Below are 115,343 nucleotides of genomic sequence, written 5' to 3' on the forward strand. Positions count from 1 at the left end.
GAAGCGGGCGAACGCGTCGGGCTTATCGGCCGTAACGGCGCGGGCAAGTCGTCGCTGCTGAAAATCATCGCGGGACTGGCGAAGCCGGACGACGGCCTGATCACGCGCCAGAACGAGCTTACGACCGTCTACGTGCCGCAGGAGCCGGAGTTCGACCTCGAGGCGTCGGTTTTCGACGTTGTCGCGTCAGGGCTGTCGCACGCGCGCCAATTGCTCGACGATTACGACGCCGTCGCGCATCAGCTCGCGGACGCGCCGCACGAGGGTCCGGAGCACGACGCGCTGATGGCGCGCATGAACGCGCTGCAGTCGTCGCTGGACACAACCGATGCGTGGAACTGGCAAACGCGGGTCGCCACCACGTTGCAACAGATCGGTCTTGATGGCGACGTCCGCTCGGGTGCGCTCTCTGGCGGCATGAAAAAGCGCGTGGCGCTGGCGCGTGCGCTGGTCGTGCAACCGGACGTGCTGCTGCTCGACGAACCGACCAACCACCTTGACTTCGAAGGCATCCGGTGGCTCGAAGACCTGCTGGTCACGCTGCGCACGGGCCTCCTGTTCATCACCCACGACCGCGCGTTTCTCGACAAGGTCGCAACCCGTATTGTGGATCTGGATCGTGGGCGCCTGCTTTCCTATCCGGGCAACTACAGCGCTTACCAGACCCGCAAGGCGCAGCAGCTTGAAATAGAGCAGGTCGAAGCGGCCAAGTTCGACAAGCTTCTCGCGCAGGAAGAAGTGTGGATTCGCAAGGGTGTCGAAGCGCGGCGCACGCGCAGTGTCGGACGGATCGCGCGGCTGGTCGAAATGCGCAACGAACGGGCCGAACGCCGCAACGTGCAAGGCAATGTGAAGCTCGACGTGGGCCAGGGCGAGCGTTCGGGCAAGATCGTCTCGGAACTGACGGACGTCACGAAGAAGTACGGCGACCGGATCATCGTGGATAACTTCACCGCCACTGTCATGCGCGGCGACAAGATTGGTTTCATCGGGCCGAACGGTGCGGGCAAGACCACGCTGCTCAAGATGATTCTCGGTGAACTCGCGCCGGACAGCGGCACGGTGCGCACCGGCACGAATACGCAGGTCGCGTATTTCGACCAGATGCGCGCACAACTCGATCTCGACAAAACCCTCGCCGACACCATCAGTCCCGGCAGCGAATGGGTTGAAGTGAACGGCGTGAAGAAGCACGTGATGAGCTATCTCGGTGACTTCCTGTTCGCGCCGGAGCGCGCGCGTTCGCCTGTTCGCTCGCTTTCCGGCGGCGAACGCAACCGGCTGCTGCTCGCGCGCCTGTTTGCACGCCCGGCGAACGTGCTGGTGCTGGACGAGCCGACCAACGACCTCGATATCCAGACGCTCGAACTGCTGGAAGAACTGCTCACCGACTACGATGGCACGGTTTTACTGGTCAGCCATGACCGTCAGTTTCTGGATAACGTGGTGACGTCGGTGTTTGCGTCGGAGGGAGAAGGCAAGTGGCGGGAATATGTCGGCGGCTTCACCGACTGGCAAATCCAGCGCGAGCGCTCCGAGAAAATAGTGGCGGACGCCGCCCGCGACACAGCCAGGCAGGCGAAGAAGGACGACGGCCCGAAAGACAGTGGCGCGGGGCGCAATTCACAGCGTTCGAACAAGCTCCCCTACAAGGAAGTACGCGAACTTGAAGCGTTGCCCGCTCAGATCGCCGCGCTCGAGTCCGAGCAGAAGTCCATTGCGGCGAAGCTGGAAGACGGTTCTGTCTTTGCCAAAGATCCAAAAGAGGGCGCGCGGTTGAGCGAGCGCCACGCGGCGATCGACGAAGAATTGCTGGTCGCGCTCGAACGCTGGGAAGAACTGGAAGCCAAGCGGAAATAAAACCGGTTGTTGAGACCGGATTTATTCGCCTTATCGAAAAGTTTGTCGAAATCAGTAAAATACGTCGCGTTTTCGGCGGCGTTGGTTTGAGGCTGCAGTTGGCCGCGAATCAGCGCTCGCCGCCGCGGAAGCAAGATACTGACGCGCAATTCCGTACTGTTCACGCATTCGCCGGCTGACCGGCCCGGCCACGGCTCAACATGCCGCGGGCGGGACGGAGCGCCGGACCTACGTCCAGACATGTCAACGAAAAAACCCAGCGCCGCCGAAGGCGGCAAGAACAGCGGATACAGCGAAGCATCGATCAAGGTGCTGAAGGGGCTCGAGCCGGTCAAGCAACGGCCCGGCATGTACACCCGCACCGAAAATCCGCTGCACATCATTCAGGAAGTCATCGACAACGCCTCGGACGAGGCGCTCGGCGGCTATGGCAAGCAGATCACGGTGACGCTGCATGCGGACCATTCGGTGTCCGTCGAAGACGATGGACGTGGCATCCCATTCGGCATGCATCCCGAGGAAGGCGTGCCGGTCGTCGAAATCGTGTTCACGCGCCTGCATGCGGGCGGCAAGTTCGACAAGGCCGCCGGCGGCGCGTACACCTTCTCGGGCGGGCTGCATGGCGTGGGGGTGTCGGTGACGAACGCGCTGTCCACACGGCTGGACGTGACAGTCTGGCGTGACGGCAAGGTAGCCGACCTCGGTTTCGCGAATGGCGACGTAGTCAAACCGCTCGAAACCCGGACCATGAATCGCGGCGAGAAGAAGTCGGGCACGCGCGTCACCGCCTGGGCCAATCCGAAATACTTCGATTCTCCAAACTTGCCCGTAGGCGAGTTGCAGCGCCTGTTGCGCTCGAAGGCCGTGCTGCTGCCGGGCGTGGAAGTGGTGCTCATCAACGAGAAAACCGGCGAGCGCCAGAGCTGGAAATACGAAGACGGACTAAGGGGCTATCTGCTCGAAGGCATGGGCGGCAGCGACCTTCTGATCCCGTTGTTCGAAGGCGAGCGTTTTGCGGGCAATGCCAAATCGAGCGAAGAAACCTTTGCCGAAGGCGAGGGCGCAAGCTGGGTTGTCGCGTGGAGCGAGGAAGGTCCGTTGCTGCGCGAGTCGTACGTCAACCTGATTCCCACGCCGGCGGGCGGCACGCACGAATCCGGCTTGCGCGACGGTCTGTTCCAGGCGGTCAAGAGCTTTGTCGAGTTGCACAACCTGCAGCCGAAAGGCGTCAAGCTGCTCGCGGAAGACGTGTTCGCGCGGGTGTCGTTCGTGTTGTCGGCGAAGGTGCTCGACCCGCAGTTTCAAGGCCAGATCAAGGAACGTCTCAATAGCCGCGACGCTGTGAAACTCGTGTCCTCGTTTTCGCGGCCCGCGCTCGAATTGTGGCTGAACCAGCATGTCGAGTACGGCAAGAAGCTCGCGGAACTCGTCATTCGTCAGGCTCAGGCGCGCACGCGTGCGGGACAAAAGGTCGAGAAGCGCAAGAGTTCCGGCGTGGCGGTGTTGCCCGGCAAGCTTACCGACTGCGAATCCACGGACGTCTCGCGCAACGAACTCTTCCTCGTGGAAGGCGATTCTGCGGGCGGCTCCGCCAAGATGGGCCGCGATAAAGAATTTCAGGCCATTCTTCCCTTGCGCGGCAAGGTGCTGAACACGTGGGAAACCGAGCGCGACAGGCTCTTCGCCAACAACGAGGTGCATGACATCGCGGTGGCGATCGGTGTCGACCCGCATAGTCCGGATAGTCTCGACAGCAAGGCCGATCTTTCGAACCTGCGCTACGGCAAGATCTGCATTCTGTCGGACGCGGACGTGGACGGCTCGCACATCCAGGTTCTCCTGCTCACACTGTTCTTCAAGCATTTCCCGCAATTGATCGAGCAGGGCAATGTGTGCATCGCGCGGCCGCCGCTGTTTCGTGTCGACGCCCCGGCTCGCGGCAAGAAACCGGCGCAGAAACTCTATGCCCTCGACGAAGGCGAACTCGAAGCCATCCTGGACAAGCTGCGAAAGGACGGCGTGCGCGAAACCCAATGGTCGATCAGCCGGTTCAAGGGCCTGGGCGAAATGAGCGCGGAGCAGCTTTGGGACACGACCATGAATCCCGACACGCGCCGCCTGCTGCCGGTCCAGCTTGGCGAGCTTGGTTTCGACGATACGGTCACGCGCATGACCATGCTGATGGGCAAGGGCGAAGCGGCGTCGCGGCGTAGCTGGCTGGAGGAGAAGGGCAACGAAGTCGAAGCCGATATCTGACGGCTTCTGCCTGCACCTGAAACGCGTCAACGCATAAAACTGGAAATTCGATGGACGATCTCTTCGCGGAACAAGAAGCCGCGCCCGATGGCGAAAAACTGACGCTTGGCGACTACGCCGAGCGCGCGTATCTGGATTACGCGGTGAGCGTGGTCAAAGGCCGTGCGCTACCCGACGTCAGCGACGGCCAGAAGCCCGTGCAACGCCGCATCCTGTTCGCCATGAACGAGATGGGCCTGGCAAACACGGCCAAGCCGGTAAAGTCGGCGCGCGTGGTGGGCGACGTGCTGGGTAAGTATCATCCGCACGGCGACCAGTCGGCCTACGACGCACTGGTGCGTCTCGCGCAGGCTTTCTCCATGCGTTATCCGCTGATCGACGGTCAGGGCAACTTCGGTTCCCGCGATGGCGACGGCGCGGCCGCCATGCGGTACACGGAGGCGCGCCTTACGCCTATCGCCAAGTTGCTGCTCGATGAAATCGATATGGGCACGGTCGATTTCATGCCGAACTACGACGGCTCGTTCCAGGAGCCGAAGCTCTTGCCGGCGCGTCTGCCGTTTGCGCTGCTGAACGGTGCATCGGGCATTGCGGTGGGTCTTGCCACCGAAATCCCTTCGCATAACTTGCGTGAAGTCGCCGCCGCATCGGTCGCGATGATCCGCAATCCAAAGATCGAGCACGCCGAGCTCATGAACATGATCCCGGGGCCCGATTTTCCCGGCGGCGGCCAGATCATCTCCAGTCCTGCGGAAATCGCCGCGGCTTATGAAACAGGCCGCGGCAGTCTGAAGGTGCGGGCGCGCTGGAAGATCGAGGACATGGCGCGCGGTCAGTGGCAACTCGTGATCACCGAGTTGCCGCCGAGCACGTCAGGGCAGAAGGTGCTCGAGGAAATCGAGGAACTGACGAACCCGAAGATCAAGCTCGGCAAGAAGGCGTTGAGCCCCGATCAGTTGCAGACGAAGCAGACCATGCTCGCGCTGCTCGACACGGTTCGCGACGAATCCGGCCGCGACGCGCCCGTGCGGCTTGTGTTCGAACCGAAGTCGAGCCGTATCGACCAGACCGAGTTCGTGCATTCGCTGCTCGCGCATACGAGCCTGGAATCGAATTCATCGATCAACCTGGTCATGATCAGCGCGGACGGACGGCCGCGTCAGAAGGGTCTTCGCGAAATCCTGCACGAGTGGATCGGCTTTCGCTTCACCACGGTCACGCGCCGCACGCAGCATCGCCTGGGCAAGGTGAACGACCGCATCCATATTCTCGAAGGGCGGATGATCGTCTTCCTGAATATTGATGAAGTGATCCGCGTGATTCGTGAAGCCGACGATCCCAAGGAAGCGCTGATGCAGCGTTTCAAGCTCAGCGAGCGCCAGGCCGACGACATTCTTGAAATCCGTTTGCGGCAACTCGCGCGGCTGGAAGCCATCAAGATCGAGCAGGAACTGAAGGACCTGCGCAGCGAGAAAGAGAAGCTCGAAGAGTTGCTGAACAGCGACGCCGCCATGAAGCGCCTCCTGATCAAGGAAATCGAAGCCGATGCCAAGACGTATGGCGACGAGCGCCGCACGCTGATCCAGGCGGAAAAACGCGCGACGTTCGAGGCGCGTGTAGTCGACGATCCGGTGACGGTGGTTGTATCGCAGAAGGGCTGGGTGCGTGCGCTGAAGGGACACGGCCTCGACCCCGCGAGTTTCCAGTTCAAGGCGGGCGATGGCATCTACGCCGCGTTCCAGGCGCGCACGCCCGACCTCTTGATTGCGTGGGGCAGCAATGGCCGTGTCTATTCCGTGCCTGTCGCCACGTTGCCGGGCGGTCGCGGCGATGGCGTGCCGGTCACGTCGCTGATCGAACTCGAGTCGGGAACCCATCTGCTGCATTACTACGCGGCGGCGGTGGATCAACCGTTGTTGCTGGCATCGAGTAACGGTTTTGGCTTCCTGGCCAAACTCGGCGATATGGTCAGCCGCGTGAAGGCGGGCAAGTCGTTCATGACGATCGACGAGGGCGCGCTTCCGTTGATTCCCATGCCGGTGCTGCCGGGCGCCACGCACGTTGCGTGCTTGACGAGCAACGGGCGGCTGCTGGTGTTCGGCACAGATGAAATGAAGACGCTCTCTGGCGGCGGCCGTGGCGTGATCCTCGTGGCGCTCGAGCCGAAGGAAACGTTGCGGCAGGCGCTGACCATCGACAAGCGCGGTCTCGTGCTGACGGGCGCCGGGCGCGGCGGCAAGGTGCGCGACGAGAAGCTCACGGGCGCCGCGCTGGACGCCTATGTTGGCAAGCGGGCGCGCAAGGGCCGTGCGCCGGATGTGACCATTAAGGTGACCGAACTAAGACCTGTGTTCGAAAGCTGAAAACACGTGTTTATCCAACATGCCCCGGGCAGCAGTGTCCGGGGCATTTCTTTATCTTGAAAAATACTTGAACTGGTTTCGTTTGAGTGAGTCGAACGCCCGAATGTGCATTCAGTGCACTTATTTATCTGCAACCGGAAACGAGAAGGAACATCGATGAGCAAGGCGATTGAAGTGGCGCTGTTCCTTCATCTGTTGGGAATCGCAGTCTGGATTGGCGGAATGATATTCGCGCATTTTTGCCTGCGTCCGGCAATCGCGGATTTATCGCCGCAATTACGCTTGCCTCTTTGGGAATCCGTATTCGCCAGGTTCTTCAATTGGGTGGCGGCTTCCGTGCTCGTGATCCTGCTGACTGGCGGCTTCCTGCTGTCTCAGTTTGGCGGCGGACATGCGCCGTGGCCGTTGCATGCAATGGCCGGTATCGGCATTGTGATGATGCTAATTTTCGGGCATATTCGTTTCGGCGTATTTCCGAAGATCCGCCGCGCAGTCCAGTCGCAGAACTGGCCCGATGGCGCGCGCTCGGTCGGCACGATCCGGCGTCTGGTGCTGATCAATATTGTGCTCGGCGTAGTGACTATCGGCACGGCGGTTTTATCGCGCGGAATATAGGCTGCTACTCCTCCAAGAACGATAGATCGCAGTATTTCACTCTCTGTTCGCAGGTCTCATTGCCCGTTTCCAACACGTTCTCGACGGTCTAAAGTGCTGAGTCGAATCGTCTTGGAAACGGGCAATGAGCGCTTCGAAAAGATCAAAGAGACAAGCCGCTGGCTGGGTATCGAGGGAAAGAAAAGAGCATTGCTGGATCGGTCTTCTGGCAACCATGATTGCTCTCGCCAACTGCATGCCGGATTTGGCGAATGCCACCGACCTGCCGAGTTCCCAGACCGGTTACGTGCTGAGCCCGGCTGATAATCCGTTCACCGTCGCGCCGAACACGCTTATCGATGCAACCGCGCACGTTGCGATTTACGGCGAACCGAATGACGCAATCACGTGGACGCTCACTAATAACGGCGTTGTGATCAGCCCTTATTTTGCCGTTGAATTCGACAGTCCCGCGGCAATCCTGAATAACGGATCGATGCGCAGTAATACGACCACCGGAGTCGCCTTGTACAACGGCGGCGATGTTGTGAATTCTGCGGGCGCTTTTATCGTGGGTCATCGGGATGCCATCTACGCCAACGGTTCAGCCAGCATCGTCACGAACGCGGGCACGATCGGCGGCTCCGCCGAGGACGTGACGACCGTTCAGTCGGGCGTTCATTTGCCGGCCGGAGGCACAGTCGTGAATCTCGCCACGGGAACGATAGTGGGATACGGTCCCGGCATTCTGTCCAATGCGGCAACGCGGGTTCTGAACGACGGCGTGATCATTTCGCTGAGTGGCACGGCAATCGATTTGAGTGCTGGCTCAGGCGGAAGCTTCGTTTCGAATAGCGGCGGCATCACAGGCTCGGGCGGCACGGCGATTCTCTTCGGACCTGGCGACGATACGCTGCTGCTGACGGGCACGTCGAGCATCGTGGGCGTCATCGATGCGGGCACGGGTTCCAATACGCTGATTCTCGGCGGGACGAAAGACGGCAGCTTCGATATATCGAGGCTGGGTTCATCGGCGCAATATCGCGGCTTCGACACGCTGCGCAAAGACGATTCGGGCGCGTGGACGCTCGCCGGCGCGAACAGCGGCACGCAAAACTGGCTCATTGGCGGCGGTGGTATTTCGGTGGCCGGTCAGTTGAGCGGAAGCGTCCTTGCACAGCCCGGAGTGACGGGAGTCGATATCGAAGTCCTGCCCGGCGGGTCGGTTCATGCGAGTTCGGGTAACGCTGTATTGGTAAATGACGCGAGCCGGGTGGTCAATCGCGGCTCGATTGCCAGCAGTGCCGACGGCGTGGCCGCGGTGCTTGCGACTGGCAGCGCGACGAGCGTGGAGAACGCGGGTTTTATCGCGTCGCAAGGGGCGAACGGGATTGGTGTTGCAATCGATGCACCCACGGGCAGCGCGAGCCTCACGAACGAGCTGGGCGCATCGATCACGAGCGCTGCAGGTAACGCGGTTCAGGCCGGCTCGAACGTTTCGATAATCAATGCAGGGATGATCGCGGGGAGTAGCGTCAACGGAACCGGTGTTGCGATCAGTGCCGCCGCGGGTTCGGCAAGTCTCACGAACAAACTGGGCGGATCGATCAGCGGTGCGAATGGCATTTCGGTGTCGACGGGGTCAAACGTGTCGATCAGCAATGCGGGCGCCATCGCGGCGAGCGGCGCTACGGGAACCGGTGTCGCAATCGACGCACCGGCGGGTTTCGTCGGCCTGATCAACCAGCGGGGTGCATCGATCAAAGGCGGCAACGGCGTTTCGGCGAGATCGGGCTCCAATGTTTCCATAGAGAACGCGGGTGTCATCGCGGCGCAAGGCATGAACGGAACAGCGGTATCGATCGACGCGCCCAACGGTGTTGCAAGCCTCACGAACGAGCAGGGGGCATCGATCAATAGCGCGGCGGGCGTTGCCGTTCTCGGCGGCTCGAATGTCTCCATAGTCAACGTGGGAACGATCAGCGGACAGGCCGCCGCGCTGCGTTTCACGGGTTCGAACAATCGCCTGACGCTCGCTAGCGGCAGCGATGTATCCGGTGATATAGACGGCGGAATGGGTTCATCGAATGCATTGATGCTGCAAGGCGCGGGCACGTTGTCCAGCCGGACCTCGGGCTTTTCCACGCTGGCTGTGCAGGACGCCGACTGGACCGTGTCGGGACCGGTTTCGATTGCGTCCGACAGCACGATTCGAAACAGCACGCTGACATTGACGGGCAGCCTGTCGAGTCCGGCAATCACCGTCGCGTCCGACGCCACGCTCAACGGCACCGGCACGCTAAAAGGCGCGCTCGCGATGCAAGGCGTTATCGCGCCCGGCGTGCCGAGCACCTTGGCAACAACCGGTCCTCAGCCTTTGGCGACCGGCACGTTGTCCGTCGCCGGTTCATACATGCAGGCATCCGGAAGCCGTTACGAAGCCGATATCACGCCGCAAGGAAACGACCTGATCGCCGTGGATGGAACGGCAACGCTGCAGGGTGGCCTCGTTCTAGTGCGTCTGCGCGCTGCATCTTTCTCGCCAACCGACACGTACACGATCCTGAGCACGACCGCCGGTCTCACCGGCGTTTTCTCCGGCATGACGACCGTCAATCCTTTTGTCTCGGCGTCGCTCACCTACGATGCCAACAACGCGTATCTCCACGTCCAGCGCGGTTTCCAGTTCGCGGGCGGCACGCCGAACCAGATCGCGGTCGAGGCGGCGCTCGATCATGGCGTCGCGCAGATCGGGGCCGGCGTCTCTCCGACCCGCGATTTTCTGGGCGTTGCAGGCGATCTGTTGAGCCTTGAGGGTTCATCGGCGTATGCGGCGCTCGACCAGTTGAGTGCGGAAGCCTACGCTGCAATCCCGAACGCACACTTCGAAGCGGCGCGCCTCGGCATGAATGCAATCGATAACAGGCTCGGCGCCGCGCGCGTCGCGGGAGAATGCGCCGCCGACGAAGCCGGGGCATCGCCGGTCAACGCTGAACGCGTGTGCTCGTGGATCAGCGTTCTGGGCAGCACAGGCAGGCTCGGAGGCTACGATACGTGGCTCGGCCAGCAAACAAGCGTGGGCGGCGTGATTTCGGGCATCGATTACCGGATCGCGCAGAAGGTGACGATCGGCGCGGCGCTTGCGGCCATGCATGGCAATACCTCGACCAGCACGTTGCCGGTTCACGGCCAGTTCGATACTTACCAGGCCGCGTTTTATGGCAGTTACGCACCGGGACTGTACTGGCTGCAGGCGCTGGCCGGCTATGCGCGAAACAGCGACGACATGAAGCGCTCGGTCTTCTTCACCGATACACCCCGCACGGCGCTGGGCAGTGTCGATGGAAACCAGTATTTCGCCACGCTCAGCAACGGGGTCGATGTATCGATGGGAAAGATCGGCGTGGTGTCGCCGTTCGTATCGCTTGAAATGCAGCGCGTTCAAACCCCGGCGTTCAACGAAAGCGGCGCCGACTCGGTGAATCTGGCCGTATCCGCCAACACTGCAAACTCAATGCGCTCATTGTTGGGCGCGCGCTGGCGCAACGGCTTCGGCTTGCTCGGCCATGCATGGAGCGTGAACGGCGAACTGGCGTGGATCCATCAATACGGTGCACGGACGCAGGCGGTCAGCGCGAGTTTCGAAGGCGCAACAGACAGCGGATTTACCGTGCACGGCAGCGGACCGGCGCGCGACGCAATGCAGGCGGGCGTTGGCGTACATGTTGCGCTGGGCCAGAGAATGCATGCGGGCTTGCGCTACGACGGCGAATTTGGCGGCGGCGGACATACGCACGCTGCGAGTGTCGGATTCGATTACCGCTGGTGACGCGCCCAATACAACACCAAACCTAATCCATCGTATTCGACGGCGCATCCCCAAATGGCAGCGCGATGGCATCGGCGACAAGGCTCAGGCCGCACACGCCAAACCGGTCGAGCAACGCCTGAACGCCGTCGGCCGGCACGGCGCGGGAAAAGAGAAACCCTTGCGCTTCTATGGGCCCGAGCCGCGACAGCCACGCAATCTGCTCCTCGGTCTCGGTGCCTTCCACAACAACGGTCAGTCCCAGCGACCGCGCCAGATTGACGATTGCCGAGACCATCACGCAGACGCTGCGGTCCTGCGGGATGGCCTGGATGAACGACCGGTCGACCTTGAGTGTATCGACGGCAAAACGGTTTAGATACGACAGCGACGAATAGCCTGTACCGAAATCATCGAGCGCGATCCTCACGCCGAGCCGTTTCAGTGCGGCAATCTTCTCGGCCACAATATCCGGGAACTCCATCATCACGGTTTCGGTAATCTCGAGTTCGAGTTTGCCCGGCGCGATACCGCTTTCGCGAATGGCCGCCGCTACTGTCTCGAGCAGATCGCCGCGCCAGAATTGCACCGCCGAGATGTTCACGGCAAGCGACAGACCGTCGTAGCCTTGCCGCTGCCAGAGGGCCAATTGCCGGCAGGCGGTATGAATCACGAAATCCCCGATCGGCACGATCAAACCGGTGGATTCCGCGACTGGAATGAACTCGTTCGCGGGGATCAGGCCGTGCTGCGGATGGTTCCATCGGGCGAGCGCTTCAAAGCCGGTGATGCACCGGCGCGACAGGTCGATCTTCGGCTGGTACGCAAGGAACAACTGGTCTTGCGCCAGCGCGACCCGCAACTGCTGCTCCCATTTCATCAGATGGTCCGCGCGATGCGACAACTGCGGCGAATAGAACTGGTAGCAGTTCTTGCCCGCGTCCTTCGCGCTATACATGGCGAGATCGGCCTTCTTCAGCAAGTCGATTTCGCTTTCGCTCGACACCGAATACAGCGCAATGCCAACGCTTGCATGCAACACAAAGGCGCTGCCGCGCACATCGAATGGCGTGCTGAACATGTGCGATACCGCTTCGGCCATTTCGACAGCCTGCCGCTCGACATCGACGCCCTTGACTACGACCACGAATTCGTCGCCGCCTATGCGCGAGAGCGTGCCATGGTCGCCCACCGTTTCCGCAAGCCGCGACGCGGTCATTTGCAGGACGATGTCGCCCGCATTGTGACCGAGCGTGTCGTTGACGGTCTTGAAGTTGTCGAGGTCGATAAAGAGCAGCGCGAGATGGCCCACATTCTCGGGTCTCACCACGTCGTGTCTGAGCGTCTGCAAGGTGGAGTAGCGGTTGCGCAACCCTGTCAGCAGATCATATTCCACCAGATGCGTCATCTCCCGCTCGCGCCCGAGGAGCTTGCCAATCAGTCCGGTCGCCACGGCGAAGAAACCGAGCATGGCAAGCGAGATGAACGTCGCCATCAGCAGATAGACGCGGCGCGTGTGGTTGTAGTCGACGAATTCCTCGGCCTGCGACAGGCCGACGAGCACGCCGAGCGGATAACCGTCGATATGCCGGTATGAAACGATGCGCGTGACATTGTCGATAGGATCGACATAAATACCCGACGCGTGATCGGAAGTCGGATAGATGCCGCTTGCCGTGAAGACGCTGTCCGCGTTGTCTCCTGAACTGCCTCCGCCCATTTTCATCATGCGGCCGTTGGCTTTCGACGTGGTCGAACCCGCGCCGGTGCTGCGCGCCAGCACAGAGCCGTTATCCGAGACCACGGCGACGACGCCTTCGCGTCCGATGGAGGCCACGTTGTAGAAATCGCTCGTGAAATAGCTGGGATTCTCTGAAACCACCACGACGCCCGCGAACGAGCCATCGGGATGGTTCAGGCGCCGTGTGATCTGCAGTGTCCATTGACGCGAGACGCGGCCAAGCACCGGCTTGCTGATATAGAGCAGATCGTCGTTCGATAACGCGTGGACCTGGAAATGCTCGCGATCCGAGAGATCGACTGGCTTTGGATTGGGCTCGGCGGTGTTGGCGATCAGGACGCCGTGTTCATCGATCAGGGACACCTGCACCAGCGTGTCGCTCTGCACCACGCCTTTTTCCACCGTGCTCGCGAGGTTGAACTGGCCCGGCGTCTTCTCGAATTCATATTTGACGAAACGCGTGATCTGGTCGACCTGGTGAATGGCCTTGATCGTGTGCTGTTCGAGCGCCGAAGAAAGAATGGCGGCGGACGCCATGGACGCATGGGTCGCCGCCTCGCGTTCCACGGAAAGGCGCGCGAAGATGACCGTCCAGAGCAGCACGAGCACGAGCGTCCCCAGCGCGGGAATGGCGAACAATGCACGACGCCTGCGCGGAAAATCCGCGTGTTTCATGTCGCGTGGCGCTTTCGGCCGTGATCGATTCATGGGTTCGGTCAGTTCATGGACCCGGTGACGCGCTGACGGGTGGGGCGTTCGAAAACGGGCCAATGATCGAGGCAAGAGTTCCACGCCTGTGTTCAATGCCAATCCGGCTGTGTTTTTGATGACGCGATCGAATCAGCGACTTGATCGCATCTGGACGTGCTTTTCGAAATCGTTCGCTGACTTGCGCGCAATTGCGTCAAATACGTCTTGCATTTCTTACAGTCATTTATTGAATACGCGTACTTAAATTTCACGGCCATTTCAGATTCTCTTACGGCCGGTACGTCAGATATTACCAATGACAGCCGGCTTAGATATTACTGAAGGCGATCCATTTAAGGAAGCGTGAAGGCGGGGAGGCGTATCGAGGTATACGCGGATAGGCCGAAATGCCCGTCCAGGGCGGTTCGGCGAACCGAAATGATGGATCGCTGACGCAATTTATCGATATAAAAAGCGTCCCGATGCGACGTCCCGACACCGGGCGGCATCGGGATAAATCTTTCGCAAACGATAAACGGCTGCTCAGGCGACTTCGGCGATCAATTCAATCTCGACGCACGCGCCAAGCGGAATTTGCGCCACGCCGAAAGCGGAACGCGCGTGCTTGCCGCGCTCGCCGAAGACATCGGCGATCAGCTCAGATGCGCCGTTCGTCACCAGATGCTGTTCCGTGAATTCGAGCGTGGAGTTGACGAGGCTCATTACCTTCACGATCCGCGTGACCTTGTTCAGGTCGCCCACGTGCGCGTGGAGCGTGGCAATCAGGTCGACGGCAATCGAGCGCGCGGCGGCGCGGCCTTCCTCGGTTGTGAGCGAGTCGCCAAGCTTGCCTGCCCACACCTTGCCGTCCTTCTTTGCAATGTGACCGGACAGATAAACTGTGTTACCGCTTTGCGCGCTCATTACGTAGGCGGCGGCCGGAGCGCCGGCGCTTGGCAGTTCAATGCCGAGTTCCTTCAGCTTGTCGTACACGTTCAGTTGAGCCATGCGGGATTCCCTTGAAAATGAGTGAGATGAAATCAAATCTGCGCGCGGATCAGCGCGCCGAGCTTGGCCACGCCTTCGTCGATCCTGGCCGGCGGCACCGTCACGAACGACAGACGCAGCGTGTTGTGCTCGGCTTCGTTCGCGAAGAACGGACCGCCGGGAACGAACGCGACGTGCTGCGCAATGGATTGCTCGAGCAGTTTCATTGTATCGATGTGTTGCGGCAGCTTCACCCACACGAACATTCCGCCTTCCGGCCGGTTCCACTCCACGCCCGCCGGCATGTGCTCCTGAAGCGCCGCCAGCATGGCCGCGCATTGATCGCGATATAGCGCGCGGATCTTGGGGATATGCGTTTCGAGAAACCCGTCCTTCACGACTTCATGCACGATGCGCTGCGTGAGGCTCGGCGTATGCAGGTCGGTTGCCTGCTTGGCCTGGACGAGCTTGAAGTGCAACTCCTCGGGCGCGATGATGTAGCCCACGCGCATACCCGGCGACAACACTTTCGAAAACGATCCGAGATGCACGATGTGATCCGGCGCCATGGAAAGCATGGTCGGCAGCGGCGTGCCCGCGTAATCGAGCGCGCCGTACGGATCGTCTTCTATCACCGGGAACCCGGCGCGTTGCGCGAAGGCAGCGAGCGCCGTGCGGCGTGCAAGGGACAGACGGCGTCCCGTCGGATTCTGGAAATTTGGCTGCGCGTACAAGAGGCGCGCACCCGCGGTCAGCGTTGAATCGAGCGCTTCGGGGATCAGGCCGTGTTCGTCTGTAGGAACCTGAACATAGTTCGGCTCGTACATTGAAAACGATTGCAGCGCGCCGAGATAGGTAGGCGTTTCGACCAGCACGCGGCTCGCCGGATCGATCAGGACCTTGCCGAGCAGATCCAGCGCCTGCTGCGATCCGGTGGTGATCAGCACTTGCGACGACCGGATCGACGCGCCATTCACCGAATAACGTTGCGCGACCCATTCGCGCAGCGGCAGATAACCTTCGGTGGCGCTGTATTGCAGCGCGGCGGCGGGACTGTCGCGCAGGATACGGTCGCACGCCACGTGCATTTCTTCCACTGGAAACGTAGCCGGCGACGGCAAGCCGCCCGCAAAGGAAATGACTTCGGGCCGCTCGGTGACCTTCAGGATTTCGCGAATCGCCGAACTGGTGAGCTTTCTTGCGCGTTCGGAAAGTTGCCACGGCTGGGCTTGAAGGTCGGCTTGATTCATTGGGTCCTCGGTCGGTCTCGTTGTGATACGGGTCTGTTGGTCATGGGGCGGTGGACTCTTATTATCGCGCCGCCGCGGGTTGCAGCCACACACTCCCGGTTGTAACGCCGGGTTGCTGAACCTCGCTAATGCTCGGGTTGCTGTTCGTCTTGCTGCTCCGGTTCGCCCGGTGTGGAATCGTTCGCTGTTTCCACGGCGTCGGCGGACTCCGTCACGTCCCCGCTCTGCTTGCTTCTTGCACGCCTGCGGGCAGGTCTGGCTGCGGCCAGTTCGGCTTGCCTCGTTGCCTGCAAAGCGGCTTCGCGTGCTTCAGCCGACTCGCCCATCGTGACGATGGAACCATCCGGCAACTCGAATTCCACGACCAGGACGGGCATGCCTTGCGTCACTTCGATGTTTATCAAGTGCGATGCGCCAAGCCACGCCAGCTGTTCCAAAAGCACATGCGCGCGCGGATGAAACCCGGTAATCGATTTCACCGCGATGCCCGTTTCCGGCAGCGATTCGCTCGGATGCCGCTGCGTGTCCCACTGGATCAGCGAGGGCAGGAGTCCATCGCCGGAACCTTGCCATGCGGGAAACGCGCCGTCATCGGGAACGGTCAGGCTCCAGCTATTCGCGCCACGCGACATGCTCACGGCAGGCGCAATGCGCTCCGGGTATTGCGCCTGCCAGCGCGTCAGCAGTTTCGGCCGTTGGACGCGCGCGACCCAGTGCACGAGTTGCGGCCCCGCTTCGAGCCGCTCGATAAACGCGGAATTGTCCAGCGCGAACAGACGCGGGCGCGGCGAATCGGCCGCGGCTGCACTGGGATCGACTGCAATGACTTCCAGGTAAGCGCCACCCCAGAGGTTCAACAGGCGATTGTGCGTGCGCATCAGCGGGTGGGCGCCGCCTTCGTTCATTTCCACGCCCAGCTTCCCGGCGACAAAGCGCGCGCCTTCTTCCAGCGTGCGGGCAGCGATTACCAGATGGTCGAGTTGCAGGGGAGGAGCGGTCATGGTGCACGGACTACGTCAATATGAACTAAATGAAATTGCGCGGAAAAAACGCGGCCAAGCTCGTCAGCATACCTGTTTCGTCTCTAAAGGCGGTCGCGTTAGCCATCAGGCCAAGTTATGAGCAGATTCGTGGCGCGTGCGCATTTCATAGGCGCGATCTTAAAATGTATCGGTTCAGACCGTAACAGTAACGGTACAATCCATCCGATACTTCTCGGTACAGTCACCGCACGCATTCATTCCATGGAGCCCGACATGTCCGTCCCGCTCGACCAGATTCCCGCGCCGCACGGCGCGCCGCAGCTTACGCTTGTCGACCAGTTGGTCCAGTGGGGCCGGCGCCGTATCGACGAACGCGTGTTTCGCCCGGGCATGCGCATGCCGTCGATCCGCAAGCTCGCCGTGGATAAAGGCGTGTCGCGCTTTACCGTTGTCGAGGCGTACGAACGGCTCGTGGCGCATGGCTATCTCGATTCGAGGCGCGGTTCGGGTTTTTTCGTGCGCGACCGGAGCGGCTCGAACGACGCCCACGTGCACCCGCCATCGGCCAGCGAACCGCAACCGGTCGCGAGCACCATCGACGTGGTCTGGCTGCTGCGCAACATGCTGCATACGTCGAGTCCGGCGAAGGGGCCGGGCATTGGGTATCTGCCTTCGAGCTGGCTCAACGGTGAACTGCTCACCGGCGCGCTGCGTTCCATGAGCCGGCAAAGCGGTGCGCAAATGCTCGGTTTCGGCACGCCGCAGGGGTTTTTGCCGCTGCGCCAGCAACTGCAGACGCGCCTGGAAGAACTGGAGATTGGTGCATCCACGCAGCAGATCGTGATGGTGTCGGGCGTGACGCAAGCCATCGACCTGATTGCGCGCGTGTTCGTGAAACCGGGAGACACGGTGATCGTGGGCGACCCCGCCTGGTTCCAGATGTTCGGCCGCTTCGTCGCGCAGGGCGCGCGGCTCGTCGGCATGCCTTATACGCCCGATGGCCCCGATCTCGACGCCCTGGAAAACCTCGTGCAGACATGGCGTCCGAAGATGCTCGTGATCAATTCGGTGCTGCAAAATCCTACGGGAACGTCGCTCACGGCGGCCCAGGCGTTTCGTATCCTCCAGCTTGCGCAGACCTACGATTTCATCGTCGTGGAAGACGATATCTACGGCGACCTTTGCCCGACGAACTTCGCGGCCACGCGACTCGCAAGCCTCGACCAGCTCAAGCGCGTGATCTTCCTCAACAGCTTTTCGAAGACGCTCGCGCCAAATCTGCGTGTGGGGTACATAGCGTGCGCGCCGGAGGTGGCGAACGCCATCGCGGACCAGAAGATGCTCGTGGGCATGACGAGCCCCGAACTCAACGAGCGCGTGTTGTACAAGGTCTTGACCGACGGCCACTATCGCCGGCATGTCGAACGGCTGCGCGTGAAGCTCGACGGCGTGCGCGAGAAGACCGTACGCATGTTCGAAAAGGTCGGCTACAAGCCGTATCTGGTGCCGGCGGCCGGCATGTTCTTATGGGCCGATACCGGCGTGGATTCGGAAGGTCTCGCGGCCTTCGGGCACGAGGCCGGATTTCTGCTGACGCCGGGGAGCCTCTTTTCCCCGCATCAGCTACCGAGCACGTGGATGCGCTTTAACATTGCAAATTGCGGCGATCCGGGGCTGCCGGCAATTCTCACGGCGTATGCCGACCGCATGGGCTAGAACTGTTCGGGCCGCGGTAGCGCTTTCAAACGCGCCCCTTGAAATTTCCGTCCGCGACCTCATGTGTCGCAGAATTCGCGCGGTGTCTGTTTACACCGCTGCCGCTTGAAAACCCGTCAACACTAGACAAAAGAGGAACCGACCATGGCACAAGAAACCATGAGCTTTCAGGCAGAAGTGAAGCAGCTTCTGCATCTGATGATCCATTCGCTCTACAGCAACAAGGAAATTTTCCTGCGGGAGCTGATTTCGAACGCATCGGACGCGGCCGACAAGCTGCGTTTCGAGGGCATCGAAAACGGCGCGTTGTACGAGAACGATCCGGATCTGCGCATCCGTATTTCGTACGACAAGGCGGCGCGCACCATCACTATCGACGACAACGGCATCGGCATGAGCCGCGACGAGGCGATCGCGAACCTCGGCACGATCGCGCGCTCGGGTACCAAGGAATTCTTTTCGAAGCTCTCCGGCGATCAGCAGAAAGACGCTGCGCTAATTGGCCAGTTTGGCGTGGGTTTCTATTCGGGCTTCATTGTCGCGGACAAGATCACGGTTGAAACGCGCCGCGCCGGATTGCCGGCAAGCGAAGGCGTGCGCTGGGAAAGCGCGGGCGAGGGCGATTTCGTGGTCGAGCAGATCGAGCGCGCGCAACGCGGTTCGAGCATCACGCTGCACCTGCGCCCGGAAGAGGACGAATTCCTGTCCACGCACAAGTTGAAGTCGGTCATCCAGAAGTACTCGGACCACGTCGCGTTGCCCATCCTGATGAAGAAGGAAGAATGGGACGCCGAGAAGTCGGAGATGGTCACGAAGGACGAAGACGAGACGGTCAATCAGGCGAGCGCGTTGTGGACCCGCGCGAAGGGCGACATCACCGACGAGCAGTACAAGCAGTTTTACCAGCACATCTCGCACGATCACGACGAACCGCTTGCATGGACGCACAACCGCGTCGAAGGCCGCAGCGAATACACGCAGTTGCTGTATGTGCCGAAGCATGCGCCGTTCGATTTGTGGAACCGCGATCATCGCGGCGGCCTGAAGCTTTATGTGAAGCGCGTGTTCATCATGGACGACGCCGAGCAGCTTCTGCCGGCGTACCTGCGCTTTGTGAAGGGCGTGGTCGATTCGGCCGATTTGCCGCTGAATGTATCGCGTGAAATCCTGCAGGAAAGCCGCGACGTGAAAGCCATTCGCGAAGGCGTGACCAAGCGGGTTTTGTCGATGCTGGAGGAAGTGGCGTCGTCGTCCGCTGAAGCGACCGAAGACGCCGATAAAGCCAAATACGCGACCTTCTGGAAGGAGTTCGGGCAGGTCTTCAAGGAAGGCATCGGCGAGGATTACGGCAATCGCGAACGGATTGCGAAGCTCGTGCGGTTTGCATCGACGCATACGGATTCGGCGGAGCAGACGGTGGCGTTGGCCGACTACGTGTCGCGCATGAAGCCCGAGCAAACGAAAATCTATTACGTCACCGCCGACACGTGGCAAGCCGCGAAGAACAGTCCGCATCTCGAAGTGTTCCGCAAGAAGGGCGTGGAAGTGCTGCTGCTGACGGATCGTGTCGATGAATGGATGCTGTCGTTCCTGAACGAATTCGATGGCAAGCCGCTGCAAAGCGTGGCGCGTGGTGATCTTGATCTGGGTGCGCTCAACGACGAAGAGAAAGAGGCGCAGGAGAAGGTCGGCGAGGAATTGAAGCCGCTGGTCGAAAGCATGAAGGCCGCACTGGAAGGCAAGGCCAAGGACGTGCGTTTGACGTTCCGCCTGACGGATTCACCGACATGTCTCGTGGCCGATGACGGCGACATGAGCGGTTATCTGCAACGCATGTTGAAGCAGGCAGGTCAGGCAGCGCCGCAAATGCAGCCGATTCTGGAAGTAAATCCGGATCATCCGCTGGTCAAGAAGCTTCACGCCGACGACGCGAATTTCAACGACTGGTGTCATCTGCTTTTCGATCAGGCGATGCTGGCAGAAGGTGGGTCGCTGGAGGATCCGGCGAGTTTTGTGAAGCGGACGAACGCGTTGTTGCTGGCGCGGTGATTGAGTAGCTGGAGCTTCAACGCAGAAAAAAACGCGCGGCCTGGTAACTGGCAGCGCGTTTTTTATTGACGGCGAATCAAGCCATCAAGAAGTGGGTTTGGCATGCCGTTCTTTGTTCGCCTGAGCGACTACCGAAGCCGCCAGCGTCTTCGCTTCCTTTGATGCCTTGGGGTCATGCAAGACCAACGACGCCTTGTGCTCCATCTCGGCGCCGGTCTGATGTGTTGAATGGCTTTGCGACAGGGCGGACGCCGCAAGACTTTTCTCGACGGGCGTCGCCTTCGGATCATGCAACATATGCGATGCAAGCGTTGCAACGGTTTTCGATGTTTGTTTTGTATTCACAGACATGTGCGTCCTCTCTGATTGATTGAACACCGGCTTTTCCCCGCCGGTTTGCTAGTCTTCCCCCTGAGCCCGCCCGCATCTATACGATTCGTCCTATTTACGCGCGAGGTTTTATAATCTCGCGCATGCTGAATACCCTCGTTGCGGCGCCTGGAAAATGGCGCATCCGTCCGCTTCCCGCTTTCACCGCCGACCAGAAGGACTGGCTCACCCGCGGCGGCTCCCTCACCGCGCATTTGCGTGAACTCGGCACTGTCACCGTCGATGTCACCCGCGAAGCCGTGAGCCAGCCATGGCGAGACGAAGCCAGCGCGTTGAACATCACGCCGCGCACGCCTGTATGGACGCGCGAAGTCGTGCTGAACGTGGAGGGCGTGCCGTTCGTGGCGGCGCACAGCATCGTGCCGCTCAGTGCCAGTTCGGGTGTATGGCAAGCCATGCGCCGCCTGAGGACGCGTCCGCTGGCCGAACTGCTGTATAGCGATAGCAGCGTATGGCGCTCGGCGCTTGCCTCGCGCCGGCTCACCGCGCGCGAACCGCTATACCGCCTCGCCGGCGCGCAAATGCCAAATGAAGCACCGCACACATTCGTCGCGCGCCGCTCCGTGTTCGTCAGAAAAAACGCGCCGCTGATGGTCACCGAATGTTTCCTGCCCGCGCTCTGGTCTTTCCTCGAGCATCGCGACCGATGCTGAAAGGCTTCCCGCCCATCGCCGATGAAAACACGCACACGCTGATTCTCGGCAGCTTCCCCGGCGCGGCTTCGCTCGATGCCGCGCAGTACTACGCGCATCCGCGCAACCAGTTCTGGCGGCTGGTGGGAACGGTTGTCGGCGAGCCTTTGAACGCGCTTCCCTACGATCAGCGTGTCCTCAAGCTGCTCGAACATGGCATCGGCTTATGGGACGTGCTCGCGGCTTGCGAACGCGAAGGCAGCCTCGACAGCGCGATCCGCCACGCGAATCCCAACGACTTCGCCTCATTCCGCCGCCACGCGCCGGGCCTGAAAAAGCTCTGCTTCAACGGCAAGACCTCGGGCCGTTTCGAGCCCGTGATCCGGGAGGCGGGCTATCAAACGCTCGTCCTGCCGTCGTCGAGTCCGGCGAATGCTATCCTCTCGTTCGATCAAAAACTGCGCATCTGGCGCGACATCCTTAAATGACCCAATTAATCAAACGCGCGTCGGCCGAAGCCCGCGCGTTCGGCGGCAAGCGCCAGGAAAAAAAGCACGATAAAAAACTCGCCAGGCGCGCGAAGCGCGAACGCGACGACGATCTCGAAAACGCGCCGCGTATCGACGCCCCGCGCAAGCCGCGCTTCGCGCCCGTGACGTTCTCGGAAGAGGACGGCGTGCGTTTCCTGCATTTCGGCACCGAATGGGTGCAAGGCGCGATGCGACTGAAAAAGCCGAATCACATCGAACTCGAATACGCGCAGCAGATGATGGCGTGGCTGTTGTTCATCGAGACGCCGAAGCGCGTCGTGCAACTCGGTCTCGGCGCGGCCGCGTTGACCAAGTTCGCGCACGCGTTCCTCAAGCGCGCGAAGGTCGAAGCGGTCGAACTGAACCCGTCCGTCGTGATCGCGGCGCGCACGATGTTCGAACTGCCGAACGACGACGCACGCCTCACCATCCACGAGCAGGACGCTTACGACTTCGTCAACGACGCAGCGAATCACGGCAGCATTGGCGCATTGCAGATCGATGTCTACGACGCCACCGCGCGCGGTCCCGTGCTCGAAAGCGTTGCGTTCTATCGTGCATGCCGTGCTTGTCTCACGCCCTCGGCAGGCGTGGTGACGATCAACCTGTTCGGCGATCATCCGAGCTTCGTGCGCAACATGAAGCACCTCTCCGAAGCCTTCGATGGCCGCGTGATCGCGCTGCCGGAAGTCCACGATGGCAACCGCATCGCCGTTGCGTTTGCAGGGCCGGCGCTCGACGTTCCTTACGCGCAACTCGAACAGCGCGCGAAGCTCATCGAAAAGGAACTCAAGCTTCCTGCGCGTCAATGGGTGAAGGCGTTGGCCATCAGTGCCGACGCCGGCGATACGCCGAACTTTTCCCTATAGGTTTAATAGTCGGCCGGCGGCGAATCCGTCGCCCTGACAGCGGCCGGGAAAGCAAAAATTACATAACGCTTTCCTGGCTCATTACGGTTCGGGTTCGCCCTGCTTGACCGGCTTTTATGCGTCCATATACTCCACGTGTTATTTCGGGGCGCTATTAGGCTGGCGCTTTGCCGCCAGTTCCGCACAGGTCCGCACCGGTTTTAAACAGGTCCACGCAGCCGCCGCGCATTTGCCAGCCGAGCAGCAATTTCAAGAGAAAAGAGGAGACCGTCATGGCTCAAGATGCGGTGACCGCTACCGGTCAGGTTCGCAACAAGCAGTGGCTTTGGCTGCTGATACTTCCCTGGATCGCCGTTGTCTGGGTGCCGTTCTACAACAAGATCGAACCGTTGCTCTGGGGCTTTCCGTTTTTTTACTGGTACCAGTTGCTCTGGGTCTTGATCAGCGCGGTGATTACTGCCGTGGTCTACAAGAAAACCAAGCCCATCCACGACGTTCCCAAGCTCACGCCCGGGAGCCCGCGATGATGAATACCACCGCAACCTTCGTCTTCGTCCTGTTCTTCATCGGCGTGACGATCCTGGGTTTTGTAGCCGCTCACTGGCGCAAGGCCGATCTAGGCCAGCTCGATGAATGGGGCCTCGGCGGCCGCCGCTTCGGCACGATCGTCACGTGGTTCCTGCTTGGCGGCGACCTGTACACCGCATACACGTTCGTCGCGGTTCCGGCGCTCGTGTTCGGCGCCGGCGCAACGGGCTTCTTTGCGTTGCCGTACACCATCCTGATCTATCCGTTTGCGTTCGTCGTGTTCCCGAAGCTGTGGGCGATCTCGAAGAAATTCGGCTATGTCACCGCCGCTGACTTCGTGCACGCCCGGTACAACAGCCGCATGCTCGCGCTCGCCATTGCACTGACGGGGATCGTCGCGACAATGCCGTACATCGCGTTGCAACTGGTCGGCATTGAAGTGGTGATTGGCGCACTCGGTTTCGATACCACCGGTTTTGTCGGCGATCTGCCGTTGATCATTGCGTTCGCGATTCTCGCGGCCTACACGTACACGTCGGGACTGCGCGCGCCGGCCATGATCGCGGTCGTGAAGGACGTGCTGATCTACATCACCATCATTGCCGCGATGATCATCATTCCGGCGCAGCTCGGCGGTTTCGGCGCGATCTTCCATGCGGTCGATCCGGCGAAGATCCTGTTGAAGGCGCCGGATACATCGAGCCTGAATGGCTACAGCGCGTATGCGACGCTCGCGGTCGGCTCCGCGCTCGCGTTGTTCCTGTACCCGCATTCGGTGACGGCGGTGTTGTCCTCGAAGTCGGGCAACACGATCCGCCGCAACATGGCGCTGCTGCCGGCCTATTCGCTGGTGCTCGGCCTGCTCGCGTTGCTGGGATACATGGCGCTCGCGTCCGGCGTGAAGGAGATGCCGGAATTCGCGCCGTACTTCAAGGCGTATGGTTCGAACTTCGCTGTGCCGGCGCTGTTCCTGCACTTCTTCCCGTCATGGTTCGTGGGCGTGGCGTTCGCGGCAATCGGTATCGGCGCGCTGGTGCCTGCTGCAATCATGTCGATTGCGGCGGCCAACCTCTACACGCGTAACGTGCACCGTGAGTTCGTGAACACGAAGATGACGCCGGAGCAGGAAACCAACGTCGCGAAGCTGGTGTCGCTCCTGGTGAAGGTCGGCGCGGTCGTCTTTATTCTGGCGCTGCCGCTGACCTACGCCATCCAGTTGCAATTGCTCGGCGGGATCTGGATCATCCAGACGTTGCCTGCGCTCGTGCTCGGGCTTTATACGCGCGTGCTCGATCACCGTGGTTTGCTGCTCGGCTGGGCCGCGGGTATTGTCACGGGCACGTGGATGGCGGTATCGCTGAAACTGGCTGGATCGATCTTCACGATTCACCTGTTCGGCTACGCCATTCCCGGTTATGCCGCTGTGTGGGCGCTGGTCGTGAACCTGGTTGTGTCGATCGTGGTCAGCATCCTGGTGCGCGTGATCGGCCTCAAGCGCTCCGATGACCGCACGAGTCCCGAGGATTATCTGGACGTAGCGGAAACCTGATCCTCCGAATTCCGGATCGGCAGGAAAGCTGGTAAAACGCCCGTAACAGATGTTGCGGGCGTTTTGTTTTTCCGAAGGCCGTTTTATTGTCTCGGTGTTGCCTGATCAAGGCTGATTCAACTCATCGGAACCGCATGTCCTCCACTGAACCACCCAGGGCTGTTCGAAGCCACACGCGCCGCATGCTGCACGTGCTGGGCTCGCCATACTTCCGATACCGCCACGCGAAGTACCTGCACGCGGCGCGCGTGGCGCTGGCGCTGCTGGCGTCGATTGCGCTGACATCGGGGATCGATATTCCGCACGGCGAATGGTCCACGGTGACCTTGCTGGTCGTGATCGGCGGTTTGCAGCATCACGGCAATATCCGCAAGAAGGCGGCAGAGCGGGCCGTTGGCACCATGCTCGGCGCGTCGCTCGGGCTGGGGTTGATTCTGCTGCAGTCCGTGACGCACTCGACCATGATTACCTTCATGCTGCTGGCGGTGATTACCGGCGTGTGCGCGTATCACGCCATCGGCAAGCCGGGGTATATCGCGTTGCTTACGGGCATTACCACCGTGATCGTGGCCGGGCACGGGAATTTGCCTCTCGACGTGGGCTTGTGGCGCACGCTGACCGTGCTGATCGGCATTGCGATCGCGCTGGCGTTTTCATTCGTGCTGCCGCAATACGCCACGTATTCATGGCGCTACCGTCTCGCCGACAACATGCGCGACAGCGCGCGGATCTACGGCGCGATCGTGGAAGGCCGCCACATACCGGTGGACGCCATGAGCCAACAATTCGCCACGATGAACGCCCGGCTGGTTTCGTCGCGTTCGTTGCTGGCATCGGTCGCAAAGGAAATCGACGCGCCGGTTGCCGTACTCGAGGATATCCAGCGCCAGCACCGCTCGATCATCACCGCGCTTGAGATGATGGCGTCGGCGGTTCCGGACAACGCGCCCGGGCTGGCTGCGAGCGGGCACGCCGAGGAGCGCGCCGTGCGCCACACCTTGCTGCTGATGGCGCGCGCATTGCGGTTCGGCAGGGTCGGTTTGCTGCACGCGGCAACGGGTTCTCCGGCTGCCGCCGCGCGGCTCGAACGGACCGCGAGCGTGGCGGCCGAAATCGCGCCCGAATTGCAGGGACCGTACTGGCTCGCGAAACGGCTGGCGGAACAAGTGGACCGGCTGCGCTTGCGGCTGATCGAGATCGAGCGGCAATGGAATCTTGAAGGCGCGCAGCCCTTCCACCGATAAAAACGCGTATCAGAAAGAAAGAGAAAGTCAGCCGCCGAGGTCGTCCATCACGCTCACGATCCACGGGATGCCGAACTTGTCGGAGACCATGCCGAAGCCGCTGCTCCAGAAAGTCGGCTGCCAGGTCATCCGGACATTGCCATCCACGCTCAGCGCTTCGAACATGCGCTGGCCCGATGCGTCGTCGTCGGCCACGATCGCGATGCTGAAACCAGAGAACACCTGGGGCGCCGAGTTCACGCCATCGGAGGCCATGATGATGCTCGAGCCTATCCTGAAGGTGGAATGCATGATCTTGTGCTGCCATTCGGGCGTCGTGGTCACGCCGTCGGGGGAGTCCTTGAAACGCAGCACGGAAAGGGTTTCCGCATTGATTGCGTGCTGATAGAACACGAGCGCTTCTTCCGTGCGGCCGTTGAAGTACAGATAGGGTTCGAGACGCATTGGCACTCCTTTTGTAGTGGGCGGCCCCCGCCCGTCTCAAAAGTCTAGCCCACGCCCTGCGGCTAAAAACGCCTCGCGCGACCCCGGCCCGCATAAAAAAAGGCGCCGGCGAAATAGCGCCGGCGCCCGTTTCCAGACACGTAGTCTCTGTGTTGCAGCCGCCAGATTACTTCAGCGCTTCGATCAGCTTTTCGAGCTTGACCGCGTCAGCCGCGAAAGCGCGAATGCCTTCGGCCAGCTTTTCGGTGGCCATGGCGTCGTCGTTGACGAGGAAGCGGAAGCTTGCTTCATCGACATTGATTTTCTCGACCTTGTCGTTCGCGACGGCTTCCGGCGACAGCTTGCGCTCGACCGTGTCATTGCTGTCCGCGAGTTTCTTGAGCAGGTCGGGGCTGATGGTCAGCAGGTCGCAGCCGGCCAGTTCCGTGATCTGATTGACCGTGCGAAAGCTAGCGCCCATCACTTCGGTCTTGTAGCCGAACTTCTTGTAGTACGCGTAGATCTTGCGCACCGACTGCACGCCCGGATCGTTCGCACCACCCATTTTCGCTTCGTCCCAATCCGCGCCCGCCGACTTCTTGTACCAGTCGTAGATACGGCCGACGAACGGCGAAATGAGTTGCGCGCCGCCGTCCGCCGCCGCCGCGGCTTGCGCGGTCGAGAACAGCAGCGTCATGTTGCAGTGGATGCCATCCTTTTGCAGCGTCTCCATGGCGCGGATGCCTTCCCACGTGGACGCGAGCTTGATCAGGATGCGCTTGCGGTCAATGCCCGCGTCTTCATACAGCTTGATGATCTCGCGGCCTTTTTCGATGGAAGCTTTCGTGTCGAACGAAAGACGTGCATCGACTTCGGTCGATACGCGGCCCGGGACGATCTTGAGGATTTCCTTGCCGAACGCCACCAGCAACTGGTCGATGATATGGCCCGTCGACTTGCTTGCATGGTCCTTGACGGTCTTTTCGAGCAAGGGCTTGTAATCGTCGTTTTGAACGGCCTTGAGGATCAGCGACGGGTTCGTGGTCGCGTCCTGCGGCTTGAATTCGCCGAGTTGCTGGAAATTGCCCGTGTCGGCGACGACGGTGGTGTATTGCTTGAGCTGGTCGAGAGCGGAGGTCATGTCTGGTCTTCGGCGTTTGGCCGTTGTCAAAGATGCGGAGTGCCCGCGTTGAAAGGAGGATGCGAGGCCGCTCGTGCTGCCGCGGCGCCAAAGCTGCTGGCAATCGTCTCGCCCAAGAGTGTCATTCTAGTCCTGCCGCGCCGTTTGGCGAGAGTAGGGCTGATGGCGGTGGTGTTTCCCGCTTGAGCTTCGGTGCTTACATCTACGCGTCGCAATCCGGGTGCCCGCACTTGAGCCAGTCTTTTACCTTTGGTCCTGAAGTCATTACACGCCGGCCCTGTGAACCTTTCGCGTCGGTGGGATAAATCTACGCCCGGCGCGCGTTCAGCACAATCTGCGTGACGACGCCGGCGACAAGTCCCCAGAACGCCGATCCTATCGATAAAAGCGTGAGCCCGGAAGCCGTCACCATGAACGTGACGAGCGCGGCTTCCCGCTGGCGCACGTCCTGCATGGCGTTGGTAAGGCCGCTCATGATCGAGCCGAACAGCGCGAGCGCCGCGACCGATACGACCAGCGCCTTCGGCAGCGATCCGAACAGCGCCGCGATGGTGGCCCCGAATATCCCGGCGACAAGATAAAAAATACCGCACCAGACGGCCGCCATATAGCGCCTTGACCGATCCTCGTGGGCTTCGGGGCCGGTGCAGATGGCCGCAGTAATGGCGGCCAGATTGACGCCGTGGGAGCCGAACGGAGCGAGCACGAGGGACGCAATGCCGGTCGTTGCGATCAGCGGCGCCGAGGGCGTGTTGTACCCGTCCGCGCGCAGCACGGCGATGCCGGGCACGTTCTGCGAGGCCATCGCCACCACAAAAAGCGGAATGCCGATGCTGACCGCCGCCGCGAGCGAGAAGTGCGGCGCGGTTACGACCGGATGCGCGAGCGCGACGTGGAACTGGCTGAAATCGAGGAGACCAAGCATGCCCGCGGCGACGATGCCTGCCACCAGAGTGCTCAGGATGGCGTAGCGAGGCGCGAGGCGCTTGATGACGAGATAGGTGAAGAACATCGTCAGCACGAGTGCCGTCTGGAATTGCGCGGCCTTGAAGATTTCGATGCCGATCTCGAACAGGATCCCGGCCAGCAGCGCCGCCGCGATTCCCGCGGGAATCCTGCGCATGAGCGTGTCGAACCAGCCGGTCAGCCCGACCACGGTCAGCAACACGGCGCACACGATAAACGCGCCGATGGCATTGGCATAAGGCACGTTCGGGAGCGACGTCACGAGGAGCGCCGCGCCGGGCGTCGACCAGGCGATCACAATGGGTGCGCGGGACCTGAGCGACAGCCCGATCGTGCACAGCGCCATGCCGATTGAAAGCGCCCAGATCCAGGAAGAGATTTGCGCATCCGATAAATGCGCGGCGCGCCCCGCCTGGAATATCAGCACGAGCGAACTGGTATAGCCGGTCATCATTGCGACAAAACCGGCGACCATTGCCGAGAGCGACGAGTCGGCAAATGGCCGGAAAGCCGCGGCGGACGGATTCATTCAAAGCCTTTCATTAATGTTTCGCGCGAATCGTACGCGCCGAAAGGCTTTAGCAACAGGGACAGTATGAAAAAAAGCGGCCGTGCCACTTAAACGTTTTGGCGCGCTTATTTGGAAAGCGCCCGCATTGCGCTTTCAAGACCGGCCAGCGTGAGACCGTACATGCGGCCGCCCAGGATCTGCCGAATAATCGATACCGATTGCCGATATTCCCAAAGACTTTCCGGTTCGGGATTAAGCCACGCGAAATGCGGAAACTGATCGGCGAGCCGTCTCAGCCAGACAGCGCCGGCTTCGGCATTGTTGTATTCCACGGAACCGCCCGGTTGCACGACCTCGTATGGGCTCATGGTTGCATCGCCGACAAAAATCAGTTTTGTATCCGGCGAAAACTTGTGCAATACGTCGAACGTGGCGGTGCGCTCCCCATGTCTGCGCCGGTTATTCTTCCAGAGATAATCGTAGACGCAATTATGAAAATAATAGAACTCGAGATGCTTGAATTCCGATTTTGCGGCGGAAAAGAGCTCTTCGACGCGCTTTATATGGTCGTCCATTGAACCGCCTACATCCAGCAGCATCAGGACTTTCACATTATTATGGCGTTCCGGCACCATTTTAAGGTCGAGCCAGCCGGCGTTCGCGGCGGTGCTGCGGATGGTGTCGGGTAAATCGAGTTCGTCGGCCGCGCCTTCGCGCGCGAAACGGCGCAGACGCCGTAACGCCACCTTGATATTGCGCGTGCCGATTTCGACCTGATCGTCGTAATCCTTATAAGCACGTTCGTCCCATACCTTGACGGCGGTCCGGTTTCCTGCGGAATCGCCTCCAATGCGAATGCCTTCCGGGTTGAATCCGCCGTTGCCAAAAGGCGACGTTCCGCCGGAGCCGATCCATTTACTACCGCCTTCGTGCCTTTCCTTCTGCTCTTCGAAAAGCTCTTTCAGCCGTGCCATCAGTTTGTCGATACCGCCAAGCGCTTCAATCTGGCGCTTCTCTTCGGGCGTGAAATCCCGGTCGAGTTTTTTCTTCAGCCATTCCAGCGGGATATCGAGCGCGGCTTCATCGAGCGCGGCAACGCCGTGAAAATAGGCGCCGAAAGCCTGATCGAATTTATCGAAGTATTTTTCGTCCTTGACCAGCGTCATGCGGGCGAGAAAATAAAACTCGTCGATAGACGGTCCAATTACCCGCGACTTCAACGCTTCGAGCAAGGTGAGATATTCCTTGACCGAAACTGGCAGCTTTGCGCTGCGCAACGAATAAAAGAAGTCGATCAGCATGGCGGTTTCCTGCGGCTCATGACCGGGACTGCTTAACGGTTATTGCGGTTCATGAACAGAAGCCGCTCGAAAAGACTCAGGTCCTGCTCATTCTTCAATAACGCACCGTGCAGCGGCGGAATGATCTGCTTTTGATCGCTGGATCGAAGCGCTTCCGGACCAATATCTTCCGCGAGCAGCAGTTTCAGCCAGTCGAGCAGTTCGGATGTCGATGGCTTCTTCTTGAGCCCCGAAACGTTGCGCAACTCAAAGAAGCTCTGCATGGCAGCGGCGACCAGTTCTTCCTTGATACCCGGAAAATGCACGTCGACAATCTGCTTCATTGTCGTGGGTTCGGGAAACTTGATGTAGTGGAAAAAACAGCGGCGCAGGAACGCGTCGGGCAGTTCTTTCTCGTTGTTCGACGTGATGATGACGAGCGGCCGATGCTTCGCCTTGACCAGTTCGTGTGTCTCGTAGACATAGAACTCCATGCGGTCGAGTTCGCGCAGCAAGTCGTTCGGAAACTCGATATCGGCCTTGTCGATTTCATCGATCAGCAGCACGGTTGGCACGTCGGCATCGAACGCCTGCCACAACACGCCCTTCACGATGTAATTGCGGATGTCCTTCACGCGTTCGTCGCCGAGCTGCGAGTCCCGCAGGCGCGAGACCGCGTCGTATTCGTACAATCCCTGCTGCGCCTTCGTGGTCGATTTGATGTGCCATTGCAGCAGCGGCATGCCGAGCGCGGCGGCCACTTCCTCCGCCAGCATGGTCTTGCCGGTGCCGGGCTCGCCCTTGATCAGCAGCGGGCGTTGCAGCGTGATCGCGGCGTTGACGGCGAGCTTGAGGTCGTCGGTTGCGACGTACTGCGATGAGCCTTCAAAACGCATGACGCATCTCTCGAAGAAGGAAAATTGCAGTATAAGTCAGATGCCGTTTTGCTATTGAGCGCCCAAATTCCCGGTATTCCGGCATTTTAAAGATGTCCATTGGACACATTGTCGCAGGCTGTCCGGCCTTGATCGGCGGGGCTTGGCGCGATGCGACACCGCACGCCGCGGCCTGTGGACGCAGGGTAGGTCGCGCGGTACAATTAGCGCGATTTTTTTGGCCCGTGTGGCTGTAAATCGGACTTGTCTTAAATGCACCTGGACGCGTTTGAGATTTGGCCGAGATTGACCAGTCCCGAGAAAGTCCCGGAACGCCAGGCCTTTACAAGGTGCCGGATTTCCCCTCATGCCAGGTTAGAAGCTATGAATAAATTCGTCGGCAAATGTGCCGTGATCGCAGCGCTGTCGGGGCTTGCCGGCTTCGCGACCCAGGCCTCCGCCGATGTCGTGGGCAACGCGAAAGCGGCCCAGGGCAAGGTTGCGATGTGTATTGGGTGTCACGGCATTCCCGGGTATCGCACCGCATATCCCGAGGTGTACCGGGTTCCCATGCTCGGCGGCCAGAGCGCCCGTTATCTTGAGAATGCGCTGCAAGCCTACAAGAAGGGCGATCGTCACTTCGAGACCATGCACGGCATAGCGGTCACGCTCACCGACCAGGATATTGCCGATATTGCTGCGTACTACGCCGCGCAAACCCCCTCTTCGAAGAACAATCCCGACAAGTGATCCCGCGCGCTGGTCCTGATCAAGAGCATCAGGTCGAAGACACGCTCACTCGGCACTTACCATTCGCGGGATAGGAGAATTCATGAAGGCACTCGAAACAGTGTTGAAAACAGCATGCATGGCGGCGGCGCTGGCCGGCGCAATGGCCGTGCAGCCGGCATTTGCCGCTGACGCCAGCAATGGCAAGGTACTCGCGGAAGCGCATAACTGCGCGGCTTGTCACGGGCCGAACCTGAACAAGCCGGTGAGCGCCGAGTATCCGAAGCTCGCGGGTCAGCACGCTGACTATGTTTATTGGGCGCTGCGCCAGTATCAGATGGGCAACGGCAATCCGAACTTCGGCCGCAGCAACGCCATCATGTCGGCACAGGTGCAGAACCTGTCGCAGGCGGATTTGAAGGACATTGCGGCGTATATCGAATCGCTGAAGGGCGATCTGGTGCTGAAGAAGTAACTTCCGGCTGTTGCCGTGGATGGAAAAACACCTCGCTCAAGGCGAGGTGTTTTCGTTTGAAGCGTCGTTCGGCGCTTTCGGGCGCGTCAATCCCGCGACGCGCGCTGTTCGATCAACGCGAGATACGCGTCGGTGTCGGGCGGCGTGTTGTTGCGCTGCGCTTCCCAAATGATCTGCCCAAGGCATTCCATGATGGCGTGCTGCGCGTCGTGAGTCGAACCGAGACGTCCCACGAGCCGCTCATGCGCGCGCCGGATTCCCGGCGGTTGATCGATGGAAAGCTGTTCGGTGATCGCCAGATGCATCGACAGGTGCAGGAACGGATTGCTCTTGCCCTGATCGGGCGAATAGTCGGCCTGCGCGACTTCCGGACTGGCAAGTTCCTGCTGGTATTCCGGATGCTCGCCAATCCAGTCGGCCGCGATGCTTTCCAGCGGCGTCAGAACGCCGCCTTCCCGTTGCTTGCGCCAGGTTTCGGTGAAAAATTGGCGAACTTCGTCGCGGCTGGGGTTGAACATGGTGCGCTTCGCTTTAGCTGAATCGTGGTGAAGCGCTTATTTTAAGCTGCATCGGTGCAAGCGTCTTATTCGACAGGCGCAGGCGTCTTCGGCCGATACTCGCACAACGGCTCGATCGCGCAATGCCAGCACTCGGGCACGCGGGCGCGGCACACATAGCGCCCGTGCAGGATCAGCCAGTGATGCGCGTCGTGCTTGAATTCGTCGGGGACAAACTTCTCCAACGCCATTTCCACCGCGCGCACATCCTTTCCGGGCGCGAGACCCGTTCGATTCGACACGCGGAAGATATGGGTATCGACGGCAATGGTCGGATGTCCGAACGCCGTGTTCAAGATCACGTTCGCCGTCTTGCGCCCGACACCCGGCAACGCTTCGAGCGCCTCGCGGTTGTCAGGCACTTCGCCGCCGTATTGATCGACCAGAATCCGGCACGTTGCAATCACGTTCTTCGCTTTCGTCTTGTACAGCCCGATTGTCTTGATGTATTCGATCACGCCTTCTTCGCCGAGCGCCAGCACTTTGGCCGGCGTGTTCGCGACCGGATACATGCGGCGCATGGCCTTGTTGACTGAGACATCGGTGGCTTGCGCCGAGAGCAGCACCGAAATCAGCAGCTCGAACGGCGAGTTGTGCTCGAGTTCAGTGGTCGGATGCGGGTTCAGACTCTGCAGCGTCTCGAAGATCTCGCGGCGTTTTTTTGGGTTCATCGGCTCAGGCGTCGGGGTCGTTGTCTGGATTGTTGCCGGAGTTTGCGCCGGGCGCTGATGGCGGCGTTTCGTCCGGCGGCGTCAAACCCAGGCGGCGACGCCGGGCATCGGCGGCATCGATTTGCGCCTGTACCTCGGGGCTTACATCGCCCGTGTTTTTAGGCCCTGCACCGAGCTTCGCCAGCTCTTCCTTTTTCTTGCGCGCGCGTTCCATGGCGGCCTGGATGATCGCACGCTTTTTGGCTTGTGCTTCGTCCTCGGGCGTTGCGGCTAAAGGTTGCGCCTGGGAGCTGTCAGTGGTCGTATCGGGCGCGGCCGGCGCCGCTGTTCTTGGGGCGCCCGCCACCCGCGCCGCCTTGCGGGCTTCGGCTGCGTCGCGCTCACGCGCAAGCCGCGCCAGATGCTGGTCGTGGCGAGCACGCGCCGCGTCCGCCTGCGCCTGGCTCCATGCATCCCAGCCGGTCTGGTCGCCCGTAACGGGAATCATTGCGATGCAATCAACCGGGCAGGGCGGCACGCACAGGTCGCACCCGGTGCAAAGCGCCGGGATAACGGTATGCATCTGCTTGGCCGCGCCCACGATGGCGTCCACCGGACACGCCTGCAGACACAACGTGCAGCCAATGCACAGGTTTTCATCGATGAACGCAAGCGGGCGTGGCCGCTCCAGGCCGTTCTCCGGATTGAGCGGGATCACGGGCTTGCCGAGCAGCGCGGCAAGCCGCGCCACGCCTTCCTGGCCGCCCGGCGGACATTGGTTGTAGTTCGCTTGTCCAGTCGCGATGGCCTCTGCGTAAGGCCGGCAGGCAGGGTAGCCGCATTTTGTACATTGCGTCTGCGGCAGCAAGTCTTCGATCTGGCTGGCGAGAGGCGTCGGGGAAATTGCAATCACTGCTGTCATTAACGGCTTGAGAGAGACGTCGCCGGGTTGCGCCGACATGGGCCAAGCTGCGATCCGGCTGGCCGCGGCAATCGCGGACAAAACAGACGATTCGCTTCTTCGCGCGATCAGTACGACTTACGTCCGGCGACGACTCGTGGGGATATGTTCAACCGCTTATGTCCGCGCTCGTTTTTGATATCACGTTTGCGCGGTCGGCGCTTTCGGCTTGTTTCAGTGCGTTGTGTCCGAGGCGGCATTATCGCTGAATTTCAAGCTGTTCCCAATCATTCCCAATTGCCAACCGGCCAACGATGTGCACATAATCAAATCGCTTTCGATTGACTGCAGGACGGTATTCCCAATCACGTTGGCGCAACCGATCCATCGCATGCTTCTTTAGGACAAGAGAATGCATGACGCTACCCTCAAAACGCGGTTTGTCGATCATGAAGCCACCATGAACCAGCCAAAAATCAAAAGAGATCCAGAGGGCACGCGGCGCCGAATCCTCCTTGCTGCCGCGGAGGAGTTTGCGGCAGGGGGCTTGTTTGGCGCGCGTGTGGACCAGATCGCGCGCCGCGCCGAAACGAATGAGCGCATGCTCTACTATTATTTCGGCAGCAAGGAGCAGTTGTTCACTGCTGTGCTGGAACATGCATTCGCGGCGCTCACGGATGCCGAGAAAACGCTCGATCTGGAAGGGGTGGCGCCGGTCGAAGCCGTGACGCAACTCGCGCATTTCATCTGGAATTATTATCGTGAGCACCCCGAGCTTTTACGGCTGGTGAATAACGAAAACCTTCACGAAGCGCGCTATATAAAGAGTTCCCCGCGCATTCGCGAACTCATTTCGCCCGTGGTCACGACGCTTGCGAAGATACTCGAACGCGGACAACACGCCGGACTGTTTCGCAACAATGTGGATCCGTTGCGCTTCTATGTGACTTTATCGGGACTCGGGTACTACATCGTATCGAATCGATTTACGCTGGAAGCCACGATCGGACTCGATTTCAGCAGCGAAACCGAACGCGATGAAATCATCAAGATGAATACCGAATTACTGCTCGCCTACCTGATGCGGCGCTGATGCATGTAACTTGGCATTGCCTCGCTGAAGAGGCTGTGCCAGAAAGAAACACGCCGCGTAAAACGCGGCGTGCGGAGTGGTTGCGGCTTGGTCGAACCAGGATGCGTTCAGGCCGGAACGGCTTCCTTCTTAGGCGCCTTGTCGTGCGTGAGAATGAACTCGCGCAGTTGCGGATACACCATCGTGCGCCAGCGGCGGCCCGAGAAAATGCCGTAGTGACCGGCTTTTTCGGCAGTGTAATGGCGCTTGTTTTTCGCCGGAATGCCGGTGCATAAATCATGCGCCGCACGCGTCTGGCCGCTCCCCGAGATATCGTCGAGTTCGCCTTCTATGGTCAAGAGCGCGGTGTGCTTGATGTCCTGCGGACGCACACGTTCGCCATTCACGTCCCACGTGCCTTCGGCCAGCCGGAAATCCTGGAACACAATGCGAATGGTCTCGAGATAATAATCCGCGTCCATGTCGAGCACGGCGTTGTATTCGTCGTAGAAGCGGCGATGCTGCTCCGCATCTTCGTCGTCGCCGCGCATCAGGTTCTGATAGAAGTCCCAGTGCGCCGTCACGTGACGCTCGGGGTTCATTGCAACGAAACCCGCATGCTGCAGAAAGCCGGGGTACACCTTTCGTCCAACCCCCGGATAGTTCGCCGGCACAGTGTAGATCACGTTGTTTTCGAACCATTCATATGAATGCTCGCTCGCAAGCGAGTTCACTGAAGTCGGGCTGCGCCGTGCATCGATAGGACCACCCATCATTGTCATGGTCCGCGGCGTGTCTTCACCGCGGCTCGCCATCAACGAAATGGCGGCGAGTACCGGCACGGTCGGCTGGCACACCGAGATCACGTGCAGATCCTTCGCACCGATATGGCGGATGAATTCCTGGATGTATTCCACGTAATCGTCGAGATGGAACGAACCGTCTTCGAGCGGCACCATGCGCGCGTCGAGCCAGTCGGTCAGGTAGACCTTGTGGTCCTGCAGCAGGGTTTTCACCGTGTCGCGCAAAAGCGTGGCGTGGTGGCCGGAAAGCGGCGCGCACACGAGCACGATAGGTTCGGTCTTGAGGTCGGTGACGGTGGCGCTGTCGTCGGAGAAACGCTTGAAACGGATCAGCCGGCAGAACGGCTTTTCAATCACGATCTGCTCGACGATAGGAATGGCGTGGCCGTTCTTTTCTATCTGATGCAGTTCGAACTCAGGCTTTTCATAGTCCTTGCCCAGCCGGTACAGCAGTTCGTAACCTGCCGCGAGACGCGTGGAGCCCGGAACATACGCAAGCGGGCTGGAAGGGTTGGTGAACGACTTCGATGCCGCTTCGGCCCATGCTGTCAGCGGACTCAGCATGGCCCGCTGGAATTCGTGGAGTTGATAGAGCATGTTGTACCCGTGTAAAACCAGTTGCTCTCCAAGGGAGCGCAACTGGCGGTTGGCTTCTATCGGCGGCAGCGTGCTGGCGGCCAGCATTCGCCGGATCCCGCGGCCCAAGCAGTTCGTCGATTGCACCGTCTTGCCGGTGCTCGCAGTTATTCGTTGATGCCTCGCACTACCACGGTTCCAGGTCGCGACGAGCAGCACTAAACATATCTCGCAGATGAATTGTTTCGCTGAACGACCGGTCGGAAACCTTCTCCGATCATAGCCAAGAACCATGTTTTGTGCAACGCAACATGGGTGTCGTTTACCTCAGTGAAACGTCAAATCTGCCGCAATTTTCGTGAATTTTGGTCGGGTATTTCTAAAATATTACGTATTGCTTTCGATTGTGCTCGCGGCGTCGGTTGGTGCGTCGTGACGCTGAACGGGCTGGCCGGTCGCTTTCGCCATGCCTTGTTCGTGCCGCATGAGGTTCATGCCGGTATGCACAAGCGCAACGTGCGAGAACGCTTGCGGGAAGTTACCCACCTGGCGTTTCGCCACTGTGTCGTACTCTTCCGCAAGCAGGCCGACGTCGTTCGCGAGTCCCACCAGGCGCTCGAACATTGCAAACGCTTCGTCCAGGCGGCCTTGCAGCGCAAGGTTGTCGACCAGCCAGAAACTGCATGCGAGAAACGTCCCTTCGCCCGGCGGCAGGCCGTCCTGCACTTCGGCCGTGTGATAACGCTTCACCAGCCCGTCGTGCGTCAGGTCGCGTTCGATGGCGTGAAGCGTCGCGATCACGCGCGGATCTTCCGGCGGCAGGAAGCCGAGCAGCGGGATCAGCAACAGGCTGGCGTCGAGATCGTCGCCGCCGTAGGTCTGGACAAATGAGTTCATCGACGCGTTCCAGCTTTTCGCGCACACGTCGGCGTGAATCACGGTGCGCTGGTTGCGCCAGTGGTCGAGCGGACCTTCCAGTCCGAACTGTTCCGCCGACTTGATCGCACGGTCGTACGCGACCCACGCCATCACCTTCGAAAACGTGAATTGCTGGCGGCCGCCACGGGTTTCCCAAATGCCTTCATCGGGTTCCTGCCAGACCGTGTCGAGGTGATCGAGCATGGCGCGCTGGATCGACCAGACGGTGTCGTCGCTTTGCAGGCCGCCCACGCGTGCAAGATGCAGCGCATTCATGACCTCGCCGTAGACATCGAGCTGCAACTGGTCGACCGCGCCGTTGCCGATTCGCACCGGCTTCGAATTTTCATAACCCGGCAGCCAGCCGACTTCCCATTCGGGCAGCCGCCGCTCGCCGGCAATGCCATACATGATCTGGATCTGTTGCGGCGAACCCGCCATCACGCGGCCGAGCCACGCCCGCCACGCGCGGGCTTCGTCGTAGTAGCCGCTGCGCATCATGGCGAGCAGCGTGATGGTGGCGTCGCGCAACCAGCAATATCTGTAATCCCAGTTGCGTGTCCCGCCCAGTTGCTCCGGCAGCGATGTGGTTGGAGCCGCGACGATACCGCCCGTCGGCTCATACGCAAGCGCCTTGAGCGTGATGAGCGAGCGGCGGATCGCCGGGCCCCAGCGGCCGTCGAGGTTGCTGCGCCCGGACCATTCCAGCCAGAAATTTTCCGTGCGTGCGAATTGCGTATGCGGATCGCGGGCGGGCGGCAGACGCAAATGAGATTGCGAATATGCGAGCGAGAAGGGCACGCGCTCGCCCTCGTTCACCGTGAATTCTCCGACCGTGCGCATGTTCTCGCCGCTCAGTTCGATCGGCGTGCGCAACACGCACAGATCGGGGCCGGCAATGGCGCGAATGCCGCTGTCGTCGGGAAGGCGGCTGACCCACGGAATGGACGAGCCATAGTCGAAGCGCAGCACCAGTTCCATCTTCATCTTCACGCTGCCGCGGCGGCCGACGACAATCCGCACGAGGTCGGAGATGCCGTCGCGTACCGGCATGAAATCGATGAGCGAAACCCGGCCCTCGGGCGTTTCGAAATCGGTTTCGAGGATCAGCGTGTCGCCGCGATATTTGCGCGTGATTACCGGAGCCGCTGCGCCCTCGGGCAGATCGGGCGTGATCAGCCAGCGGCCGTGTTCAGGCGTACCGAGCAACGCGGCGAAACACGCGCCGGAATCGAAGCGCGGCCAGCAGAGCCAGTCGACAGATCCTTCTTTCGATATCAAGGCGGCGGTGTGGCCGTCGCCAACCAGGGCGTAGTCTTCAATCAGTGCGGGCATAGGCAGGAATGTGATCTCGATTGGGGCGGCGGCGCTCGGCGCCGTGCGTTATTCGGGGCGCGCGGGTCGTGCTGTTGCGGACGAACGAGCCACCGATTATGAAGCGCATTCGCGTCTCGTGTGTTTCACGCGTGTTTCGCGAAACTTTTCGCAGCGCAACTGCACGGCTTTCGTAAGCCAGGGTTGAAAAATAATTGGACGATTGCCTAGAATGAAACTTCACGCTTGAGCGATGCCACCCGCCAGTCCGGCGCGCACACCCTGATCGCCTCACGCGTCCACGCTTTGCCGAACGTTTTCGAGGATATCGAACGTGAAAGCCATGCCGAACCCGTTGAGAGCCGATTGCATCGCCATTCTTTCGGCTGCAAGCCATATCGCCGATACCACCACGCTCATCGACCTTGATTACAAGGATCTTGGCTTGTCGCGCAACGGCATGGAGGTCGCTGCGTCGTTTCTGATCGAGCGCGATTGCTTCACCCGGCATCGCGAAGAGAACGGCCTGATGGCTGTAGGCGGCCTTTCGCTGCAGGGCCGCTTGCGGCTCGAGCAGCTTGCCAACGGGTGATTTGCCATCCGTGGCAAGGTAGCGAAGCCAAGCGAGCGCTTCATTACTATCTTTAGCCGGTCTCGATAAGCGGGCGATCGTCATGATCGTTCCCGCGTGGTTTTGCGTGCGCATTGCCGGAACCTCGCTCCGAAAGCACCGTCTTACCTGACTGCGTCACGCGCAGGTCCGGCAAGCCGGTGGTCGGGCTTACGCAACGCTGTCAGAAATGCGTCGCGCTCAATCCAAACACGCCGATCAACCCGATCACGATCAGATAGATTGCGACAATGAAGTTGAGCAGGCGCGGCACGACCAGGATCAAAATGCCTGCGATGAGAGCGACCAGCGGACCGAGGCTCAGATGGATATCCATTATTGCTCCTTGTTTTGATTGAAATGATGGTTGGACACGGGCGTGCGGGACAGGCATGCAAAATGGTCCTGCATGACGCGACGGACTGGCGAGACATCGGTATCTTGCTTCTTGACACACATAACCTGAAAACAAGCCGTAATAACGAACGATCAGGAGGTTTCAATGCATTCCGTTTTTACTTCTTTTTCCCCGCGTAGCGCCCCCACGCAAGCTTCGTGCCGCAGGCCGCGTTTCCTGACAAGGAATTTTGCGGCAAGTGTCGCGGTCGGCCTGTCGCTAGCGTCCGCTCAGGCAATGGCGCAGGATGCCGGCACCGCGCCCGGCGCGTCGGCGAATCCTTCCGGCGCTGCCAATAACAGCGTGTATGACTTGCTGGTTGGAACCTATACAGGCAGCGGCAAGAGCCAGGGGATCTATGTATACCGGTTCGATACCGCCAACGGAACCGTTACGCAACTCACGTCTGCGCAGGCGGTAAACCCTTCGTATCTTGTGGTGAGCCGGGACCGGCAGCACGTCTATGCGGTGAACGAATTGCCCGGCGACAACGGTCCAGCGTCGCAGCGCGGCGGCATCAGCGCATTTCGCTTTGATCCGGCGAGCGGACAACTCATCTTCGTGAATCGCGTTTCCTCCGATGGCAACGATCCCGCCTACCTCGCGCTGTCACGTGATGGCCGGTATCTGCTCACGGCAAATTACTCGGTGGCGTCGAATCCTGGCGGCAGCTTCGCCGTGTTTCCGCTGGAAGGCGAACGGGTCTTGCCGTCCGTGCTCACGGTTCATCACGACGGCAACGGTCCCGTGACAGGCCGCCAGGACAATTCACACGTGCATTCCACGGTGTTTTCGCCTGACGGACGCTATCTGTTCGCGCAAGACCTGGGCGCGGACAAGCTGTATTCCTACCGATACACACCTGACGGCACGCGCGGTCTGTTCGGTCCGACCGAATCACGCTACACGCTGGTGAAACCAGGTTCGGGACCGCGCCACATGGTCTTCGACGAAGCGGGAAAGCACGCCTACGTGACGACCGAAATGAACGCTTCGGTGCTTGTCTACGACTACGACGACGGCAAGCTCACGCTCAAGCAAACCCTGCCGATGACCACGCCCGGTTTCAAAGGCAAGATTGGCGGCGGCGCGATCCATCTCTCCCCGGACGGCCGCTTTCTGTACGCGACCAATCGTGGCGACGCCAACGAAATCCTGACCTACGCCGTCGATGCTTCGAATGGTCATCTGAAGCTGCTCAACCGCCGTTCTACGCTGGGCAAGACCCCGCGCGAATTTGCAATCGATCCAACCGGCCGGTGGCTGATCGTCGGCAATCAGGACAGCGACAGCGTCTACTTCTTCCGGCGCGATCCGCAGACGGGCGAACTCGCGTCGGACCCGAAGAAACTTGAAATCGGCTCGCCCGTCGATTTCAAGTTCGTTTCGCCTTCCTGACGTTTTCGGGATCGCAATAACGTCCGGGCCGCCGATTATCGACGGCCCGGTTTTTGCATAATGCAGGCAGTTTTAACCCGCAGTGTCCGCCGAGTATCGGTATGGAAGGAAACGAACGTTGAACATCACCACAGCAGCCGGCAGAGAAACAAATAGGCTCAATCCCAGCGATTCCCAGGCGCCGCCCGGTTTTATTTGCGCGTTTCGCTTTTCCGGCGCCGAGGCGCTGCGTCTGTCATGGGACGAAGCGCGCCGGGAAATCGCAGGCGATGGCCCGACATGGCTGCATCTGAGCGCCAATGACGACACCGTGGAAAGCTGGCTTACCGGCGTCACCGCCATGCCGGACGTGGCGCGGGAATTCCTGAACGGCGAAGACAAGCGGCCCCGCGTGCATATGGGCCCGACCTTCATGTACGGCGTGGTCGCGGACCTGGAGCGCGTCGCGGAAACGCCCGAAGCCGATCCGAATGCGCAGGCCACGCGCCGCGCGACCGGCGCGCTGCGTTTTTACGTCGATAAAAACCGCATGATCACCGTGCGCGCGCAGCCGTTGCAATCGACCGACCGGCTTCGCCACGCGGTACTGGAAGGCGCGACCTTCCGCGATCCCGTCGATCTCTTCGCCGGCCTGATCCGCGCGCTGAACGACACGTTTGCAGATCGTATCGATGAAATCGGCGACCGGCTCGACGACGTGGAAGAGGGCGTGCTCGATGGCCGTCATTCGAACTGGCGCGCGGAATTGGGATCGGTGCGGCGGCGGCTGGTGGAGGTAAAGCGGTTTGTCGACCCTGAGCGCAACGCGCTCACGCAACTCGTGACACGGCGGCTCGACTGGGCGGAACCGCGATCCATGGAAACGTTGATCCAGGCCATCCAGGTCCTGAACGGACTCGGCGCGGGACTCGAAGGGCAGTACGAACGCTCGAAGTTGCTGCAGGATGAAATCGCCGCGCTTCTTTCGGAAGACATCAACCGCAAGCTGCTGTGGCTCGCGATCATGTCCGCGTTGCTGATGCCCGCGACGCTCGTCTCGGGCATCTTCGGCATGAACGTGGCCGGCCTGCCCGGCACGCACGACCACTATTCGTTCGCGGTCGTGATGGGCGTGATGGTGGTGTGCGCCGCCGTCACGCTGTTCCTGCTCAGGCGCTTGCGCTTGTGGTGAGCGGTTATTCCGGCTGGCCCGGCGCGAGCACTTCGCGGTTGCCATTGGTTCCCATCGGCGAGACGAGGCCGGCCGACTCCATCTGTTCAACAAGCCGTGCCGCGCGGTTATAGCCAATTCGCAACTGACGTTGCACTGAAGAAATCGATGCCCGCCGCGTGCGTAAAACGAACGCGACGGCTTCGTCGTAAAGCGGATCGGCTTCGGCGTCCTGCGTCTCGCCGAACAGATCCGGCGTGCCGCCTTCGGGCGTCGGCCCCGACAAGATCCCTTCCTCATACTCCGGCTCGCCGAACTGCTTGAGATACTCCACGACGCTGTGCACTTCTTCATCGGCGACAAACGCGCCATGCACGCGTTGCGGATAGCCGGTGCCGGGCGGCAGGAACAGCATGTCGCCCGCACCAAGCAGCGATTCCGCGCCCATCTGGTCGAGAATCGTGCGCGAGTCGATCTTCGATGAAACCTGGAACGCCACGCGCGTCGGAATGTTCGCCTTGATCAGGCCGGTGATGACATCCACCGAAGGCCGCTGTGTCGCGAGAATCAAGTGAATGCCTGCGGCGCGCGCCTTCTGCGCGAGGCGCGCGATCAGTTGCTCGATCTGCTTGCCCGCGACCATCATCAGGTCGGCGAGTTCGTCGATCACGACCACGATCATCGGCAGCTTGGCGAGCGGTTCGGGCGCATCGGGCGTGAGCGAGAACGGGTTCGTGAGCTTCTTGCCGGCAGCTTCCGCGTTGCGGATCTTCTGATTGAAACCCTGCAGATTACGCACGCCCACCGCGGACATCAGCTTGTAGCGCTTCTCCATTTCACCGACACACCAGTTCAGCGCGTTCGCGGCGAGCTTCATGTCGGTCACGACCGGCGCGAGCAAATGCGGAATGCCTTCGTACACCGACAGTTCCAGCATCTTCGGATCGATCATGATCAGGCGCACGTCTTCCGGTTTCGCCTTGAAGAGCAGCGAGAGGATCATCGCGTTGATGGCGACCGATTTGCCCGAACCCGTCGTGCCCGCGACCAGCATGTGCGGCGCGCGTGCGAGGTCGGTGACCACCGGATTGCCGATGATGTCCTTGCCCATCGCAATGGTCAGGAACGACTTGGAATCGCGATAGACATCCGCTTCCAGGATTTCGGAGAGCCGGATCATCTGCCGTTTGGCGTTCGGCAGTTCCAGACCCATGCAGGTCTTGCCGGGAATGGTCTCGACCACGCGGATGGACGTGAGCCCGAGTCCGCGCGACAGGTCCTTCATCAGGCCCACGATCTGGCTGCCGCGCACGCCGAGCGCCGGCTCGACTTCGAAGCGCGTGATGACCGGTCCCGCCGACGCGCCGACCACCGTGACCGGCACCTTGAATTCCTGCAGGCGCTGTTCGATCAGTTGGCCAGTGTTCGCGAGATGTTGCTCGGACACGGGCTCCACTTCGTCGGACGCGGGTTCGAGAAGATCGAGTCCGGGCAGTTCCACAGCCGATGCCGCGGGCGCATGAAACTCGAATTCCGTTGCGATGAAACCGCGGACCGGGGGACGCGGCTCTTGAGGCGCTGTTGTTGCCGGTTGCGTTTCCATGGCGGCGGCCGCAGCGGGCACAGCGGGCACAAGCGCACGGGGGAAATGGACGATGTTCGACGGGCCGGAGACTGGATCTTCAGGTTCGTTGATCGGCTCTGCTTCCATGTCCTCTTCGACGCCGCCCGCCGGTTCGTATGCGTTCGGCGCTGTGGCGTTCGATTCGACAATGTGAATTGGCGGCGGGGGAGGGCGTGACGGAGGCGTTTCGTCCTGCCAGGCTGGCGTTACGTCGCTCTCGTCGGCGTCCTTGCCCAACGCGTGATCGCGGCGGATCGCCCAAGGGGGAAGGTTGGTGGATGCGGCCTCGGGCTCTGCGGCAGCCGCATGTGGGTCAACGTCAGCACCGCCCACATTGACCGTTTCGCTGGGAGCAGGTTCAAGCGGAGCCGTATTGCCAACCGTATCGGCTTCGGATGTGAGCGAATCAGGCGTTGTATCGTCAGGCGTGCCGGTCGAATACGAGCCTGCAACGCTTACTGACGCCGCCGCTGGAACCGTTGCGGGCGGTTCCACCGGCGGATTTTGAACGACGCTATCACTCGCGGACGTCGCCACGGTCGTTGACGCACTTCGAGGCGCATCGCCACGCATGGTCCACTGCGCGGTAGTTTCTTCAATCGAGCGCAGCGCTTCCTTGATGCGCTCAGGTTCCGGCGGCGGCCCCACGGGTCTTGCTGGCGCATTCGAGCCAGCAGACGCTGCCGCCGTAAAAAACGAGTCGCGGGTAACCACGGGCGCAACGACGTTGCCGCGCGACAAATTCGGCGATGAACTCGACGGTGGTGCTCGCATCGATGAATTGCGCGCCGCCTGAGCCGCGCGGGCAGCCGACGAACCGATTGAATTCGGCGGAGCGCTTCTGGCGACCGCCGGACGCAACGTATCGGCGGTGCGCGGCGTGGCCGCCGGGTTTATCGTGCTCGTGGAATTCGAACGCGTTGCGGCCGTTCCCGCGACTTTATCCTGCAATCCGCCTGTTTTCAGCCATCCAGCGGGCGCGACCGGTTCAAGCGGTTCGATCGATACCGAACCGCGCACGCTTTCCGGCTTGTTTTCTCTCGCGGCGTATGAATCGCGGCGTTCGCCAAACGATGGTTCCACCGGCCGCGCAGCCTCAGGACCACGCGCTTGACGTTCGGTGTCGCTGCGTCTGGCGGGCTGCGGCCTCCAGACTGTCGGCCGCTGATATCGGCTGCCTTGGCGCGGTGTGGCGGGCGGTATTCCGAGCGGTGGCGCATCGGGCGCAATCCTGCCCGGCGAACCCATGCCCGCGCCGCCTCTTTCCGCTTTTTCCCGTGGTGCTTTCTTGCGCGATGGTTTCTCGCGAACGGCTCGTTCCCGCGTCACGAACAGGCCAGGATCGAGACCCAGGCCGAACGCAACGTTTGCCCATGCAAACGCTTCGCGCCATTGAAAGTCCAGAAACCACGGCAGGCCGATGAGCAAGGCCACAGCCGCACCCGCGCCGGCGTACAGCGCGCCCGTCGTGCCGATCACGCCGCCGTGGGCCGCGAACGCGCTCAACAGCGCATGGCCAAGACGGTCGATATCGGTGGCGAAAGCGAAGGAGTGGAACAGGGCGGCTTCGAGCGTGCAACTTGCGAGCAGCACGCAGAAAAAACCGAGCCACAGCCGGATCGTGCCGGGGCCGCGCAGGCCGCCGCCGTTCGGCAGAACGGATTTGACGATGCGCCAGAGAAGAGGGATGAACCAGACGGCCGAGATACCGAACCAGCCGAAAACTACCGTGTGCATGCAAGGAACCAGGAATGATGTGAGCAGTGTGAGCAGCGAACCAAAGCTCAGGCAAAGATAAAACGATACCGCCGAGTTTAACCGTCATGAACCAGGAGGAGACTCGGAGAACCTGGGCCGGGTCCGAATTTCCAGTGCTGGCCGTTATCTCCAAAAGACATTCTCAAGGTTGCGCGTGTTCCTTGAATGTCAGCACATCGCCGCTCTTCAATGTGAGCTGCAGTTCTTTTGGCGGGCGCATCTGCACACCGGTTTTCTCGATCGCGCCAAGTCCCTGCAGGAACGGCTGTTCGAGCGCGCTGCCGGCGCCGGGCGCGCACGCCATCCGGGTGCCAGCGAGCGGCCCGAACGAGAGCTTGCCATCGGTCAGGTCGTAGGTGCCTGTGAAGCGGTTGCATCCGGAGAAGCCATTGGCCCGGCGCTGGCCGCCGTCCGTCGAAAAATTCAGCGTCACGGGCGTGCCCATGCCGCCAGCCGATGCGCCGGGAATGTCACGCGCGCGGCCCGTGGCGTCGGTCCAGGTGTCCAACTGCCATTGGGTATCGTCGAGAAGTTGGGTCGCGGCCGGATTGTACGGATCGGACGGCGGCGCGGCGCTGTCCGGATGCGTGGGCAATGCGCAGCCAGCGAGCGCCACGCTCAGGGCCAGCGTTGCGGCTGAAAAAACCGCGGCCATCGAAAACCTCGAATGCAGCCCGGAATCTGGCGTGGAATGCGCGCAAGCAGCATGTACGCGGCTGCGCGCCGAATGGAGCGCCAGGCGCGAACGGGAAGGCTGCATCGACATGAAATATCCTCAGGCTGGCAAAACCGTAAGGGTATCGCACTCGTCAGGCGCGACCCAAGGCCGTTTGCACTCGAATCGTTGCGATGTGTAAAGAAAGGTCATTTCCAGCGTTCTTTTCCGTGGCGGAATCCTGCCGTGCAATCGGCGGCGCGTGTACCTCGCGGATCGTCCCCGGCATAAGTGCGCGTGTTAACATTCCAGGTTTTACAGGCCTCTTTTCCGGAGCATCCATGCCAAGCGCGAAGTCCGCTGCGTCCCCTTTTCAAACCGGCATTATCGGCACGCCGCTTTCGCCTGGCGCCACCCGCGTGATGCTGCTCGGCGCGGGCGAACTCGGCAAGGAAGTGATCATCGCGTTGCAGCGGCTCGGCGTGGAGACCATCGCGGTGGATCGTTACGCCGATGCACCCGGCCATCAGGTCGCGCATCGCTCGCACGTGATCGACATGACCGACGGCGCGGCGTTGCGCGCGTTGATCGAAGCCGAGAAGCCGCATTTGATCGTGCCGGAAATCGAGGCCATCGCGACCGACACGCTGGCCGAAATCGAAGCCGAGCAACGTGCTGTCGTGATTCCGACCGCGCGCGCGACCCAGCTCACGATGAACCGCGAAGGCATTCGCCGTCTCGCCGCCGAGACGCTTGGCCTGCCGACTTCGCCCTATGCGTTCGCCGATTCGCTTGCCGAGATGAAGTCGGGCATCGAAAAGATCGGTTTTCCATGTGTGGTGAAGCCGGTGATGTCGTCGTCGGGCAAGGGGCAATCGGTGCTCAGGAGCGACGCTGATATTGAACCCGCGTGGCAACACGCCATGGCCGGCGGCCGGGTCAATCACGGGCGGGTGATCGTGGAGGGGTTTATCGACTTCGAGTACGAGATCACGCAACTCACCGTGCGCGCAAGCAGTGCGGAAACGGGCGATCTGCAGACCTATTTCTGCGACCCGATCGGTCACGTTCAAGTGGCGGGCGATTATGTGGAATCGTGGCAGCCGCAGGCCATGAGCGCCGTGGCGCTGGCGAAATCGCGCGATGTCGCCGAAAAGGTCACCACGGCGCTCGGCGGCCGCGGCTTGTTTGGCGTGGAGCTTTTCGTGCGCGGCGACGATGTCTGGTTTTCCGAAGTCAGCCCGCGACCGCATGACACAGGTCTGGTCACGCTCGCCACGCAGCGTTTCTCCGAATTCGACCTCCACGCGCGCGCGATTCTCGGTCTTCCCGTGGATACGGCGTTGCGCGCGCCGGGTGCATCGGCAGTGATCTATGGCGGGCTGGACGAAGCGGGTATTGGCTTCGAAGGCGTGGCCGAAGCGCTCGCGGTGCCCGATTCCGACCTGCGTCTGTTCGGCAAGCCCGAAAGTTTTACGAAGCGCCGCATGGGCGTGGCGCTCGCGACTGGACGCGATACGGGCGAAGCCCGGGAACGCGCGAAGCTGGCAGCGTCTAAGGTAAGACCCGTCTCCACTCGATGACGGCAACACGCTGCTTGCCCAGTGGATACGCGCGGGCAGCACGGAGGTTTCACAGTGAAATGGTGTGCAATGGCTGCGTTATGCGCGGTCCTGGCTGGATTGGGCGGGTGCGGATTGGCGGCGGCGCCGTGCCGTATTGCGTCGGCGGGATTGAAGATCGTGCCGGTGGTGGGTCACGTAGCGGCGGCGCCTACCGACGCCTGCGCCGGCGTGATCGATCCTTGATCGCCGTGAGCTGCGGTGCACCGACGCCACAAACGACCAACGAAAGGACAGCACGATGAAAGGAGTGATCGAACGAATGTGCGGGACTGGAAGGGCTAGCAGGAAGATCGGACGATTCGCGGCGGCCGTGGGCGCGCTGTGCGCCGTATGCGCGACGCACGCGGCGTTTTCCATGCCGCTGACCGTGCCGCAGGTCCAGACGGCCACCACCAACACGCTTCGCTACAAATGCAGCGGTGGCAAGGCATTGACCGTCCAGTACATGAACACGAAGAACAAACAGAGCTTTGCGCTGCTCACCGTGGATGGCCGCAAGATGCTGTTTGTGAATGTGCTCGCTGCGTCGGGCGCGAAATACGTCGGGGACCATTACACATGGTGGACGAAGGGCCCTGAAGGCACGCTCACCGACGAGACCGCAGACCCGAAAGCCGCGCCAATGCTTGCCGAGTGCAAGACGGGAACGTAGCGCGGTTCGTTTGTTTGATGATCGATAAATTTAGAGAAGAAGCCCGTTTTGACGTGAGTCGGAACGGGCTTCTTCTATGGGGCGTTATTTGGCGAGCCGGTTCGAAACCTCGGCCGAATGGCTAACGTGAAGGCCCGTCGCGGCATTGAACGGCTATCGGGAGTATGGTTGCTATGGTTGTGCCGGGGCGAAGGCTTTAGGCACATTGAATGACCGGCGGCTGCCGCGCGGCCTCGCTGCGTGCAGCCGATTCATCTCATTGCGTCTCGCGCACGGCATTCGTCGTGCGCGTCGCCATCAAGCGAGACTTTTCCATGAAAGCATCGGATCTGTTCGTCAAAGCGCTGGAAGCCGAGAAAGTCGAATATGTGTTCGGCATCCCCGGCGAAGAAAATCTCGATCTCCTCGAATCGCTGCGCCGCTCGAAGATCAAGCTGATCCTGACTCGCCACGAACAGGCCGCAGGTTTCATGGCCGCGACTTACGGCCGGCTGACGGGCAAGACGGGCGTGTGCCTCGCGACGCTCGGGCCGGGCGCCACCAACTTCGTGACCGCCGCTGCGTATGCGCAGTTGGGCGGCATGCCCATGCTGATGGTCACGGGCCAGAAACCGATCAAGTCGAGCAAGCAGGGCAGCTTCCAGATTGTCGATGTAGTCCGGATGATGGAACCGCTCACCAAGTACACGCGTTCCATGGTGTCTATCGGCAATATTCCGGCTTCGGTGCGGGAGGCTTTCCGGCGAGCCGAGGAAGAGCGCCCGGGCGCAACCCATCTGGAATTGCCGGAAGACGTGGCGCACGAGGAAGGCGACGGCGCGCCGATTCCCAAGAGCTTCAGCCGCCGCCCGGTCGCGGAGGAAAAGGCGGTGGAGCGCGCAGTCGAGGCCATTCGCGAAGCACGGCATCCCTTATTGATGATCGGCGCGGGCGGCAACCGCAAGACGACCACGAAGATGCTGCGCGAATTCGTCGATCAGATTGGCATTCCGTTTTTCACCACGCAAATGGGCAAGGGCGTGATCGATGAATCTCATCCCATGTGGCTCGGCAATGCGACGCTATCCGACGGGGATTTCGTGCATCGCGCGATCGATCACGCGGACTGCATCATCAACATTGGTCACGACGTGATTGAAAAGCCGCCGTTTTTCATGCGCAGCGGCGACGCTGGCGAAAAGACCGTGATCCACGTGAATTTTCTTGGCGCTCAGGTCGACCCGGTGTATTTCCCGCAAATTGAAGTGGTGGGTGACATTGCGAATGCCGTCTGGCAAATGAAGGAACTACTGAAAGAACCGCAGGAAAACTGGGACTTTTCGCGCTTCAGGATGATCAAGGAGCACTTCGACGCGCAACTTGCGAAAGGCGAGCACGACGACCGCTTCCCCATGTATCCCGTGCGGATCGTGAAGGACGTCTACGACACCATGCCGAAGGACGGAATCATTTGCCTCGACAACGGCATGTACAAGATCTGGTTCGCCCGTTATTACCGGGCGCACGAACCGAATTCCATTCTTCTGGACAACGCGCTCGCGTCCATGGGAGCGGGCCTGCCGTCTGCTATTGCAAGCAAGATCGTGCACCCGGAGCGCAACGTGATGGCGGTCTGCGGCGACGGCGGTTTCATGATGAATTCACAGGAAGTCGAAACCGCCGTGCGGCTGAAACTGGACCTGGTCATCCTGCTGTTGCGCGACGATGCGTTCGGCATGATCCGGTGGAAGCAGGAAAACATGAATTTTCCGGATTACGGCATGACGCTGCAGAACCCGGACTTCGTGGCGTATGCGCAGAGTTATGGAGCGATCGGGCATCGGGTGGAAACGGCGGAGGCGCTCGCGCCCTTGATACGCGAATGTTTTACGGCGCCCGGTGTGCATCTGATCGACGTGCCCATTGACTATTCGGACAACGAACGCGTGTTGAACCGCGAGATCAAGCGCCTCAGCGCGCAACTTTAGACTCATGGAGATGCTGACATGCTGAAGAAAACCTATCCGTATTACCTGGCGAACGAAGCCGTGGCGGCCAACACGGACCTGGAAGTCACCGATAAATTCAGTGGCGAAGTCGCGACGCGCGTGGCAATGGCGGACGCAGAGACAATCGACGCCGCGATCGGCCACGCGGTTGCTGCCCAGCGCGCGATGCGCGAGTTCAAGCCGTATCAGCGGCAAGCGGTTCTGGACCATTGCGTGAAGCGGTTTCGCGAACGTTTCGACGAACTCGCGGAAGCGCTGTGCATTGAGGCCGGCAAGCCGATCAACGATTCGAAGGGCGAGGTGACGCGTCTTATCGATACATTCAGGGTGGCCGCCGAGGAATCGGTGCGTATAGACGGCGGCATGATCAATCTTGAAATCGCACCGCGCGCCGCGGGTTATCACGGTTACTACAAACGCGTGCCGATTGGTCCGTGCTCGTTCATATCGCCATTCAATTTCCCGTTGAACCTGACCGCGCACAAGGTTGCGCCCGCAATCGCCGCCGGCTGCCCCTTCGTGCTGAAACCGGCGAGCCGTACGCCAGTCGGCGCATTGATCATGGGCGAGGTGCTTGCCGAAACAGACTTGCCGAAGGGCGCGTTTTCGATTCTCCCGGCACATCGCGACGGCGCGGATCTTTTCACCACCGACGAACGCTTCCGCTTGCTGTCGTTCACAGGCTCGCCCGCAGTTGGCTGGGAGCTGAAAAAGAAGGCAGGCAAGAAGAAGGTGATTCTGGAGCTGGGCGGCAACGCGGCGGCGATTGTCGATCGCGATCAGGCGGACAGGCTTGATTACGTTGTGGACCGGCTGGCGTTTGGCGCGTTCTACCAGTCGGGGCAAAGCTGCATTGGCGTGCAACGCATCCTGGCGCACGCAGATATCTACGATGCGCTGCGCGAAAAGCTCATCGCGAAAACGAAGTCGCTGAAAATGGGCGATCCTAAAGACGAAAAGACGTTTGTCGGCCCGATGATTTCGGAATCCGAGTCCAAACGGCTTGCTGGCTGGATGGAAAGCGCGGTGTCCAGCGGCGCAAAGATCATTGCGGGCGGGAAGGTGGACGGCGCAATGTTCGAAGCAACGTTGCTGGAAGGTGTGAAGCGTGATCAGGATTTGTACAGAAAGGAAGCGTTTGGTCCGGTTGCGCTGCTCGAAAAGTTCACCGATTTCGCCCATGCGCTCGAAACAGTGAACGACAGCGATTTTGGCCTGCAAGCCGGTGTCTTCTCCGATAGCCTCACGAACGTGAATCTTGCCTGGGACGAACTGGAGGTGGGCGGCGTGGTGATCAACGACGTGCCGTCGTTCCGTGTCGACAACATGCCGTATGGCGGCGTCAAGGATTCCGGGCTCGGGCGGGAAGGCGTCAAATATGCCATCGAGGACATGACGGAATTGCGCCTGATGGTCGTTCGCGATGCACCCAAACCCGCGTCGAAAGCAAAATAGACCGTTGCAGCCGCCGCTTGAAACGGTTGGAATGGTCGCAAAGCCCGGCCGGCCGGGCTTTGCGACGAATCAACGTGTTGCGCTATCGGCGCGTGGCGGCATGCGGCGCAGTGCTACAATATCGGGCTTTCCCGTAGTCCGGGCGCCACGACCGGCGCGACTGCGGAGCAGGGCGTGATCGTGTTTTTCATATTGCTCGCCGTCGAGGCAGCGCCACGCACGCCGTTGTACATGCACTTATCACGTGTACGTTGCCGTTTGAGCCGTTTGTACTTGCTATACGTACTACGCTGTCCGGTTGCATCAGGCCGGATCAGGCAAAAATTCGCAGAGGTCGAAACCTTGCGAATCCGAAGTCCGCGGGTTGATCGCCGATTGCCAGTTGCAAGGCGAGACACGCGGCTTCTTCCTTACGATGTCCATGAGCGGTGGAATGACCGCTCGCGCGCCGCTCCGGCGCATTTTTAGCGAAAGCGAAAGCCACCAAAGTCACCATGTCCGATCCCGTCGTCACGAACCCGTCCGCCGCTTCATCCGACGCACCCGGCGCTGAGACCCGCGTCTCACCTCAAGCGCCCGGTCCTGTGCCCACATTCGACCAGTTCGGCCTGTCTGCAGATATCCTGCGCGCGGTGGTTGAGTCTGGCTACACGATTCCCACGCCCATCCAGGCGCAGGCGATTCCCGTGGTGCTCGCCGGCCGTGACGTAATGGGCGCCGCCCAGACAGGCACGGGCAAGACGGCAAGTTTCTCGCTGCCGATCATCCAGCGTCTGCTGCCAACGGCAAGCACGAGCGCATCGCCTGCCCGTCATCCGGTGCGCGCGCTGATTCTCACGCCTACGCGCGAACTCGCGGATCAAGTCGCGGCCAACGTACAGGCTTATTCCAAGCACACGCCGCTGCGCAGCACCGTGGTTTTTGGTGGTGTCGACATGAACCCGCAATCTGAAGCCTTGCGGCGCGGCGTGGAAATCCTGATCGCAACGCCGGGACGCCTGCTCGATCACGTGCAGCAAAAAACGCTGAACCTTGGTCAGGTGCAGATGCTAGTGCTTGACGAAGCCGACCGCATGCTCGACATGGGCTTTCTGCCGGATCTGCAGCGCATCCTGAATTTGCTGCCGAAGGAACGCCAGACGCTGCTGTTCTCGGCCACGTTCTCAGGTGAAATCAAGAAGCTCGCGGCGACTTATTTGCGCAATCCGCAAACCATCGAAGTGGCGCGCAGCAATTCCACAAATGCGAATGTGCGCCAGATCGTGTTCGAAATCGCCGAAAGCGACAAGTCAGGTGCGGTGACGCAATTGATCCGCGAGCGCGGCCTGAAGCAGGTTCTGGTGTTCTGCAACAGCAAGATTGGCGCAAGCCGTCTCGCGCGTGTGCTGGAAAAAGACGGAATCGTGGCGACGGCCATTCACGGCGATCGCACGCAGGGCGAGCGCATGCAGGCGCTCGATGCATTCAAGAAGGGCGAAATTGAAGCGCTGGTCGCAACCGACGTCGCGGCGCGCGGCCTTGACATCACGGATTTGCCGGCCGTGATCAACTTCGATCTGCCGTTCAGTGCTGAAGATTATGTTCACCGTATTGGCCGGACGGGACGCGCGGGCGCAACGGGCGACGCGTTGTCGCTATGCAGCCCCAACGAGCGCAAGCAACTCGCCGATATCGAAAAGCTGATCAAGCGGCCGCTCGAAGTCATGACGCTGAAGGTCGATGTGCCGGTGCGGCGCGAGTCGTCTTCGGGTCGCCGTGACGAACGGCCGGCGCGGACGGAACGCGGTGAACATCGGCATGCACGCAGTGAGGAGCCGCGCCGCCGTTCTACATCGTTCGAACGCTCGCATTCGCGCCAGCAACCTGTCGATGATTTCTTCCTCAAGCCGTATGTGGCGTCGCCGGCATCGGCCAGGAAAGCGCAGGACGAGGCAGCGGCGGAAGCCGAACGGAAAAGCACGCCGCGTCAGCCGCTAGCCGCTTTGCTGGGCGGACTAGGCATGCCGCGCAGGACGCAGTCGGAGTCCTGAGGTTTGACGCGTGTCTTTTGATGGAAAGCGGCAGCAATGCCGCTTTTTGCATTTTTACGCGGTGGTTTTTGGGTAAGGTGCGGATATGCGGGAACCTAGGTTCCGAACCTTCGCGCCCATTGCATGGTGGCATCCGAGAAAAACGTTTCGAGCGAACCAGCGCACGATGTTTCCAGTCCGAGATGCTTGGCCGCCAAGGTCAGCGCTGCAAGGGGATGGGCCGTGTCCAGCGCCGTCGCGCCCGTTTGTTTGCTGAGCTTCTCACCGTGCTCGTTTTCCACCACGGGAACGTGCAAATAGGCCGGCGTCGGAACGCGCAGGCACTGCTGCAGGTAAATCTGGCGCGCGGTTGAATCCAGCAGATCCTCACCGCGGACAATATGCGTGATGCCGCAATCCGCATCGTCTACAACAACCGCAAGCTGGTACGCCCATTCGCCATCCGCGCGCTTGAGCACGAAATCGCCGACGTCCGTTGCCAGATCCTGTGTCTGCTTGCCTTGCCATCGATCCTCGAAAGTGAACACGGCAGCGTCGCCATCCGGCACCCGCACGCGCCACGCTCGCGGCGGCCTGCCGTGCAGTCCGTCGCGGCACGTTCCCGGATAGGCGAGGGTGGTGTGCCGCGCGTGCCCCGCATGACTACGCGCGAGCGAATCGGCAATCTCGCGACGCGTGCAGCCACACGGATACACCCGTCCCGTCGATAACAAATGGTCGAACGCCCGCTGATACGCGCCCTCGCGTTGACTCTGCCAGATGGGTTCCTCGTCGGACTGCATGCCGAACTTGCGCAGCGTGTCCAGGATTCCCTCGGCGGCGCCGGGCACGGTGCGCGGACCGTCCACGTCTTCGATCCGGACGAGCCATGTTCCCCGATGCGCGCGGGCATCGAGGAAACTGGCCAGCGCACTCACCAGCGAGCCCGAGTGCAGCGGCCCGGTGGGAGAAGGCGCAAAACGCCCGCGATAAGCTCGATTGGTGTTCATCCGCCGCGCCCGACCGTTGGCAACGTGCTCCGGTTGCTCCGTTTAATTTGGAGCGAAAGTCGCGCAGCGACGCGCCGGGCGGTGATGAAACTCATGCCTTATGCCGTGTCTCGCCTGGACCGGGAAACGAAGCCCGGCCGTCGGCCGTGATCGCGGCGTGCGCTTCGTCGCTGTCGACTGCTTCGTCTTCCGCGCCTGTGGCATCGCCATCTTGCGCATTTGCCGCCGGTTCCAGCGCCGCATTCAAAGCGGTCCGATGATCGAATACAAAACATTCGCCGTGATAATGCGCGCCGCCCACTTCCTCGAAGTACTTGAGAATGCCGCCTTCAAGCTGATAAACGTGGTCGATGCCGACTTCCTTCATGTGAATCGCGGCTTTTTCGCAGCGGATCCCTCCGGTGCAGAACGACACCACCGTCTTTCCCTCCAGATCCGCACGATGCGCTTCGATCACGCCGGGAAACTCGCTGAATTTGTCAATGCGGTAATCAAGCGCCTGGTCGAAGGTGCCCACGTCGACTTCGAACGCATTGCGCGTGTCGAGCATGACAACCGGACGGCCCTCTTCGTCGTGTCCCCGGTCGAGCCACGCCTTCAGCGTGGCAGCAGACACTGAAGGCGCGCGGCCCAGTTCCGGCTTGATTGCCGGCTTCTTCATGGTGATGATTTCGCGCTTCAGCTTGACCAGCATCTTGCCGAAAGGCTGCGTGGCCGAAATGCTTTCCTTGAATTCCAGATCGGCGAATTTGCCTTCGAAAAGCGGATCTGTCCGAACGTATTCCATGAGTGCCCGGATGGGCGCGGGCTCGCCCGCCACAAACAAATTGATGCCTTCAGGCGCGAGCAGGATCGTGCCGCGCAGGCCAAGGGACAGGCAGCGCTCGACAATCAGCGGCCGCCAGTCGGCGCCGCTTTCGATGGTCACAAATTTATACGCGGAAAGATTGATGATGCTCATGACGCAAATGCTCTTAAAGTGCTTGGAAACGGGCCTTGCCGGAGGAAAAACGAACTCGACAGGCGCAAAAGATTGATGTCGAGTTCCTATTATCCCGCAAACCGCCGACGCGTCCGACTCGGCCGAACGGCTAATGACGAGCGCACTACATCCACAAGGATGCGGCACTTTTTTTATCATGCGAATTGAACGCGTTGAGCCCTCGGCCGAATGGCTAACGCGTGCCGTGAGAAGTATTTTCGCGAATAGGCGCATGTACAATATCGGTCATGTCAGATCCCCGTTTTGTCCATCTTCGTGTTCATTCCGAATTCTCGATTGCCGACGGCATCGTGCGCCTTGACGACGTGGTCAAGGCCGCCGCCCAGGACGGTCAGGGCGCGCTCGCGCTGACCGATCTCGGCAATGCATTCGGCCTTGTCCGGTTCTACAAGGAAGCGCGGGGCAAGGGTGTAAAACCCATTGCCGGCTGCGACGTCTGGATCACCAATCCAGCAGATCGCGACAAACCTTCGCGCTTGCTGCTGCTGGTCAGGAACCAGCGTGGTTATCTCAACCTTTGCGAACTGCTTTCGAAAGCCTGGCTCACGAATCAGTATCGGGGGCGCGCGGAAGTCGAGTACGAATGGCTCGAAAACGGATTGTCCGACGGCTTGCTGGCGCTGTCGGGCGCACAGCACGGCGATATCGGCATGGCATTCGCGGCCGGCAACGACCAGGCTGCGCTTCGTCACGCCGAGCGCTGGGCGACGCTTTTTCCCAATGCGTTCTACATCGAGTTGCAGCGGGCCGGACATCCAGGTGGCGAGACGTATATTCAGCAAGCCGTCGCGCTCGCCGCGCAGTTGAACTTGCCGGTTGTCGCCACGCATCCCATGCAGTTCATGACGCCGGACGATTTCACGGCGCACGAAGCGCGCGTGTGTATTTCCGAAGGGGACATGCTCGCGAATCCGCGCCGTCAAAAGCGATTCACGACCGAGCAATATTTTCGTACACAAGACGACATGTGCGCGTTGTTCGCGGACATTCCGTCGGCGTTGGCGAATACGGTGGAAATTGCGAAACGCTGCAATCTGAAGCTCGAGTTGGGCAAGCCGAAACTGCCGCTGTTTCCGACGCCCGACGGCATGTCGCTTGACGATTACCTCGTGCATTTGTCGAAGGACGGGCTCGAGAAACGCCTCGTCCAGCTTTACCCGGACGAAGCCACTCGTGAAGCGCAGCGCGAGACGTATTACGCGCGCCTTGAGTTCGAGTGCAAGACCATTATTGGCATGGGCTTCCCGGGCTACTTCCTGATCGTTGCCGACTTCATCATGTGGGCGAAGAACAATGGCGTGCCGGTCGGCCCGGGCCGTGGATCGGGCGCGGGGTCGCTCGTCGCGTATGCGTTGTTCATCACCGATCTTGATCCGCTCAAGTACAACCTGCTGTTCGAACGATTCCTGAATCCTGATCGCGTGTCGATGCCTGACTTCGACATCGACTTTTGCCAGGAAGGGCGCGACCGCGTCATCCAGTATGTGAAGCAGAAGTACGGCGCGGACGCCGTGTCGCAGATTGCGACGTTCGGCACGATGGCGGCAAAAGCGGCCGTTCGGGACATAGGCCGTGTGCTCGATCTGGGCTACATGTTCACCGACGGCATTGCGAAGCTGATTCCGTTCAAGCCGGGCAAGCACGTGACCATCGCGGACGCGCTGAAGGAAGAGCCGACGCTGCAGGAACGATTCGACAACGAAGACGAGGTGCATCAGCTAATCGAACTTGCTCAACGCGTGGAAGGGCTCACGCGCAACGTCGGCATGCACGCGGGCGGCGTGCTGATCGCGCCGGGCAAGCTCACGGACTTCTGCCCGCTATACACGCAGGGCGAAGACGGCGGCGTGGTCAGCCAGTACGACAAGGACGACGTGGAGGCCGTCGGGCTGGTGAAGTTCGACTTTTTGGGCCTCACCACGCTCACCATTCTCGACTGGGCAGAACGGTATATCCGCCGTCTGGATCCATCGAAGAAAGACTGGAACCTGTCGCAGGTTCCGCTCGACGATCCCGCTTCGTTCCAGATTCTCAAGAAAGCGAACACGGTCGCCGTGTTCCAGCTTGAAAGCCGCGGCATGCAGGGCATGCTGAAGGACGCGCAGCCTGACCGGTTCGAGGACATCATTGCGCTGGTGGCCTTGTACCGGCCGGGTCCAATGGACCTGATCCCAAGCTTCTGCGCGCGTAAGCATGGCCGGGAGATCGTGGAGTATCCGGACCCGCGCGTGGAATCCGTCCTGAAAGAGACGTACGGGATCATGGTCTATCAGGAGCAGGTGATGCAGATGGCGCAGATCATCGGCGGATACTCGCTCGGTGGCGCCGACCTGCTGCGCCGCGCGATGGGCAAGAAAAAGGCCGAGGAAATGGCCGAGCACCGCGAACTGTTCCGGCAGGGCGCGGCGAAAAACGGCCTGACCGCCGGGAAGGCCGACGAAATCTTCGACTTGATGGAGAAGTTTGCGGGCTACGGTTTCAACAAGTCGCACGCGGCCGCCTACGCGTTGCTCGCGTACTTCACGGCGTGGCTCAAGGCGCATCATCCGGCCGAATTCATGGCGGCCAACATGTCGCTTGCCATGGACGACACCGACAAGGTCAAGATCCTGTTCGAGGATTGCCTCGTCAACAAGATGGCCGTGTTGCCGCCCGATATCAACCAGTCGGCCTACCGGTTCGAGCCCGTGGCCGAAGCCGACGGCAAGCGTTCCAGGACCATTCGATACGGCCTCGGCGCGGTAAAGGGCAGTGGGCAGAGCGCTATCGAGGAAATCCTGCGCGCTCGCGAAGACGGTCCGTTCACGGATATCTTCGACTTCTGCACCCGCGTGGATCGCCGCATGGTGAACCGGCGCACGGTGGAAGCGCTGATTCGCGCGGGCGCGTTCGATTCGCTGCATGACAACCGCGCGCAGTTGATTGCGTCGGTGCCGCTCGCCATGGAAGCGGCGGATCAGGCTGCGGCGAACGCCATGCAGTCCGGTCTTTTCGACATGGGCGACGAACCACAGCAAGGTCACGATCTGGTCGATGAACCCATGTGGCCGGACAAGAAGCGCTTGCAGGAAGAGAAGAGCGCGCTGGGTTTCTACTTGTCGGGCCATTTGTTCGATGCCTACAAGACCGAAGTGCGCCGCTTCGTCCGGCAAAAAATTGGCGAGTTGAAAGAAGGGCGCGACAAACTGGTGGCAGGTGTGATCACGACCATGCGCACGCAGATGACCCAGCGCGGCAAGATGCTGATCGTCAATCTGGACGACGGCACCGGCCAGTGCGAAGTCACCGTATTCAACGAGCAGTTCGAGGCGAACAAGGCGCTCTACAAGGAAGACGAGTTGCTGGTGGTGCAGGGCCAGGCGCGCAACGACGCGTTCACTGGTGGCATTCGTTTTACGGTTGAAGCGGCAATGGATCTGGAGCGTGCGCGCAGCCGCTACGCGCAATCCGTGAAGGTCGAAATGAACGGCAACGCCGACGCAGTGCGATTGAAGAAGGTACTGGAAGCGCACAGCGCGCCGCTTGAGCAGGCGGTGCCGGCAGCGGCGCAGCAGACGTCGCGTGGTGGTCCGCGAGGCGGCGGCTCACGAGAAGGCGAGGGCGGCCGCGGCCAGCGCGCACCCGTGCAGATTCCGAATGGCTTGAACGTGAGCATTCTGTACAGAAGCGAACACGCTGAAGGAGAAGTGCGGCTTGGCGACGAATGGCGTGTGAAGCCAACCGACGATCTCATTAGCGCGCTGCGGGGAGAATTCGCAGGCAGCTCCATCGAAATCGTCTATTGATGCGTGCCGCGATCCGCCCGTTGCCAAAGCTCGGCATCTCCGCCAATGCGCTCAAGCAAAGCGGCGGACTTGAGCGCTACGCAATGGACCTCGTTCGCGGACTCAATACGGCCGGCTTTACCGGCGAACGCAAGCCGGTGTTTTTTGCACGAAAGATCGACACATCGCAGCCTGAGAGCGCAATGGTCACGGCGCACAAAATCAACGTGTCGTTTCTGCCGTCCAAGCTGCGTGACACATACTTCAACTGGGCGGTAAAGCGGGCTCGAAAGAAGGCGCGGGTCGACGTGCTGATCGGTTGCAATCGCGTGGAGTCGTCAGAGATTGCAATCTGCGGCGGTACGCATATCGGCTTTCTTGCCGCGACCGGACGCGGTGAGCGCAGGTCGGACACCCGGCAGATCGAGATCGAGCGATTGCAGTATCGGCAGGCTGCGGTGATCGTCGCGCACTCGGAGATGATGCGCGACGAATTGCGCACGCTCTACAACGTGCCCGATTCGAAGATTCGCGTACTCTGTCCGCCCGTTGACGACACGCGCTTCTCGCCGGTATCCGCAGCGAGGCGCGCCGAGCTTCGCAAGCAATTCGGTTTCGCCGAACACGAAACGGTCCTGCTGTTTCCATCCAGCAGCCATGAGCGCAAGGGCTTGCCGCTTATTGAAGCGGCGCTGCGGGACAGCGGCGTGCCGGTCGTGATCGCGGTTGCCGGAAGGCCGCCCGCACGGGGCTCGGACCGGCTCCGGTACATCGGGTATTCGAAGAACATTGAAGACGCGTATAGGGCGGCCGACTTCACGATTCTCGCGTCGTCGTACGAACCGTTTGGACTGGTGGGCATCGAGTCCGTGATGTGCGGAACGCCCGTGATCTTCCCGGCCAGCATCGGTTGCATCAGCGCCATCGCGGACCGTGCAAAATTCACGTTCCAGCCGGGAAACGCCGACGATTTGCGTCGCGCCGTGCAAAGTGCGCTCGATGCCAGGCCGGAGAATCTCAGCGCTGAGTCCATTCTCTACAACACGAGCATTGACGCGCATATAGAAGCATTGCTCGAGCTTGCCGCCGGCATCCGGAATTCGAACATTCCAAACAATCCAATCAGCGCGGCTGGTTCAACTGCGCCAGCTTGAGAAAGCGGTAATACACGGTCTGCGCATTGAACACCGCAATCATGAAACCTGCGCGGCCATCGAGAAAACCGCGTCGCAGGAAGTAAGTGCGCACGAATGCCCATGCGCCGCGCAGCACCGCCGTGCTGAAACTCCCCCGTTTTCCCGCCGCGTGACGTTGTTGCGCACCGGCCGTGGAATAAGCATCGAGCTTGCGCAGCACGGTCTCGAAGTCCTCGTACGAGTAATGCATCAGCTTGCCTTGCAAGCGCCCGGTTTTCGTTGCGCCGGGTTGCGAAAGCACGAGCCGCTCGTGCACCAGGTCATCGGAGAAACGCGCGGCGCCGCGCTTGAAGAGCCGCGGAATCCAGTCCGGATACCAGCCGCTGTGATGAATCCAGTGGCCGCAAAAGTTCGATAAACGATCGACCGCGTAGACATCGGCTTGCGGTTTGGCGAGCGCCTCGCGGATCGCTAGTCCCAGTTCCGGCGACACGATTTCGTCGGCGTCGATTGACAACACCCAGTCCGTTGTCAGCGCATCGAGAGCGCGGTTTTTCTGCGGGCCGAAGCCGGGCCAGTCGCGCGCTTCCACCACGCGCGCACGGTGCGCCTCTGCAATCCCGATGGTCGCGTCGGTGCTGCCGCCGTCGACCACGACGATTTCATCGGCGAACGAAACGGCCTCGAGACACTGCGCAAGACGGGCCGCTGCGTTGAAGGTGATCAGGGCGATGCCAAGCGTTGGGCGGGTCATGGGACGTGAAAGTAAATTCCGTGGAATTGCTATAATTTGACGCCAAAAGCACCAGCTGCGAGCGCTGCGTTTATAGTCGCTGTCACGGCGATTTTGCGTACCCCGCTACATCCTGGCGCATGTTTGCAAGACGGGATGAAGCGCACATGGGCACTGCGCGCCGCGCCACCGTGAGGCTGTCCGCCCGGCCATCGTTATACCAGACTCGAGCCGCGCGCTCGTATCCGCGCAGCGCAGCACGCCAGAACGGGCGCAGCAAGGTTCGGCGTCGCATGTCGCGGCGGACATGCCGGGCTTGAATCATATCGATATACACGAATGCACTGATCGTGCTCACAATACACAGATTGCAATGGGTCCTTGCAGCTGGTTCTTTGCCAGCGCGGACCCGTCAGGAATCACCCGGAGTTCATCATCGAAATGAAACCGCTGAGAATTTTGCACAGCGAATCGTCCAACGGATGGGGCGGCCAGGAACACCGCACGTTCAAGGAAATGCTTGCGCTGCGTGAACGCGGGCATACGCTGGAACTCGTTTGCGTGCCCGGCGCGCGGCTCGGCGAGCGGCTTGGCGCAGAAGGTTTCACCATTCACACCACGCCCATGCGCTCGGGCGTCGACGTGAGCGCCGTCGCGCGAATTCGTCAACTTTTGAAGGAACGCAGCTTCGACGTGCTCAACACACATAGCGGCCGCGACAGTCTGCTGGGCGGCGCGGCGGCCCGCCTCGCGGGCACGCCGCTGATCGTGCGCACGCGTCATCTCGCGCTTGCCATCACGTCACGCGCAACCTATACGTGGCTGCCGCACAAGGTGGTGGCGGTGAGCCAGTCGGTGCGGCGCTACCTGGTCTCGGAAGGTGTGCCGGAAAAGGATGTCGTGACCATCTATACGGGTATTGTCAGGCCGCCACAAGTGAGCCGTGCCGAATCGACGTTGCGTGCGGAACTGGGTCTGGGTGACGACGCTGTGATTGCCGGAACGGTCGCGATCCTGCGCGACAAGAAGGGTCATGCGGATTTGATCCGGATTGCGAAACCCTTGATCGAACAGCGTCCGAACCTGCATTTCGTCTTTGCCGGCGACGGCCCGCTCTTCGATGAAATCCAGGCCAGCGTGCACGAGAACGGTCTCGCCGATCATGTCCACATGCTTGGACTGCGCCGCGATATCCCCAACGTGCTGGCCGGCTTCGACCTGTTCGTGCTGCCCACGTATCAGGAGGCGCTCGGCACGTCGTTTATCGAAGCCATGGCGGCAGGGCTGCCGGTGATCGGCACGGCGGTGGATGGCGTGCCCGAGGTGATAGACAACGGTGTGAACGGTCTGCTGGTTCCGGCGCACGACGACCGCGCACTCGCCGCCGCGCTGCTGCGTCTGGCCGATGCGCCGGAAGAACGCCGGCGCATGGGCGACGCCGGTCTGATGGTCACGCGAACGCGTTTTTCCGTCGATACGATGGCTAACGAAATGGCCGCCTTCTACGTCAGCAGCCTGAGCGAGCGGGGTCTCGCATGAAGACGGCGCGCGCCGTGCCCGTGCTGATGTATCACCATGTGAGCCCGGCGGCGGGCGCGGTGACGGTGTCGCCGGCGAATTTCGCGGACCAGATGGCGATGCTTGCGCGCGAAGGCTACACCACGCTTGGCGCACGCGCCTTCAGCGCATATCTCGCGGGCGAGCCGGTGCCGGAAAAGTCCGTGTTGCTCACCTTCGACGACGGTTATCTCGACAACTGGGTGCACGCGCATCCGGTGCTCGCGCGGCATGGTTTCACGGCGATCGGTTTCCTGGTGTCAGGCTGGGTGAACGACGGGCCTGTGCGTCCGAACACGGCGAGCGCATCGTTAAACGTGCCGGAATTGCTGGGTCATACGGAGTCGAAGGCAGCGATAGAGGCGGGCGAGACGGACAAGGTAATTGCGCGCTGGTCCGAGATTCACGCCATGCGCGAGGCCGGGACCTTCGAGTTCCACAGCCATACGCACACGCATACGCGCTGGGACCGTGTGAGCACGGACGCGGCCGCCAAACGCGCGGGCCTTCGCCACGATCTGCTCAAATCCCGGGCAACGCTCGAAGAGAACATCGGTGAGGCGTCGGATCATCTTTGCTGGCCGCAAGGTTACTTCGATACCGACTATCTCGAAGAAGCCGCCGCTGCCGGTTTTCGCCATCTGTACACGGTCCAGCCTGGAACCAACACGCAGCATGGCGATCCGGGAAACATCTTCCGGCTCGACGTACGCAACAAACCCGCGCCGTGGCTCAAGAGCCGCATGTGGGTTCACAGCCGGCCGCTCGTGAGCCGTCTCTACCTGAAAATCAAATGACGATGGACCGGAGCAGCCCGGGTAGCGGCGCATCACGGTCCACGCACGTCCCGACATCTACGAGAATTTATCGCCATGCATGATCGAAACGTTTCCGTTATCGGCCTGGGTTATGTGGGCCTGCCCGTTGCCTTGGCCTTTGGTACGCAGCGCCGCACGATTGGCTTCGACGTCAGCGCGAACCGCCTCGCCGATCTCCGGGCGGGTCTGGACCGGAACGGCGAAGTCAGCCGTGAAGAACTGGCGCGGGCGCAGATCGAACTGACCGACAGCATCGAAACACTGAAGCAGGCCGATTTTCATATCGTCGCCGTGCCGACTCCGATCAGTGCCGGCGCGCAGCCGGACCTGCAGCCAGTGATCCGCGCGTCCGAAACGGTCGGCCGGGCGCTCAAGCGCGGCGACGTGGTGGTGTACGAATCGACGGTTTATCCCGGCGTCACAGAGGAAATCTGCGTGCCGATCCTCGAGCGCGAATCCGGGCTCAGCTTCGGCACGGATTTCACCGTGGGCTACAGCCCGGAGCGCATCAATCCCGGCGACCGGCAGCACACGTTCTGCAATATCGTGAAGATCGTCTCCGGGTCGGACGCCGCAACGCTCGATCTGGTCGCCGAGGTTTATGGCTCGGTGGTGACGGCCGGTGTGTACCGCGCCGGTTCCATCAAGGTGGCCGAGGCCGCGAAGGTGATCGAGAACACGCAGCGCGACCTGAATATCGCGCTGATGAACGAGGCGGCGATCATTTTCGATTACCTTGATATCGATACCCGCGAGGTCCTCGACGCCGCCGGCACCAAGTGGAACTTCCTGCCGTTCACGCCCGGGCTGGTCGGCGGCCATTGCATTGGCGTGGACCCTTATTACCTGACGCACAAGGCGCAAGTGTCCGGCTACACGCCACAGGTGATCCTGGCTGGCCGGCGTGTGAACGACGGCATGGGGCGGTTCGTCGCCGATCGCGCCGTGAAGACGCTGATCCGGACCGGCCGTGCGCCGCTTGGCGCGAAGGCGGTCGTGCTTGGGCTCACGTTCAAGGAGAATTGTCCGGACCTGCGCAATTCCAAGGTGATCGACATCGTCCATCATCTGCAGGACTATGGTCTCGAGGTCCAGCTCCACGATCCACTCGCGGACCGGGAGGAAGCGCTCGACGAATACGGCGCCACATTGACGGACTTCGACGCACTCAATCCCGCCGATCTTGTTGTTCTCGCAGTGCCGCACCGCGATTTCCTGCAAAATACGGGCGCGTTGATCGCGCTGGCGAAACCAGGCGCTGTATTCGCCGACGTCAAGTCGAGCCTGCCGCTGGAGGAGATCCGCGCGGCGGGGCTCGTAGCCTGGCGTTTGTGAATGGCTGCGGAGCTGACCGGCCTGACCCGGCTGCCAGAGCACGACGCGGTTTCGCACGCGTGGTCGAGCGCAACCCACATACTCTAATTCTCAAGCAGGAACGCTGTCCGATGAGCCGACTTTCTGGACGCATGCGCATCTTGGCCCGCGCATTGCCCCGGCTGACATTGAAGCCGTTGCGCCGGAAGCCGCAGACGGTGAAGCGCGTCCTGATCGCGCATCACCTGTTGCTTGGCGACACGCTGTTGCTCACGCCGCTCATCGCCAAGTTGCGCACCCGGTATCCGCATGCGCAGATCGTGTTGACCTGTCCGAAACCGATCGTGCCGCTCTATGCCGGCAAGCCGTTCGGTATCGATGTGATTCCTTTCGATCCGCGCGATGTGCGCTCGGTCGCGGCCGTGCTGCGTTCGGGACCGTACGATCTTGGCATTGTGGCGGGAGATAATCGGCATGCGTGGCTCGCGCTCGCAACGGGATGCCGATGGATCACGGGGCATGCAGACGATGTCCCTGCGTGGAAAAACTGGCCGCTCGACCACGCCGTGCCTTATCCGACCATTCCCGGCGCGTGGGCGGATTTCGCTGCGGAGTTGATCGAAGGACCGCCGCCGCGGCCGTATCGTACGGATGACTGGCCAGCGCCCGCGCCCGCAGCGCTTTCGGAAGCGGATGCCCGGATATTGCGGAAGCCTTACGTGGTGCTGCATCCGGGCGCGAGCACCGGCGTCAAGCGGTGGCCCGACGAGCGCTGGCGGGCGCTGGCGGCATTCGTGGAAGCGTCCGGGCTTACGCCGGTCTGGAGCGGCGGACCCAGTGAAACGGAACTGATCGAGGCGATCGATCCCGCGGGCCGCTTTACGAGCTTTGCGGGCCGTATCGACTTGCGTCAGGTGTGGCACCTGTTTGCCGGCGCGCGGGCGATTGTCTGCCCGGATACCGGCGTGGCTCATCTAGGGCGTTTGACCGGCGTGCCCACCATTGCGCTGTTCGGGCCGGGCAACGCGCTGATTCACGGCGCGGGAAACTACTGGCGTGATGCGCCGTTCACGCCGGTTACTATCGCGGACATGCCGTGCCGCGATCAGCCCGATATTTTCCGGCGGCACGTCGCGTGGGCGCGCCGCTGTGACCGCAATACATCGACGTGTGTCGCGTGGCGCGGCGACCATGCCGACTGCATGGGATTTATTTCGCTTGAGGCCGTCTGCAACAGCTTGCGGGCGGTTCTTCCGGGAGTGCAATGACGAAGATGTGTATGCAGGTGGAACGCGTTCTGTGGGTGGCGTGTCCCGTCATTATGTTTGTCGCGATGTTCGCCCACATGACCGCGCTGGAAAACATGGCGCTGGGGCTTGTGGGTATCGGCACGCTCGCCGCCGCCTGTTCGCCGGACCGGCCTTCGCCGCTGCGCTGGCCGTTGTTGTGGCCCATCGCCGCGTGGGCGGCGTGGGCATTGGTATCGGTATCGTGGTCGCCGTTTCCGCGCGACAGCATGCACGCGTGGCTCGACGAAGTGCTGTATCCGCTCGTCTCGTTCCTTGCGTTCTGGCTCGTCGGCACGCGCACGGATCGGCCCCGGCAGATCGTGCTGATCAACTGGGTCGCGTGCCTGCTGCTTGCCGCTGGCAGCCTGTATTACTGGGGCCGTCTGCAGCCGCCCACGGACCCCGCCGACTGGCTCCTGCACTATTACAACCGCGTGGGCCACACCAGCACGCTCGCCATCTTCTCGATACCTCTTTTCACGGGCCTCATGATGGAGCGCCGCTGGCGGCTTTTCGGGCTGAGCGGCATTGTGCTCGCGCTGGTTATCGGACTGGCGACGCTCAACCGCTTTTTCTGGCCGGCTGCGGGCCTCACGCTCGTGATCGCGGCTTACCCGTTGTATCGGCGGCATTTGCTGTTCGCGGCCGTCAGTGTGCTGGTGATTTGCGTCGCCGCGGTGGGAACGCTCGAACTGAGCGTGCGCCTGCGCCTTGGGCACAGCATGCCAACGCCGGCGGCGCGCGAAGTCACGGTTGCCGGAGACAAGGTGTACATGCCGGAGGCGCTGGCGGGAATTGGCGACGCAATGTCCTCCGATACCCGTCCCAAGCTCTGGGCTTTTTACGGCAAGGAAGGTGAGGCACGGACGTGGACGGGTGTCGGTTTTGGCAAGCCGCTGCCGGGAAGGGTCTTTCAGGCTGAGATTCCCCCAAGTCTGCTGGAGCGTGAGCCACAGGCCCTCACGCATGCACACAACCTGTTTCTGAATACCTGGCTGGAGACGGGCATTGTGGGCGTGGTGCTCGAGATTGCGTTGTTGCTTGCGCTGATCTGGCGGTTCTGGCGGTTGCGCCATGCGACGCCGTGGATAAGCGCCGCGGGCATTGCGCTCGTGGCCGGGATGATCGCCAAGAATTCCACCGATGACTTCATGTGGCAGACCACGGCGCTTGCATTCTGGTGCTTTTCGGGGTTTTTGATGGGCCGCGGAGAAAGGCTGGCGGGCGTGGTCGCGAGGGCGCGGGGCGAAGCGGCGAAGTGAGATTTTGGGGCTATTGCCACGGCGCGTGGCGGCGGGTTTCATCTTTTCGTTTGCCGATACGAAATCCGCGCGGAAGGCTTAATGAGACGCCGGCTCCCGCCGCATTACAATGGCGGTTTGCCGCTCAGGCGTGGATTCGGCACTGACCCGGATTTACCCGCCACGCGAGTGGCGGCAAGCGCCAAACTCCGCACCACTAAGGACACACCTTTGAGTCAAAAGCCAACCTTGAGCAAAACGATCGGCGGCGGCACGACGACCTCGCCGGCCGCCGTGATGACCCGGCTCTGGCCATATATCCGGCCGCTCCTCGGTATTGTCGTGCTCGGCCTGATCGCGATGGGTTTTGTCGCCGCGAGCGAAGCCGGTATCCCCATGTTGCTCAAACCGCTGCTCGACCACGGTTTCGGCGCGAACGGTAGCGCAAGCGCCAAATGGATCGTGCCGGCTGCGGTGGTCGGTCTCGCGGTTGTGCGCGGCGGCATGCAGTACGCGTCCGGCTATCTGCTTTCGTATGTGACCAACAAGATCCTGCTCGAACTGCGCCTCAAGATGTTCGACAGGATGATCAACACCAGCGCAGGTTTCTTCCAGCGCGAAACAGCCAGCACGATCATCAATGCAATCGTGTTCGAGGTGAACCAGATCCTGAACGTGCTGCAGAGCGTTGTCGTGACGCTCGTGCGCGATTCGCTCACGGTGGTTTTCCTGCTGGGCTACCTGTTCATTCTCAACTGGCGCCTGACGCTGGTCATCGCGGTGATCCTGCCGGCCATTGGCTGGCTGGTGAGCAAGATCAACCGGCGTCTGCGGCGCCTGAACCGCGAGCATCAGTTGCTCACGAACGAACTTTCGTACATCGTGGAAGAGACGGTTGGCGGCTACAAGGTCGTGAAGGTGCACAACGGTCAAAAGTACGAAAACGACCGCTTCACCAGCATGAGCAATCGCCTGCGCGGCTACTCCATGCGCATGACCGTCTCGGGCGGCCTCGCGCAGCCGCTGACGCAATTCCTCGCTTCTATTGCGCTCGCGATCGTGATCACCATTGCTGTCGTGCAGTCGGCGAACGACCAGACCACGGTCGGCGGTTTCGTTGCGTTCGTCACGTCCATGCTGCTCGTGATCTCGCCGCTCAAGCACCTGATCGATATCAACCAGCCGCTGCAGCGCGGCATGACGGCGGCCGAACTGATCTTTGGTCTGATCGATGAACCCGTGGAGCCCGAAGGCGGCGGCCGGCCGCTGCAACGCGCGCGCGGCGAAGTGGAGTTCCGCGACGTGTCGTTCAGGTATGGAACGAGCACGGCGCCCACGCTCGACGCCGTGTCGTTCAAGGTCGCGCCCGGCGAGATGGTGGCGCTGGCGGGCGCATCGGGTAGCGGCAAGACCACGCTGGTCAACTTGCTGCCGCGTTTCTTCGACCCGGCTGACGGCGCGGTGCTCGTGGATGGCGTGGCGCTTCCCGAATACAGCCTCCACGACCTGCGCAGCCAGATGGCGATGGTGAGCCAGGACGTGGTGCTCTTCAACGATACGATCGCCGCCAACGTGGCGTATGGCCAGACGCCCGACCGTGAACGGGTGAAGGCGGCGCTCGCCGCGGCGAATCTCGCAGACGTGGTCATGGCCATGCCCGAGGGCATGGAAACCCGCGTGGGCGGAAACGGCATGCGGCTTTCGGGCGGCCAGCGCCAGCGGCTTGCGATTGCGCGCGCCATCTACAAGGACGCGCCGATTCTCATCCTCGACGAAGCCACGTCCGCGCTCGACTCCGAGTCCGAGCGGCATGTGCAGGAAGCGCTCGAAACGCTGATGAAAGGGCGCACGACGCTGGTGATTGCGCACCGGTTATCGACTATTGAGCGGGCTGACCGCATTCTCGTGATGGACGGCGGCAAGATTGCGGAGCAGGGCAGTCACGCCGAATTGCTGCGGTTGAACGGGCTCTACGCGAACCTGCACCGGATTCAGTATCAGCAGCAGGCGGCGTGATAAAAGCGCCCCACGTTCATCGGACTTCGGGCGCGTTTTCAGGGTTGAACGGTGCTGGCCGGTGCGCTCGCGTCGCGGGCTTTCATCCGCTTGCGATAGATCAGCGTCCACACGGTCAGGCCGCCATAAATCCCGTAGCCAATAAACGGCGAAACCAGCAGGAAGCGTTCAATCGGCCAGTGCCACGCAAGCCAGGCGCGCAGCAAGTTTTCGCCGGTCAGCCCCAGCCCCCACGCAAGCGTCATCAGGCGCACGGACCGGCGCAATGCAGGCCGGCTGTCCCACAGCGCCTCGAAGCGTTCTGCGCCACCCTCCGATTCCCGCGCGACAGTCGCCCGCGCCAGATAGAACGTCAGCGGCCGGCGCGCCACAAGCGACAGCAGGAACACAAAGCCGATGGCGCCCGAGGCCATCGATTCACGCATCAGCAAGAGCCGCGGACTTCCGCCGAGCGCCATCAGCACAATTGAGAGCGCAATGCCCAGCAGGACGAGCACGCTCAAGGCATCGACACGGCGGGTTCTAGCAAACTCCGCAAGGCTCCAGACAATGGGCGGCACTGCCGACGCATACAGCGCCCCAAGTTCGCCCCAATACGGCAAGGCCAGCCGGTAAGCGAGCCACGGCAACAGCAGGTTCACCACAAGTTCGATGACCTGGCCGGAACGAATCTTCATATTGAGGGGAAGCTGTTTCAAGGGCGCACGTTCACGTAAAGATGGACACGACGATAGCAAGCCAGAGCGCGCCAACGCCGCCGAGGAATGCACGCCGCGCATGGCGGATCAGGGAGTCGTCATCGGGATGATCGACGGGAGACGTGGCGAGCCACGGCACCAGGCCGAGACAGATGAAGCCCGCGAGCGCCAGGATGGCAACGGTGACATCGGCGAAATGCCACTGCGTGGACTCGTGAATGCCCCAATAACCCAGGAACACGATTCCGATGGAAAACACCGTCGCCGCGGCCGAACTGAGCGCTGCAACGGTCCCTGCAGGATAGGCCATTCCCAACCTCCGGATCGCGCGAAGACACGCAATGTTGCAATCGTTGCTGCAATCATAGGTGATTGCGCTGGGAGATTGGGAAAGCGGCGCGGTCCTCGCCGGTCAGCTTTCGCCCGAGCCCTGGACATCGGCGCGCGGCAGGTCGTCCAGTTCCGCGCTCGCCGATCCTTGTCTGCGGGCAAGCGCCTTGAATCTGCGCTGCATGACCCTTTGCGCCGACACCACGATGAAAAACGCCAGCGGCGTGAACACGAGGCCGAGAACGGTCGCGGTGATCGCGCCGCCGAACACGCCGGTGCCAATCGAGCGCCGGCTTTCCGCGCCCGCGCCGCTCGAAACCAGCAAGGGCGTGACGCCCAGCAGGAACGCCGCGGACGTCATCACGATCGGCCGGAACCGGGCGCTGGCCGCGGCCACAATGGCGGCGGCCAGCGCCATGCCTTCGGCGTGCAGCGCGCGGGCGAACTGCACGATCAGGATGGCGTTCTTCGCCGATAACCCGATCACCGTGATCATGCCGACCTTGAAGTACACGTCGTTCGGCATGCCGCGCGTGTACATCGCGATCACTGCGCCGATCATGCCGAGTGGCACGATGGTCAGCACCGCGAGCGGAATGGTCCAGCTCTCGTAGAGCGCGGCGAGCGCCATGAAAACCGCCAGCAACGACAAGCCGATCAGCACCGGCGTGAGGCGCGCAGCGCGGGTTTCCTCCAGCGCCGTGTCGGTCCAGTCGAAGCCCACGCCCACCGGCAGCATCTGCGCGAGACGCTCCATCTCGGCCATTGCCGCGCCGGAACTCACGCCGTTGGCGGGGCGGCCGCTGACATCGAGCGAAGGGGAACCGTTGTAACGCGTGAGCACTGAAGGACCGGTCGTCCAATGAAGTGACGCCACAGAAGATAACGGCACCATCTGTCCTGCGAGATTGCGCACGGACAGGTTCATGAGGTTGTTTTCGGTCATGCGCGAGGGCGCGTCGGCGGCGATCATCACGCGGCGCATCCGGCCGCCTGACGGGAAATCATCGATGTACGTAGATCCGAAGGTATTGCCGAGTGCATCGCCGATCTTGTCGAACGATACCCCCAGCGCATACGCCTTGGCACGATCGATATCGAGCACGATGCGCGGTGCGTCCGGCAGCGCTTCGGAGTGGACATCGGCGAATGCCGGGTTGTGCCGGGCCGCTTCGAAAAGCTGCTCGCGGGCCGCCGTCAATGCCTGGATGCCAACGCCGCCGCGATCCTCGAGCCGCATCACGAAGCCTTCCGAATGTCCCATGCCAGGTACGGACGGCAGCATTTGCGCTGTCACCGTGGCGTCCATGATGGCCGAGAGCGGGTGGTTGAGCTTGTCGCGCAAGGCGCTGGCGTCGATATCGCGCGAGGACCAATCTTTCAGGTCGACAAAACACATCGCTACGTTCTGGCCGCTGCCCTGAAAACTCCAGCCAACCACGCTCGTGATATTCGATACCGCCGGTTCGCGGCGAAGAATGGCTTCCGTCTGTTCGACCGCCGCGAGTGTGCGGGCCTGCGTGGCGCCGGAGGGCAACTGCACCATGACCTGAAGCTGGGCCTGATCTTCCTGCGGCAGAAAGCCGTTGGGCATATGCAAATAAAGCAGCGCACACGCGCCGGCCAGCACGAGATACACCACGAACATGGAACCCGCGCGCCGTAGAACGCGCGTGATGAGGCCGCTGTATTTGCGCGAGGTCCAGTCGAACATCGCGGAGAAACCATATGACCTGGCGCCGCCATGAGGTCGATGAACCCCGTGCCTGAGCGCATCGCGCGGCGGCGCTTTCAGCAGGTTCGCGCACAATGCGGGCGTGAGCGACAAGGCGGTGAACGCGGAGACGAGGATCGACGCGATCATCGCCACGGTGAATTGCCGATAGATCGCGCCCACGCTGCCGGGGAAAAACGCCATTGGCACGAAGACGGCTGTCAGCACCGCCGTGATGCCGACGATCGCGCTGCCCATCTGCTGCATCGCGCGGCGCGTGGCCGCCTTTGGCGCCAGGCCTTCCTCGCGCATGACGCGATCGACGTTTTCCACGACCACGATGGCGTCATCCACGAGAATCCCGATCGCGAGCACCAGCGCGAACATGGTGAAGACGTTGATCGACATGCCGAGCGCGTAGAGCGCGAGCAGCGCGCCGGTGAGCGCGACCGGAATCACGATGGTCGGCACCAGCGCGTAACGCAGGTCGCGCAGGAACAGCCACATGACGAGGAACACGAGCAGCACGGCTTCGAGCAGCGTCAACACCACTTCGTGCAGCGCGACGTGGACGAACCTGGATGTATCGAAGGGAATCACGACCGCCACGCCCGGCGGCAAGCTGCGCGACAATTCCGCAAGCTTGGCGCGGATCGCATCCGACGTTTCGATGGCGTTGCCTTGCGGCGAGAGCCTGATGCCGATGGTGGCCGACGGCTTCCCGTTGAGCCGCGAAAACGACGCGTAACTGTCCCGGCCGATTTCCACGCGAGCGACATCCTTGAGCCGGACCGCGGAGCCATCGGGCCGCGCTTTCAACACGATCTCGCCGAACTCGTTGGGCGAGATCAACTGGCCCCGCACCGTCACCGACGCCGTCAGTTGCTGACCCGCGACGAACGGCACGTCGCCGAGCGTGCCGGCTGTCACCGTTGAATTTTGTGTCGCGATGGCTTGCGTCACGTCGGCGGCGGCGAGGTTGTACTCGCGCAGTTTCATTGGGTCGATCCAGACGCGCAGCGCCTCGCCCGCGTCCCACAAATCCGCTGCGCCCACGCCTGGCGCGCGCTTCAGGTCGCGCAGCATGTAGCGGTTGACGTAGTCGCTCAGCATGACGGAATCGCGCTTGCCGTCGGTGGAGGTGAGGGCGACGAGCATCAGGAACGTGCCCGTGGACTTGAACACACTGATGCCTTGCTGCACGACCTGCTGCGGCAGGCGCGACTCGATCTGCTTCATGCGGTTCTGGACATCGACCATGGCGATGTCCGGATTCGTGGCAGCCGAAAACGTGGCGGCTATTTCGAGTTCGCCGAGGCTGTCGCTGGTGGTTTCGTAGTACTGCAGGCCTTCGGCGCCGTCGAGACTTTCTTCGATCACGCTTGCCACGGTGTTGTCGACGCTCTCCGGCGCCGCGCCCGGATACATGGCTGAGATCACGATGCGTGGCGGCGTCAGCCGCGGATATTGCGCGACGGGCAGAAATGGCGTGACGAGCGCGCCCGCCACGAAAATCGCGAGCGCTATGATCCAGGCGAAAACCGGACGATCGATGAAAAAAGACGACACGCGGGTCCTGGTGATATGGCTGGGTTGATCGTTGGCAGCAGGAAGTCCATGAGAGCAGAAATACAAGACTCACGGATGTCAAAATCGCGCCGCTTAAGTTGCCTTTACGCCGCCTTTACAGCAACAAGCATAGCGGGGTTTCTGGAAAAGCGTCTACGCTGAGGCGACTGGCCTGAATGAAAACGATCTTAGAAATATAAAAAGACCGTGTCCAGTGATATTAAAGTGGGGGACGATTTGGCCGATGTGGCGCGTGATTGGCGCATACGTTGATTTTTATATTTTATTTTTGATGTTGTGGGCGACGGGTTTTGCAATGTCTTCAAATTCTGAATATGTTTTTATTGCATGAACTATTAATAAACCTGATGTGGGATAAAGTGACTTGCTGATTATTGGGTCGAAGCTGAAAGCGAAGTAGCGCCGGACAAAAACGCTCCGGCCTTATTCCTTCCAGCGCCTACATCAAAACAATATCGTATTGCTCCTGACTCAGATTCGACTCCACCTGCAGCGAAACCGGCTTGCCGATAAAGTCCATCAGCATGGCCAGATGCTGTGACTCTTCCTCCAGAAACAGATCAATGACTTGCTGCGACGCCACCACGCGAAACTCGCGCGGATTGAATTGCCGCGACTCGCGCATGATTTCGCGCAACACGTCATAACATACCGTTCGCGGTGTTTTAACCTGACCCTTTCCGTCGCAAGTCGGGCATGGCTCGCACAACACATGCGCGAGCGACTCGCGCGTGCGCTTTCGCGTCATTTCCACCAGGCCAAGCTGAGAAAATCCATTGACCGTCACACGCGTCCGATCCCGCGACAACGCCTTTTTCAATTCGCCGAGAACCTGATCGCGATGCTCGACGTTCTCCATATCGATGAAATCGATAATGATGATCCCGCCCAGATTCCTTAGCCGCAATTGCCGGGCAATCGTATGAGCCGCTTCGAGATTGGTTTTGAAGATGGTGTCGTCGAAATTTCGGGCGCCCACATAACCGCCCGTATTCACATCGATAGTCGTCATGGCTTCAGTCTGATCGATCATCAGATAACCGCCGGACTTCAAGTCCACGCGCCGTGACAATGCCCGCTGAATCTCGGCTTCAATGTTATAGAGATCGTAAAGCGGCCGCTCGCCCGCATAGTGATGCACGCGCGAAGCCACAGCCGGCGTGAACTCGGCAGCGAAATCCGCAAGCATTTGATAAGTCTCGCGCGAATCGACTTGAATGCGCGAGGTTTCATCGTTGACGAAATCGCGCAATACACGCTGCGCCAGATTCAGATCCTGATGCAGCAACGAAGTCGGCGCCACGCGCTGAGCCTGCGCGACAATCGTTGCCCAGGTCTTGCGCAGATACGCGACATCGGCGGCGAGTTCTTCGCTCGTTGCATCTTCCGCAATCGTGCGCACTATATAGCCGCCTTTTTCGTCCACCGGCAAAACCGCCGTGAGCCGCGCGCGAATGGCCTCGCGCTCGGCTTCGCTCGCGATCTTCTGCGAAATCCCGATATGTGGTTCTTGCGGCAGATAAACCAGCGTGCGTCCCGCGATGCTTACCTGCGTGGAAAGCCGCGCGCCCTTCGTGCCGATAGGATCCTTCACCACCTGCACCATCAGCGCCTGCCCTTCGAACACGATCTTTTCGATAGGAATATGCGGCGCGCTCGAATGCGTTTCGCCAGCAATGCGCGGATGCCAGATATCGGCCACATGCAGGAACGCAGCCCGCTCGAGTCCGATATCGATAAACGCTGACTGCATGCCCGGCAGCACGCGCACGACCTTGCCGAGATACACATTGCCAACACGCCCGCGCGACAGGGTGCGCTCGACGTGAAGCTCTTGCACCGCGCCTTGCTGAACGAGGGCAACGCGGGTTTCCTGCGGTGTGACGTTGATCAGGATTTCTTCGTTCATGGACGGTTTAGAAGTCGACGCGCGCCACGCGCAGGAGTGCGGCTGTTTCGAAAAGAGGCAGGCCCATGATACCCGAATAGGACCCTTCAATCCGTTCGATAAACGCCGCCGCGCGTCCCTGAACGCCATATGCACCGGCCTTTCCGAGGGGTTCGCCGGTGGCGGCGTATCGTTGCAGTGCAGCACGCTCGACGGCCGCAAAACGCACGAGCGAACGCGACAGGACTGGCTCGAGCAACTCGCCTTCGGCGTTGAGCACGGCGAGCGCCGTCAGCACTTCGTGATCGCGTCCGCAAAGACGTTCGAGCATTGCGACGGCATGCCCGGCGTCGTCCGGCTTGCCCATGATGTCGCCATCGAGCGTGACGGTCGTATCGGCGACGAGAATGGGCGAGGAAACATGCGTACCTTCCAAAAGGCGAGCACGCGCGGCATGTGCCTTGGCCACGCAAACGCGAAGAACATAGGTATCGGCGGCTTCGCCAGGACGCTCGGCTTCCAGTGCTTCGGCGTCTTCATCCGGGCGCGGCAGCAGCAGTTCGTATTTCACGCCGAGTTGCTGCAACAACTCGCGCCGCCGTGGACTTTGCGATGCGAGATAAACAAACGGATACGTGATCGATGGCATTCAGGCAATCCTCGAAGCGCACGCGCCAGCGGCTCAGCGCATCGATGCTTCAATGGGCCAGTTGCCGTTCACGCGCGATGATAGGGGTGATTTTGCGTGATGCTCCACGCGCGATAAAGCTGCTCGGCCAACAGCACGCGGACCATCCCGTGCGGCAGCGTAAGGCTCGACACACGCAGCAAGACTTCAGCACATGCCTTGACTTGCGGGTCCAGACCGTCCGCGCCGCCGATCACGAAGGCCACGTCCCGGCCATCTTGCTGCCAGTCAGGCAGGGCGCCGGCGAGTTGCATCGTGGTCCAGTCGCGGCCGCGTTCGTCGAGCACGATCAGACGGGCGTTCTTGGGCAACGCCGCCTCGATGCGCACGCGCTCCGCCGCCATTACGCTCTCGGCGTTACGGCCTGACGAGCGCTGTTCTGGCTTGATCTCGCGTAATTCGATACGCAGCTCGGGCGGCATGCGTTTCGCGTATTCGTCGAAGCCGGTGGCGATCCAGTCGGGCATCTTGTGGCCGACTGCGAGGATATGAAGTTTCATGGCAGCGTAGCGCGTACGAACTGCCCGCTTTCAAGCGAGGCGGCGCGTTCGCGGCGATCCAGGCTCAGCGGCGCGTGGTCTTGCGCGCCGGCCTGGCGGCCGGTTCCTCGTCTTCGTCGTCCTCGTCAGCCGTGACACGCGCGCCGCCGAATCCGCCGGCACTTTGCAGTTTCACGCGGACCGGCTTGTCGCCCCAGACTTCTTCGAGGTTGTAGTACTGGCGCAATGCCGGTTGCAGGATATGGACAACGGCGTCGCCGCAATCCACCAGCACCCATTCGCCGATTTCCTCGCCTTCGGTGCTGATGACGTCGCCGCCCAGTTCCTTGACCTTTTCGCGCACGCTGTTCGCAAGCGCCTTGGTCTGACGATTCGACGTCCCGCTCGCCACGATCACGCGGTCGAAAAGGGCGGTCAGGTGAGTGGTGTTGAACACCTTGATGTCCTGCGCCTTGACGTCTTCGAGACCGTCGATGATCGCGCGTTGAAGCTTTTGAATTTCCATATTTTTACCGATGGTACAAGTGGTGTTGAACAATATAGTCCCATACGGCGGACGGTACATGACTGTCGGCTGCGATCTTGCCTGCCGCGTGCGCTTCGAGGCGCTCGCCAAGCTGCTCGCGAATCTCGGTCGCGGACACTTCCAGCGTCAGCGCCGAATCAATCAGCAGATGGCCGTGCGGCGTGGACTGGAGCACTTCTGCCGTGGCGCTGCGAGCCGCAATTTCACGGGCCACGGCGGGCGACACCGTGGAGATATCGAAGCCCGCGCGCGTCTCCACGCACACGTGCGCAAAGTCGAACAGGCGCTTCCAGTCGCGCCAGGAATCCAGATGCACGAGCTGATCAGCTCCGATCAGGAGCGCCAGCGAGGCATCTTCGCCCTCACGTTCGCGCCAGCGCGCCAGCGTTTCCACGGTGTAAGTCGGGCCATCGTGATCGATTTCATCGGTCGCGACGGTCACCTCCATGCCTTCAATACGTAGCGAATCCGCTGCCGCGCGGGTCATCGCGAGCCGGTGGTGCGCTGGCGTAACGTCTTTTTTTTGCCACGGCTGGCCAGCGGGCAGCAGGACGAGTTCAGTGAGATCGAGCAGCTCGGCAAAACGCCGCGCGAGCGCCAGGTGAGCGTCGTGGATCGGGTCGAACGTGCCGCCCAGCAAGCCGACACGTCGAGCACAAGGAAGATCGGGTTTCAGTGGACTGTCCTCTTGGGGGACGGAGCACAAAGGTTGTAGCGCGAATTTCTCATATTCCCGTGGCTATTTAAACCCACTCTCGCGCTGTGAGGAAATCCGAATAAAGCCGCGCTTCGGGCGTCCCGGCTTCCGGTGTCCAGTTGTAGCGCCATGTAACCGCCGGTGGCATCGACATCAGGATGGATTCCGTACGGCCGCCGCTTTGAAGTCCGAACAACGTGCCGCGGTCAAATACCAGGTTGAATTCGACATAGCGGCCGCGCCGGTAGGTCTGGAATTCCCGCTCTGCTTCGCCATACGGCGTGTCGCGCCGACGTTCGATGATTGGCAGATACGCGCTCAAAAAACTGTCGCCGACACCGCGCATCATGGCGAAGGCTTCGTCGAAGCCGGGTTCGGCGACATCATCAAAGAAAATCCCGCCGATACCGCGCGCTTCATTGCGATGCTTGAGATAAAAGTACTCATCGCACCATTTCTTGAAACGCGGGTACAGATCTGCGCCGAACGGAGCGAGCGAATCGCGGCACACGCCGTGAAAATGGCGTGCGTCTTCCTCGTAGCCGTAATACGGCGTCAGATCCATTCCGCCGCCGAACCAGAACAACGGCGTTTCGCCGGGTTTCGTCGCGATCAGGAGGCGCACGTTCATATGCACGGTCGGGCAATGCGGATTGCGCGGGTGCATGACAAGCGACACACCCATTGCCTCGAAGCCGCGACCGGCCAGTTGCGGGCGCGCCGCACTCGCCGAAGGCGGGAGGGAATCGCCAGCCACGTCTGAAAAACCAATGCCGCCGCGCTCGAAAAACTGGCCGCCTTCGAGAATCCGGGTGCTTCCGCCGCCTCGCAGCCGCTCTTGCGGCCCACGCTGCCAGGAATCGACAGCGAATTCGGTGCCATCGAACGCGCCGAGCGTCTCCGCGATCTGCTTTTGCAAACCGGTGAGATAGGTGCGCACAGCGTGTACGTTGTGGGTCGAATCGGTCATGGTGCTGCTTTGTTTTCTGGTATGCGGGACGGGCGGGAAGGCGTTTGCCTGCTCTCGCTTCGTTTGTTCTAAAAACGCACTGCCGGACGCGAAGGTCCGGCAGTGCTGTGCCTGATTGCTGCTGATGATTTGCGGCGCCGGCTACGCGAGCCGTTCAGCGATGCGCAATCAGCTTTGCCGATCCGGCGCCTTGCGATTGAGCGCCCGATATCCAATGTCCCGGCGATACTGCATGCCGTCGAACGTGATCTGATTGATCGTATCGTAGACGACGGACTGCGCGCCGCGAACCGAATCCGACAGGCCGACCACACACAAGACGCGTCCGCCCGACGTGGTGAGCTTGCCGTTTTCCAGCGTGGTTCCCGCATGGAAAGTCACGGCTTCCGGCGTTTCCGCCGGGATGCCGCTGATCCGGTCGCCCTTGCGCGGCGCGTCCGGATAGTTATGAGCCGCGAGCACCACGCCCAGAGCCGTGCGCCGGTCCCATTCAATTTCGGCCGTCGCCAGCGTCCCGGCGATTGCCAGTTCAACGACCTTCGAGAAATCGCCCTTCAGGCGCGCCATGATCGGCTGCGTTTCGGGGTCTCCCATGCGGCAATTGAATTCGAGCGTTTTCGGGTTGCCGTGCGCGTCGATCATCAGACCGGCGTAAAGAAAACCGGTGTAGCGGATGCCTTCCTGCTCCATGCCGCGCACGGTCGGCAGGATGATTTCGCGCATCACGCGGGCGTGCAACTGCGGCGTGACAATGGGCGCAGGCGAATACGCGCCCATCCCGCCGGTGTTGGGACCCTTGTCGCCGTCCAGCAGGCGCTTGTGGTCCTGGCTCGACGCCAGCGCCAGCACATGCTTTCCATCCACCATGACGATAAAGCTCGCTTCTTCGCCATCCAGGAATTCTTCGATCACCACGCGCGCGCCGGCGTCGCCCAGCTTGTTGTCGGCGAGCATGGAATCGACCGCCGCGTGCGCCTCTTCCAGTGTTGTAGCCACGACCACGCCTTTGCCCGCGGCCAGCCCATCGGCCTTGATCACGATTGGCGCGCCTTTGGTATCGAGATACGCGTGCGCGGCGGCGATGTCCGTGAACGTTTCGTATTCGGCTGTGGGAATGGCATGGCGTTTCATGAACGCCTTGGCGAAATCCTTCGAGCTTTCCAGTTGCGCCGCTTCTCTGGTCGGGCCGAAAATCTTCAGGCCCCGTGAGCGGAACAAGTTCACGATACCCGCGGCCAACGGGCCTTCAGGGCCGACCACGGTCAGTGCGATCTGTTCTTTTTCAGCGAAATCGGCGAGCGCGGCGGGATCGGTAATATCGACATTCAGCAGACGTTCGTCCTGAGCCGTACCGCCGTTGCCCGGCGCGACATAAACCATCTGCACGCGCGGCGACTGTGCGAGCTTCCACGCGAGCGCATGTTCGCGACCGCCGGAACCGACGACGAGTAACTTCATTTAAACCTCGAAGACCTTAAGAAATTCGTGGCGGCTGGCGAAACGAAGCGGTTGCGTTTCTTCTGAACCGTTTCGCCGCGCCTCCGCGGTTTTTGCTTTGCTGCGTTCCGAATGATTGCCACTGGCCACCGGGCAATTGAGAAGCGGAAAGCGCTCGCGCCGTTTGTGGCTGCGTCACACGACTTCCTGCTGTCAAAACGCCGCTAGCGGCTTTTTTGTGCACATTCGAATTCACTGCTGAACGCGCATGCACCAATCGGGCCAGAAGTGCATGCGGCGCTTGGCCTTCGGGTACTGTGATTTCCCGTGCGGGAAATCAAGCGCCTCACCAGCTCGCCATCATTCTTCGTCGATTGTTGCGTTCGTATAGACTTCCTGCACGTCGTCCAGATTTTCCAGCGCGTCGAGCAATTTCTGCATTTTCGCAGCGTCTTCGCCGGTGAACTCGACTTCGGTCTGCGGTTTCATGATGACTTCGGCAACCTCGGCCTTGAATCCAGCTGCTTCCAGCGCATCTCTCACTTTCTGAAAGTCATTGGCCGGACACACTACTTCAATACTGCCGTCCTCGTTTGTCACCACGTCGTCCGCGCCCGCTTCGAGCGCCGCTTCCATCAGCTTGTCTTCTGACGTGCCGGGGGCAAACAGGAACTGGCCGACATGGTCGAACATGAACGCAACCGACCCGTCCGTGCCCATGTTGCCGCCGAACTTCGAAAACGCGTGGCGCACTTCCGCGACCGTGCGGGTCCGGTTATCCGTCATGGTGTCCACTATGATCGCCGCGCCGCCAATGCCGTAGCCTTCGTAGCGGATTTCTTCATAGGTCGCGCCGTCAACACCGCCTACGCCGCGCTGGATCGCGCGGTTGATGTTGTCCTTGGGCATGTTGGCGTCGTAGGCCTTTTCGACGGCAAGCCGCAGACGCGGATTGGTGTCGATTTCTCCGCCGCCCATGCGCGCCGCGACCTGAATTTCCTTGATAAGACGCGTCCAGACCTTGCCACGCTTGGCATCGGTCGCTGCTTTCTTATGCTTGATGTTGGCCCATTTTGAATGACCCGCCATACCTTTCTCCATCGCGCGCGAGTTTTTCCCGCACGCCTGTGTGTCAATGTCGCCGCCTTGTACAGCTATCCCGCGCAGCGTTTTGCGCCGGCCGGCAACCTGTTCGGCTGTCTGTGCAGCAGGCTCGCCGGTGCCGAAGATTGTGCGGTCGCGAGAGTACATTTCGCCCGAATTTCGTCGCAAACCGTGCCCTGGCTGGTCGAGCCGTAACGTTTCAGCAACGAGGATTGCGTTGAATCCGTACCTTTCGGCCTTGCACCGTGCATTTGGCGGACCCGAATTTTATCATGGCGCGCTGGGCCAACAGGCTTTGGCCCTACATTGGTCACGCGCAAACTCGCGGACCTGTCTTCCTGTTCGTCAGTTCTTGGTGCCGAACAGCCGGTCGCCGGCGTCGCCCAGACCCGGGACGATGTACGCGTGTTCGTTCAGATGAGAGTCGAGCGAGGCCACGTAAAGCTTTACGTCGGGGTGGGCGTCGGAGAAGACTTTCACGCCCTCGGGAGCCGCGACCAGCGCCACGAAGATGATGTTTTCTCCCAGCACTTTGCGCCGCTTCATGACGTCGACCGCGTGCACTGCGGAATAGCCGGTTGCGAGCATGGGGTCGCACAGGATGAACACGCGCTCCTCCAGGTCGGGCGGCAGGCGCACGAGATACTCGACCGGCCGGTGATCTTCCGCCCGATACACGCCGATGTGCCCGACGCGGGCCGACGGAATCAGGTCGAGCAAGCCATCCGACATGCCGATGCCCGCGCGCAGCACAGGCACGATAGCGAGCTTTTTACCCGCGATAACCGGAGAGTCGATGCTGACCAGCGGCGTCTCGACCCGCTTTGTGGTGAGCGGCAGGTTGCGGGTGATTTCATACCCCATCAGCAAGGTGATTTCGCGCAGCAGCTCGCGGAACGTGCGCGTGGACGTGTCCTTGTCCCGCATATGCGTCAGCTTGTGCTGGATCAGCGGGTGATTGAGGATGAAAAGATTCGGAAAGCGGCTGTCCTGGTTCATGGCGTTTCGCGCGGTTGCCGCGGCATTAAATGTGGATTCGGGTGGTGCATGTGTTGCAAATTGTTCGATGCAGGAGCCGCGTTGGATCAGCTTGTCCGAACGCACATTCGGGTTCCCGAGTGCGCGAGCGGGGTGGTTATCGAGTGCCGAGCTTAGGCAGTGCCGCCAGTTTACCCAAATTAGACGTGCTAAAACCGGAGATTGCGGACGATAGGCCATCCGGTCTATTGCGCGGCCGACGCCCAATCCCTCATTCTTCTAGAATTGCATCACGCGATCCAATGCGCCGGATGGCGAGCCGGATTGCAAGCCAGGAATCGGCCCGATACTGATATCCGGCTCGAGCGGATGCGAATCTGTTGAAGCGGGCAACTACAAAGGGGCAGCGATGGACATGGGAATCAAGGGGCGCACAGCGCTCGTGTGCGCGGCAAGCAAAGGTTTGGGGCGCGGTTGTGCCGAAGCGCTCGCCGCCGAGGGGGTCAATCTGGTGATCGTGGCGCGCACGGCCGGACCACTGGAAGAGACGGCCGAACACATCCGGACGAGCTATGGCGTGAACGTGACGCCGGTGGCTTGCGACATCACGTCTGCCGAGGGGCACGCTGCGGCGCTCGCTGCCTGTCCGGCACCTGACATTCTCGTGAATAACGCGGGCGGGCCGCCGCCGGGCGATTTCAGGCAGTTTTCCCGGGACGACTGGATCAAGGCGCTCGACTCGAACATGCTGACGCCGATCGAGCTGATCAAGCAGACGCTCGACGGCATGATCGAACGCGGTTTCGGTCGGATCGTGAACATCACGAGTTCGTCGGTGAAGGCGCCTATCGATGTGCTCGGTTTGTCGAACGGAGCGCGCTCGGGGCTGACCGGGTTTATCGCGGGACTGTCGCGAAAGGTTGCGGCAACCGGCGTGACGATCAACAACCTGCTGCCAGGCTCCTTCGACACTGACCGGCTCATCACCACGTTCGCTGCGGACGCCAAGGCAAACAACATTACCGTGGAAGAAGCGAAGAAACGCCGGATGGCCAAGTTGCCTGCCGGCCGCTTCGGCTCGCCGGAAGAGTTTGGCCGGGCGTGCGCGTACTTGTGCAGCGTTCACGCGGGCTACATTACCGGGCAGAACCTGCTGATCGACGGCGGCGCATATCCGGGCACGTATTGATAACGGAGAGACTTTCGATGAACCCACGCGTCGCGTTGATCGCGCACGACATGAAGAAGGACGACATCGTGGCGCTCGCCGGCGAGTTTGCCGACACGCTTGCGCAGTGCCGGCTGCTCGCAACCGGCACGACCGGCGCGCGTATCGCGGCAGCCCATGGACTCGAGGTGGAGCGCAAGCTTTCAGGGCCGTTCGGCGGCGACTTGCAGATTGGCGCGGAGTTGGCGGAGGGCCGGGTAGACGTAGTGATCTTCCTGCGCGACCCGATGACGCCACAGCCGCACGAGCCCGACATCAATGCTCTGGTGCGCGCCTGCGACGTCCACAACGTCGCGTGCGCCACAAATCTTTCAACAGCCCGCATGATCCTCGACGACCTGAAGCTCCGGCTAGATCGGGCCGCGTAGGCCAGGCTCAGCGGGACTTGCTGTTCATTGGACGCGTAAGCGTCCGAAACATGGAGACAATGGTGACAAAAGCAATTCGATTCGAAAAAACGGGCGGTCCTGAAGTATTGAAATGGGTCGATGTGGAAGTGGGCGCGCCGGGCAAGGGCGAAATTCGCGTGAAGCATCATGCGGTGGGCCTGAACTATATCGATGTGTATTTTCGTACCGGCCTTTATCCCATGCCGCTGCCGGGTGGGATTGGAATGGAAGCGGCGGGCGATGTCACCGCGGTCGGCGAGGGCGTGACCAACTTCAAGGTGGGCGACAGGGTGGCCTATGCCTCGCGGCCACCGGGCGCCTATGCCGAAGAGCGGGTCATGTCGACGCAATATGTGGTGAGCCTGCCCGATACCATCGGCTACGAGGACGCCGCTTCCGTGATGCTGCAAGGTCTGACCGCGCAATATTTGCTGCGCAGGACATATCGTGTGAAAGCGGGCGACACCGTGCTGATTCACGCAGCGGCCGGCGGGGTGGGCATGCTGGCCTGCCAGTGGGCAAAAGCGCTTGGCGCAACGGTGATAGGTACGGTTGGATCGGACGAGAAGGCGGCGCTCGCGAAGGCGCATGGTTGCGATCATCCGATCGTCTACACCCGCGAGGATTTCACGAAGCGCGTGCGCGAAATCACGAATGGCGCGGGCGTTCCCGTGGTCTACGATTCGATCGGCAAGGACACGTACACGGCCTCGCTTGACTGCCTCGCGCCTCTCGGCATGTTCGTGAGTTTCGGCAACACGTCGGGTCCATTGCCGCCAATTGATTCATCGGAGTTCGCGGGGCGCGGCTCGCTTTATTTCACCCGCCCGACGTTGTTCAGCTATATAGCCAAGCGCAGCGATCTCGAGGAAATGGCAAGTGAACTCTTTGATGTACTGACGAAGGGCCAGGTCAAAACGAGCGTGCGGCAGCGTTATCCGTTAGCCGATGCGGCAAAAGCTCATGAGGACCTGGAGGCACGGCGGACAACCGGGTCCACAATCTTATTGCCTTGAACGAATGAACGGGGCGGACTGACGCGTGCCGCCCGTTGTGTTTACGCGTTTTTTATACGTGCGGATGGACATTTGATCCGGTCTTTATGCCAATACGCTTAATGTTCGGGCCATCGCGCATTACCCAGCATAACGGATAACCCGGCACACCTCATGGCCGAATGGCGGAGCATACAAGTCACGCCCAGGTAAGCATACTGGGACATGCCGTATATCGACGCTTTTTGAATTCAACGTCGAAGACACTCATGCTTGCCATCAAAGCGAGCGCGCCTGAACGCCAGAACATGAACCGCCCGAACCCAGACGAACTGCTCGACAAGCTGCAAAGAGAGGAAGAAAAGCGTCATCGCGGGCGGCTGAAGATATTTTTTGGCGCATCGGCGGGCGTGGGGAAAACCTACGCCATGCTGCTCGCCGCGCGGCGGCGAAAAGAGCAGGGCGAAGACGTGGTGATCGGCATCGTGGAAACGCATGGCCGGACAGACACGGCGGCGCTGACCGAGGATTTGGAGCAACTGCCGCTGGCGCCGATCATGTACCGCGGCCATGCACTGCAGGACTTCGATCTCGACGGTGCGTTGCTGCGCCATCCGCAACTGATTCTGGTCGATGAGCTCGCGCATTCGAACGTCCCCGGCGCGCGTCACCTGAAGCGCTGGCAGGACGTACATGAGTTGCTGGACGCGGGTATTGACGTCTACACCACGGTCAACGTGCAGCATCTGGAAAGCCTGAATGACATCGTGGGCCAGATCACGCAGATCCGGGTATTCGAGACGGTTCCCGACCGGGTGCTGGATCAAGCCGATGAAGTAACGCTAGTCGACCTCCCGCCTGAAGAACTGCTTGAACGGCTGCGCGACGGCAAGGTTTACATGCCGCAGCAGGCGGAACACGCTGTTCGCAACTTCTTTCGCAAGGGCAATCTGATTGCGCTGCGAGAACTCGCGTTGCGCCGTACGGCGGATCGCGTCGATGCCCAGATGCGCGAGTATCGGGCTGATCGATCCATCGAACGCATCTGGCAGGCGCGCGATCGGCTGGTGGTCTGCATAGGCCCGGGACCAGAAGCGCCTACGCTCGTGCGCGCTGCGGCGCGGCTCGCGGCAAGCCTGCGTTCCGACTGGATCGCGGTGTACGTTGAAACGCCACGCCTGCAAAAGCTTTCCGATGCCCTCCGCGAACGCACGCTTGCAGCGCTCAAGCTGGCGGCTGAGCTTGGCGCGGAGACAGTCACGCTGGCCGGCGCGGATGCCGTTGCCACATTGATTGGTTATGCCCAGGCGCGCAATGCATCGAAGCTCGTGGCGGGAGCGTCGGCGCGGCGCGGGTTCGGGCGTTGGCTAAAACGCCCGTTCGGCGAGCGGCTGGCGGAACGGGCTGGTGACCTGGACCTCACGCTGATTCGCGCGCGCGAAGACGGAAAAGGCGCAACCCGCCCGCCAAGGGAGGAAGGCAGCGGGACGCACTGGCGCGACGCATTGAGCATGGCGCGTGAGCAACGCACCGCGCCACGCGGCTATCTGTATGCCGTTGCTATTTGCGCGGTCATCACGGCGCTCGCCAGCCAGATTCGTGATCGCTTCGATCTGGCCAATCTTGTCATGTTGTATCTGGTCGGCGTGATCTACACGGCGGCGCGAATCGGGCGCGGTCCGGGCGTGCTCCTGTCCTTCCTGAGCGTGGCGGCGTTCGACTTTTTTTTCGTGCCGCCGCGCATGTCGTTGTCGGTCACGGACACGCAATATCTGCTGACTTTTACCGGCATGCTGCTGACCTCGCTGGTGATCAGCCACCTCACGTCGAGCCTGCGGCGCGAGGCGCGCGTCGCATCGAAGCGCGAGCGCCGTACAGGCGCCATGTACGCCATGGCCCGGGAACTCGGCGCGGCGCTCGCGACCGAGCAGATCGTGGGTATCGGCATGCGACATGTGAGCGAAGTGTTTCGCGCGAAGGTTGCCATCCTGCTGCCCGATTCCGCCGATAAAATCCGCCAGAAGCTCGATCCCACGGAGCCGGTGGCCGCGGCGTGGCTGCTTGCGCAAAGCGCGCTTGACCTGGACGTCGGTCAATGGGTCTACGACCAGCAAAAGCCGGCTGGGCGCGGGACCGACACGCTGCCCGCCGCCGCAGCGCTTTATCTCCCGCTGAAAGCGCCGATGCGCACGCGCGGCGTGCTGGCGGTAGCGACCCACAACGTCAATGAACTCGATGTCCCCGAGCAAAAACGCATGCTCGACGCGTTCGCCGCGCAGATCGCGCTTGCGCTCGAACGCGTGCATTACGTGGACATTGCGCGCGATGCGCTTGTGAGCATGGAGTCCGAGCGGCTGCGCAATTCGCTGCTGTCCGCCATCTCGCACGACCTGCGCACGCCGCTCACGACCATCGTCGGCTTTGCGTCCATGCTGGCCGAGGCGCATGGCGACGCCCGTTCGCCGGCAAATGCCGAGTTGATTTCCGCCATCCACGACGAATCGCTGCGCATGACGAGTATCGTCACGAACCTGCTCGACATGGCGAGGCTGCAGGCAGGCGGCCTGCGCTTGAACCTGCAATGGTCGCTGCTCGAAGAAACGGTAGGGGCGGCGTTACGCGCGTGCAGGCGTGTGCTGGATGGCCGTCCGGTCGAGGTTCTGTTGCCGCCGGACCTGCCTTTCCTGCAACTCGACGCCGTGCTAATGGAGCGGCTCTTCTCCAATCTGCTTGAAAACGCCGCGAAATATACGCCGCCGCGCTCGAAACTGGTGATCGGCGCCGAAAGCATCGATGTGGGCGGCAAGCCTTTCGTGCGCGTTTATATCGAGGATAACGGTCCGGGTCTTCCGGCAAACATGGAGGACCGCGTCTTCGAGAAATTCACGCGTGGAGAAAAGGAGTCGGCGAAACCGGGTATCGGCCTTGGGCTTTCGATTTGCCGTGCGATCGTGGAGGCGCACGGTGGTACGATCGGCGCGAATAACCGCCTCGGTAACGGTACAAACGGGAGTGGCCCGAACGCACACATAGAAGGCGCGCGCTTCTGGTTCACGTTGCCGGTTGCTCCGCCGCCACCGGTCCCGGCTTTCTCCGATGAAGCCGAACAAGACTTCATCGATTCCGCTTCGTCCCGCCCGAAAAGTTCATGAGCGAACCCACCCTTACTGTCGTGCTGATCGAGGACGAAAAGCAGATTCGCCGCTTCGTGCGGGCATCGCTGGAAGCTGAAGGCATCACCGTGCATGAAGCTGAAACGGGCAAGCAAGGTCTGGTGGAAGCGGCCACGCGCAAGCCCGATTTATTGATCGTGGATCTAGGTTTGCCCGACACCGACGGGCTTGATGTGATCCGCGAACTGCGAAGCTGGACGGAACTGCCGGTGATCGTGCTGTCCGCGCGCACGCAGGAAGAAGAGAAGGTGGCTGCACTCGATGCCGGCGCCGATGACTACCTGACCAAGCCCTTCGGTGTGTCGGAATTGATGGCACGGATTCGTGCGCATTTGCGGCGGCGTAATCAGGCTGCGTCGAACGAGTCGCCGCTGGTGAAATTCGGCGAGGTTTCCATCGACCTTGGTCTGCGTCAGGTCACGCGAGCGGGCGCGCCCGTGCATTTGACGCCCATCGAATACCGGCTGCTTTCCACGCTTGTCCGGCATGCTGGCCGGGTATTGACGCATCGCCAGTTGCTGCGCGAAGTGTGGGGGCCCTCGCACGTGGAAAGCCACCACTACCTGCGCATCTACATGGCGCATCTGCGGCAGAAACTCGAGCGCGACGCCGCGCAGCCGGAGCACATTGTGACGGAAACGGGCGTGGGTTATCGGCTGGTCGGAGCGGTTTGAACGGTATTGAGCGCCGCGTCTATGGGCGTGTCGCCGCCCACAAACCCGATCACCTCATCGCGCACGCCTCGTGTAATGCACGCTACCGTGACGCGCGCCACGTCCTCGCGTGAAACCGGCAAAGTGCTGGCGTTGCGAGTGGTTGCAAGGGCGATCGTTCCCCGCCCAACTTCGTCGGATAGCGTGCCCGGCCGCAAGATGACGTAGGGAACGCCGCTTGCCTGCACGTAATCATCGGCTTCGCGTTTCATCTTCGAATAGTGCTTGAGCTGAAGCGTGCTTGATTCCGGCCAGTAAGCCGAGATCGCGCTGATCACCACGAGTTGCTGCGCGCGGCGGCGCTTGGCGTAATCGGCCGTGTGCTGGACGGCGTCGCGGTCGATGGCGCGCTCTTCGTTCACACCTTCGCTCTCCGCCGACCCCGCCGCGTAGATGACGTGCGTGACGTCGTCGAAGGCGTGGGAGAAATCGTGCGTCAGATCGCCCAGCACGATCTGCGCGCCCAGCGCCGCGAACTCGCCGCGCTGGGCCGACTTGCGCAGCAAGACCTTGAAGGGAAGAGATGCGGCGCGCAGTTGCCGGGCAACGTGGCGGCCGGTGCGGCCATGTGCGCCGATGAGCAGGACTTTCATCGCTGAAATGCTCCTTGTGGTTGTGGGCCTGAAGGAGACGTTAAGCCATTTTCGCGAATCCTGCATTGCGCACGCGCTCTGCATGCATCGTGCAGGATTCCCGTTTTTATTCCGTCACGCTAGCCGGGCGTTGCGGACCTCTGCGTGCCTGGCGGTTTTCCGACCAGATACGGATGCGGTCCATGTAGAGATAAACGACCGGCGTGGTGTAAAGCGTCAGCAACTGGCTCACGATCAAACCGCCGACAATTGCGATCCCGAGCGGTGCACGCATCTCCGAACCTTCGCCCGTTCCGAACGCGAGCGGCAACGCGCCAAGCAACGCGGCGGCGGTCGTCATCATGATCGGCCGGAAGCGCAGCAAGCACGCTTCCTCGATAGCCGCGCGTGAAGTCGACGCCCCGTGGCGCTGCGCCTGAATCGCGAAGTCGACCATCATGATGGCGTTCTTCTTCACGATCCCGATCAGCAGGATCACGCCAATCAAGGCAATGATGCTGAACTCGGTCCGAAACAACAGCAGCGCCAGCAACGCGCCAATACCCGCCGAAGGCAGCGTAGACAGAATGGTGATCGGGTGGATATAGCTTTCATACAATATCCCCAACACGATATAAACCGCCGCGAGCGCCGCCAGGATCAGGATTGGCTGATCCTTGGTCGAATCCTGGAACTGCTGCGCCGTGCCCGCGAAACTTCCGCGAACCGTTGCCGGCACGCCTATGGTCGCCATGGTCTCGTAGATTGCAGCGGTGGCGTCCGAAAGCGATTTGCCGGGCGGCAGGTTGAACGAGATGGTCGATGCCACGAACTGGCTCTGGTGATTCACCGACAGCGGTGTATTCCCAGGGCCGAATTTGGCGATGGACGAGAGCGGAATCATGGTTTCCTTCGACGTCGATACCGCCGCGCCCGACGACGAACTCGACTTGCCGCTCGCCGCAATTGCATTGGTCGCGCTGTTGCGAATGGACGCAAGCGCGAGCGCGCTGTTCACGCTCGACGAGGCGTCGGCTGCCGTGGTCGTGCTGGTTGCGCTCGTCGCAGATGAGGATGACGTAGTGGTCGACGCATTCGTGGAGGCCGCGCCGTTCGCCGAGCCGCCCGACGTGCTGATGTAGATCTGCCTGAGCATCTCCGGGTCTTGCCAGTATTTCGGCGCGAGCTCCATCACCACGTGATACTGGCTCAGTTCGTTATAGATGGTGGAAACCTGGCGCTGGCCGAAGGCATCGTACAGCGTGTTGTCGATCTGGGCCGGCTTGATGCCAAAGCGCGCCGCCGTCGCTCGGTCGAAGGTGACAAACGATTCCAGGCCGCCTTGCTGCTGGTCTGAATTGACATCGGCGAGTTCGGGGCGGGCGAGCAGGGCGTCCGTGAGTTTCGGCCCCCACTTATAGAGGTCCGCGGTGGAATCGGCGAGCAGCGTGAACTGGTATTGCGCATTCGATTGCCTGCCGCCCGAGCGGATATCCTGAACGGCCTGCAGGAACGTGCGCGCGCCCGCGACGTTGGAGAGCGCCGGGCGCAGGCGCTGGATCACGGCGTCGGCGGACACCTTGCGGTCTTTCTTGGGTTTGAGCGAAATGAACATGAAGCCCGAATTCGTCTGCCGGCCGCCCGTGAAACCCGCGACGCTTTCCACGGCGGGATCGGCCTGGACGATCTTCATCATGTCGGAGAACTTGCCTTTCATTGCCTGGAACGACGTGCTCTGGTCAGCCTGAATCCCGCCGACAATCCGCCCCGTGTCCTGCTGCGGAAAAAATCCCTTCGGCACGATGATGTACAAATAGACATTCAGCCCGATGGTTGCGAGCAACACAAGCAGCACGATTCGCGGATGTGCCAGCGCCACGCCGAGCGAGCGTCCATAACCGCGCTGCATGGAGTCGAACTGGCGCTCCAGCCAGCGCGAAAAACGGCCTGGCGGCTTCTGGTTGTGCGGTTCGTGCAAGAGCCGCGCGCACATCATGGGCGTGACGGTCAGCGAGACGACAAGCGACACCGCAATGGCCAGCGACAACGTCAGCGCAAACTCCCGGAACAAGCGCCCGACAATGCCGCCCATCAGCAGAATGGGCAGGAACACGGCAACGAGCGAAATGCTCATGGACAGCACCGTGAACCCCACTTCCTGCGCGCCGAGAATCGCGGCTTTCATGCGCGGCACGCCGTTCTCTATGTGCCGCGCGATGTTTTCCAGCACCACGATGGCGTCATCGACCACAAAGCCGGTCGCGATTGTCAGCGCCATCAACGAGAGGTTATCGAGCGAAAAGCCGAGCAGATACATGGCCGCGAACGTGCCAATGATCGATATGGGCACCGCCACGCTCGGAATCAGCGTTGCGCGCCAGTTGCGCAGGAACAGGAACACGACCATCACGACCAGCGCCACTGCAATGATCAGCGTGGCTTCCGTGTCATGCAGCGACGAGCGGATCGTGATGGAGCGATCGGCGGTCGGCGTGATTTCGATGTCGGCGGGAAGGGCGGCCTGGAGTTGCGGAACCATGGCCTTCACGCGATCGATGGTATCGATAATGTTCGCGCCCGGCTGGCGATACAGGATCACGAGAACTGCGCGCTTGCCGTTGATCAGCCCCAGGTTTCGCAGGTCCTCGACCGAATCGACCACTTCGCCCACGTCGCTCAGACGCACGGCCGAGCCGTTCCTGTACGCCACTACAAGATCGCGATACTGCGCGGCCTTGGTGGCCTGGTCATTGGTGTAAAGCTGGAAGTGCGTGCCGTTGAACTCGATTGCGCCTTTCGGACTGTTTGCATTTGCCGAAGCAAGCGCCGCCCGCACATCTTCCAGGCCAATGCCGTAGTGAAACAGCGCGCCCGGTTCGAGTTCCACGCGCACGGCAGGATTCGCCGAGCCGCTCACGTCGACTTCGCCCACGCCCGGTACTGTAGAAAGCGTTTGCTGCAATACGGTCGCGGCGGAATCGTAGAGCGAACCCGCCGTGCGGGTAGGCGATGAGAGCGCCAGGATCAGGATGGGCGCATCGGCGGGATTGACCTTGTGATACGTCGGATTGCTTCTGAGCGAGGTCGGCAGATCGGCGCGCGCCGCGTTGATGGCGGCCTGCACGTCGCGCGCGGCGCCATCTATGTCGCGGTTCAAGCCGAATTGCAACGTAATCCGCGCCGCGCCGACCGAACTCTGCGACGTCATTTCGGTGACGTCCGCGATCGAACCGAGATGGCGTTCCAGTGGACTCGCCACGCTGGTCGCGACCGTTTCGGGACTCGCGCCCGGCAAGCTCGCCTGCACGGAAATGGTCGGAAAATCGACCTGCGGCAGCGGCGCGACCGGCAGCTTGGTGAACGCGAACAAGCCTGCCAGCGCAATGCCGATTGCCAGCAGCGTGGTAGCGACCGGGCGCGCGATGAACGGTTGCGACAGGTTCATGGGCTTACTCCACGTCGGCGACCGGACGGGGCGGCGCGTTCCGGTTGAAGCGCGCACGCACGCGGCGGCCGAGCGAATCGAAGCCGAGATAGATCACTGGCGTAGTGAAAAGCGTGAGCATCTGCGAGACGATCAACCCGCCGACAATGGCCACGCCGAGCGGTCGCCTGAGCTCGGAGCCCGCGCCCCAGCCGAGCATCAGCGGCAACGCGCCGAGGAGCGCCGCCATGGTCGTCATCAGGATAGGCCGAAAGCGCAGCAGACACGCCTGATAGATGGCGTCGCGTGGCGTCTTGCCCTGCTCGCGCTCGGCCTCCAGCGCGAAGTCGATCATCATGATGGCGTTCTTTTTCACAATCCCGATCAGCAACACAATGCCGATGATCCCGATGATGTCGAGATCGTGCCCGGTGATCATCAGCGAAAGCAGCGCGCCGACGCCGGCGGAGGGCAGCGTGGAGAGAATCGTGATCGGATGGATGAAGCTCTCGTACAGCACGCCAAGCACGATATACATGGTGACGATTGCAGCGAGGATCAGGAACAGTTCGTTCGAGAGCGACGCCTGGAACGCGAGCGCGGCGCCCTGGAAGCGGATCTGGAACGACGCCGGCAAGCCAATGTCCTGCTTCGCCTGATCGATGGCTTTCACGGCCGCGCCGAGCGACGCGCCGGGCGCGAGGTTGAAGGACACCGTGGTTGCCGGGAACTGGCCGAGATGGGTGACGAGCAGCGGCGCGGCGCGTTCATGGAACGTCGCGATGGCCGAGAGCGGCACCTGCCCGTTCGACGCAGTCGATGACGGCAGGTAAATGCCGCTCAGGATTTCGTTGTAGTGCGCGTCGGTTGGTTCGTTCTCCAGGATCACGCGATACTGGTTCGATTGCGTGAAGATGGTCGAGATGATGCGCTGGCCGAATGCATCGTAAAGCGCGTTGTCGACCGTGGCCGGGGTGATGCCGAAACGGGCCGCCGTCGAGCGGTCGATTTCCACGTACACCGACTGCCCGTTCTGCTGCAGATCGGTGGCGACATCGGCGAGTTCGGGCGACTGCTGCAAACGCGCTGTCAGCTTCGGCACCCATTCGGCGAACTCGGCCGAATTGGGATCGGTGAGCATGAACTGATATTGCGTCGGGCTGACCGTGGAATCGATGGTCAGATCCTGCACCGGCTGCATGTAAAGCCGGATGCCGGGAATATTCGCCACGTCTTGCTGCAGGTTGCGGATCACGTCGCTCGACGTGCTGCTGCGGTCGTCGCGCGGTTTCAGGTTGATCAGCATCCGGCCGCTGTTCAGCGTGATGTTCGTTCCATCCACGCCAATGAAGGACGTCAGGCTTTCAACGTCGGGATTCTTCAGGATCTGTGCAGCGAGCGCCTGCTGTTGCTGGGCCACCGCCTGATAGGAAGCAGCTTGGGGCGCTTGCGTGATCGCCTGAATCACGCCCGTGTCCTGGATCGGGAAAAATCCTTTCGGAATCCAGATGTAAAGGAGTGCGGTGAATATCAGCGTGAGCAACGCGACCACCAGCGTGGAGCGCTGCCGGTCGAGCACCCACGTCAGCGCGACGGCATAACGCCCGATCACGTAATCAATGAATTGATGCGCGCGCGCGGAGAACCGGTGAGTCTCGGTAGGCGGCGTATGGCGCAGCAGTTTCGCGCACAGCATGGGCACGAGCGTGAGCGAGACGATCGCGGAAATCACGATGGTCACGGCCAGCGTGATCGCAAACTCGTGGAACAGGCGGCCCACCACGTCGCCCATGAACAACAGCGGAATCAGCACTGCAATCAGCGAGACCGTCAGCGAAATGATGGTGAAGCCGATCTGCCTCGAGCCCTTTAGCGCGGCTTCCAGCGGCGCTTCGCCTTCTTCCACGTATCGCGCGATATTTTCGATCATCACGATGGCGTCATCGACCACGAAACCGGTTGCAATGGTCAACGCCATCAGCGAGAGGTTATCGAGCGAAAAACCGCACAGATACATGACGGCGAGCGTGCCGATCAGCGACACCGGCACGGACAAGCTCGGAATCAGCGTGGCCCAGATGTTCGCAAGGAACAGGTAGATCACGAGCACGACCAGCACCACGGAGAGCGCCAGTTCGAACTGCACGTCGCGCACGGACGCGCGAATGGTCGTGGTCCGGTCGGTGACAATGCGCACGTCGAGCGCGGCCGGCAGCGCCGATTGCAGTTGCGGCAGGATCTTCTTGATGCTGTCGACCACCGCGATCACGTTCGCGCCCGGCTGGCGCTGCACGTTCAGGATAATGGCCGGCGTGCTGTCCACCCACGCGCCGAGCTTGGTGTTTTCCGGGCCCGAGACCACGGTCGCCACGTCCGTCAGCATCACGGGCCGGCCGTTCCTGTACGCGACAACCGCGCTCTGGTAGGCGCTGGCGTCGGTAAGCTGGTCGTTCGCGTTGATCGTGTAGGCGCGCGACGGGCCGTCGAAATTGCCCTTCGGCGTATTGACGTTCAAGTTAGAAATGGTCGTGCGCAAGTCGTCGATGTTCAGCCCGTACGAGGCCAGCGCGCGCGTGTTGGCCTGAATCCGCACGGCCGGCCGGTTGCCGCCGCTGACCGACACGAGACCCACGCCCGCGACCTGGGAAATCTTCTGGGCAAGACGAGTATCGGCGAGATCCTGGACTTGCGTGAGCGGCAAGGTCTTCGAGCTGATGGCAAGCGTGATGATGGGGGCGTCGGCCGGGTTCACCTTCGCGTAGATCGGCGGCGCGGGAAGGTCGGATGGCAGCAGATTGCCCGCTGCGTTGATCGCGGCCTGCACTTCCTGCTCGGCGATATCGAGCGGCAGATCGAGACTGAATTGCAGCGTGATGACCGAGGCGCCCGCGGAACTCTGCGACGACATCTGGTTCAGGCTCGCCATCTGCCCGAACTGCTTTTCGAGCGGCGCGGTGACCGCCGTGGTCATCACGTCCGGCGATGCGCCCGGGTAGAACGTCTGCACCTGGATGGTCGGATAGTCGACCGCCGGCAGCGCGGATAGCGGCAGGAAGCGCAGCGCGACGAGGCCGACCAGCATGATTGCCGCCATGAGCAGCGCGGTGCCGACCGGACGCAGAATAAAGGGACGCGATGGATTCATGCGGTATCGGTGCGGTTAATGTGCGTCAATGAGTGCTTCAAGCGTTATTGCGGTTGCGAGCGGTGACGGCCGCGATGCGTGCCGGACGCGCCACGCGCGCCGGAGGCCGCTGACGCCGCCGCTGCACCGGATGCGCCCTTCGGCGCATCGGCCGGAATGGTGATCTTCGCGCCTTCCTTCAGGCGATCCGACCCGTCGATCACCACGCGTTCGCCCACCTGCAGCCCCGTCTTGATGCTGGTGCGTTCACCATCGACAGGACCGATCTTCACATTGCGCACCGTCACCGTATTGTCCGGCTTGACCACGTACACAAACGCGCCCGACGAGCCGTTGAGTACCGCAGGCGTTGGAACGATGGTCGCGTCCTTGATGACATCGACCAGCAGTTTGGTATTCACGAACTGGTTCGGAAACAGCAGCGACTCCTTGTTGTCGAAGCTCGCGCGCAGCTTGACGGTGCCGGTGGTGGTGTCGATCTGGTTATCGACTGTCTCGAGATAGCCGCTTTCCAGCGAGGTTGTATTGGCCCGGTCATACGCCGTCACCGACATCTTCGAGCCCGCGTGCAAGGGCTTCAGGATGGCGGTCAGGTTGTCCTCGGACGTGGTGAAGATGACGCTGATGGGCTGGAGCTGCGTAATGACGACCACGCCGTTCGTGTCGCCTGTGGTCACGTAGTTGCCCGGATCGACCTGGCGCAAGCCGACGCGGCCCGACACCGGCGCCGTGATGCGTGCATAAGTGAGATCGAGCTTGAACGTGTCCACGTTCGCCTGATCCGACTTCACGGTCCCTTCGAGTTGCTGCACGAGCGAAGCTTGCGTGTCCACTTGCTGGCTTGCGATGGAGTCTTGCGAAAGCAACATCTTGTAACGCTTTAAATCGAGGCGCGCGGTTTGCAGCAACGCCTGGTCCTTCGCAAGCGTGCCCTGCGCGTTACGCAACGATATTTCATAGGGACGCGGGTCGACTTGTGCGAGCAAGTCGCCTTTCCTGACCATCTGGCCTTCACGGAACGCGACTTCTTGCAGCGTGCCGTTGATTTGCGTCTTGACTATCACCGATGCCAGCGGCGTAACCGTTCCAAGCGAGTTGATCACTACCGGCATCTCGCCCTGCGTGACTGTCGCAACGTGGACGGGTTGCGGCTGAGCGCCCACGCCCTGGCCACCGCCGCGCCGGCCGCCGCCTGCCTGCCGCGCTTGCTGCGTGTTGTCGGCGCTGCCCCGGTTCCACGGATGCCACACCAGCAAGCCAATCACGATCAGCACCAGCACGACGATCCACAGCAGCTTGCGGCGGCGAGGACGGGATGCGGTCGGATGGGGAGTGGAAGCCTGGGAGGTGGGCGAACGCGGTTCAGTGTGAGGCGGTGGCGCTGGGTGGTTTTTTTGTTCGTCCATCGTTTCAGTGGCTCGGTGAGTCGGTGGGCTTGGAAGCTGTCTTGATGATGCGCTGGCGCACGGCCTGCCTCGGCTTGTGATGACTGTTTAAAGCGTGCCTGGAATCGTTTTGCCTTGATGCCGGTGCACAAGGCCGCGACGCATCAGTTCCGATAATGGCGTCATGGCGCCCCGAAGCGGTCGCGCAAAGCGTTGAATGATAACTTTTGAGCGGTGGCCCGGCGCGCGAAGCATGATGCTACGTCCCGCGCTTCCTTGCAGTCCAGCTATCTTTCTTTCGATTGATTACGAGCGTTACATGAACTTGCTCGTACTGTGAGGAGGGTGTCGCGCGACGTTTCGGGCTGTGCTGAGGCGGTCCGTACTCCTGTCAGGCGCGTGCTGCGGCCTTGTCGACGCATATAGAGACGATCGCGGGTGATCGGTTTTGCTAACTTTATGCGCGCATTGGGGCGCTCGGTGAAATGAAATCGAAAGCTTGGGCTGGACTTTCAACCGGCGGGAAAACGAATGGACGACGCTGCATCGATAGATTAATGCAGCGCCGCTGCCCGGAAACACGCGCTATTCGCTCAGGCGTGCGGTCGGCGTGCCACCGATCTCGTTCGTGATGCTCGCGACACATTCGAGCAGCGCGGGCGCAACGGTCTCGAGCAATGCGTCACGCGGCGCCTGATATTCCGCGCCGCCGCAGTTCACGGCGTAGCGTTGCCCGGACGGCCCCACAAAGCCGGCTGCGACCGCGTTCAGCCCGTGATGCCATTCGCCCGTCGAAATGGCGAAGCCGCGGCGCAGCGCGTCTTCCAAACCCGGCTTCAGACCGCTGTCGATGCTTGGCCAATCGTCGCCAGACGCTGTGCGCAGGCTTTCGACCAGATTGTCCCGGTCGGGCTCCGCAAGCGCAGCCAGATATGCGCGGCCGACCGCTGTACGCCCCAGATCCATGCGCGCGCCCACTTCGAGACGGGACACGAGCACTGCCGAGCGCGGCCGGATCGTATCGATAACGACCATGTCCAGGCGGTCGCGCACCGCCAGATGCACGCTCAAGGTCGTCCTGTCGGCCAGCTTGATGAGGAACGGCCGCGCGCGTGCCCTGATGTCGAAGTTGCGCAGAAAGCCGTTGCTCAATTCAAGGACGGAGGCGGTGAGGACGAATCGCTCGCTGTCAGGTAATTGAAATAATAGATTGGCGCTTACCAAGGTGGCCGTCAGGCGCGAGACGGTTGGTTTGGGGATGCCCGTCCATTCCGCGAGTTCGCGGTTGCTGACCGGCGCGTCGGCGGCCGCAATGCGCCTCAGAACATCCAGCCCTCGCGATAACGCGACGACTTCTTCTCCGTCACGCCCTTTTTCTTTTTCCCGGCTCGGCGGCCGGCTCTCAGTTGTGTGCATTTATTTTTCGGAACTTGGTTTCGTTGGAGGGTCACACGTCGCCAATCCATGATGCTGACCGACGGCGAGCGCCCTCTCGTCGAATCGTATCAACCAGCCGCCGGAAGATGCGTCCGCTGGACCCGTTTTTGTCATTAAACCTGTGTACCGTACCGTTGGATAGTCGCTCATCCCCTGAAATTTCGCTTGACTCGGTTTCGCATAACGTAAAAAATGGAACCCGATTTCGAAAGCACTGGTTGAATACGTATTTTTGCGGCTCCCCAAGGCAATCGATCATCAGCTCTCAGGTTCTAGCACGGCCCTCGGAATGGCTAGAACTTTTAAGGCGCTACGGCAACGTAGCGCCTTTTTTTTATCCGTGTCATATGCTCGCAGCGCTGTAGCCGGACTACAACGTTCGATCCAGCTACTCGCAGATCGGAAATTCAGTACGTCATCCTATTTTTTCGGTCTAACGGTGTCGACGATTGTTTAGTATTTTCCGGTGAACTTCTGAGCGTCGACTGTTGTCCCGAAATCATCCGGTGAGGGTTGATCTCTAACCCATGCGGCCTTTCAAAATACGGAGTACTGCGCGATCTGCGCTGCGCGACTTATCAATGCGCCGAGAACATCTTGCCTGGTTTGAGCAAGCGCGTTCCGCGCCAAGCCCAATAAAGCCCCGCTATTGCGAGCAATGCAGAACTGCTCAGGACCAGGACTGGCGACACATGCTCCGGCGACGGCTCGCTGGTCGCGATGATCAGCGCCGCGAACAAGGCCGCCCCGGCCTGGAAAAAGGCGCGTTTCGCGCGGTTGCGATGCCCCGTAAAGCGCACAGAACGGGAGACAGGCGCACGGGTAAACGGTTCAAAAAGAATCAGTCCGGCGATCAGGGCGACCAGCAAGTTCATGAGGATCATGACGACACTTCGCAATGGAAATCAAGAGTGGTCCGCACTATAGAAAGAGCCGCACATGAAATGAATCAGAAGCGTCTGAAATCGGGTCGAATTGTTAAGATTGCGAGCGACGGGACGTCTGAAAACCTGGCCAAACGGCTAACGGCAGGTCGTGGAGAGGAAGCGGCGAGCAGCGGCGGTTATTATTTGTACGGCGTAGGCGGCTGGATTTCTGGACCGGTGAAGAATGGAAACTGGACGCGCTGCAAAACGCACGTCCCTGAAGGAAGATGAGAAATGACCGCAATGCAGACCAAACGAATTAAACGAATGAACCGGCTGGCAAGCGCGATTGTCGTGATCGGGTTTCTTGCCGCATGCGAAAAACACGACGCGGTGGCAGGCCAGGCCATGGGCGGATGGAATAACGCCGCGAGCCAGGCCGGCCAGAAATTCGATCAGGCAGCCAACTTTGTCGGACAGCACGTCGACTCGGTCAAGCAATCGGCTCAGCAGAATATCCAGTCGGCGGGCACATTGCCGGATCTGTCGGCGAGCGGCGTGGCGGCCACGGCGCGAGCCAACCTGGACGGCGCGGCAAGCGCGACAAACGCGGCGATCGCCAATGCCGCCAGCGATACCGGCGCGGGTTTGCAATCGGCGGGGCGCAGGCTCCAGGCGTGGTCGGCAAGCGGGACGCCCGGGTCCCAGGGCGCGGCGAGCGGAGTGTCCAGCGCGCCGGCCGCTTCATCCGATCCGGGAAACGCACGCGCCGACATGGACAAGTGACGGCGAGCTTCGGCTTGCAACGGTTGTCATCGCAACATTTCGTTACGCGCCTGACCGTTTCGTCTAAAGATAATTCCGGCGCAGCGGCTAAACTGGCGGTCTTTTACACATTCCATACCGCCATGAAGCCAAGCCGAATCCGGGCGCTCGCTGGCGCGCTGGTCTTTGCTGCAGCGGTTTTTGCAGCCCTCACAGGTTTTACGCTCGATGCCTATGCGGCGCCGCCGGCGCTTGCATTGCCATCTTTTCAGGAATTGATCACGCCTAAGGCGGCGTCCGACGCGGCGGCCGTTCCCGCATTCACGTCCGGGGCGTCCGACACGCCCGCGACTCCCGCGACCAATGCGGATCTGACGCGCTCGCTCGACACGGTGATTTCCGCACTCGATAGCGACCGCCAGCGCACCGCGCTCGTTGCTCAGTTGAAGAAACTCCGCGACGCGAAGCGCGATGCCGAGTCGGGTACGCTGCCGCCGGTCGCGGCCACGACCGCCGATGGGTCCACAACAGCGGCAAGCGCCGCAGACGCGAGCGCGGCGGTGGAGTCATCGGCGGCGAGTTCCAGTACGGCTGCGTCCTCCGTGGTGGCGGCCATCACGCCCAAAACGGGGCTGCTCGGTGCGATCGCGTCGGGTTTGTCGAACATCGAAGCGGATATCAGCCGCGGCCACACGCCGCTCAACTACTGGGGCGGCCGTTTGAATGCCGCCGGCAACGAATTGTTCACGATCGTCTCGGGTCAAAGCCGCGAGCCGTTTGGCCGGACTTTGCTCAACTATTTTCTGACGCTGGCTGGCTGGGGCGCGTGCGCCTTCCTGCTCGTGTACCTTCAGCGGCGCATCCACGCCCGCTACAACTTTCATTTCGGGCTGCATCCCAATCCCAGCACCCGGGAGTTGTTGATTTTCACGTTGCGCCGGGTCGGGCCGTATTTGTTCGCGTTCGTCGCGGCGCTCACTTTCGTGCGGATGATGCCGGTTTCGCTCGGCCGCACGCTCGCGATGGTCGCGGCTTACGCGATTGTCGCGGGCGCGATTTTCTCGTCGATCTGCCTGATCATGTTTTCGCTGTTTGGCTCGGCCCATCGCCGGGTGGCGGTCAATGTGCTGATTGTCCATGCGCGCCGGTTGTTGTTTGTGATTGGCACGCTCGGTGCGCTCGGGGACGCCGCCGCCAACTACGACGTCGCGCAGCAGCTCGGCACGAATCTATCCGCGCTGATTTCGACGGTATCTAACATGTGCGCCGCTATTCTGGTTGGTTACTTCGCGCTGGCGTTCCAGCGGCCCGTCGCTCATCTGATCCGCAGCCGTTCCTACGAGCAGCGCAGCCGCCACAAGGCCGCGACCGAAACGTTCGAGGTGTTCGGGTCGCTATGGCATCTGCCCATGTTACTGCTTGTCGCTGTGTCCGTGGTCGGGACGCTGGCGGGCATCGGTACATCTGAAAACGTGCTGCAACTCGATATTGCGAGCGCCGGGCTGCTCGTGATCGGCTTGTTTCTCAGCGCAATCGTATTGCACGTCACTAAGCTGCCTGAACGCAAGACGCGCCGGCAATCCGCCTATGTGCGGCGGCTCGTCAGGTACTTCGGCCGACTGCTGGTGCTGTTTATCTGGCTGGCGTTTCTCGAGTTGTGGTCGCATCTCTGGGGATTTTCGCTCGCGAATCTCGCCGAGGAAAGTGTTGCCGCGCGCGGCATCACGCACGCCGTCAGCGCCATCCTGCTGACCATTTTCGTTTCGTGGCTGGTATGGATCATCATCGATACCGGGATTCAGGAGGCGCTCAATCCCAACGCGCCGCGCGGCAAGGGGCGAGGGCCAAGCATGCGCGCGCGCACCATGCTGCCGCTGATACGTAACGTGGTGTTTGTCGCGCTGCTGACTACCGCCGCCATTGTGACGGCCGCAAATCTCGGATTGAACGTGACGCCCTTGCTTGCGGGCGCGGGCGTGATCGGCCTGGCCGTGGGGTTTGGCGCACAGTCGCTGGTCGCCGACCTGATTACGGGGCTTTTCATCATCATCGAAGACACCATTTCCGTGGGGGATTCCATTGAAGTCGATGGCGGCCATGCCGGCGTGGTGGAGACGCTGACCATCCGGACGGTGCGCCTGCGTGACGGGCAGGGCGCCATTCACGCCATTCCGTTTTCGCAGATCAAGATCGTCAAGAACCTGTCGCGTGATTTCGCCTATGCCGTGTTCGAAGTGCGGGTGCCTTTCTCGGCTGATGTGGACCAGGTGACGCAGATGATCCGCGAAGTGGGCGCGGAGCTGAAAGCAGATTTTCGCTACAGACGCGAGATGCTCGGCCCAATCGAAGTGTGGGGACTCGATCGTTTCGATCCCAACTGGATGGTCGTGAAGGGGCAGATCAAGACACTGCCGCTGAAGCAATGGAGCGTCGCACGGGCGTTCAATGTCAGGGTCAAACGGAAGATGGACGAGATCGGGATGGATGTCCCGGTGCCGCAGATGCAGTTGCGGGTATCGAAGGAATCGTCGGGCAAGGACGCGCCGTGGGAGGAACTGGACGAGGTGAAGGATTTCGCGCCGATGCCGCCAGTCTCCCCAGCCGTTCGCAGCGCCGTCTCGGAGGCCCGTGATATTTCGCACGAGCCTCAGCCCGCGCCGCCGGCAACGGATCAGTCCGTGCAGGTTCCGCCGCAGATTCCGACTGCGTCGGCGCCGGGGAAAGCGTAGCGCTCAGGCAGCTTCTCAGGCAGCTTGCAAGAGGTCGTTCACGTGCGTTGCGATTTGCGCGCCCGTTACGCCATAGACATGAATGGAGACGGCGGTCCGACCCGCCGATGCGTTCCCCAAGCGATGAATCGCACCGCGTCCGGCTCCCACTACTGAAACGGCTCCGCAAGCCCGCTCGTGCTGGCGGGTTTCGACGGCGCGGTGTGCGTCGGCGTCCCATGAGAACAGCGTTTCGGTCAATGTTCCTTCGACCACCGTGTAGGCACACCAGGTGTGATGGCCATGTACCGGACTCATCTGCCCGGCGCGCCACACGAGGGCGGCGACGGCGTAGCGGCCAAGCGGATCGGCGAACAGCAGATGCCGCGTGTAGCCGTCGACGCTGCTTTGACGTTGCGCGGCCGATAAGAGCCCCGGCTCCGCGGATAACTTCGTGAGTGCCGCGCGAACGTGACGCATGAAGTGCGGTGAAGCTGGATCGAGGTGGCACGCGGCGTCGAGCGCATGAGACAACTGCGTGAGCGGCGATTCCATGTTGACGATGTCGGGAATAAGAGGCATGGCGCGAGATCCGGTCGGGATAAGGGGCAGTAAATCTGCATTCGTCGGAAGCTTATTTATACCGGTTTGCTCGTGAAAAAAGTTTCCATATAATTTCGTGAAGTTGGGCAAAAGTAGAATAATTTCCTACAAGGGCGGCTCTGGGCATGGACCTTATCGATCGCAAGTTGCTGGAACTGCTGCAAGAGGATGTCACCATGCCCATCGCGGAATTGGCGACGCGGGTGAATCTCTCGCAGACGCCATGCTGGAAACGCGTTCAGCGGCTGAAGGAGGCAGGCGTGATACGCGCGCAGGTCGCCTTGTGCGATCCGCGCAAGCTGGGCGTGGGAACCACGGTGTTCGTCGCGGTGAAAACCAACCAGCATACGCAGACCTGGGCAGAGGAATTCACGCGCGCCGTGCGGGATATTCCCGAGGTGGTCGAGGTGTATAGGATGAGCGGGGAAACGGACTACCTGATGCGCGTGGTGGTGTCGGATATCGACGACTATGACCGCGTATACAAGTCTCTGATTCGAGCCATTCCGCTGTATGACGTGAGTTCGAGTTTCGCGATGGAACAGATCAAATATTCCACCGCGCTGCCCGTCAGGCCGCCGCTTGGACTTACCGGTAATTGACTGGGCGCCGGCACTGTGGGCCCGGTTTTATGAGATTTATGGCGCGGGCGCCGCAATCCATCTGAAATCAGCCTCGGGTAAGATCGTGCGCTTCGTCCAAACCACCAGAGCCTCGATTTTCATGACCGATGACCGCCGCCACGGCCCGAAGCGCAGGAATCCCACATTCGCGATCAGCATTCTTATTGTGGTCGTAGTGCTGCTCGTGATCGGGACGCTGTTTTTCAACGCGATCCGTGAAAAACGCGACTACGAGCACGAGAACGCAACGCCGGCGTCCAGTACAACAGTGCCCGTCGTGCCCGCCACGGGCGCTTCGCAATAAATGCGTTGTCCGCGGGTCATTCGGGCAAATTGATGAGGCTCGCGTTCTTGCGAATCAGAAACGACGCCGTGAGCATTTGCTTGCACTGGTGAGCAAGCAGCTTCAGGTCCTGCACGGCGTCGAACGGAATATCTTCTGCCCGTTCCGCGCCAACTACCATTGAATCCAGTTCGACCGTCAGTTGCTTCGATTGCTCCGCTTGATCCTCGGGCGCGGGTACGCCTTCTTGCGCCTGCGTCAGATTGTCGCGAATCACGGTCAGTGCCCGTTGAACCGGTTGCGCGGCGTGGCCCGCCGCGGATTTCCCCACGGATTGCAGCAGCGGCCCCGCGGCCGTGATCTGGGACGCAAGCACATGGCTGCGCACGAGCAGGTCGTTTAGCTCGGGAACAAATTTCTGCTGCGCTTTCGGTTCGAGCATCATGCGTTGAAACGCCTGTCCAAGATTCGCGAACGCGATGTGCACGTTCTTGCGTGCAAGCCGGTAGCGGAAATCGCTGTCGAGAGCGGACGCAGCCTCGGCGGCCGCCGCCGACGCACCCGATTGAGCAGTCGCTGCGGTGCTTTCGCCGCTAACCGGTTTGGTTTTGGAGGTGGCCGTTGCAGTGGCACCCGCCTCGTTCGCGGGCGCGGTGATTGACGCACTGCCATCCTGTTCGGTCAATGCCAAAGCCGGCACCGCTGCCTTTGCCAGCGCCGTAGTGCTTGCTTCGGCAGTGGCCGCATTGGCATCGGCGAAAAGAGGTGCATTCGCTCCATTCGCCGCGCTCTTTAGTTCCGCTTGCGCCGCAGGCTTCCCGGTCCACCACCAGCTTGCTTCGAGGTAGTTGCGCATTGCGCCGATCATGTCGTGCACCTGCTTGCCCATCAGCCGGTATTCCCAGTACGGGAACAGGTGGCTCGCGGCAATGGCAATGGCGCAGCCCACGGCGGTATCGATTGCACGTTCACCGATCAGGCGCATCCCGCCCGGTGCGAGCAAATGCAGCATCAGCAGCACATAGGCCGACGTGAACACAACGCTTGCTGTGTAGTTGAAGAGCAGCAGGCTATAGCTCATCACCATGCACGCGAACATGGCCACGAGCAGCACATGTGGGTCCTTCACCGCGAAAATCAGCCCGACGCAGGCCGTGCATCCAATGGCCGTGCCGACGATCCGCTGGGCATTGCGCTGTTTGGTCAGCGAATAACCCGGCTTGAGAATGATGACGGTGGTCATCACGATCCAGTACGCGTTGGTCAGCGGCAGCAGCCGCCCGATCCAGAAGCCGATGCCAACAGCAATCGTCACACGCAGCGCATGGCGAAAGCTCGGCGACGACATGGTCAGGTTCGAGAAAATCTGCATGAACGGCACGCGCCGGCTCGACACGAAGCGTGACAGTTTGGGATCGACCCGGATCTCGGTTTCCGTGATGCCGGGATCGTGCCGTGTATGACGCCGCATCTTGTCGATGAGGCGAGTTGCGCTCCAGAGCCGTCTGAATGCCGACGACACCGCTGAGTACGCCTCGGGATTTTTCTGCGGCACCTCATGCTTGCGCATCTGGTCAAGCTCATATTCGATTGCGCGCAATTCCGCCTTCACGTTGATTTTCGGGCGCGCCGGACGGTTCTGAAGCACAGCAAGACCAATGTCTTCGAGATCGAGCGCGGACTTGCGCATGAGGTCGCGGTAGAAGATCAGGATGTCCGCGCCGCCGAACGTGTTGCGCACCAGCGGATAATCGGTGTGTGCGCCCACGAACATTTCGTGCAGATCCACCACGTTGATGAACAGGTTGAAGAGCATTGCGCGGCGCGGATCGAGCTTGCCGCTGCGCAGTTTCGGCAGGTTACGCAGCACGATGTCGCGCGCTGCGTCCTGGCGTTCGACCGCGAGAATCTGCTTTTCGATCAGCTTTCTATAACACTCGTCAATGTTGGCGTCGAGATCGTAGAAGTCCGCACGCGCGAGCAGATACTCGGCGCAACTGAAGACGCTTTCGGCGAGCGCCTGCCGCTCGATCCGATAGACCAGCCAGCGACTGACAAGCGTGGCCCAGTACGTGTACCAGAGGCCGCCGACCAGAATCCACGAAGCATTGATGAGCGCCTGCATCGGCGTGAAATGATCTTCCAGCGTCACGATCATCATGAAGAGCGTGGCGAAGCTGATTTGCGGCCAGCGGTTTCCGTACACCACGATCAGCGACAACACAAACGTGAGCGGCACGACGGTCAGCCAGAGCGTCACCACGTTCGCACTCGCGATGCCCGTGGCAAGCGCCGATAAAAATCCGATCACCGTGCACGCCAGCATCTCGTTGTGCTTGTACTTCAGCGGACCCGGCATGTCGACCACGCACGCGCCCAATGCGCCGGTCGCAATCGTGAAACCGAGTTCTCGATTGTGAAAAACGGTCAGCATGATGACGGCCGGCAGCGAGACGCCCAGCGCGATACGCAAGCCGCCGAAAAAATACTGGCTATAAATAAATTTTCTGATTTCTAGCGAGTAACGCATCGACTTCCTATTTTGCTGCCCGGGCCGTTTCAGTGGTGTCAATCGGGTAAGTTCATGACGTGGATGCGGCCCGGTGTAGTGCCGGTATGCCACTTGGCGCTCGGCCCGGCTTCATTGTGGCTTCGAGTCTAACCCAACTCGGTGGCATCGAAACCTAGGCCATTCAGCCGAATCGTCGCGGAGAACGGCCTTTGCTATCCTGTCGTTTCACCTCGCGACACATCCCTGGCTTTTGCCGAACGAGCCGTTGCCTTTCACGCTCAACTAGCAGGATCCATGCTCGAACTTTTCTATTCGAACCGTCATGAAACGCTGTCTCAGGCGTTGCTGGACGACGTTGCCGCATTCGCGCTGAATGACGGCGATCCCTTCGCAAGCCAGACCGTCATCGTGCCGAGCGCCGCGGTGCGGCGGCGGCTGGAACTCGACATGGCGACGCGTTTCGGGATTTGCGCGAACGTGGACCTGTGCTATCTGGCGCAGTGGCTGTGGGCGCGAATCGGCGGTGTGCTGCCCGTGCCCGAGCATTCGCCTTTCGCGCCAGACCGGCTGGTGTGGCGCTGCTTCCGGCTGCTTGGTGCAATGGCGGAGGCCGCGCCCGAGCGTTCGTCGCGGTTGCGCGCGTACCTGGATGCCGCCGACGATTCCATGCGCTATGAACTCGCGCGCCGGATTGCGACGGTGTTCGATCACTACCTGACGTATCGGCCTGAATGGCTGCTGCACTGGCAGGCAGGCGGGTCGATCCTGGCGGCCGCTGGCGGCGCGCTCGAAGCAAATGGTCCGCGCTTGCCGAACGCGAGCGCGATTCAGCGGGAAGACGAACGCTGGCAGGCCGGGTTATGGCGGGCGCTTCTTGCCGATCTCGCGCAAGACACCGGCGCGCGCGATCCAACGCCGCCTGCATACACGTTCCTGACTGAATCGCCGAAGCTCGATCTCGACGCCGTGATGAAGGCCGAATGGCCCGAGCGCGTGAGCGTGTTCGCATTGCCGACCATGCCGCCGCTGCATATCGCCCTGTTGCGCGAACTGTCACGCTGGATCGACGTGCGTGTCTACGCCATCAATCCCTGCCGCGAGTTCTGGTTCGACATTGTGAGCGAAGCGCGAGTCGAGCAACTCGAACTTGCGGGCAAGCTGGATTTTCAGGAGGTTGGACATCCGCTGCTCGCGGAATGGGGCCGGCAGACGCAGGCGCAACTGCATATGCTGCATGAGTTGACGGAAAGCGCGGCATCGCGGGAGGCCAGTCATTTCGAGCACAATGCAACGCCAACCTGGCTTGCGCACGTGCAGAACGCCATTCTCGACCTTGGCGAGCCGGTTGCGCCCGACCATGCGCTCGAACCTGGGATCGAGATTCATGTCTGCCACAGTCTGTCGCGCCAGCTTGAAGTGCTGCACGACCGTCTGCTTGGCTGGTTCGACCAGATAGAGGGGCTTCAGCCGTCCGACGTGCTCGTGGCGTTTCCGGATCTCGCGGCGGCAGGGCCGTTGATAGATGGCGTGTTCGGCACCTCGCCCGCCGGCGCTGCGGGAGAGCGTCGGCGTATTCCGTATCGCATCACGGGCTTGCCGCCATCGCAGGCAAATCCGGTCGCGCGGGTGCTGCTCGAGTGGCTCGCGCTGCCAGAGCGCAGCGTGGGTGCGCCCGAACTGATCGAATGGTTGCGGGTGGATGCGGTGGCCGCGCGATACGGCATTGATTCCGTCGCGCTGGAGACCGCGCAAACATGGCTCGCTGCGGCGGGCGCGCGGCGCGGTCTTGCGCCTTCGGCCGTTAGCGGCGCAGACGTTCCCGCTGCCCGTCACACGTTTTCCGATGCGTTGACAAGACTCTTTCTAGGTTATGCGCTGCCTGATGGCGGCGCTCCTGTGGACGAATGGCTTCCTGTCGAGGGTGCGAATGGATCGGATTCGGAGTTGCTCGGGCGACTGACGCGGTTTATTGACGATATCGATGCATTTGCTGAAAGCGTCGCCATATCGCGCACGCCGTCAGCCTGGACGCAAACCTTGCTTGAAGCGCTCACGCAGTTCTTCGACGCCGGTCTGCCTTTCGCCGATTCAGTCGCCGATGTCCGCGCAACGCTCGACTCACTGATGCTTTCCATGAACGAAGGCGCTGCGGAAACCGAAATCTCCGCCGACGTGCTGCGCACCGCGCTTGCCGATGCGCTCGACGACGCCGCGCGTGGCGGTGTGCCGTGGGGCGGTGTGACGTTTTCGTCGTTGACGAGTTTGCGTGGCTTGCCGTATCGGGTGATCTGTTTGCTCGGCATGGACGACGGCATGTTGCCGAGTCTCGCGCGCGCCGACGAGTTCGACCTGATGGCGAGTTTCGGCAAACTTGGCGATCGGCAGCGCCGCGACGACGAACGCAACCTGTTTCTCGATTTGCTGTTGTCGGCGCGCGATCGCCTGATGATCGCCTATACCGGACGCAGCATTCGCGACAACGCAACGTTGCCGCCCGCGGCGCTGATCGATGAACTTCTCGATCATCTTGCTGAGACAGTGGCGGGCAAAGGCGCGTCGCCAAAAGAGCTTGAAGCAGCGCGCAGCCGCTTCGTGTTCGAGCATCCGCTGCAGCCGTTCGCACCCGAGTACTTCAGCGAGCCATTGTTCACCTACGAGCCGGAGCGGGCTGAGCTCGCGCGAACGCTGGCGCTCGGCAGGACTGAACCGGCTGTCAGGTTCTTCAGCGTTCCGTTGCCACCGGAAGACGCTGAACCCGTCACCTTCGACGACTTCGAGCGTTTTTGGCGTCATCCGGCGCGCGCGATCCTGCGGGATCGTCTTGGCATCGCGCTGTTCGACGCGGAAACCGAACTCGGCGACACCGAACCGTTCGAACTCGAATATCCCGGCCGTTCCGCGCTTGCTGATCGCGTGTTGCCGTCGTTGCTTGCGCTCACCCCTGATGGCGAGTCCCGTGCGCTCGAGCGTGCGCGTCGTGTCGCGCGTGCAAGTCCTGAAATGCCGGGCGGCGCGACAGGTGGCGTATGGCAATCTCGTGAGATCGGGGCCTTGCATTCGCTTGCCAATCGCGTGCGGATTGCGACTGGGGAGGGCGCTGCGCGCTTACCCTATAGCCTCGATATCAAGCCGCGCTGGCCCAACGCCGAACTGTTCGGCCGCCATGACTCGGCCTTGCAAGCCGACGCCTTGCAGCCAATCCAACTTCACGGCACGTTGAACTTGCTGACCGACGAAGGCCAGATCATCTACCGATACGACGTGCCGCGCGCGCGCGATTATCTCAGCGCATGGCTTGCGCATCTGGCTTATTGCGCGGTATTGCCCGATGGGCCGCGACGTACCGTATGGCATGGCCGCGGCGCGCAATCGAGCGGTTTCGAACTGACGCCAGTCACCGATCCTCATTCGCATCTCGCCACGCTCGCGGCGTTGTATCGCGCGGGACGCCGGCTGCCATTGCGGTTCTTTCCCAAGACCGCCTGGACATGGGTGGCTGAAAGCGAGTCCAAGGCGCAGGGCGTCTGGATATCGGATAGAACGCGCGGCGAGTCGGACGATCCCGCGTTGCGCATTGCATTTCGCGGCGCTGAGTTGCGGCTCGATGAAACCTTCGCCACGCTGGCTCGTATCGTTTTCGAGCCGCTGATGCAGCACATGCGGAGCGAGGCATGATGGACAAGCAAACAACACTGGCCGCCGCGGAACTCGATGTCTTCGAGTGTTCGCTCGACGGCGTGAATCAGATCGAAGCATCGGCTGGAACGGGGAAGACGTGGAATATTTGCGCGTTGTATGTGAGGCTGCTGCTTGAAAAGAAGCTTGCCGCCGACGCGATTCTCGTCGTCACGTTCACGAAAGCGGCCACGGCCGAGTTGCACGAGCGCATTCGTTCGCGGCTCGTACAGATTGCGCATGCAATGGAAACGGGTGAATCGGCGGGGGACGCTTTCATTGAGCGCCTGTTCGAAACCACGCTTGAGCGCGTCGACCCTGAAGAGGCGCTCAAGCGTATTCAGATCGCGCTGCATACCTTCGATCAAGCCGCCATCCACACCATCCACGCGTTTTGCCAGCGCGCGTTGCAGGAGGCGCCGTTCGCTGCGGCCATGCCGTTCGCATTCGAACTGGAAGCCGACGACAGCGCGCTGCGTTTCGAAATGGCCGCGGACTTCTGGCGTGAGCGGGTCGAACCTGCGGCGGCGCGCGATCCGTCGTTCGCCGCGTGGCTCGTGAGCCGGGGCGCGGGGCCAGCGTCGCTTGATGCGCAGCTTTCGCGGCGCTTGAAAAAGCCGCTGGCCGCGCTGCGCTGGGGGGAACTGGAGACAGGCGCGCGAGAAGATGCGCGGGCGTTGTTCAATACCGCGTGCGCGCTATGGCATGCGGAACGCGAGGCGATCGTGCAGTTGTTAGTGGATGCCGAAGCGAAGCTCAGCAAGACCACGCACAAGCGTGCGCTGATCGATGCTGCGATTGCCGCATGGTCCGATTATTTCGCCAATAACGACTGCCACGCCGCACCGCCAAAGGAAGCGCTGAAACTGACGGCAAGCGCGCTGAAAAAAGGCACAAAGGTAAAGAACGAGCCGCCGTCGCATGCGTTCTTCGACCATGCGGAGACGCTCGCCGCGGCCGCTGCCGCCGCGGAAGCGGCGCAGCGCGCAGCGTGGCTTGGGATCGTGCGTGAATGGCTCGATTACGCGCCGCTCGAATTGGCGGCGCGAAAGCGCACGCGCCGCGTGGTGTCGTTCGACGATTTGCTGTCCAATCTGTATCAGGCGCTCGAGGCCAACCCGTGGCTCGCCGATGCCCTTCGTGCCCGCTACCCGGCTGCGTTGATCGACGAGTTCCAGGATACCGATCCGCTGCAGTTCGCCATTTTCAACACGATTTTTGCGCCGCAGGGTCCGCTATTTCTTGTCGGCGATCCGAAGCAGGCCATTTATAGTTTTCGCGCCGCGGATTTGCATACGTATCTCAAGGCGCGCGAGGAGGCGACGACGAGATACACACTTGCGGTCAACCAGCGTTCCACGGCGCCGATCATCGACGCCTGCAATCGCATTTTCAGCGCCAATCCGGCAGCGTTCATTCTTGATGGCTTGACCTATCAGCCAGTGCGCGCAGGGACGCGCGAGCGCGAGCCGTTGATCGACAACACCGCTTCAGCCGCTTATTCCGATACCGCCGATTTTTGCGTGTGGCTCTTGCCACAAGGCGACTCGGTGCTCTCCAAGACGAACGCAAATCGTCAGGCTGCCGAGGCGTGCGCGGCGGAAATCGTGCGCTTGTTGCGTGGTGCCCGGAATGGCGAAGTCATGATCGGCGAAAAGCCGTTGTCGCCGGGGCAGATCGCCGTGCTTGTGCAGACGCATCGGCAGGGAAGTCTCGTCAAGCGTGTCCTTGCAAACTGGGGCGTGGGCAGCGTCGAGTTGGCGCAGGCATCGGTGTTCGGCACGCTAGACGCCGAGCAGATTGAACGCGTGCTGGCGGCTATCGATACCCCGGGCGACCTTCGGCGTTTGCGCGCCGCGCTCGCAACCGACTGGCTCGGACTCGACGCAATCGCGTTGTGGAACATGGAGCATAGCGAGACTGTGGAAAATTCCGCCGACGCCATGAGCTGGGTCGAACGGTTCTCGCGTTATCGCATGCTGTGGCACGAGCGCGGCTTCGCCGTCATGTGGCGCACGCTCGCGCGCGAGTTGCGGATTGCGCAGCGTCTGGTCGTGGGTCCGGACGGCGAACGGCGGCTGACCAACGTCAATCATCTGGCCGAGTTGATCCAGGCTCGCGGCGCGGTACAACCGGGCATTGCGCCGACCTTGCGTTGGCTCGCCGCGCAGCGTGCCGAGCAGAGCGGTGGAGAGGACGCGCAATTGCGGCTGGAGTCGGACCGCAATCTCGTGCAGATCGTGACGGTGCATAAATCGAAGGGTCTTGAATACGCTGTAGTGTTCTGTCCATTCCTCAACGACGGCGCGTTGCGTGATCCGCCTTCGTCGGGACTTCCCGACGCTCGCGAGTATCACGACGAAGGCGCGGCAATCCTGCATTACGGCTACACGGATGAAGAAGGCGAACGTGCTTCGGGGCTCGCCACGCGCGAACAGGCCGCCGAGCGCGCACGGCTCGTGTACGTGGCGTTGACGCGTGCGGTGTACCGATGCTATGTGGTGGGCGGCGTGTATCTTATCGGCAAGTCGGCGAAGGAATCGCGGCGCAGCGTGCTCAACTGGCTGGTGGCGGGCGCGGGCAGGGAGTTCAGCGACTGGCTTTCCGACCCGCCCGAAGAGGCCGACGTGATCGGTAGCTGGCAAGCGCTTGCGACCGGGTCGATTTCGGTCGAGCCGTTGCCGGTTATCGATATTCGGGAGCCGTTGGTCGTGCGCCGCGATTCCGCCTTTGCGCCCGAGCCGCGAACGAGCCAGCGTGTGTTGCGCGATAGCTGGCGCACCGCAAGCTTCAGTTCCATGATCGCGGCCGGCGCGCGCGAGGAATCGAATCAGCCGCAATCCGCCGATGAACGCCCTGATCACGATGGCCGTATCGACAACATTGCTTCTTCCGAACCTCCGTTGCCCGAAACGCCAGTTCAGCTCGATCTCGACGATATCCTCGCGTTTCCGCGTGGACCATCGGCGGGCGAGTGCCTGCACCGGATGTATGAACTCTCGGATTTCACCGACCCTGAAAAGTGGCCGAAAGCAATCGAGGACGCGCTTCACGAACACCCGGTTCCGCTCTCCGTCTTCGACGCGCCGGACACCGATCTCCCCTTGATGATGTCGCGTCTGCTCGCGGACACGGTCTCGACCGAACTCGTGCCGGGCATGCGCCTCGACATGATTCCGTCGAAACGGCGCATGAACGAACTCGAGTTCCTGTTCCCGGCACAATCGCTGGACTTCGCGGCGTTGCGCCGTGTGCTCGTGGCGCATGGTTTCCCCGATGTCGCACTTGAAGCCGC

Annotated in this window: 85 protein-coding genes and 1 pseudogene (2 of these 86 cut by a window edge); 45 read left to right on the forward strand and 41 right to left on the reverse strand. The window is 61.3% G+C overall.

Annotated elements, in window-relative coordinates; all coding sequences use genetic code 11:
- The 5 genes from ACRWA7_RS21135 to ACRWA7_RS21155 form a co-directional block, all read left to right on the forward strand.
- Positions 1 to 1,860, forward strand: the 3' portion of a protein-coding gene (locus ACRWA7_RS21135; RefSeq protein ID WP_438395877.1) for an ATP-binding cassette domain-containing protein. The gene continues 78 nt to the left of window position 1, outside the view; only the last 1,860 of its 1,938 coding nucleotides appear in the window; its start codon lies off the left edge, out of view; the stop codon is at positions 1,858 to 1,860.
- 240 nt (positions 1,861 to 2,100) lie between these two features.
- Positions 2,101 to 4,116, forward strand: a complete 2,016-nt coding sequence (locus tag ACRWA7_RS21140) for a DNA topoisomerase IV subunit B (protein WP_438395879.1) — start codon at positions 2,101 to 2,103, stop codon at positions 4,114 to 4,116.
- Positions 4,117 to 4,166: 50 nt separating this feature from the next.
- On the forward strand, positions 4,167 to 6,479 hold the full coding sequence (parC, locus tag ACRWA7_RS21145; RefSeq protein WP_438395881.1) for a DNA topoisomerase IV subunit A: 2,313 nt from the start codon (positions 4,167 to 4,169) through the stop codon (positions 6,477 to 6,479).
- Between the two features lie 156 nt (positions 6,480 to 6,635).
- Positions 6,636 to 7,094: a CopD family protein gene (locus tag ACRWA7_RS21150; RefSeq protein ID WP_060817026.1), complete on the forward strand. Its 459-nt coding sequence runs from the start codon at positions 6,636 to 6,638 to the stop codon at positions 7,092 to 7,094.
- A 124-nt stretch (positions 7,095 to 7,218) separates the two neighbouring features.
- Positions 7,219 to 10,902, forward strand: coding sequence for an autotransporter domain-containing protein (locus tag ACRWA7_RS21155; protein WP_438395883.1), 3,684 nt, complete (start codon positions 7,219 to 7,221; stop codon positions 10,900 to 10,902).
- A 22-nt stretch (positions 10,903 to 10,924) separates the two neighbouring features.
- Here ACRWA7_RS21155 and ACRWA7_RS21160 read toward each other — a convergent pair whose 3' ends face one another.
- The 4 genes and pseudogenes from ACRWA7_RS21160 to ACRWA7_RS21175 form a co-directional block, all read right to left on the reverse strand.
- The gene (locus tag ACRWA7_RS21160; protein WP_060817024.1) at positions 10,925 to 13,330 is read right to left on the reverse strand and encodes a bifunctional diguanylate cyclase/phosphodiesterase; all 2,406 of its coding nucleotides are present in this window, start codon (positions 13,328 to 13,330) and stop codon (positions 10,925 to 10,927) included.
- Between the two features lie 525 nt (positions 13,331 to 13,855).
- A complete protein-coding gene (locus ACRWA7_RS21165; protein WP_438395884.1) occupies positions 13,856 to 14,320 on the reverse strand; it encodes a RidA family protein in 465 nt (154 codons plus the stop codon).
- A 32-nt stretch (positions 14,321 to 14,352) separates the two neighbouring features.
- Complete coding sequence (locus ACRWA7_RS21170) at positions 14,353 to 15,549, reverse strand: PLP-dependent aminotransferase family protein (RefSeq protein WP_438395885.1); 1,197 nt, start codon at positions 15,547 to 15,549, stop codon at positions 14,353 to 14,355.
- 338 nt (positions 15,550 to 15,887) lie between these two features.
- A pseudogene (locus ACRWA7_RS21175) lies at positions 15,888 to 16,550 on the reverse strand (VOC family protein); the annotation flags it as partial.
- A gap of 255 nt (positions 16,551 to 16,805) precedes the next feature.
- On the opposite strand from ACRWA7_RS21175, the gene ACRWA7_RS21180 reads away from it, so the two are divergent.
- Positions 16,806 to 18,248 (forward strand): PLP-dependent aminotransferase family protein, encoded by a 1,443-nt coding sequence (locus tag ACRWA7_RS21180; RefSeq protein WP_438395886.1) that lies wholly within the window; start codon positions 16,806 to 16,808, stop codon positions 18,246 to 18,248.
- A gap of 144 nt (positions 18,249 to 18,392) precedes the next feature.
- The gene (gene htpG, locus ACRWA7_RS21185; protein WP_438395887.1) at positions 18,393 to 20,297 is read left to right on the forward strand and encodes a molecular chaperone HtpG; all 1,905 of its coding nucleotides are present in this window, start codon (positions 18,393 to 18,395) and stop codon (positions 20,295 to 20,297) included.
- An 84-nt stretch (positions 20,298 to 20,381) separates the two neighbouring features.
- Here the strand turns inward: htpG and ACRWA7_RS21190 are convergent, their stop codons facing one another.
- On the reverse strand, positions 20,382 to 20,648 hold the full coding sequence (locus ACRWA7_RS21190; RefSeq protein ID WP_060817019.1) for a hypothetical protein: 267 nt from the start codon (positions 20,646 to 20,648) through the stop codon (positions 20,382 to 20,384).
- Positions 20,649 to 20,770: 122 nt separating this feature from the next.
- Here ACRWA7_RS21190 and ACRWA7_RS21195 point away from each other — a divergent pair, with 122 nt between their 5' ends.
- The 6 genes from ACRWA7_RS21195 to ACRWA7_RS21220 all read left to right on the forward strand — a co-directional run bounded on the left by ACRWA7_RS21195 (position 20,771) and on the right by ACRWA7_RS21220 (position 26,039).
- Complete coding sequence (locus ACRWA7_RS21195) at positions 20,771 to 21,340, forward strand: chorismate--pyruvate lyase family protein (protein WP_438395890.1); 570 nt, start codon at positions 20,771 to 20,773, stop codon at positions 21,338 to 21,340.
- Entirely contained in the window at positions 21,334 to 21,807 is a 474-nt protein-coding gene (locus ACRWA7_RS21200; protein WP_438395892.1) for a DNA-deoxyinosine glycosylase, read from the forward strand. Before ACRWA7_RS21195 ends, ACRWA7_RS21200 begins: the two co-directional genes overlap by 7 nt.
- On the forward strand, positions 21,804 to 22,718 hold the full coding sequence (locus ACRWA7_RS21205) for a spermidine synthase (protein ID WP_438395894.1): 915 nt from the start codon (positions 21,804 to 21,806) through the stop codon (positions 22,716 to 22,718). The genes ACRWA7_RS21200 and ACRWA7_RS21205 overlap by 4 nt, the downstream gene beginning before the upstream one ends.
- A gap of 272 nt (positions 22,719 to 22,990) precedes the next feature.
- Positions 22,991 to 23,245, forward strand: a complete 255-nt coding sequence (locus tag ACRWA7_RS21210; protein ID WP_060817015.1) for a DUF3311 domain-containing protein — start codon at positions 22,991 to 22,993, stop codon at positions 23,243 to 23,245.
- On the forward strand, positions 23,245 to 24,795 hold the full coding sequence (gene mctP, locus ACRWA7_RS21215) for a monocarboxylate uptake permease MctP (RefSeq protein ID WP_060817189.1): 1,551 nt from the start codon (positions 23,245 to 23,247) through the stop codon (positions 24,793 to 24,795). The genes ACRWA7_RS21210 and mctP overlap by 1 nt, the downstream gene beginning before the upstream one ends.
- A gap of 134 nt (positions 24,796 to 24,929) precedes the next feature.
- Positions 24,930 to 26,039 carry an FUSC family protein gene (locus ACRWA7_RS21220; RefSeq protein ID WP_438395895.1) on the forward strand — a complete coding sequence of 370 codons (1,110 nt, stop codon included), beginning with the start codon at positions 24,930 to 24,932 and terminating at the stop codon, positions 26,037 to 26,039.
- Positions 26,040 to 26,066: 27 nt separating this feature from the next.
- On the opposite strand, the gene ACRWA7_RS21225 is transcribed toward ACRWA7_RS21220, so the two are convergent.
- The 5 genes from ACRWA7_RS21225 to ACRWA7_RS21245 all read right to left on the reverse strand — a co-directional run bounded on the left by ACRWA7_RS21225 (position 26,067) and on the right by ACRWA7_RS21245 (position 31,256).
- Positions 26,067 to 26,483 (reverse strand): VOC family protein, encoded by a 417-nt coding sequence (locus ACRWA7_RS21225; protein WP_438395896.1) that lies wholly within the window; start codon positions 26,481 to 26,483, stop codon positions 26,067 to 26,069.
- 166 nt (positions 26,484 to 26,649) lie between these two features.
- Positions 26,650 to 27,603, reverse strand: coding sequence for a transaldolase (tal, locus tag ACRWA7_RS21230; RefSeq protein ID WP_060817012.1), 954 nt, complete (start codon positions 27,601 to 27,603; stop codon positions 26,650 to 26,652).
- 307 nt (positions 27,604 to 27,910) lie between these two features.
- A complete protein-coding gene (locus ACRWA7_RS21235; RefSeq protein WP_438395897.1) occupies positions 27,911 to 29,098 on the reverse strand; it encodes a benzoate/H(+) symporter BenE family transporter in 1,188 nt (395 codons plus the stop codon).
- A 107-nt stretch (positions 29,099 to 29,205) separates the two neighbouring features.
- Positions 29,206 to 30,381, reverse strand: coding sequence for a vWA domain-containing protein (locus ACRWA7_RS21240; protein ID WP_438395898.1), 1,176 nt, complete (start codon positions 30,379 to 30,381; stop codon positions 29,206 to 29,208).
- A 32-nt stretch (positions 30,382 to 30,413) separates the two neighbouring features.
- A complete protein-coding gene (locus ACRWA7_RS21245) occupies positions 30,414 to 31,256 on the reverse strand; it encodes an AAA family ATPase (RefSeq protein ID WP_060817009.1) in 843 nt (280 codons plus the stop codon).
- A 363-nt stretch (positions 31,257 to 31,619) separates the two neighbouring features.
- Here ACRWA7_RS21245 and ACRWA7_RS21250 point away from each other — a divergent pair, with 363 nt between their 5' ends.
- Positions 31,620 to 31,985 carry a c-type cytochrome gene (locus tag ACRWA7_RS21250; protein WP_060817008.1) on the forward strand — a complete coding sequence of 122 codons (366 nt, stop codon included), beginning with the start codon at positions 31,620 to 31,622 and terminating at the stop codon, positions 31,983 to 31,985.
- Between the two features lie 82 nt (positions 31,986 to 32,067).
- On the forward strand, positions 32,068 to 32,439 hold the full coding sequence (locus tag ACRWA7_RS21255; RefSeq protein ID WP_060817007.1) for a c-type cytochrome: 372 nt from the start codon (positions 32,068 to 32,070) through the stop codon (positions 32,437 to 32,439).
- 86 nt (positions 32,440 to 32,525) lie between these two features.
- Here the strand turns inward: ACRWA7_RS21255 and ACRWA7_RS21260 are convergent, their stop codons facing one another.
- From ACRWA7_RS21260 to rsxB, 3 genes are all read right to left on the reverse strand, one after another.
- The gene (locus ACRWA7_RS21260) at positions 32,526 to 32,957 is read right to left on the reverse strand and encodes a DUF1841 family protein (RefSeq protein WP_438395901.1); all 432 of its coding nucleotides are present in this window, start codon (positions 32,955 to 32,957) and stop codon (positions 32,526 to 32,528) included.
- Positions 32,958 to 33,022: 65 nt separating this feature from the next.
- Positions 33,023 to 33,667: an endonuclease III gene (nth, locus tag ACRWA7_RS21265; RefSeq protein ID WP_438395903.1), complete on the reverse strand. Its 645-nt coding sequence runs from the start codon at positions 33,665 to 33,667 to the stop codon at positions 33,023 to 33,025.
- A 4-nt stretch (positions 33,668 to 33,671) separates the two neighbouring features.
- Positions 33,672 to 34,568 carry an electron transport complex subunit RsxB gene (rsxB, locus tag ACRWA7_RS21270; protein WP_438396727.1) on the reverse strand — a complete coding sequence of 299 codons (897 nt, stop codon included), beginning with the start codon at positions 34,566 to 34,568 and terminating at the stop codon, positions 33,672 to 33,674.
- A gap of 439 nt (positions 34,569 to 35,007) precedes the next feature.
- On the opposite strand from rsxB, the gene ACRWA7_RS21275 reads away from it, so the two are divergent.
- Entirely contained in the window at positions 35,008 to 35,640 is a 633-nt protein-coding gene (locus ACRWA7_RS21275) for a TetR family transcriptional regulator (RefSeq protein ID WP_060817187.1), read from the forward strand.
- Positions 35,641 to 35,747: 107 nt separating this feature from the next.
- Here ACRWA7_RS21275 and ACRWA7_RS21280 read toward each other — a convergent pair whose 3' ends face one another.
- Positions 35,748 to 37,019, reverse strand: a complete 1,272-nt coding sequence (locus tag ACRWA7_RS21280) for a polyhydroxyalkanoate depolymerase (RefSeq protein WP_060817186.1) — start codon at positions 37,017 to 37,019, stop codon at positions 35,748 to 35,750.
- A gap of 366 nt (positions 37,020 to 37,385) precedes the next feature.
- A complete protein-coding gene (locus ACRWA7_RS21285) occupies positions 37,386 to 39,251 on the reverse strand; it encodes a glycoside hydrolase family 15 protein (protein ID WP_438395905.1) in 1,866 nt (621 codons plus the stop codon).
- A gap of 322 nt (positions 39,252 to 39,573) precedes the next feature.
- Here ACRWA7_RS21285 and ACRWA7_RS21290 point away from each other — a divergent pair, with 322 nt between their 5' ends.
- The gene (locus tag ACRWA7_RS21290) at positions 39,574 to 39,822 is read left to right on the forward strand and encodes a hypothetical protein (protein WP_060817003.1); all 249 of its coding nucleotides are present in this window, start codon (positions 39,574 to 39,576) and stop codon (positions 39,820 to 39,822) included.
- 202 nt (positions 39,823 to 40,024) lie between these two features.
- Here ACRWA7_RS21290 and ACRWA7_RS21295 read toward each other — a convergent pair whose 3' ends face one another.
- Positions 40,025 to 40,177: a DUF3096 domain-containing protein gene (locus ACRWA7_RS21295; RefSeq protein WP_075643220.1), complete on the reverse strand. Its 153-nt coding sequence runs from the start codon at positions 40,175 to 40,177 to the stop codon at positions 40,025 to 40,027.
- A gap of 165 nt (positions 40,178 to 40,342) precedes the next feature.
- Here ACRWA7_RS21295 and ACRWA7_RS21300 point away from each other — a divergent pair, with 165 nt between their 5' ends.
- Together ACRWA7_RS21300 and ACRWA7_RS21305 are read left to right on the forward strand one after the other, a co-directional pair.
- Positions 40,343 to 41,635 carry a lactonase family protein gene (locus tag ACRWA7_RS21300; protein WP_438395906.1) on the forward strand — a complete coding sequence of 431 codons (1,293 nt, stop codon included), beginning with the start codon at positions 40,343 to 40,345 and terminating at the stop codon, positions 41,633 to 41,635.
- 118 nt (positions 41,636 to 41,753) lie between these two features.
- Entirely contained in the window at positions 41,754 to 42,806 is a 1,053-nt protein-coding gene (locus tag ACRWA7_RS21305; protein WP_244163907.1) for a transporter, read from the forward strand.
- A 4-nt stretch (positions 42,807 to 42,810) separates the two neighbouring features.
- Here the strand turns inward: ACRWA7_RS21305 and ACRWA7_RS21310 are convergent, their stop codons facing one another.
- Both ACRWA7_RS21310 and ACRWA7_RS21315 read right to left on the reverse strand, forming a co-directional pair.
- Positions 42,811 to 46,146, reverse strand: coding sequence for a DNA translocase FtsK (locus tag ACRWA7_RS21310; RefSeq protein WP_438395907.1), 3,336 nt, complete (start codon positions 46,144 to 46,146; stop codon positions 42,811 to 42,813).
- A gap of 163 nt (positions 46,147 to 46,309) precedes the next feature.
- A complete protein-coding gene (locus tag ACRWA7_RS21315; protein WP_438396728.1) occupies positions 46,310 to 46,822 on the reverse strand; it encodes an META domain-containing protein in 513 nt (170 codons plus the stop codon).
- Between the two features lie 341 nt (positions 46,823 to 47,163).
- Between ACRWA7_RS21315 and purT the strand changes: the two genes are divergently transcribed.
- From purT to ACRWA7_RS21345, 6 genes are all read left to right on the forward strand, one after another.
- The gene (gene purT, locus ACRWA7_RS21320) at positions 47,164 to 48,405 is read left to right on the forward strand and encodes a formate-dependent phosphoribosylglycinamide formyltransferase (RefSeq protein ID WP_438395908.1); all 1,242 of its coding nucleotides are present in this window, start codon (positions 47,164 to 47,166) and stop codon (positions 48,403 to 48,405) included.
- 69 nt (positions 48,406 to 48,474) lie between these two features.
- On the forward strand, positions 48,475 to 48,630 hold the full coding sequence (locus ACRWA7_RS21325; protein ID WP_341845188.1) for a DUF6726 family protein: 156 nt from the start codon (positions 48,475 to 48,477) through the stop codon (positions 48,628 to 48,630).
- Positions 48,631 to 48,685: 55 nt separating this feature from the next.
- The gene (locus tag ACRWA7_RS21330) at positions 48,686 to 49,099 is read left to right on the forward strand and encodes an MliC family protein (RefSeq protein ID WP_438395909.1); all 414 of its coding nucleotides are present in this window, start codon (positions 48,686 to 48,688) and stop codon (positions 49,097 to 49,099) included.
- Positions 49,100 to 49,413: 314 nt separating this feature from the next.
- Positions 49,414 to 51,066: an acetolactate synthase large subunit gene (locus tag ACRWA7_RS21335; protein ID WP_438396730.1), complete on the forward strand. Its 1,653-nt coding sequence runs from the start codon at positions 49,414 to 49,416 to the stop codon at positions 51,064 to 51,066.
- An 18-nt stretch (positions 51,067 to 51,084) separates the two neighbouring features.
- Positions 51,085 to 52,542: an aldehyde dehydrogenase family protein gene (locus ACRWA7_RS21340; RefSeq protein WP_438395911.1), complete on the forward strand. Its 1,458-nt coding sequence runs from the start codon at positions 51,085 to 51,087 to the stop codon at positions 52,540 to 52,542.
- A 494-nt stretch (positions 52,543 to 53,036) separates the two neighbouring features.
- Positions 53,037 to 54,572, forward strand: a complete 1,536-nt coding sequence (locus ACRWA7_RS21345) for a DEAD/DEAH box helicase (RefSeq protein ID WP_438395913.1) — start codon at positions 53,037 to 53,039, stop codon at positions 54,570 to 54,572.
- 95 nt (positions 54,573 to 54,667) lie between these two features.
- On the opposite strand, the gene gluQRS is transcribed toward ACRWA7_RS21345, so the two are convergent.
- Together gluQRS and ACRWA7_RS21355 are read right to left on the reverse strand one after the other, a co-directional pair.
- Positions 54,668 to 55,561, reverse strand: coding sequence for a tRNA glutamyl-Q(34) synthetase GluQRS (gene gluQRS, locus ACRWA7_RS21350; protein WP_438395915.1), 894 nt, complete (start codon positions 55,559 to 55,561; stop codon positions 54,668 to 54,670).
- A gap of 91 nt (positions 55,562 to 55,652) precedes the next feature.
- On the reverse strand, positions 55,653 to 56,522 hold the full coding sequence (locus tag ACRWA7_RS21355) for a sulfurtransferase (protein WP_438395917.1): 870 nt from the start codon (positions 56,520 to 56,522) through the stop codon (positions 55,653 to 55,655).
- Between the two features lie 260 nt (positions 56,523 to 56,782).
- On the opposite strand from ACRWA7_RS21355, the gene dnaE reads away from it, so the two are divergent.
- Both dnaE and ACRWA7_RS21365 read left to right on the forward strand, forming a co-directional pair.
- Positions 56,783 to 60,349, forward strand: a complete 3,567-nt coding sequence (gene dnaE / locus ACRWA7_RS21360; RefSeq protein WP_438396732.1) for a DNA polymerase III subunit alpha — start codon at positions 56,783 to 56,785, stop codon at positions 60,347 to 60,349.
- Positions 60,349 to 61,482 carry a glycosyltransferase family 4 protein gene (locus ACRWA7_RS21365; protein ID WP_438395919.1) on the forward strand — a complete coding sequence of 378 codons (1,134 nt, stop codon included), beginning with the start codon at positions 60,349 to 60,351 and terminating at the stop codon, positions 61,480 to 61,482. Before dnaE ends, ACRWA7_RS21365 begins: the two co-directional genes overlap by 1 nt.
- Here the strand turns inward: ACRWA7_RS21365 and ACRWA7_RS21370 are convergent.
- A complete protein-coding gene (locus ACRWA7_RS21370; RefSeq protein ID WP_438395920.1) occupies positions 61,451 to 62,218 on the reverse strand; it encodes a glycosyltransferase family 2 protein in 768 nt (255 codons plus the stop codon). The two genes, ACRWA7_RS21365 and ACRWA7_RS21370, sit on opposite strands and share 32 nt — an antisense overlap.
- Before the next feature lie 420 nt (positions 62,219 to 62,638).
- On the opposite strand from ACRWA7_RS21370, the gene ACRWA7_RS21375 reads away from it, so the two are divergent.
- The 6 genes from ACRWA7_RS21375 (at position 62,639) to msbA (ending at position 70,432) form a co-directional block, all read left to right on the forward strand.
- Complete coding sequence (locus ACRWA7_RS21375) at positions 62,639 to 63,736, forward strand: glycosyltransferase (protein ID WP_060816994.1); 1,098 nt, start codon at positions 62,639 to 62,641, stop codon at positions 63,734 to 63,736.
- A complete protein-coding gene (locus ACRWA7_RS21380) occupies positions 63,733 to 64,551 on the forward strand; it encodes a polysaccharide deacetylase family protein (RefSeq protein WP_438395922.1) in 819 nt (272 codons plus the stop codon). The genes ACRWA7_RS21375 and ACRWA7_RS21380 overlap by 4 nt, the downstream gene beginning before the upstream one ends.
- A gap of 75 nt (positions 64,552 to 64,626) precedes the next feature.
- Positions 64,627 to 65,907 carry a nucleotide sugar dehydrogenase gene (locus tag ACRWA7_RS21385; RefSeq protein WP_438395923.1) on the forward strand — a complete coding sequence of 427 codons (1,281 nt, stop codon included), beginning with the start codon at positions 64,627 to 64,629 and terminating at the stop codon, positions 65,905 to 65,907.
- A 110-nt stretch (positions 65,908 to 66,017) separates the two neighbouring features.
- On the forward strand, positions 66,018 to 67,154 hold the full coding sequence (locus ACRWA7_RS21390; protein ID WP_438395925.1) for a glycosyltransferase family 9 protein: 1,137 nt from the start codon (positions 66,018 to 66,020) through the stop codon (positions 67,152 to 67,154).
- Positions 67,151 to 68,437 carry an O-antigen ligase family protein gene (locus tag ACRWA7_RS21395; protein WP_438395926.1) on the forward strand — a complete coding sequence of 429 codons (1,287 nt, stop codon included), beginning with the start codon at positions 67,151 to 67,153 and terminating at the stop codon, positions 68,435 to 68,437. Before ACRWA7_RS21390 ends, ACRWA7_RS21395 begins: the two co-directional genes overlap by 4 nt.
- Positions 68,438 to 68,713: 276 nt before the next feature.
- Positions 68,714 to 70,432: a lipid A export permease/ATP-binding protein MsbA gene (gene msbA, locus ACRWA7_RS21400; protein ID WP_438396734.1), complete on the forward strand. Its 1,719-nt coding sequence runs from the start codon at positions 68,714 to 68,716 to the stop codon at positions 70,430 to 70,432.
- Positions 70,433 to 70,470: 38 nt separating this feature from the next.
- On the opposite strand, the gene ACRWA7_RS21405 is transcribed toward msbA, so the two are convergent.
- The 11 genes from ACRWA7_RS21405 to ACRWA7_RS21455 form a co-directional block, all read right to left on the reverse strand.
- On the reverse strand, positions 70,471 to 71,109 hold the full coding sequence (locus ACRWA7_RS21405; protein ID WP_438396735.1) for a VC0807 family protein: 639 nt from the start codon (positions 71,107 to 71,109) through the stop codon (positions 70,471 to 70,473).
- Between the two features lie 31 nt (positions 71,110 to 71,140).
- Positions 71,141 to 71,440 (reverse strand): hypothetical protein, encoded by a 300-nt coding sequence (locus tag ACRWA7_RS21410; protein ID WP_060816987.1) that lies wholly within the window; start codon positions 71,438 to 71,440, stop codon positions 71,141 to 71,143.
- Between the two features lie 102 nt (positions 71,441 to 71,542).
- Positions 71,543 to 74,743 (reverse strand): multidrug efflux RND transporter permease subunit, encoded by a 3,201-nt coding sequence (locus ACRWA7_RS21415; RefSeq protein ID WP_438395928.1) that lies wholly within the window; start codon positions 74,741 to 74,743, stop codon positions 71,543 to 71,545.
- Positions 74,744 to 75,203: 460 nt separating this feature from the next.
- Positions 75,204 to 76,673 (reverse strand): ribonuclease G, encoded by a 1,470-nt coding sequence (gene rng / locus ACRWA7_RS21420; RefSeq protein WP_060816966.1) that lies wholly within the window; start codon positions 76,671 to 76,673, stop codon positions 75,204 to 75,206.
- Positions 76,674 to 76,680: 7 nt separating this feature from the next.
- On the reverse strand, positions 76,681 to 77,301 hold the full coding sequence (locus tag ACRWA7_RS21425) for a Maf family protein (protein WP_438395930.1): 621 nt from the start codon (positions 77,299 to 77,301) through the stop codon (positions 76,681 to 76,683).
- 68 nt (positions 77,302 to 77,369) lie between these two features.
- On the reverse strand, positions 77,370 to 77,840 hold the full coding sequence (gene rlmH / locus ACRWA7_RS21430) for a 23S rRNA (pseudouridine(1915)-N(3))-methyltransferase RlmH (protein ID WP_438395932.1): 471 nt from the start codon (positions 77,838 to 77,840) through the stop codon (positions 77,370 to 77,372).
- Positions 77,841 to 77,904: 64 nt separating this feature from the next.
- Positions 77,905 to 78,345 carry a ribosome silencing factor gene (gene rsfS / locus ACRWA7_RS21435; protein ID WP_438395934.1) on the reverse strand — a complete coding sequence of 147 codons (441 nt, stop codon included), beginning with the start codon at positions 78,343 to 78,345 and terminating at the stop codon, positions 77,905 to 77,907.
- A gap of 4 nt (positions 78,346 to 78,349) precedes the next feature.
- The gene (locus tag ACRWA7_RS21440) at positions 78,350 to 79,006 is read right to left on the reverse strand and encodes a nicotinate-nucleotide adenylyltransferase (RefSeq protein ID WP_438395935.1); all 657 of its coding nucleotides are present in this window, start codon (positions 79,004 to 79,006) and stop codon (positions 78,350 to 78,352) included.
- A 103-nt stretch (positions 79,007 to 79,109) separates the two neighbouring features.
- On the reverse strand, positions 79,110 to 80,033 hold the full coding sequence (hemF, locus tag ACRWA7_RS21445; protein WP_438395936.1) for an oxygen-dependent coproporphyrinogen oxidase: 924 nt from the start codon (positions 80,031 to 80,033) through the stop codon (positions 79,110 to 79,112).
- A 168-nt stretch (positions 80,034 to 80,201) separates the two neighbouring features.
- Complete coding sequence (purD, locus tag ACRWA7_RS21450) at positions 80,202 to 81,491, reverse strand: phosphoribosylamine--glycine ligase (protein ID WP_438395937.1); 1,290 nt, start codon at positions 81,489 to 81,491, stop codon at positions 80,202 to 80,204.
- A gap of 339 nt (positions 81,492 to 81,830) precedes the next feature.
- Complete coding sequence (locus ACRWA7_RS21455; RefSeq protein ID WP_438395938.1) at positions 81,831 to 82,559, reverse strand: YebC/PmpR family DNA-binding transcriptional regulator; 729 nt, start codon at positions 82,557 to 82,559, stop codon at positions 81,831 to 81,833.
- Between ACRWA7_RS21455 and ACRWA7_RS21460 the strand changes: the two genes are divergently transcribed.
- Positions 82,548 to 82,769 (forward strand): hypothetical protein, encoded by a 222-nt coding sequence (locus ACRWA7_RS21460; protein WP_438395939.1) that lies wholly within the window; start codon positions 82,548 to 82,550, stop codon positions 82,767 to 82,769. The two genes, ACRWA7_RS21455 and ACRWA7_RS21460, sit on opposite strands and share 12 nt — an antisense overlap.
- 150 nt (positions 82,770 to 82,919) lie before the next feature.
- Here ACRWA7_RS21460 and upp read toward each other — a convergent pair whose 3' ends face one another.
- Entirely contained in the window at positions 82,920 to 83,573 is a 654-nt protein-coding gene (gene upp, locus ACRWA7_RS21465) for a uracil phosphoribosyltransferase (protein ID WP_060817179.1), read from the reverse strand.
- Between the two features lie 388 nt (positions 83,574 to 83,961).
- Between upp and ACRWA7_RS21470 the strand changes: the two genes are divergently transcribed.
- The 5 genes from ACRWA7_RS21470 (at position 83,962) to kdpE (ending at position 90,011) form a co-directional block, all read left to right on the forward strand.
- Entirely contained in the window at positions 83,962 to 84,741 is a 780-nt protein-coding gene (locus ACRWA7_RS21470) for an SDR family oxidoreductase (protein ID WP_060816959.1), read from the forward strand.
- Positions 84,742 to 84,758: 17 nt separating this feature from the next.
- Positions 84,759 to 85,148 carry a methylglyoxal synthase gene (locus ACRWA7_RS21475; protein WP_438395942.1) on the forward strand — a complete coding sequence of 130 codons (390 nt, stop codon included), beginning with the start codon at positions 84,759 to 84,761 and terminating at the stop codon, positions 85,146 to 85,148.
- 62 nt (positions 85,149 to 85,210) lie between these two features.
- Positions 85,211 to 86,185, forward strand: coding sequence for a quinone oxidoreductase family protein (locus tag ACRWA7_RS21480; protein WP_060817178.1), 975 nt, complete (start codon positions 85,211 to 85,213; stop codon positions 86,183 to 86,185).
- 287 nt (positions 86,186 to 86,472) lie between these two features.
- Positions 86,473 to 89,316, forward strand: coding sequence for a DUF4118 domain-containing protein (locus ACRWA7_RS21485; protein WP_438396737.1), 2,844 nt, complete (start codon positions 86,473 to 86,475; stop codon positions 89,314 to 89,316).
- The gene (kdpE, locus tag ACRWA7_RS21490; protein ID WP_060816957.1) at positions 89,313 to 90,011 is read left to right on the forward strand and encodes a two-component system response regulator KdpE; all 699 of its coding nucleotides are present in this window, start codon (positions 89,313 to 89,315) and stop codon (positions 90,009 to 90,011) included. Before ACRWA7_RS21485 ends, kdpE begins: the two co-directional genes overlap by 4 nt.
- On the opposite strand, the gene ACRWA7_RS21495 is transcribed toward kdpE, so the two are convergent.
- The 6 genes from ACRWA7_RS21495 to ACRWA7_RS21520 form a co-directional block, all read right to left on the reverse strand.
- On the reverse strand, positions 89,987 to 90,643 hold the full coding sequence (locus ACRWA7_RS21495; RefSeq protein ID WP_438395943.1) for an SDR family oxidoreductase: 657 nt from the start codon (positions 90,641 to 90,643) through the stop codon (positions 89,987 to 89,989). The genes kdpE and ACRWA7_RS21495 overlap by 25 nt on opposite strands.
- Before the next feature lie 106 nt (positions 90,644 to 90,749).
- On the reverse strand, positions 90,750 to 94,067 hold the full coding sequence (locus tag ACRWA7_RS21500) for an efflux RND transporter permease subunit (protein WP_438395945.1): 3,318 nt from the start codon (positions 94,065 to 94,067) through the stop codon (positions 90,750 to 90,752).
- A 4-nt stretch (positions 94,068 to 94,071) separates the two neighbouring features.
- A complete protein-coding gene (locus ACRWA7_RS21505; RefSeq protein ID WP_438395947.1) occupies positions 94,072 to 97,191 on the reverse strand; it encodes an MdtB/MuxB family multidrug efflux RND transporter permease subunit in 3,120 nt (1,039 codons plus the stop codon).
- Positions 97,192 to 97,235: 44 nt separating this feature from the next.
- Positions 97,236 to 98,597, reverse strand: coding sequence for an MdtA/MuxA family multidrug efflux RND transporter periplasmic adaptor subunit (locus ACRWA7_RS21510; RefSeq protein ID WP_438395948.1), 1,362 nt, complete (start codon positions 98,595 to 98,597; stop codon positions 97,236 to 97,238).
- A gap of 564 nt (positions 98,598 to 99,161) precedes the next feature.
- Positions 99,162 to 99,992: an IclR family transcriptional regulator gene (locus tag ACRWA7_RS21515; protein ID WP_060816952.1), complete on the reverse strand. Its 831-nt coding sequence runs from the start codon at positions 99,990 to 99,992 to the stop codon at positions 99,162 to 99,164.
- Between the two features lie 599 nt (positions 99,993 to 100,591).
- Positions 100,592 to 100,897: a hypothetical protein gene (locus ACRWA7_RS21520; protein ID WP_060816951.1), complete on the reverse strand. Its 306-nt coding sequence runs from the start codon at positions 100,895 to 100,897 to the stop codon at positions 100,592 to 100,594.
- A 309-nt stretch (positions 100,898 to 101,206) separates the two neighbouring features.
- On the opposite strand from ACRWA7_RS21520, the gene ACRWA7_RS21525 reads away from it, so the two are divergent.
- A complete protein-coding gene (locus ACRWA7_RS21525) occupies positions 101,207 to 101,665 on the forward strand; it encodes a hypothetical protein (RefSeq protein ID WP_438395950.1) in 459 nt (152 codons plus the stop codon).
- Positions 101,666 to 101,787: 122 nt separating this feature from the next.
- Positions 101,788 to 104,373, forward strand: coding sequence for a mechanosensitive ion channel family protein (locus ACRWA7_RS21530; protein WP_438395951.1), 2,586 nt, complete (start codon positions 101,788 to 101,790; stop codon positions 104,371 to 104,373).
- A gap of 15 nt (positions 104,374 to 104,388) precedes the next feature.
- Here ACRWA7_RS21530 and ACRWA7_RS21535 read toward each other — a convergent pair whose 3' ends face one another.
- A complete protein-coding gene (locus ACRWA7_RS21535) occupies positions 104,389 to 104,934 on the reverse strand; it encodes a cysteine dioxygenase (RefSeq protein WP_438395952.1) in 546 nt (181 codons plus the stop codon).
- A gap of 146 nt (positions 104,935 to 105,080) precedes the next feature.
- On the opposite strand from ACRWA7_RS21535, the gene ACRWA7_RS21540 reads away from it, so the two are divergent.
- Positions 105,081 to 105,557, forward strand: coding sequence for an Lrp/AsnC family transcriptional regulator (locus ACRWA7_RS21540; RefSeq protein ID WP_060816949.1), 477 nt, complete (start codon positions 105,081 to 105,083; stop codon positions 105,555 to 105,557).
- A gap of 121 nt (positions 105,558 to 105,678) precedes the next feature.
- Entirely contained in the window at positions 105,679 to 105,882 is a 204-nt protein-coding gene (locus tag ACRWA7_RS21545) for a hypothetical protein (RefSeq protein ID WP_438395954.1), read from the forward strand.
- 16 nt (positions 105,883 to 105,898) lie between these two features.
- Here ACRWA7_RS21545 and ACRWA7_RS21550 read toward each other — a convergent pair whose 3' ends face one another.
- Positions 105,899 to 108,391: an FUSC family protein gene (locus tag ACRWA7_RS21550; protein ID WP_438395956.1), complete on the reverse strand. Its 2,493-nt coding sequence runs from the start codon at positions 108,389 to 108,391 to the stop codon at positions 105,899 to 105,901.
- A 276-nt stretch (positions 108,392 to 108,667) separates the two neighbouring features.
- Here ACRWA7_RS21550 and recC point away from each other — a divergent pair, with 276 nt between their 5' ends.
- Complete coding sequence (recC, locus tag ACRWA7_RS21555) at positions 108,668 to 112,048, forward strand: exodeoxyribonuclease V subunit gamma (protein ID WP_438395958.1); 3,381 nt, start codon at positions 108,668 to 108,670, stop codon at positions 112,046 to 112,048.
- On the forward strand, positions 112,045 to 115,343 hold the 5' portion of the coding sequence (recB, locus tag ACRWA7_RS21560; RefSeq protein WP_438395960.1) for an exodeoxyribonuclease V subunit beta. Its footprint extends 379 nt past the window's final position; the window shows 3,299 of its 3,678 coding nt (coding positions 1-3,299); the start codon lies at positions 112,045 to 112,047; the stop codon falls past the right edge of the window. The genes recC and recB overlap by 4 nt, the downstream gene beginning before the upstream one ends.

The organism is Caballeronia sp. DA-9 (assembly GCF_051615025.1).
Classification (GTDB): Bacteria; Pseudomonadota; Gammaproteobacteria; order Burkholderiales; family Burkholderiaceae; genus Caballeronia; species Caballeronia sordidicola.

Excerpts from the sequence above, each read along its gene's own strand:
- ACRWA7_RS21140 (WP_438395879.1), top strand. The coding sequence starts at position 2,101 with ATGTCAACGAAAAAACCCAGCGCCGCCGAAGGCGGCAAGAACAGCGGA.
- parC (WP_438395881.1), top strand. The coding sequence starts at position 4,167 with ATGGACGATCTCTTCGCGGAACAAGAAGCCGCGCCCGATGGCGAAAAA.
- ACRWA7_RS21150 (WP_060817026.1), top strand. The coding sequence starts at position 6,636 with ATGAGCAAGGCGATTGAAGTGGCGCTGTTCCTTCATCTGTTGGGAATC.
- ACRWA7_RS21155 (WP_438395883.1), top strand. The coding sequence starts at position 7,219 with ATGAGCGCTTCGAAAAGATCAAAGAGACAAGCCGCTGGCTGGGTATCG.
- ACRWA7_RS21160 (WP_060817024.1), bottom strand. The coding sequence starts at position 13,330 with ATGAATCGATCACGGCCGAAAGCGCCACGCGACATGAAACACGCGGAT.
- ACRWA7_RS21165 (WP_438395884.1), bottom strand. The coding sequence starts at position 14,320 with ATGGCTCAACTGAACGTGTACGACAAGCTGAAGGAACTCGGCATTGAA.
- ACRWA7_RS21170 (WP_438395885.1), bottom strand. The coding sequence starts at position 15,549 with ATGAATCAAGCCGACCTTCAAGCCCAGCCGTGGCAACTTTCCGAACGC.
- ACRWA7_RS21180 (WP_438395886.1), top strand. The coding sequence starts at position 16,806 with ATGTCCGTCCCGCTCGACCAGATTCCCGCGCCGCACGGCGCGCCGCAG.
- htpG (WP_438395887.1), top strand. The coding sequence starts at position 18,393 with ATGGCACAAGAAACCATGAGCTTTCAGGCAGAAGTGAAGCAGCTTCTG.
- ACRWA7_RS21190 (WP_060817019.1), bottom strand. The coding sequence starts at position 20,648 with ATGTCTGTGAATACAAAACAAACATCGAAAACCGTTGCAACGCTTGCA.
- ACRWA7_RS21195 (WP_438395890.1), top strand. The coding sequence starts at position 20,771 with ATGCTGAATACCCTCGTTGCGGCGCCTGGAAAATGGCGCATCCGTCCG.
- ACRWA7_RS21200 (WP_438395892.1), top strand. The coding sequence starts at position 21,334 with ATGCTGAAAGGCTTCCCGCCCATCGCCGATGAAAACACGCACACGCTG.
- ACRWA7_RS21205 (WP_438395894.1), top strand. The coding sequence starts at position 21,804 with ATGACCCAATTAATCAAACGCGCGTCGGCCGAAGCCCGCGCGTTCGGC.
- ACRWA7_RS21210 (WP_060817015.1), top strand. The coding sequence starts at position 22,991 with ATGGCTCAAGATGCGGTGACCGCTACCGGTCAGGTTCGCAACAAGCAG.
- mctP (WP_060817189.1), top strand. The coding sequence starts at position 23,245 with ATGAATACCACCGCAACCTTCGTCTTCGTCCTGTTCTTCATCGGCGTG.
- ACRWA7_RS21220 (WP_438395895.1), top strand. The coding sequence starts at position 24,930 with ATGTCCTCCACTGAACCACCCAGGGCTGTTCGAAGCCACACGCGCCGC.
- ACRWA7_RS21225 (WP_438395896.1), bottom strand. The coding sequence starts at position 26,483 with ATGCGTCTCGAACCCTATCTGTACTTCAACGGCCGCACGGAAGAAGCG.
- tal (WP_060817012.1), bottom strand. The coding sequence starts at position 27,603 with ATGACCTCCGCTCTCGACCAGCTCAAGCAATACACCACCGTCGTCGCC.
- ACRWA7_RS21235 (WP_438395897.1), bottom strand. The coding sequence starts at position 29,098 with ATGAATCCGTCCGCCGCGGCTTTCCGGCCATTTGCCGACTCGTCGCTC.
- ACRWA7_RS21240 (WP_438395898.1), bottom strand. The coding sequence starts at position 30,381 with ATGCTGATCGACTTCTTTTATTCGTTGCGCAGCGCAAAGCTGCCAGTT.
- ACRWA7_RS21245 (WP_060817009.1), bottom strand. The coding sequence starts at position 31,256 with ATGCGTTTTGAAGGCTCATCGCAGTACGTCGCAACCGACGACCTCAAG.
- ACRWA7_RS21250 (WP_060817008.1), top strand. The coding sequence starts at position 31,620 with ATGAATAAATTCGTCGGCAAATGTGCCGTGATCGCAGCGCTGTCGGGG.
- ACRWA7_RS21255 (WP_060817007.1), top strand. The coding sequence starts at position 32,068 with ATGAAGGCACTCGAAACAGTGTTGAAAACAGCATGCATGGCGGCGGCG.
- ACRWA7_RS21260 (WP_438395901.1), bottom strand. The coding sequence starts at position 32,957 with ATGTTCAACCCCAGCCGCGACGAAGTTCGCCAATTTTTCACCGAAACC.
- nth (WP_438395903.1), bottom strand. The coding sequence starts at position 33,667 with ATGAACCCAAAAAAACGCCGCGAGATCTTCGAGACGCTGCAGAGTCTG.
- rsxB (WP_438396727.1), bottom strand. The coding sequence starts at position 34,568 with ATGACAGCAGTGATTGCAATTTCCCCGACGCCTCTCGCCAGCCAGATC.
- ACRWA7_RS21275 (WP_060817187.1), top strand. The coding sequence starts at position 35,008 with ATGAACCAGCCAAAAATCAAAAGAGATCCAGAGGGCACGCGGCGCCGA.
- ACRWA7_RS21280 (WP_060817186.1), bottom strand. The coding sequence starts at position 37,019 with ATGCTCTATCAACTCCACGAATTCCAGCGGGCCATGCTGAGTCCGCTG.
- ACRWA7_RS21285 (WP_438395905.1), bottom strand. The coding sequence starts at position 39,251 with ATGCCCGCACTGATTGAAGACTACGCCCTGGTTGGCGACGGCCACACC.
- ACRWA7_RS21290 (WP_060817003.1), top strand. The coding sequence starts at position 39,574 with ATGCCGAACCCGTTGAGAGCCGATTGCATCGCCATTCTTTCGGCTGCA.
- ACRWA7_RS21295 (WP_075643220.1), bottom strand. The coding sequence starts at position 40,177 with ATGGATATCCATCTGAGCCTCGGTCCGCTGGTCGCTCTCATCGCAGGC.
- ACRWA7_RS21300 (WP_438395906.1), top strand. The coding sequence starts at position 40,343 with ATGCATTCCGTTTTTACTTCTTTTTCCCCGCGTAGCGCCCCCACGCAA.
- ACRWA7_RS21310 (WP_438395907.1), bottom strand. The coding sequence starts at position 46,146 with ATGCACACGGTAGTTTTCGGCTGGTTCGGTATCTCGGCCGTCTGGTTC.
- ACRWA7_RS21315 (WP_438396728.1), bottom strand. The coding sequence starts at position 46,822 with ATGGCCGCGGTTTTTTCAGCCGCAACGCTGGCCCTGAGCGTGGCGCTC.
- purT (WP_438395908.1), top strand. The coding sequence starts at position 47,164 with ATGCCAAGCGCGAAGTCCGCTGCGTCCCCTTTTCAAACCGGCATTATC.
- ACRWA7_RS21325 (WP_341845188.1), top strand. The coding sequence starts at position 48,475 with ATGGCTGCGTTATGCGCGGTCCTGGCTGGATTGGGCGGGTGCGGATTG.
- ACRWA7_RS21330 (WP_438395909.1), top strand. The coding sequence starts at position 48,686 with ATGAAAGGAGTGATCGAACGAATGTGCGGGACTGGAAGGGCTAGCAGG.
- ACRWA7_RS21335 (WP_438396730.1), top strand. The coding sequence starts at position 49,414 with ATGAAAGCATCGGATCTGTTCGTCAAAGCGCTGGAAGCCGAGAAAGTC.
- ACRWA7_RS21340 (WP_438395911.1), top strand. The coding sequence starts at position 51,085 with ATGCTGAAGAAAACCTATCCGTATTACCTGGCGAACGAAGCCGTGGCG.
- ACRWA7_RS21345 (WP_438395913.1), top strand. The coding sequence starts at position 53,037 with ATGTCCGATCCCGTCGTCACGAACCCGTCCGCCGCTTCATCCGACGCA.
- gluQRS (WP_438395915.1), bottom strand. The coding sequence starts at position 55,561 with ATGAACACCAATCGAGCTTATCGCGGGCGTTTTGCGCCTTCTCCCACC.
- ACRWA7_RS21355 (WP_438395917.1), bottom strand. The coding sequence starts at position 56,522 with ATGAGCATCATCAATCTTTCCGCGTATAAATTTGTGACCATCGAAAGC.
- ACRWA7_RS21365 (WP_438395919.1), top strand. The coding sequence starts at position 60,349 with ATGCGTGCCGCGATCCGCCCGTTGCCAAAGCTCGGCATCTCCGCCAAT.
- ACRWA7_RS21370 (WP_438395920.1), bottom strand. The coding sequence starts at position 62,218 with ATGACCCGCCCAACGCTTGGCATCGCCCTGATCACCTTCAACGCAGCG.
- ACRWA7_RS21375 (WP_060816994.1), top strand. The coding sequence starts at position 62,639 with ATGAAACCGCTGAGAATTTTGCACAGCGAATCGTCCAACGGATGGGGC.
- ACRWA7_RS21380 (WP_438395922.1), top strand. The coding sequence starts at position 63,733 with ATGAAGACGGCGCGCGCCGTGCCCGTGCTGATGTATCACCATGTGAGC.
- ACRWA7_RS21385 (WP_438395923.1), top strand. The coding sequence starts at position 64,627 with ATGCATGATCGAAACGTTTCCGTTATCGGCCTGGGTTATGTGGGCCTG.
- ACRWA7_RS21390 (WP_438395925.1), top strand. The coding sequence starts at position 66,018 with ATGAGCCGACTTTCTGGACGCATGCGCATCTTGGCCCGCGCATTGCCC.
- ACRWA7_RS21395 (WP_438395926.1), top strand. The coding sequence starts at position 67,151 with ATGACGAAGATGTGTATGCAGGTGGAACGCGTTCTGTGGGTGGCGTGT.
- msbA (WP_438396734.1), top strand. The coding sequence starts at position 68,714 with ATGACCCGGCTCTGGCCATATATCCGGCCGCTCCTCGGTATTGTCGTG.
- ACRWA7_RS21405 (WP_438396735.1), bottom strand. The coding sequence starts at position 71,109 with ATGAAGATTCGTTCCGGCCAGGTCATCGAACTTGTGGTGAACCTGCTG.
- ACRWA7_RS21410 (WP_060816987.1), bottom strand. The coding sequence starts at position 71,440 with ATGGCCTATCCTGCAGGGACCGTTGCAGCGCTCAGTTCGGCCGCGGCG.
- rng (WP_060816966.1), bottom strand. The coding sequence starts at position 76,673 with ATGAACGAAGAAATCCTGATCAACGTCACACCGCAGGAAACCCGCGTT.
- ACRWA7_RS21425 (WP_438395930.1), bottom strand. The coding sequence starts at position 77,301 with ATGCCATCGATCACGTATCCGTTTGTTTATCTCGCATCGCAAAGTCCA.
- rlmH (WP_438395932.1), bottom strand. The coding sequence starts at position 77,840 with ATGAAACTTCATATCCTCGCAGTCGGCCACAAGATGCCCGACTGGATC.
- rsfS (WP_438395934.1), bottom strand. The coding sequence starts at position 78,345 with ATGGAAATTCAAAAGCTTCAACGCGCGATCATCGACGGTCTCGAAGAC.
- hemF (WP_438395936.1), bottom strand. The coding sequence starts at position 80,033 with ATGACCGATTCGACCCACAACGTACACGCTGTGCGCACCTATCTCACC.
- purD (WP_438395937.1), bottom strand. The coding sequence starts at position 81,491 with ATGAAGTTACTCGTCGTCGGTTCCGGCGGTCGCGAACATGCGCTCGCG.
- ACRWA7_RS21460 (WP_438395939.1), top strand. The coding sequence starts at position 82,548 with ATGACCCGCCATACCTTTCTCCATCGCGCGCGAGTTTTTCCCGCACGC.
- ACRWA7_RS21455 (WP_438395938.1), bottom strand. The coding sequence starts at position 82,559 with ATGGCGGGTCATTCAAAATGGGCCAACATCAAGCATAAGAAAGCAGCG.
- upp (WP_060817179.1), bottom strand. The coding sequence starts at position 83,573 with ATGAACCAGGACAGCCGCTTTCCGAATCTTTTCATCCTCAATCACCCG.
- ACRWA7_RS21470 (WP_060816959.1), top strand. The coding sequence starts at position 83,962 with ATGGACATGGGAATCAAGGGGCGCACAGCGCTCGTGTGCGCGGCAAGC.
- ACRWA7_RS21475 (WP_438395942.1), top strand. The coding sequence starts at position 84,759 with ATGAACCCACGCGTCGCGTTGATCGCGCACGACATGAAGAAGGACGAC.
- ACRWA7_RS21485 (WP_438396737.1), top strand. The coding sequence starts at position 86,473 with ATGAACCGCCCGAACCCAGACGAACTGCTCGACAAGCTGCAAAGAGAG.
- kdpE (WP_060816957.1), top strand. The coding sequence starts at position 89,313 with ATGAGCGAACCCACCCTTACTGTCGTGCTGATCGAGGACGAAAAGCAG.
- ACRWA7_RS21495 (WP_438395943.1), bottom strand. The coding sequence starts at position 90,643 with ATGAAAGTCCTGCTCATCGGCGCACATGGCCGCACCGGCCGCCACGTT.
- ACRWA7_RS21500 (WP_438395945.1), bottom strand. The coding sequence starts at position 94,067 with ATGAACCTGTCGCAACCGTTCATCGCGCGCCCGGTCGCTACCACGCTG.
- ACRWA7_RS21505 (WP_438395947.1), bottom strand. The coding sequence starts at position 97,191 with ATGAATCCATCGCGTCCCTTTATTCTGCGTCCGGTCGGCACCGCGCTG.
- ACRWA7_RS21510 (WP_438395948.1), bottom strand. The coding sequence starts at position 98,597 with ATGGACGAACAAAAAAACCACCCAGCGCCACCGCCTCACACTGAACCG.
- ACRWA7_RS21515 (WP_060816952.1), bottom strand. The coding sequence starts at position 99,992 with ATGCACACAACTGAGAGCCGGCCGCCGAGCCGGGAAAAAGAAAAAGGG.
- ACRWA7_RS21520 (WP_060816951.1), bottom strand. The coding sequence starts at position 100,897 with ATGATCCTCATGAACTTGCTGGTCGCCCTGATCGCCGGACTGATTCTT.
- ACRWA7_RS21525 (WP_438395950.1), top strand. The coding sequence starts at position 101,207 with ATGAACCGGCTGGCAAGCGCGATTGTCGTGATCGGGTTTCTTGCCGCA.
- ACRWA7_RS21530 (WP_438395951.1), top strand. The coding sequence starts at position 101,788 with ATGAAGCCAAGCCGAATCCGGGCGCTCGCTGGCGCGCTGGTCTTTGCT.
- ACRWA7_RS21535 (WP_438395952.1), bottom strand. The coding sequence starts at position 104,934 with ATGCCTCTTATTCCCGACATCGTCAACATGGAATCGCCGCTCACGCAG.
- ACRWA7_RS21540 (WP_060816949.1), top strand. The coding sequence starts at position 105,081 with ATGGACCTTATCGATCGCAAGTTGCTGGAACTGCTGCAAGAGGATGTC.
- ACRWA7_RS21545 (WP_438395954.1), top strand. The coding sequence starts at position 105,679 with ATGACCGATGACCGCCGCCACGGCCCGAAGCGCAGGAATCCCACATTC.
- ACRWA7_RS21550 (WP_438395956.1), bottom strand. The coding sequence starts at position 108,391 with ATGCGTTACTCGCTAGAAATCAGAAAATTTATTTATAGCCAGTATTTT.
- recC (WP_438395958.1), top strand. The coding sequence starts at position 108,668 with ATGCTCGAACTTTTCTATTCGAACCGTCATGAAACGCTGTCTCAGGCG.